This is a genomic window from Acinetobacter sp. AS23 (assembly GCF_023612055.1).
Lineage (GTDB): Bacteria > Pseudomonadota > Gammaproteobacteria > Pseudomonadales > Moraxellaceae > Acinetobacter > Acinetobacter oleivorans.
On sequence record NZ_CP082274.1, the window covers coordinates 1,614,802 to 1,730,144 of the forward strand.

Annotated in this window: 111 protein-coding genes and 1 pseudogene (1 of these 112 running past the window's edge); 71 read left to right on the top strand and 41 right to left on the bottom strand. The window is 37.9% G+C overall.

Annotated features, from left to right (window positions below; all coding sequences use genetic code 11):
• Positions 1-33 precede the first annotated feature (33 nt).
• From kynU to K6I41_RS07585, 6 genes and pseudogenes are all read left to right on the top strand, one after another.
• Positions 34-1,284 carry a kynureninase gene (gene kynU, locus K6I41_RS07560; RefSeq protein ID WP_250375533.1) on the top strand — a complete coding sequence of 417 codons (1,251 nt, stop codon included), beginning with the start codon at positions 34-36 and terminating at the stop codon, positions 1,282-1,284.
• Positions 1,285-1,324: 40 nt separating this feature from the next.
• Positions 1,325-2,731: an amino acid permease gene (locus K6I41_RS07565; protein WP_250375534.1), complete on the top strand. Its 1,407-nt coding sequence runs from the start codon at positions 1,325-1,327 to the stop codon at positions 2,729-2,731.
• 7 nt (positions 2,732-2,738) lie between these two features.
• A complete protein-coding gene (locus tag K6I41_RS07570; protein WP_151989159.1) occupies positions 2,739-3,485 on the top strand; it encodes an alpha/beta hydrolase in 747 nt (248 codons plus the stop codon).
• Positions 3,486-4,047: 562 nt separating this feature from the next.
• Entirely contained in the window at positions 4,048-4,332 is a 285-nt protein-coding gene (locus K6I41_RS07575; protein ID WP_151989158.1) for a ubiquitination-like system serine protease family protein, read from the top strand.
• Between the two features lie 193 nt (positions 4,333-4,525).
• Positions 4,526-4,639: a hypothetical protein gene (locus K6I41_RS07580; protein WP_225623321.1), complete on the top strand. Its 114-nt coding sequence runs from the start codon at positions 4,526-4,528 to the stop codon at positions 4,637-4,639.
• Between the two features lie 237 nt (positions 4,640-4,876).
• Positions 4,877-6,054: pseudogene (locus K6I41_RS07585) on the top strand (S8 family peptidase).
• 45 nt (positions 6,055-6,099) lie between these two features.
• Here the strand turns inward: K6I41_RS07585 and K6I41_RS07590 are convergent.
• Both K6I41_RS07590 and K6I41_RS07595 read right to left on the bottom strand, forming a co-directional pair.
• The gene (locus tag K6I41_RS07590) at positions 6,100-7,554 is read right to left on the bottom strand and encodes a SulP family inorganic anion transporter (RefSeq protein ID WP_250375535.1); all 1,455 of its coding nucleotides are present in this window, start codon (positions 7,552-7,554) and stop codon (positions 6,100-6,102) included.
• A gap of 224 nt (positions 7,555-7,778) precedes the next feature.
• Positions 7,779-8,378: an SOS response-associated peptidase family protein gene (locus K6I41_RS07595; protein ID WP_250375536.1), complete on the bottom strand. Its 600-nt coding sequence runs from the start codon at positions 8,376-8,378 to the stop codon at positions 7,779-7,781.
• Positions 8,379-8,771: 393 nt separating this feature from the next.
• Here K6I41_RS07595 and K6I41_RS07600 point away from each other — a divergent pair, with 393 nt between their 5' ends.
• Entirely contained in the window at positions 8,772-10,211 is a 1,440-nt protein-coding gene (locus tag K6I41_RS07600) for a glucose/sorbosone family PQQ-dependent dehydrogenase (protein WP_250375537.1), read from the top strand.
• 56 nt (positions 10,212-10,267) lie between these two features.
• Here the strand turns inward: K6I41_RS07600 and K6I41_RS07605 are convergent, their stop codons facing one another.
• The 8 genes from K6I41_RS07605 to K6I41_RS07640 all read right to left on the bottom strand — a co-directional run bounded on the left by K6I41_RS07605 (position 10,268) and on the right by K6I41_RS07640 (position 21,962).
• Positions 10,268-10,711 (bottom strand): universal stress protein, encoded by a 444-nt coding sequence (locus K6I41_RS07605; RefSeq protein WP_250375538.1) that lies wholly within the window; start codon positions 10,709-10,711, stop codon positions 10,268-10,270.
• 140 nt (positions 10,712-10,851) lie between these two features.
• The gene (locus K6I41_RS07610; RefSeq protein WP_013197624.1) at positions 10,852-12,948 is read right to left on the bottom strand and encodes a sensor domain-containing protein; all 2,097 of its coding nucleotides are present in this window, start codon (positions 12,946-12,948) and stop codon (positions 10,852-10,854) included.
• A gap of 601 nt (positions 12,949-13,549) precedes the next feature.
• On the bottom strand, positions 13,550-13,765 hold the full coding sequence (locus K6I41_RS07615; RefSeq protein WP_013197625.1) for a hypothetical protein: 216 nt from the start codon (positions 13,763-13,765) through the stop codon (positions 13,550-13,552).
• Positions 13,766-13,945: 180 nt separating this feature from the next.
• Positions 13,946-14,410 carry a MarR family winged helix-turn-helix transcriptional regulator gene (locus K6I41_RS07620; RefSeq protein WP_004791909.1) on the bottom strand — a complete coding sequence of 155 codons (465 nt, stop codon included), beginning with the start codon at positions 14,408-14,410 and terminating at the stop codon, positions 13,946-13,948.
• An 848-nt stretch (positions 14,411-15,258) separates the two neighbouring features.
• Positions 15,259-16,977: a fructose-specific PTS transporter subunit EIIC gene (locus tag K6I41_RS07625; protein WP_250375539.1), complete on the bottom strand. Its 1,719-nt coding sequence runs from the start codon at positions 16,975-16,977 to the stop codon at positions 15,259-15,261.
• Positions 16,964-17,911, bottom strand: coding sequence for a 1-phosphofructokinase (gene pfkB / locus K6I41_RS07630; protein ID WP_250375540.1), 948 nt, complete (start codon positions 17,909-17,911; stop codon positions 16,964-16,966). Before pfkB ends, K6I41_RS07625 begins: the two co-directional genes overlap by 14 nt.
• Before the next feature lie 15 nt (positions 17,912-17,926).
• Positions 17,927-20,782, bottom strand: coding sequence for a phosphoenolpyruvate--protein phosphotransferase (gene ptsP, locus K6I41_RS07635; protein ID WP_250375541.1), 2,856 nt, complete (start codon positions 20,780-20,782; stop codon positions 17,927-17,929).
• Positions 20,783-21,104: 322 nt separating this feature from the next.
• On the bottom strand, positions 21,105-21,962 hold the full coding sequence (locus K6I41_RS07640) for an alpha/beta hydrolase family protein (RefSeq protein ID WP_250375542.1): 858 nt from the start codon (positions 21,960-21,962) through the stop codon (positions 21,105-21,107).
• Positions 21,963-22,103: 141 nt separating this feature from the next.
• Here K6I41_RS07640 and K6I41_RS07645 point away from each other — a divergent pair, with 141 nt between their 5' ends.
• On the top strand, positions 22,104-22,559 hold the full coding sequence (locus tag K6I41_RS07645; protein WP_250375543.1) for a hypothetical protein: 456 nt from the start codon (positions 22,104-22,106) through the stop codon (positions 22,557-22,559).
• 25 nt (positions 22,560-22,584) lie between these two features.
• Here K6I41_RS07645 and K6I41_RS07650 read toward each other — a convergent pair whose 3' ends face one another.
• From K6I41_RS07650 to brnQ, 3 genes are all read right to left on the bottom strand, one after another.
• Entirely contained in the window at positions 22,585-22,839 is a 255-nt protein-coding gene (locus tag K6I41_RS07650; protein WP_004791919.1) for a hypothetical protein, read from the bottom strand.
• Between the two features lie 266 nt (positions 22,840-23,105).
• Complete coding sequence (locus tag K6I41_RS07655; protein WP_250375544.1) at positions 23,106-23,525, bottom strand: GlcG/HbpS family heme-binding protein; 420 nt, start codon at positions 23,523-23,525, stop codon at positions 23,106-23,108.
• 190 nt (positions 23,526-23,715) lie between these two features.
• Complete coding sequence (gene brnQ, locus K6I41_RS07660; RefSeq protein ID WP_013197634.1) at positions 23,716-25,017, bottom strand: branched-chain amino acid transport system II carrier protein; 1,302 nt, start codon at positions 25,015-25,017, stop codon at positions 23,716-23,718.
• A gap of 354 nt (positions 25,018-25,371) precedes the next feature.
• Here brnQ and map point away from each other — a divergent pair, with 354 nt between their 5' ends.
• On the top strand, positions 25,372-26,166 hold the full coding sequence (gene map / locus K6I41_RS07665) for a type I methionyl aminopeptidase (RefSeq protein ID WP_250375545.1): 795 nt from the start codon (positions 25,372-25,374) through the stop codon (positions 26,164-26,166).
• A 42-nt stretch (positions 26,167-26,208) separates the two neighbouring features.
• On the opposite strand, the gene K6I41_RS07670 is transcribed toward map, so the two are convergent.
• Complete coding sequence (locus K6I41_RS07670) at positions 26,209-27,108, bottom strand: LysR family transcriptional regulator (protein ID WP_151822777.1); 900 nt, start codon at positions 27,106-27,108, stop codon at positions 26,209-26,211.
• Positions 27,109-27,352: 244 nt separating this feature from the next.
• Between K6I41_RS07670 and K6I41_RS07675 the strand changes: the two genes are divergently transcribed.
• The gene (locus K6I41_RS07675; protein ID WP_250375546.1) at positions 27,353-27,676 is read left to right on the top strand and encodes a hypothetical protein; all 324 of its coding nucleotides are present in this window, start codon (positions 27,353-27,355) and stop codon (positions 27,674-27,676) included.
• Between the two features lie 48 nt (positions 27,677-27,724).
• Here the strand turns inward: K6I41_RS07675 and grxD are convergent, their stop codons facing one another.
• Positions 27,725-28,066, bottom strand: coding sequence for a Grx4 family monothiol glutaredoxin (grxD, locus tag K6I41_RS07680; protein WP_004643080.1), 342 nt, complete (start codon positions 28,064-28,066; stop codon positions 27,725-27,727).
• Between the two features lie 227 nt (positions 28,067-28,293).
• Here grxD and K6I41_RS07685 point away from each other — a divergent pair, with 227 nt between their 5' ends.
• On the top strand, positions 28,294-29,502 hold the full coding sequence (locus tag K6I41_RS07685) for an aspartate aminotransferase family protein (RefSeq protein WP_049836863.1): 1,209 nt from the start codon (positions 28,294-28,296) through the stop codon (positions 29,500-29,502).
• A gap of 51 nt (positions 29,503-29,553) precedes the next feature.
• On the opposite strand, the gene K6I41_RS07690 is transcribed toward K6I41_RS07685, so the two are convergent.
• From K6I41_RS07690 to K6I41_RS07700, 3 genes are all read right to left on the bottom strand, one after another.
• Positions 29,554-29,985, bottom strand: a complete 432-nt coding sequence (locus tag K6I41_RS07690) for a CBS domain-containing protein (protein WP_004791938.1) — start codon at positions 29,983-29,985, stop codon at positions 29,554-29,556.
• Between the two features lie 144 nt (positions 29,986-30,129).
• Positions 30,130-30,504 (bottom strand): DUF2750 domain-containing protein, encoded by a 375-nt coding sequence (locus K6I41_RS07695; protein WP_005306184.1) that lies wholly within the window; start codon positions 30,502-30,504, stop codon positions 30,130-30,132.
• 233 nt (positions 30,505-30,737) lie between these two features.
• Entirely contained in the window at positions 30,738-30,971 is a 234-nt protein-coding gene (locus K6I41_RS07700; RefSeq protein WP_002121063.1) for an SEL1-like repeat protein, read from the bottom strand.
• Positions 30,972-31,187: 216 nt separating this feature from the next.
• On the opposite strand from K6I41_RS07700, the gene K6I41_RS07705 reads away from it, so the two are divergent.
• From K6I41_RS07705 to K6I41_RS07730, 6 genes are all read left to right on the top strand, one after another.
• The gene (locus K6I41_RS07705; protein WP_004791942.1) at positions 31,188-31,547 is read left to right on the top strand and encodes a hypothetical protein; all 360 of its coding nucleotides are present in this window, start codon (positions 31,188-31,190) and stop codon (positions 31,545-31,547) included.
• 104 nt (positions 31,548-31,651) lie between these two features.
• Positions 31,652-31,978 (top strand): hypothetical protein, encoded by a 327-nt coding sequence (locus K6I41_RS07710; protein WP_005306180.1) that lies wholly within the window; start codon positions 31,652-31,654, stop codon positions 31,976-31,978.
• A gap of 120 nt (positions 31,979-32,098) precedes the next feature.
• On the top strand, positions 32,099-33,211 hold the full coding sequence (ftsY, locus tag K6I41_RS07715) for a signal recognition particle-docking protein FtsY (RefSeq protein WP_005306178.1): 1,113 nt from the start codon (positions 32,099-32,101) through the stop codon (positions 33,209-33,211).
• Between the two features lie 188 nt (positions 33,212-33,399).
• Complete coding sequence (locus K6I41_RS07720; protein WP_009392698.1) at positions 33,400-33,996, top strand: nitroreductase family protein; 597 nt, start codon at positions 33,400-33,402, stop codon at positions 33,994-33,996.
• A gap of 218 nt (positions 33,997-34,214) precedes the next feature.
• Positions 34,215-34,886 carry a YccT family protein gene (locus tag K6I41_RS07725; RefSeq protein ID WP_250375547.1) on the top strand — a complete coding sequence of 224 codons (672 nt, stop codon included), beginning with the start codon at positions 34,215-34,217 and terminating at the stop codon, positions 34,884-34,886.
• 78 nt (positions 34,887-34,964) lie between these two features.
• Positions 34,965-35,489 carry a GNAT family N-acetyltransferase gene (locus tag K6I41_RS07730; protein ID WP_250375548.1) on the top strand — a complete coding sequence of 175 codons (525 nt, stop codon included), beginning with the start codon at positions 34,965-34,967 and terminating at the stop codon, positions 35,487-35,489.
• A 12-nt stretch (positions 35,490-35,501) separates the two neighbouring features.
• Here the strand turns inward: K6I41_RS07730 and K6I41_RS07735 are convergent, their stop codons facing one another.
• The 8 genes from K6I41_RS07735 to K6I41_RS07770 form a co-directional block, all read right to left on the bottom strand.
• The gene (locus K6I41_RS07735; RefSeq protein ID WP_004791954.1) at positions 35,502-35,801 is read right to left on the bottom strand and encodes a cyd operon YbgE family protein; all 300 of its coding nucleotides are present in this window, start codon (positions 35,799-35,801) and stop codon (positions 35,502-35,504) included.
• Entirely contained in the window at positions 35,802-35,903 is a 102-nt protein-coding gene (cydX, locus tag K6I41_RS07740; protein WP_000270276.1) for a cytochrome bd-I oxidase subunit CydX, read from the bottom strand. It lies immediately after the preceding gene.
• 10 nt (positions 35,904-35,913) lie between these two features.
• Entirely contained in the window at positions 35,914-37,059 is a 1,146-nt protein-coding gene (cydB, locus tag K6I41_RS07745) for a cytochrome d ubiquinol oxidase subunit II (RefSeq protein ID WP_250375549.1), read from the bottom strand.
• Positions 37,056-38,642: a cytochrome ubiquinol oxidase subunit I gene (locus K6I41_RS07750; protein ID WP_250375550.1), complete on the bottom strand. Its 1,587-nt coding sequence runs from the start codon at positions 38,640-38,642 to the stop codon at positions 37,056-37,058. Before K6I41_RS07750 ends, cydB begins: the two co-directional genes overlap by 4 nt.
• Positions 38,642-38,836: a cytochrome oxidase putative small subunit CydP gene (gene cydP / locus K6I41_RS07755; protein ID WP_250375551.1), complete on the bottom strand. Its 195-nt coding sequence runs from the start codon at positions 38,834-38,836 to the stop codon at positions 38,642-38,644. Before cydP ends, K6I41_RS07750 begins: the two co-directional genes overlap by 1 nt.
• Before the next feature lie 379 nt (positions 38,837-39,215).
• Positions 39,216-39,824, bottom strand: coding sequence for an OB-fold-containig protein (locus K6I41_RS07760; RefSeq protein ID WP_005306154.1), 609 nt, complete (start codon positions 39,822-39,824; stop codon positions 39,216-39,218).
• Between the two features lie 25 nt (positions 39,825-39,849).
• A complete protein-coding gene (locus K6I41_RS07765) occupies positions 39,850-40,158 on the bottom strand; it encodes a Rieske (2Fe-2S) protein (protein ID WP_003652095.1) in 309 nt (102 codons plus the stop codon).
• 16 nt (positions 40,159-40,174) lie between these two features.
• The gene (locus tag K6I41_RS07770) at positions 40,175-41,179 is read right to left on the bottom strand and encodes an adenosine kinase (RefSeq protein ID WP_199943245.1); all 1,005 of its coding nucleotides are present in this window, start codon (positions 41,177-41,179) and stop codon (positions 40,175-40,177) included.
• Positions 41,180-41,416: 237 nt separating this feature from the next.
• Here K6I41_RS07770 and K6I41_RS07775 point away from each other — a divergent pair, with 237 nt between their 5' ends.
• The 3 genes from K6I41_RS07775 (at position 41,417) to K6I41_RS07785 (ending at position 47,870) form a co-directional block, all read left to right on the top strand.
• Positions 41,417-43,507: a TonB-dependent receptor gene (locus tag K6I41_RS07775; protein ID WP_250375552.1), complete on the top strand. Its 2,091-nt coding sequence runs from the start codon at positions 41,417-41,419 to the stop codon at positions 43,505-43,507.
• Positions 43,508-43,758: 251 nt separating this feature from the next.
• Positions 43,759-46,698 (top strand): insulinase family protein, encoded by a 2,940-nt coding sequence (locus tag K6I41_RS07780; RefSeq protein WP_250375553.1) that lies wholly within the window; start codon positions 43,759-43,761, stop codon positions 46,696-46,698.
• 20 nt (positions 46,699-46,718) lie between these two features.
• Positions 46,719-47,870, top strand: coding sequence for a phospholipase A (locus K6I41_RS07785; RefSeq protein ID WP_151767978.1), 1,152 nt, complete (start codon positions 46,719-46,721; stop codon positions 47,868-47,870).
• A 42-nt stretch (positions 47,871-47,912) separates the two neighbouring features.
• Here K6I41_RS07785 and K6I41_RS07790 read toward each other — a convergent pair whose 3' ends face one another.
• The 3 genes from K6I41_RS07790 to ilvA form a co-directional block, all read right to left on the bottom strand.
• Positions 47,913-49,250: a TrkH family potassium uptake protein gene (locus K6I41_RS07790; RefSeq protein WP_192835695.1), complete on the bottom strand. Its 1,338-nt coding sequence runs from the start codon at positions 49,248-49,250 to the stop codon at positions 47,913-47,915.
• A gap of 17 nt (positions 49,251-49,267) precedes the next feature.
• Entirely contained in the window at positions 49,268-49,918 is a 651-nt protein-coding gene (locus K6I41_RS07795) for a potassium channel family protein (protein ID WP_250375554.1), read from the bottom strand.
• 145 nt (positions 49,919-50,063) lie between these two features.
• Positions 50,064-51,611, bottom strand: a complete 1,548-nt coding sequence (ilvA, locus tag K6I41_RS07800) for a threonine ammonia-lyase, biosynthetic (protein ID WP_171056849.1) — start codon at positions 51,609-51,611, stop codon at positions 50,064-50,066.
• A gap of 101 nt (positions 51,612-51,712) precedes the next feature.
• Between ilvA and rpiA the strand changes: the two genes are divergently transcribed.
• Positions 51,713-52,384 (top strand): ribose-5-phosphate isomerase RpiA, encoded by a 672-nt coding sequence (gene rpiA / locus K6I41_RS07805; RefSeq protein WP_250375555.1) that lies wholly within the window; start codon positions 51,713-51,715, stop codon positions 52,382-52,384.
• Entirely contained in the window at positions 52,384-53,064 is a 681-nt protein-coding gene (locus tag K6I41_RS07810) for a M48 family metallopeptidase (protein ID WP_250375556.1), read from the top strand. Before rpiA ends, K6I41_RS07810 begins: the two co-directional genes overlap by 1 nt.
• On the opposite strand, the gene K6I41_RS07815 is transcribed toward K6I41_RS07810, so the two are convergent.
• On the bottom strand, positions 53,061-54,584 hold the full coding sequence (locus tag K6I41_RS07815) for a hypothetical protein (RefSeq protein ID WP_250375557.1): 1,524 nt from the start codon (positions 54,582-54,584) through the stop codon (positions 53,061-53,063). The genes K6I41_RS07810 and K6I41_RS07815 overlap by 4 nt on opposite strands.
• 184 nt (positions 54,585-54,768) lie before the next feature.
• On the opposite strand from K6I41_RS07815, the gene argC reads away from it, so the two are divergent.
• The 6 genes from argC to K6I41_RS07845 all read left to right on the top strand — a co-directional run bounded on the left by argC (position 54,769) and on the right by K6I41_RS07845 (position 61,213).
• Positions 54,769-55,824, top strand: a complete 1,056-nt coding sequence (gene argC, locus K6I41_RS07820) for an N-acetyl-gamma-glutamyl-phosphate reductase (RefSeq protein ID WP_081402179.1) — start codon at positions 54,769-54,771, stop codon at positions 55,822-55,824.
• A 75-nt stretch (positions 55,825-55,899) separates the two neighbouring features.
• Complete coding sequence (locus K6I41_RS07825; RefSeq protein ID WP_080645537.1) at positions 55,900-56,658, top strand: DUF6776 family protein; 759 nt, start codon at positions 55,900-55,902, stop codon at positions 56,656-56,658.
• Positions 56,659-56,667: 9 nt separating this feature from the next.
• Positions 56,668-57,081, top strand: coding sequence for an ATP-dependent Clp protease adapter ClpS (gene clpS / locus K6I41_RS07830; protein ID WP_002121129.1), 414 nt, complete (start codon positions 56,668-56,670; stop codon positions 57,079-57,081).
• A gap of 9 nt (positions 57,082-57,090) precedes the next feature.
• Complete coding sequence (gene clpA, locus K6I41_RS07835) at positions 57,091-59,367, top strand: ATP-dependent Clp protease ATP-binding subunit ClpA (RefSeq protein ID WP_005306114.1); 2,277 nt, start codon at positions 57,091-57,093, stop codon at positions 59,365-59,367.
• Positions 59,368-59,370: 3 nt separating this feature from the next.
• The gene (locus K6I41_RS07840; protein ID WP_005306112.1) at positions 59,371-59,733 is read left to right on the top strand and encodes a YnfA family protein; all 363 of its coding nucleotides are present in this window, start codon (positions 59,371-59,373) and stop codon (positions 59,731-59,733) included.
• Between the two features lie 424 nt (positions 59,734-60,157).
• The gene (locus tag K6I41_RS07845; protein WP_250375558.1) at positions 60,158-61,213 is read left to right on the top strand and encodes a 3-deoxy-7-phosphoheptulonate synthase; all 1,056 of its coding nucleotides are present in this window, start codon (positions 60,158-60,160) and stop codon (positions 61,211-61,213) included.
• Positions 61,214-61,258: 45 nt separating this feature from the next.
• Here the strand turns inward: K6I41_RS07845 and K6I41_RS07850 are convergent, their stop codons facing one another.
• Both K6I41_RS07850 and K6I41_RS07855 read right to left on the bottom strand, forming a co-directional pair.
• The gene (locus tag K6I41_RS07850; RefSeq protein WP_111854097.1) at positions 61,259-62,176 is read right to left on the bottom strand and encodes an alpha/beta fold hydrolase; all 918 of its coding nucleotides are present in this window, start codon (positions 62,174-62,176) and stop codon (positions 61,259-61,261) included.
• Between the two features lie 2 nt (positions 62,177-62,178).
• Entirely contained in the window at positions 62,179-62,739 is a 561-nt protein-coding gene (locus tag K6I41_RS07855; protein ID WP_192835690.1) for a PadR family transcriptional regulator, read from the bottom strand.
• Between the two features lie 135 nt (positions 62,740-62,874).
• Between K6I41_RS07855 and K6I41_RS07860 the strand changes: the two genes are divergently transcribed.
• From K6I41_RS07860 to K6I41_RS07875, 4 genes are all read left to right on the top strand, one after another.
• The gene (locus K6I41_RS07860) at positions 62,875-64,899 is read left to right on the top strand and encodes an NADPH-dependent 2,4-dienoyl-CoA reductase (protein WP_250375559.1); all 2,025 of its coding nucleotides are present in this window, start codon (positions 62,875-62,877) and stop codon (positions 64,897-64,899) included.
• A gap of 70 nt (positions 64,900-64,969) precedes the next feature.
• Positions 64,970-65,377, top strand: coding sequence for a nuclear transport factor 2 family protein (locus K6I41_RS07865; RefSeq protein WP_250375560.1), 408 nt, complete (start codon positions 64,970-64,972; stop codon positions 65,375-65,377).
• Positions 65,378-65,415: 38 nt separating this feature from the next.
• A complete protein-coding gene (locus K6I41_RS07870; protein WP_250375561.1) occupies positions 65,416-66,132 on the top strand; it encodes an SGNH/GDSL hydrolase family protein in 717 nt (238 codons plus the stop codon).
• A 19-nt stretch (positions 66,133-66,151) separates the two neighbouring features.
• Positions 66,152-67,246: a YheT family hydrolase gene (locus K6I41_RS07875; RefSeq protein WP_250375562.1), complete on the top strand. Its 1,095-nt coding sequence runs from the start codon at positions 66,152-66,154 to the stop codon at positions 67,244-67,246.
• A 63-nt stretch (positions 67,247-67,309) separates the two neighbouring features.
• Here K6I41_RS07875 and K6I41_RS07880 read toward each other — a convergent pair whose 3' ends face one another.
• Positions 67,310-68,155, bottom strand: a complete 846-nt coding sequence (locus K6I41_RS07880; protein ID WP_250375563.1) for a metal-dependent hydrolase — start codon at positions 68,153-68,155, stop codon at positions 67,310-67,312.
• A 243-nt stretch (positions 68,156-68,398) separates the two neighbouring features.
• Entirely contained in the window at positions 68,399-68,872 is a 474-nt protein-coding gene (locus tag K6I41_RS07885; protein WP_013197658.1) for a hypothetical protein, read from the bottom strand.
• A 223-nt stretch (positions 68,873-69,095) separates the two neighbouring features.
• Here K6I41_RS07885 and pyrG point away from each other — a divergent pair, with 223 nt between their 5' ends.
• The 3 genes from pyrG to eno all read left to right on the top strand — a co-directional run bounded on the left by pyrG (position 69,096) and on the right by eno (position 72,972).
• Positions 69,096-70,733, top strand: coding sequence for a CTP synthase (gene pyrG, locus K6I41_RS07890; protein ID WP_250375564.1), 1,638 nt, complete (start codon positions 69,096-69,098; stop codon positions 70,731-70,733).
• Between the two features lie 30 nt (positions 70,734-70,763).
• Positions 70,764-71,621 (top strand): 3-deoxy-8-phosphooctulonate synthase, encoded by an 858-nt coding sequence (gene kdsA / locus K6I41_RS07895; RefSeq protein WP_003652054.1) that lies wholly within the window; start codon positions 70,764-70,766, stop codon positions 71,619-71,621.
• 61 nt (positions 71,622-71,682) lie between these two features.
• On the top strand, positions 71,683-72,972 hold the full coding sequence (gene eno / locus K6I41_RS07900; protein WP_013197659.1) for a phosphopyruvate hydratase: 1,290 nt from the start codon (positions 71,683-71,685) through the stop codon (positions 72,970-72,972).
• Positions 72,973-73,048: 76 nt separating this feature from the next.
• On the opposite strand, the gene K6I41_RS07905 is transcribed toward eno, so the two are convergent.
• Positions 73,049-73,726 (bottom strand): DUF421 domain-containing protein, encoded by a 678-nt coding sequence (locus K6I41_RS07905; RefSeq protein ID WP_130172518.1) that lies wholly within the window; start codon positions 73,724-73,726, stop codon positions 73,049-73,051.
• A gap of 336 nt (positions 73,727-74,062) precedes the next feature.
• Here K6I41_RS07905 and K6I41_RS07910 point away from each other — a divergent pair, with 336 nt between their 5' ends.
• Positions 74,063-74,440, top strand: a complete 378-nt coding sequence (locus K6I41_RS07910) for a hypothetical protein (protein WP_250375764.1) — start codon at positions 74,063-74,065, stop codon at positions 74,438-74,440.
• Between the two features lie 23 nt (positions 74,441-74,463).
• Here the strand turns inward: K6I41_RS07910 and K6I41_RS07915 are convergent, their stop codons facing one another.
• Positions 74,464-75,144 (bottom strand): hypothetical protein, encoded by a 681-nt coding sequence (locus K6I41_RS07915; RefSeq protein ID WP_250375565.1) that lies wholly within the window; start codon positions 75,142-75,144, stop codon positions 74,464-74,466.
• A gap of 425 nt (positions 75,145-75,569) precedes the next feature.
• Between K6I41_RS07915 and K6I41_RS07920 the strand changes: the two genes are divergently transcribed.
• From K6I41_RS07920 to K6I41_RS08020, 21 genes are all read left to right on the top strand, one after another.
• Entirely contained in the window at positions 75,570-77,747 is a 2,178-nt protein-coding gene (locus K6I41_RS07920) for a TonB-dependent siderophore receptor (protein WP_350028596.1), read from the top strand.
• A 147-nt stretch (positions 77,748-77,894) separates the two neighbouring features.
• Positions 77,895-78,848, top strand: a complete 954-nt coding sequence (locus K6I41_RS07925) for a bifunctional helix-turn-helix transcriptional regulator/GNAT family N-acetyltransferase (RefSeq protein ID WP_250375566.1) — start codon at positions 77,895-77,897, stop codon at positions 78,846-78,848.
• 267 nt (positions 78,849-79,115) lie between these two features.
• Positions 79,116-79,505: a cell division protein FtsB gene (gene ftsB, locus K6I41_RS07930; protein WP_004643028.1), complete on the top strand. Its 390-nt coding sequence runs from the start codon at positions 79,116-79,118 to the stop codon at positions 79,503-79,505.
• Positions 79,471-80,187 carry a 2-C-methyl-D-erythritol 4-phosphate cytidylyltransferase gene (gene ispD / locus K6I41_RS07935; RefSeq protein WP_049836840.1) on the top strand — a complete coding sequence of 239 codons (717 nt, stop codon included), beginning with the start codon at positions 79,471-79,473 and terminating at the stop codon, positions 80,185-80,187. Before ftsB ends, ispD begins: the two co-directional genes overlap by 35 nt.
• 341 nt (positions 80,188-80,528) lie before the next feature.
• Positions 80,529-81,200, top strand: coding sequence for a 3-oxoacid CoA-transferase subunit A (locus tag K6I41_RS07940; RefSeq protein ID WP_013197703.1), 672 nt, complete (start codon positions 80,529-80,531; stop codon positions 81,198-81,200).
• Positions 81,201-81,218: 18 nt separating this feature from the next.
• Positions 81,219-81,872, top strand: a complete 654-nt coding sequence (locus K6I41_RS07945; protein ID WP_004792017.1) for a 3-oxoacid CoA-transferase subunit B — start codon at positions 81,219-81,221, stop codon at positions 81,870-81,872.
• A 12-nt stretch (positions 81,873-81,884) separates the two neighbouring features.
• A complete protein-coding gene (gene pcaF, locus K6I41_RS07950) occupies positions 81,885-83,096 on the top strand; it encodes a 3-oxoadipyl-CoA thiolase (protein ID WP_192453930.1) in 1,212 nt (403 codons plus the stop codon).
• A gap of 2 nt (positions 83,097-83,098) precedes the next feature.
• Positions 83,099-84,457 (top strand): 3-carboxy-cis,cis-muconate cycloisomerase, encoded by a 1,359-nt coding sequence (pcaB, locus tag K6I41_RS07955; RefSeq protein ID WP_151767811.1) that lies wholly within the window; start codon positions 83,099-83,101, stop codon positions 84,455-84,457.
• Positions 84,454-85,239, top strand: a complete 786-nt coding sequence (gene pcaD, locus K6I41_RS07960; RefSeq protein WP_151767810.1) for a 3-oxoadipate enol-lactonase — start codon at positions 84,454-84,456, stop codon at positions 85,237-85,239. Before pcaB ends, pcaD begins: the two co-directional genes overlap by 4 nt.
• 42 nt (positions 85,240-85,281) lie before the next feature.
• Positions 85,282-86,637: a 4-hydroxybenzoate transporter PcaK gene (gene pcaK / locus K6I41_RS07965; RefSeq protein ID WP_250375567.1), complete on the top strand. Its 1,356-nt coding sequence runs from the start codon at positions 85,282-85,284 to the stop codon at positions 86,635-86,637.
• Positions 86,638-86,652: 15 nt separating this feature from the next.
• Positions 86,653-87,066, top strand: coding sequence for a 4-carboxymuconolactone decarboxylase (gene pcaC, locus K6I41_RS07970; RefSeq protein ID WP_005306044.1), 414 nt, complete (start codon positions 86,653-86,655; stop codon positions 87,064-87,066).
• 10 nt (positions 87,067-87,076) lie between these two features.
• Positions 87,077-87,802 carry a protocatechuate 3,4-dioxygenase subunit beta gene (pcaH, locus tag K6I41_RS07975; protein WP_016137964.1) on the top strand — a complete coding sequence of 242 codons (726 nt, stop codon included), beginning with the start codon at positions 87,077-87,079 and terminating at the stop codon, positions 87,800-87,802.
• A gap of 14 nt (positions 87,803-87,816) precedes the next feature.
• Positions 87,817-88,446, top strand: a complete 630-nt coding sequence (pcaG, locus tag K6I41_RS07980; protein WP_005306041.1) for a protocatechuate 3,4-dioxygenase subunit alpha — start codon at positions 87,817-87,819, stop codon at positions 88,444-88,446.
• A gap of 75 nt (positions 88,447-88,521) precedes the next feature.
• A complete protein-coding gene (gene aroD / locus K6I41_RS07985) occupies positions 88,522-89,349 on the top strand; it encodes a type I 3-dehydroquinate dehydratase (protein ID WP_081402266.1) in 828 nt (275 codons plus the stop codon).
• 19 nt (positions 89,350-89,368) lie between these two features.
• Positions 89,369-90,823 carry a right-handed parallel beta-helix repeat-containing protein gene (locus K6I41_RS07990; RefSeq protein ID WP_005306035.1) on the top strand — a complete coding sequence of 485 codons (1,455 nt, stop codon included), beginning with the start codon at positions 89,369-89,371 and terminating at the stop codon, positions 90,821-90,823.
• Positions 90,824-90,892: 69 nt separating this feature from the next.
• A complete protein-coding gene (locus tag K6I41_RS07995; RefSeq protein WP_250375568.1) occupies positions 90,893-92,212 on the top strand; it encodes a carbohydrate porin in 1,320 nt (439 codons plus the stop codon).
• Between the two features lie 81 nt (positions 92,213-92,293).
• Entirely contained in the window at positions 92,294-94,723 is a 2,430-nt protein-coding gene (locus K6I41_RS08000; protein ID WP_049836835.1) for a glucose/quinate/shikimate family membrane-bound PQQ-dependent dehydrogenase, read from the top strand.
• A 650-nt stretch (positions 94,724-95,373) separates the two neighbouring features.
• The gene (locus K6I41_RS08005; RefSeq protein WP_081399304.1) at positions 95,374-95,832 is read left to right on the top strand and encodes a DUF6438 domain-containing protein; all 459 of its coding nucleotides are present in this window, start codon (positions 95,374-95,376) and stop codon (positions 95,830-95,832) included.
• A 135-nt stretch (positions 95,833-95,967) separates the two neighbouring features.
• A complete protein-coding gene (locus tag K6I41_RS08010; protein WP_250375569.1) occupies positions 95,968-96,381 on the top strand; it encodes a YeeE/YedE family protein in 414 nt (137 codons plus the stop codon).
• A 4-nt stretch (positions 96,382-96,385) separates the two neighbouring features.
• Entirely contained in the window at positions 96,386-96,799 is a 414-nt protein-coding gene (locus tag K6I41_RS08015) for a DUF6691 family protein (RefSeq protein ID WP_013197677.1), read from the top strand.
• Positions 96,800-96,803: 4 nt separating this feature from the next.
• A complete protein-coding gene (locus K6I41_RS08020; protein ID WP_250375570.1) occupies positions 96,804-97,670 on the top strand; it encodes an MBL fold metallo-hydrolase in 867 nt (288 codons plus the stop codon).
• 93 nt (positions 97,671-97,763) lie between these two features.
• Here K6I41_RS08020 and pcaU read toward each other — a convergent pair whose 3' ends face one another.
• Entirely contained in the window at positions 97,764-98,576 is an 813-nt protein-coding gene (gene pcaU, locus K6I41_RS08025; protein ID WP_000030964.1) for an IclR family transcriptional regulator PcaU, read from the bottom strand.
• Positions 98,577-98,618: 42 nt separating this feature from the next.
• Positions 98,619-99,539: a LysR family transcriptional regulator gene (locus tag K6I41_RS08030; protein ID WP_250375571.1), complete on the bottom strand. Its 921-nt coding sequence runs from the start codon at positions 99,537-99,539 to the stop codon at positions 98,619-98,621.
• A gap of 88 nt (positions 99,540-99,627) precedes the next feature.
• On the opposite strand from K6I41_RS08030, the gene K6I41_RS08035 reads away from it, so the two are divergent.
• From K6I41_RS08035 to K6I41_RS08050, 4 genes are read left to right on the top strand one after another with little or no spacing between them, the layout of a single operon-like run.
• Positions 99,628-100,872 (top strand): acyl-CoA dehydrogenase family protein, encoded by a 1,245-nt coding sequence (locus K6I41_RS08035; RefSeq protein ID WP_192453920.1) that lies wholly within the window; start codon positions 99,628-99,630, stop codon positions 100,870-100,872.
• 17 nt (positions 100,873-100,889) lie between these two features.
• Positions 100,890-102,011 carry a phosphotransferase family protein gene (locus K6I41_RS08040; protein ID WP_250375572.1) on the top strand — a complete coding sequence of 374 codons (1,122 nt, stop codon included), beginning with the start codon at positions 100,890-100,892 and terminating at the stop codon, positions 102,009-102,011.
• Positions 102,008-102,706 carry a histidine phosphatase family protein gene (locus K6I41_RS08045; protein ID WP_005306009.1) on the top strand — a complete coding sequence of 233 codons (699 nt, stop codon included), beginning with the start codon at positions 102,008-102,010 and terminating at the stop codon, positions 102,704-102,706. The genes K6I41_RS08040 and K6I41_RS08045 overlap by 4 nt, the downstream gene beginning before the upstream one ends.
• Positions 102,707-102,721: 15 nt before the next feature.
• A complete protein-coding gene (locus K6I41_RS08050) occupies positions 102,722-103,465 on the top strand; it encodes an SDR family oxidoreductase (RefSeq protein WP_250375573.1) in 744 nt (247 codons plus the stop codon).
• Between the two features lie 35 nt (positions 103,466-103,500).
• On the opposite strand, the gene K6I41_RS08055 is transcribed toward K6I41_RS08050, so the two are convergent.
• The 3 genes from K6I41_RS08055 to K6I41_RS08065 form a co-directional block, all read right to left on the bottom strand.
• Positions 103,501-104,757: an OprD family outer membrane porin gene (locus K6I41_RS08055; RefSeq protein ID WP_250375574.1), complete on the bottom strand. Its 1,257-nt coding sequence runs from the start codon at positions 104,755-104,757 to the stop codon at positions 103,501-103,503.
• Between the two features lie 109 nt (positions 104,758-104,866).
• A complete protein-coding gene (locus K6I41_RS08060) occupies positions 104,867-106,216 on the bottom strand; it encodes a spinster family MFS transporter (protein WP_174740394.1) in 1,350 nt (449 codons plus the stop codon).
• Positions 106,217-106,632: 416 nt separating this feature from the next.
• Positions 106,633-107,100, bottom strand: a complete 468-nt coding sequence (locus K6I41_RS08065) for a MarR family winged helix-turn-helix transcriptional regulator (protein WP_004701395.1) — start codon at positions 107,098-107,100, stop codon at positions 106,633-106,635.
• 149 nt (positions 107,101-107,249) lie between these two features.
• Between K6I41_RS08065 and K6I41_RS08070 the strand changes: the two genes are divergently transcribed.
• The 10 genes from K6I41_RS08070 to feaR form a co-directional block, all read left to right on the top strand.
• On the top strand, positions 107,250-108,359 hold the full coding sequence (locus tag K6I41_RS08070; RefSeq protein WP_250375575.1) for an amidase: 1,110 nt from the start codon (positions 107,250-107,252) through the stop codon (positions 108,357-108,359).
• Between the two features lie 36 nt (positions 108,360-108,395).
• Complete coding sequence (locus K6I41_RS08075) at positions 108,396-109,544, top strand: acyl-CoA dehydrogenase family protein (protein ID WP_250375766.1); 1,149 nt, start codon at positions 108,396-108,398, stop codon at positions 109,542-109,544.
• Between the two features lie 25 nt (positions 109,545-109,569).
• Positions 109,570-109,929: a hypothetical protein gene (locus tag K6I41_RS08080; RefSeq protein WP_000387554.1), complete on the top strand. Its 360-nt coding sequence runs from the start codon at positions 109,570-109,572 to the stop codon at positions 109,927-109,929.
• Between the two features lie 10 nt (positions 109,930-109,939).
• The gene (locus K6I41_RS08085; protein ID WP_250375576.1) at positions 109,940-110,467 is read left to right on the top strand and encodes a nuclear transport factor 2 family protein; all 528 of its coding nucleotides are present in this window, start codon (positions 109,940-109,942) and stop codon (positions 110,465-110,467) included.
• 29 nt (positions 110,468-110,496) lie between these two features.
• Positions 110,497-111,774 (top strand): aromatic ring-hydroxylating oxygenase subunit alpha, encoded by a 1,278-nt coding sequence (locus K6I41_RS08090; protein ID WP_250375577.1) that lies wholly within the window; start codon positions 110,497-110,499, stop codon positions 111,772-111,774.
• A gap of 10 nt (positions 111,775-111,784) precedes the next feature.
• Entirely contained in the window at positions 111,785-112,270 is a 486-nt protein-coding gene (locus K6I41_RS08095) for an aromatic-ring-hydroxylating dioxygenase subunit beta (RefSeq protein ID WP_151827411.1), read from the top strand.
• 10 nt (positions 112,271-112,280) lie between these two features.
• Positions 112,281-113,018, top strand: coding sequence for an SDR family NAD(P)-dependent oxidoreductase (locus K6I41_RS08100; RefSeq protein ID WP_174723789.1), 738 nt, complete (start codon positions 112,281-112,283; stop codon positions 113,016-113,018).
• A gap of 33 nt (positions 113,019-113,051) precedes the next feature.
• Complete coding sequence (locus K6I41_RS08105; protein ID WP_151989471.1) at positions 113,052-114,005, top strand: PDR/VanB family oxidoreductase; 954 nt, start codon at positions 113,052-113,054, stop codon at positions 114,003-114,005.
• 45 nt (positions 114,006-114,050) lie between these two features.
• Positions 114,051-115,007 (top strand): p-hydroxyphenylacetate 3-hydroxylase reductase component, encoded by a 957-nt coding sequence (locus K6I41_RS08110; protein WP_081399139.1) that lies wholly within the window; start codon positions 114,051-114,053, stop codon positions 115,005-115,007.
• A 198-nt stretch (positions 115,008-115,205) separates the two neighbouring features.
• A protein-coding gene (feaR, locus tag K6I41_RS08115; protein WP_004701415.1) for a transcriptional regulator FeaR crosses the window boundary here: on the top strand, positions 115,206-115,343 show its 5' portion. Its footprint extends 777 nt past the window's final position; 138 of the gene's 915 nt are visible here — the first part of the coding sequence; its start codon is at positions 115,206-115,208; its stop codon lies beyond the right edge, outside the window.

A 115,343-nucleotide genomic window follows, 5' to 3' on the forward strand; every position in this document is an offset into this window, starting at 1 on the left:
CAAAGGAAATGTTGAAAATAGGTGAAATAACAAATGATTACTCGCGAACAATGCCTCTATTGGGATCAGGAAGATGAACTCAAAAAGTTTAAAGATGAATTTGCACTGCCAAAAAATGTCATTTATTTAGATGGTAATTCTTTAGGTGCAAGACCAAAGAAATCATTAGATGTTGCTCAGCATATTATTTCAAAAGAGTGGGGCGAGGACCTCATTAATAGTTGGAATAAAGCAGATTGGTGGGGGCTACCGACTAGACTCGGAGATAAAGTCGCGCAGCTTATTGGTGCCGAAAAAGGTGAAGTCGTTATTTCAGACTCAACTACTCTAAATTTATTTAAAGTTTTATCAGCAGCGGTAAAAATTCAAGCCGAAAAATTTCCGGAACGTAAAATTATTGTTGCAGAAAAAGATGCTTTCCCAGCTGATATTTATATTATTGAAGGCTTTATAGACTTGATTAATCAAGGTTATCAAGTTGAGTTAATTGATGGGACCGATGATTTATCTCATGTTTTGGCAAAAGATGTGGCTGTCGTTGTTCTTTCTCATGTGAATTATCGGACTGGATATTTCTATGATATGGAATCTATTAATCAACAAATTCACGATAAAGATGCTTTGATTATTTGGGATTTATGTCACTCGGTTGGTGCGGTGCCTATGGATCTTAATCAGAGCAACAGTGATTTTGCGATTGGTTGTACTTACAAATACTTAAACGGCGGCCCAGGTTCTCCAGCATTGTTATGGGTAAGTCGAAAGCATCGTGATCAGTTCTGGCAACCTTTATCTGGCTGGTGGGGGCACAAAAAACCATTTGATATGGCTCAGCACTATGAACCCGCTAACAGTATTCGTCGTTATTTGTGTGGAACTCAACCAATTATTTCGATGAGTCTAATCGAATGTGGCGTCGATATTTTCTTGCAAGCTGATATGCAACAAATACGCGAGAAATCCCTCAAATTAACTGATTTGTTTATTCAACTTGTTCAACAAGAATGTTCTCAGTTTGGTTTCGAGCTGATTACCCCTTTAAACCATAAATATCGCGGCAGTCATGTCAGTTATAGACATGAGTTTGGTTATGAAATTATTCAGGCGCTTATTGCTCGTGGTGTGATTGGGGATTATCGAGAGCCGGAAGTATTACGTTTTGGAATTACACCTCTATATTTAGGTTTCGAAGATATTTGGAATGCCGTACAGCAACTTAAGCAGATTATGTTGAATAGTGAATGGAAAAATGAGCGTTATCTGGTGCGCAGCGAAGTGACCTGATCGTTAAAGGTTAATATCAGAAGAATGGCTAGGAGGGCCTATGAGCAGTTTTGATGAAATACAAAATCGAGAAGCGGGTTTACATAAGAAATTATCCGCAAAACAGATGGGAATGATTGCAATTGGTGGAGCGATTGGTACAGGACTGTTCATGGGAAGCAAGTTTGCAATTAGCTTTGCTGGGCCAGCTGTCATCGTGAGCTATGCCATTGGCGGCTTAATTGCATTTGCTATTATGGCTTGTTTGGCTGAAATGACAGTTCAGCATCCTACGTCAGGCTCATTTGGAGCATATGCTGAGCATTATGTAAGTCCTCTTGCTGGGTTTTTGGTCCGTTATTGTTATTGGGCATGTATTGTATTAGCGGTCGGTACAGAAATTACAGCAGTAGCTGACTATATGCAATTATGGTTTCCAAGTGTAGGTTCTTGGGTCTGGATCGCTTTTTTCTCGCTGACTTTGCTTGTGGTTAATGCATATAGTGTTAAAGCTTTTGGTTTGGTTGAATATTGGTTTTCGACCATAAAAGTCTTTGCAATTATTGTATTTATTCTTTTAGCAATTGGTATTTTGACTCAAAGTCATGGAGGAACAGAACAAGTTCTCTCTAATTTAACCGAGTATGGTGGCTTTTTTCCTCATGGTTTTAGTGGGGTCTGGATCGGGGTAATTATTTCAATATTTAGTTATTTAAGTATTGAAATGATCGCTGTTGCGGCTGGTGAGGCTAAAGATCCAGAAAGGGCCGTTAAGAAAGCTTTTAAAAGTACTGCAATTCGCTTAATCCTATTTTATTTACTGTCTTTATTTCTCATTGTGGCACTTGTTCCTTGGACAACTTTAATTGGAGCCGATGCGACCAGCCCTTTTGTGATGGTAATGAAAATTGTAGGTATTCCATATGCAGATAGTATTTTAAATTTTATTGTAATTGTCGCGGCCTTATCAGCCATGAATAGTATGTTGTATATCTCCACACGTATGCTATTTAGCTTGTCACGCGCAGGTGATGCACCAAAACTATTTGGTCGTATTAGTCATAATGGCGTACCAATTAACGCGTTGCTATTTTCAGCAGTGGGTATTGGTATAGCAAGTATTGTTTATACGATTAATCCAGCTTCTGCTTTTCCGATCATGATTGCTTTATCTATGTTTGGTGCATTGTTCACTTGGGGCAGTATTTTCATTACCCATATGTTTTTTAGACGGAAAATGGCACAACAAGGTCAGCAGTTAAAGTTTAAGGTTCCAGCGAGCCAGTTAATTTCATTGTTGGGGTTAATCGCAATTTTAAGTATCACAGTCACCACATGGTTTACCAATGAATTCAAGTCAACTTTACAATTTGGGGTGCCATTTGTTGTTGTTCTTACGTTTTTCTATTATTTAAAGCGATCATCAAGCAAGCTTGCTTTAAATGCTCATGAAGAATCGTTGAAGTGAGAGACCTATGAGACTCTATGACAATGCTAGAACTGTGGCTAATGAAAATGAACTATTGGCAGAATTTCAAAGAAGCAGCTTGGCGGCCTATCAACAATGCACTCATATTGCAGATATCCAATATGGTCCGCACCCAAGGTCAACTTTAGATTTATTCCCATTAGAGCAAGCTAAAAAGACTGTTATTTTTATTCATGGCGGTTATTGGCAATGGTGTGATAAATCAGATTTTGGATTCATCGTACCGTATGTTCTAGCAAAAGGAGCCCAGTGTGTTCTTTTAGAATATGATTTGGCACCACAAAGCAAAATTTCAGATATTGTTTCTCAAGTTAATCAAGCTCTCGATTTTATTCGAGAGCAAGACTGGAGAACCGATGAGATGGTTCTGGTGGGGCATTCAGCAGGGGCGCATCTGGCTGCTTTGTCATTAGGCCATCCACTCATATCTGAGATGGTGTTGTTAAGTGGAATTTATGACTTAAGGCCTATACAAAGCACTCATTTAAACTATGCTCTCAATCTTTCAAGCGAAGATATCTTAAAATATAGTCCTATTCATCACAGTGATCGAGTCACTATTCCATGTTCAATTTTCTGTGGTGAACTTGAGCTCGAAGAGTTGAAATGGCAAAGCCAAAATTATTTTGATATTAAAAAAGAGCAAGATCAGGATTTTGTTTCTTTTAAGCTTATTCCTAAAATTAATCATTACTCTATTTTAGAACACTATTTTAAGTCGATATTAGTTTAAGCAGTCGAATTACAATATATGCAATGTGATTGTATGAGTAATTAATTTTATAGAAAGATAAAGTGTGAGGTGAATCACATCTTAACCTGTTTTTTTATAGAAATTATTTATTGTTGTTGACCTAACAGTGGAACTTAATTAGATTAAAAAGATAGTGCTTTCTCACTAGACAATAAATTGTTTAGCTGTTGTTTAGTTGAGTTTTTAAGTCCGTAGCTTCCCAAGATGCGGACTTTTTTATTTGACTTTTAAAAACAATAAGATAAAGGGTGATGTAGCTATAATATCTATCCAAAGATTAATATGAATGAATAAGATAGACCTGTCATAAATAAGAAATAAATTAGGATTTTCTTTTCATAATTTAACTTGAATTATAATTTAATAAATAGATTAATTAAATTATAAACTGATTTATCATTCATGAATTTGTCATATAGGCTTGATAAATTATAAGAAAATAAAAGCTATAAGTAATAATTAAATAATATATATAGCATTTGAAAGTAATTGATTTAGTCGGATCTTATGAGTGGGTTTTTTTATTTATAAAGGAGCCTTTATGAAAGTACAATATTTTGAAGGTGGCATGTATAAACATATGTGTCCAGGTTGTGGATATCTTCACTATATTCCTGTACATTATCCTTTTTCTAATGGTAACCAATGGAATTTTAATAATAATTTGGAAAAACCAACTTTTGATCAGCTCATAATTATGTATGGGCAGTGTAATTACTTTATTAAAGGTGGCTTTATTGAATATAGTACTAACTGTAGACATCATTTAGCAGGATGTACGGTTGAGTTACCAGAACTAAAATTAAAAAATTATAGGTTTTATTAATTTTAGTATTTGTCTATATATTTAAGATCATTTAAAAATTTATAGGATCGGTAAGTAATAGAGACTTGAGCAATATATCTTTACATATTTAATACTGAATATGTATAGTTAAAGAAATTGTAAATTTATTTTGGTTGAAGCTAGGATTTAAATTTGCAAAAATTTATATAACTTACTGTTTTATAGTTTATTTATGGATATCTGGAAATTTTTAAGAAGTTTTAACACCATTGGAACATATCTCATTATTTCTACATTTATATTGTTTTTAATGATTATATATTTTTACATTATACATCCCAGCTAATCTAAATTATCAATAGAATAAAATAATCTTCGATTTTTTAATTTATTTGAATTGGTTCTCACTTTTAATAGAAAAAGATAAGAGTATTGTATAGACCCAAGTTTTATGAAAATATGACTTGGTTATAATACATGGAGAATATAATAAAAATTCCTTTCTAAAAAATTTTAACCTCTAAATATAAAGACTGTACTGATCATAACAACGATGTCTGAAGTAAAAATATGGAGATTTTTTATGAAATTTTGCCAAATATCGGTTGCTTTCTTAACAATGGCCGCCGTTAATCTAGTCCATGCAGCACCAGCTACAACAAATTCTGTATTAAGTTCCTCTGAAGCAAAGGGAATTATTAAAAACCAATAGATTGTTATTCTCAATAAGGATGTTGGTCCTTCTAATGATTTTGCACAAAGTATTGCTAAACAACATGGGGGAAAGATATTACAGACTTATGATACTGTACTTAAAGGATTTGCAATTTATTTACCCGATGCTGCGGGTAGTGCTTTTGTTGAAGCTATGAAAAAAATCCCAAAGTTCTTTCAGTAGAAAATGACACAGTCATGAAAATTGATGCAACTACACAAAGCAATCCAGATTGGGGCTTAGATCGTATTGATCAGAAAACCTTACCTTTAAATTCAGCTTATTCATATTTACAAACAGGCTCAGGCACAACAGCTTATATTGTTGATACGGGAATATTATCTACACATCAACAGTTCTCTGGACGAGTATTAAGTGGCTATACCGCGATCTCTGATGGAAATGGTACAACGGATTGTAATGGACATGGTACTCATGTAGCAGGAACAGTTGGTGGCAGTACGTATGGTGTTGCTAAGAACGTAAGTTTAGTACCAATACGAATTTTAGGATGTGATGGGTCTGGTGCTTCGAGTAACGTGATTGCTGGGTTAGATTGGATATTAAAAAATGGTAAAAAGCCAGCCGTGGTGAATATGTCTTTAGGCGGAGATGCGAACACACCCTTAGATAGCGCAGTAGAAAATTTATTTAATAACGGTTATGTGATGGTTGTCGCTGCAGGAAATTCTAATACAGATGCATGTAGTTCTTCTCCAGCAAGAGTGAGTAAAGCAATTACTGTCGCTGCTACAGATGATACTGATACACGAGCGAGTTATTCTAATTATGGAAGCTGCGTTGATATTTTTGCGCCGGGAAGCCAGATCAATTCTTCATGGATTGGGAGTAATATCGCAACTAAAGTTTTAAATGGAACGTCAATGGCTACTCCACATGTTGTTGGTGTTGTAGCTGAAATGTTGCAAAGTACCCCTACAGCAATACCTCAGACAATCTCAACTAATCTGTTAAATCAAGCAAGTAGTAATGTGGTAAAAAATCCTTCTGGTAGCCCAAATCGATTGTTATATAAATCACCTTAATAAGAAGTATGTCTTGAAATTGGAAAAGGTCCCGAAGGACCTTTTTTAGATTTTTGCATGAGTACCATATTTATCAATCATGATTGAACTGGCTTCATTTAAACCGCGAACCGTGACCTGAATACCGTTCTTTTGAAATTTATTTACTACTGAATCTAGCATAGCAACTGAAGTCACATCCCAAATATGAGAGTGGGTAAGATCAATAATGACTTCTTTAATTTCTTCTTTAAAGTTGAAACGTTGCATAAATTTTTCAGATGAACTGAAAAATATTTGACCTCTTAATTCATATAGACGAGCTTGATTCTCGAATGAAGGTTCTATACGAATATCATTTTCAAGTTTATTTACTAAGAAAAGTGCTGAAAGTAATACACCCGTTAACACACCTAGCGCTAAGTTATGGGTAGCAACCACTACAATAACGGTAGCGATCATAACGACATTACTACTTTTAGGATTATTTTTAAATTGAGTGAGAGAGTTCCACTCAAAAGTACTGATCGATACCATAATCATGACTGCAACCAGAGCAGCCATAGGAATCACTTTTAACCAATCACTTAAAAATACCACTAAAATAAGTAAGAATATGCCTGCGCAGAATGTGGATAAACGTGTGCGACCACCCGATTTTACATTAATCATTGATTGACCAATCATGGCACAACCAGCCATGCCACCCATAAAACCTGAAGCAATATTTGCTATACCTTGACCTTTACATTCTTGAAATTTATCACTAGATGTATCTGTCATTTCATCAACGATTGTTGCAGTCATCATTGATTCAAGTAAGCCAACCGCGGCAAGGGCTAAAGAATATGGAAGAATAATAAGGAGGGTTTCTAAATTTAAAGGAATATTCGGAATTAGAAATATAGGTAACGTATCTGGTAATGATCCCATATCACCCACTGTTCGAACGTCAAAACCTAAAAAAATAGCGAGTAATGTGACCACTACAATACAAATAAGAGGTGAGGGAAAGAACTTTCCAATTTTTGGAATATAGGGGAATAGATAAATAATTCCTAAGCCGATTGCTACTAATAAGTAGACATGCCACGTCACATTTACCAATTCTGGTAATTGAGCCATAAAGATAAGTATGGCGAGAGCATTCACGAATCCAATAACCACCGATTTAGAAACAAAACGCATGAGTTTGGCGAGTTTGAAATATCCTGCCAAAATCTGTATGACGCCAGTTAATACTGTTGCTGCAAATAAGTATTGAAGCCCATGGTCCTTTACGAGCGTTGTCATAACCAAAGCCATTGCGCCTGTAGCCGCCGAAATCATAGCGGGACGACCACCTACGAAAGAAATAATAACGGCAATACAAAAGGATGCATATAAACCGACTTTGGGATCCACACCCGCAATAATTGAAAATGCAATTGCTTCTGGAATTAAAGCAAGACCCACAACAAGACCAGAAAGAATATCTGCGCCGACATTAGAGAACCATTGTTCTCGGACATTCGATAACATGAGAAATAGCCTAAGTTCTAAATTTTGAAAGGCTAGTGATGTGATATACCAACACAAGCGACTACACCACATCACTAAACAGTGATGAGTTATTTACAATGAATAAGGGTAAATAAACTTAAGGTGGCGTAAGTGTCATAGGTATAAAGATTTGAGGCATCTAAAAGTGCCCGAAGAATAGCATAAGTTTTTAAGGCTGACTAACCTAAGTCGACTAAACCAATTTAATCATAATTCTTCATTTCAGCTTTCGGCATTGAGGTAAATTCATTCGCAGGCATATCTAAGAAAAAATCTTTTGCTTCAGAATGAGTGCAGTTGAGCCAATCATTTCTAAGATCATCTGGTTTATGAAATTGTTTCATAAAAGGGTGATGATCAGCATTGATTGTTAATAGCGACATTGATCTAACTTTCTGTTCATCAATAAGTGTTTCTTCAAAGATCGCAGCCAGTGTAAAAGGTTGCTCATCTTGCCGGAAAATACCATACCAATGCGCTTTTCCATTGATATATTTAGGTTCATAAATGGCTTCAACAGGAATAAGCGCAAATTGGTCATTTAACCAAGCATGTTTAAAAGAGCGCTTTTGTTGTACTGTCTCTGTTCTGGCATTATACGTTGCGTATTTGAAAGCAATTTCTTTGGCATAAGGGGGAAGCATTCCAAATTTAGCTTTTCTCCACTCAAGCTCATTTTCATTCGATAAAATGAATGGGCAATCATCACTTGGAAAAATATCCATCTTATATTCAAAAGTGGGTTCAAATAAGTTTAATTGATTGGCATGTGTTTTCTTAATAGGTTTAAAGTTTGCACACATAAGACACCTTCATTGCAAAAATAGCTCTCAATTACAGCTTCTAACTTTTAATCTTTAGTGATGTATATTTTTATAATTAGAATTGTCTCTTTGAGTATTAATTTTTAACTATCAATTACTTCGTTAATAAATATTTATTTAAATAATGGCCATTTCAAAAAAGTTTCAGATATAAAATGAATTGAATAGATAAATCGTATAGTTAAGTTGCTCATCTTAAAGAGAGTTTATTCAGTTTTAATAGCTACTTTTATGCAACAGAGCCTTTCAGAAATTTAGATTTTAATAGATTCGTTATTCATCATAATACAAATCATATAGAGAACTCTTACAAACCCTTTATTAGAGGTTTAAAAATTCTCGGAAAATTTTGACAATTTATAAGGTGGACACATGAATAAACATTTATTGGCTAAAATTGCTTTATTAGGCGCTGCTCAGCTAGTTACACTCTCAGCATTTGCTGATATTCCTCTAACTCCATCTCAATTTGCTAAAGCGAAATCAGAAAACTTTGACAAGAAAGTTATTCTATCTAATTTAAATAAGCCACATGCTTTGTTGTGGGGACCTGATAATCAAATTTGGTTAACAGAGCGCGCAACAGGTAAGATTCTAAGAGTGAATCCGGAGTCGGGCAGTGTAAAAACAGTTTTTCAGGTGCCTGAGATTGTAAATGATGCTGATGGACAAAATGGTTTATTAGGCTTTGCTTTCCATCCTGATTTTAAAAATAATTCTTATATCTACATTTCGGGTACATTTAAAAATCCGAAATCTACAGATAAAGAACTACCGAATCAAACGATTATTCGTCGATATACCTATAATAAGTCAACTGATACTCTTGAGAAGCCAGTCGATTTATTAGCAGGATTACCTTCATCAAAAGACCATCAATCCGGTCGTCTTGTCATTGGTCCAGACCAAAAGATTTACTATACGATTGGTGATCAAGGGCGTAACCAGCTTGCTTATTTATTCTTGCCAAATCAAGCACAACATACGCCGACTCAACAAGAAGTGAGTAGCAAAGACTATCATACCTATATGGGTAAAGTACTACGCTTAAATCTTGATGGAAGTATTCCAAAAGATAATCCAAGTTTTAACGGGGTGGTTAGCCATATTTATACGCTCGGACACCGTAATCCGCAGGGCTTAGCATTTACTCCAAATGGTAAATTGTTGCAATCTGAACAAGGTCCAAACTCTGATGATGAAATTAACCTCATAGTTAAGGGTGGTAACTATGGTTGGCCAAATGTAGCGGGTTATAAAGATGACAGCGGCTATGCCTATGCAAATTATTCGGCAGCAACCAATAAGTCACAAATTAAAGATTTAGGGCAAAACGGAGTAAAAGTAGCGGCAGGTGTACCTGTGACGAAAGAGTCTGAATGGACTGGTAAAAACTTTGTATCACCGTTAAAAACTTTATATACCGTGCAGGATAGCTATAACTATAATGATCCAACTTGTGGGGATATGACCTACATTTGCTGGCCAACCGTTGCGCCGTCATCTGCTTATGTCTATAAGGGCGGCAAAAAAGCAATTGCTGGTTGGGAAAATACATTATTGGTTCCATCTTTAAAACGTGGTGTTATTTTCCGTATTAAGTTAGATCCAACGTATAGTGCGACTTATGATGATGCGGTACCAATGTTTAAAAGCAACAACCGTTATCGTGACGTGATTGCAAGTCCAGATGGAAATGTTTTATACGTGTTGACTGATACAGCCGGAAATGTCCAAAAAGATGATGGCTCTGTAACGAACACATTAGAAAACCCTGGGTCTCTGATTAAATTTACATATAAAGCTCAGTAACACAGGCCATTAAAAAACCGATCTACATAAGATCGGTTTTTTTAGCTTAAGAAAAATTATTCAGTTACGACTAATACCGGTAAATGAATTTCTCCTAAAAGAGCTTGAGTCACACTTCCTAAGAAGAACTTTTTAAACCCTTTTCGACCATGAGAACCAATCACTAATAGGTCAGCTTTGAGTTCAGTAGCGGCTTTAATAATTTCTGTGTGAATTGTTTGACCCTCAACAATTTTTGTTTCAACAGAAATTCCATGTTGGCTAAATTGTTCTTTCGCTTGGTCTAAAATACCCTGAATAGATGCTCTAGCTTTATTAAAGTAATCCTGTGCTAATTCTGTACTATCAATGAATTCTACAGAAATAAAAGGATCTATAGTAAGCGCATATACTAGAGTCACTTTACTACTAAAGGCCTTAGCAAGTGCTGCTGCATGATTGACAGCAATGAGTGAAGTAGGAGAACCATCGACTGGAACCAAGATATGGTGATAACTCATATATTGCTCCTTATTGTCCTGTGACAATGTATGGTGCCAAAACACCGATTTATTATCTTTATGCTTATATTATGAACAATTTTTGAAAGATTATTGTTTATTTTTAGTATGGAGAAAGATGAGAGATTTTATTATAAATTTTATCTTAAAGCATGATAATGACTTTCTAAGTAAGGTTGATTCTGCTTAAGTATTGAAATGACTTGATTGGCATCTATAGCAGATTCAAACAAGAATCCTTGGCCTATACTATATCCAAATTGTCGAAGTAGTTCTTCTTGTTCAGGGGTTTCAATTCCTTCTGCAATAAGCCCCAGTGATAAATTTGGAGCGAGTAATCCAATTGCTTGAACAATCGCATAAATTGATGGGTCATGTTGCATCTTTTGTATAAAACTACAGTCTACTTTTAAACTGTCAATTGGATAGTCACGAATATGGGTAAGCGATGAGAAACCTGTACCAAAGTCATCTAAAGCAATATGTACGCCATGTTGTTTTAATTTATTAAGTGCACGGATCACATACTCTGAACCTCGATCACCCAACATATGTTCAGTGACTTCTACTTCAATATAATGTGTTGGAATTTGAAATTGATTGATCTTTTTCAAAAGCCGTTCAGCATAGTTGTCTCTTAAAAACTCAACTGGAGCAGCATTGAGTGAAACAGGAAGGGGTTTAATACCAAGATCTATCCATTTTGCGATATCACGTAAAACTTGATGTTGCATCGTTTCACCGATTTTACTCGCTAAATTATAATCTTTAAAAGCCTCTGCAATTTGAGAAGGATAGCCTCTTTGAGCGGAAGTTGTATGCCATCGCAATAAAGCTTCAAAACCTACAACACGATGAGTTTTTAAATCTACTTTAGGTTGATAGTAGGGCTGGATGGTATGATGACGAATAAGCTGACGTGCTAAATTAAGCTGAGAAGCGACTGTTTCGGTCATTTGCATCATGCATGGGTCATACATGCGAATACCACCACGACCACGTGCTTTTAAATCATGCAATGCCATATCTGCACAACTGAGTAAACCTGATTGGTCGACGGCATCTTGAGGATAAATCGCACAGCCAATACTCATACCACCATTTAGAACATTGCCTAAATAGGTAATAGGTTGATTTAGCTGCTGAAGTAAGATCGCTGCTAGGTCACGCACATCACTTTCAGATTTAAGGTTATTAATAATAACCGCAAATTCATCTCCACCCAGTCTTGCGACAAAGCATCTTTCATCATCAACACAATGACTAAACCGTTTGGATAAAACTTTTAAAAGATGGTCGCCTGCGCTATGCCCTAATGTGTCATTAATATGCTTAAAATGATCAAGGTCAATTAATAGTAAACCCACACTTGTTTGGCTGTCTTTTGAATATGCGAGGGTCCGTTTAAGCTGAAATTTAAATGAACGCCGATTACATAATCCGGTCAGCTCATCTCTTTCACTCATATTTCTAAGTTGATTTTCTGTCAGATGCTGTTGAGTGACGTTACGGGATACACACAGTATCTGTATGATTTCACCATTTTCCCGATGAATCGGGGTCAACATATTATCCCAATATTCAGGATCCTGATCTGGTAAACAACTCATTCCAGCGAATCTGGCAACTTTGCCTTGAAGGGCTTTTTTTAAAGCGACACGTCCACGCTTACGAATATGAGGTGGCAAAAGCTCAAGCCATTTCATCCCAAATTTTGTTTCATCAACAGGGACACCTAGAGCGAGGCATCCTGATTTATTCATATGAGAAACTGTGCCGTCTACATTTAATACTTTAATGCAATCTACACTGATGTCTAACATTTGATTTTGTATTTCAATATTCTTTTGTAGGTTTTGTTGCTCTTGAATATCGTGATCAATATCTAAAAAGCTGACATACCATTCGCTGGCTAAAGAAGAGCCACGATATTTAGATGCTTGAATGGAAAGTTTGCACCATCTATATTGATTGCCACTTTGTAAAAGTCGGCATTTTAATTCTATTCTTTTTTGCAGGCGAATTGCTTCGAGCCATCTATTTTTGACTTCGTCTAAATCGACAGGAGATATAAAATCTAACCATTGCTGAGGTAATGGAGAAAAAGTATCCTGCCAATATTCTGTACACTCTACATTGCAATATAATATCAAGCCATTTTCATCACTGACCCAAGTCGGTAGTGGAATCTGCTCAACAATAAAATGCTTTTGGGTGTTGTTCGACATTGAAGTCATAACATGCCTAGAAAGATTGTATGGGCGGGTAATCTAATTATTAGTCGTTATTGTAATCTTTCTGTAGTAATCAAAACAGTAATAAATAAATTTCAATTGTCTTTTTTTTGAACTAAAATTGAGATCTTAAATAAATTATATACTTAATATTTAATTTATGTTTTTGTTATTTATTAATTTTTATCTGTCTTAAGTTAAAAAAAGATTTATGCTTATTTTTGTAAAAAACTTATTAAAACAGAAGCTTATATTTGTCTCTGCAGAACTATCTTAATAAAAGCCATGAAAATAAATTATAAAAATGAGAAGGATTAAATTGCGAGGATTAAAATCTTAATAAGCCAAAATTTAACCACGATATATAAAGACGGGGAGGTTTTTAAAAGTCTGAATAAATACAATAACCACTATTAAGTTTACAAAAGTAATATAAAATAAAGGCTTATATTATCGTAAAATTCTTTTCATCAAGAAGGATATATATTTCCTTTTTGTGCATTTTATAGCCTACATTTTCCCCAAGATGTAGGTTTTTTTTATTCTTAATTTTTGACCTTATAATCTTTAAATATTAAAAATAAAAAAAAGCCAAATGGCTTTTTTATACAGTTTCAGGTTTTTTCAACTCTTGTTGAATATAGAGATTCATATAATATTGTTCAATATAATCATCAGCATAGTTGTTTGCTAAGGTTTTTGTTGCTACTCGTTCATGTTTAAAATAGCAGTTTGTTTCAAGGTCTTTTTCAAGTACCCACCATTGACGGTTAATACGACGCACTTGAAATTTGTCACTTTTGTATTTTCTTTTAGCCATTTTCAAAAATTTGCTATGCAGTTGTTGAAAGAGAATTTCTACTGGAGTTAAGGACTCAAGTCAACAGATGAGAAGTTAATTGCTTATTTTATGTGAGGTGTTGTTTCTATCAATACCCAGACGAGGCATTAAAATAGAAAAGCTCTCCTAGGAGAGCTTAATAAGATGTCTATCCTATTTTTAACGAGAAAGATTCTTTAAAAGTAATTTTAAACTTTCCATCATTTTTTCTAATTGCAAAGGGGTGATACCTTCGAAAGATTGTTCGAGTACTACGCTGGTTAGGTCATTAATCTTATTGATCATTTCAGTACCTTTGTCTGTAAGTACTACGCGGGTGATTCGACCATCGGTCTGACAAGAATAAGTCTCAACCAAACCTTCATCTTTTAAACGATAAACAATCTTGGTGGTCGTCGACATTTTTGAAATTATCATATCTGAAAGTTCAGAAACACTCGCATGGGGCTTACTACTTAAAGCCAACATAATGCGTCGACGTGAGTTATCTAAACCATATTTTTTCAAAGCATTATCAATATTTTGTACATACTGAGCATGTACTTGAGTAATCCAATAATATGGAAAATCTTCAAGAGTAAAAGATTCTGTTGTAGGTAAAAAACGCGCATACTTCTTTGTCATTGACTTTTCCCCATACCTTGGTGGATCGCATTTCTGGTGAACTATCTTTAATAGTTGAAAAATATAGTTTCATTAAGCAAGTTATATCAGGACTTTACTTGGTGAGCAAAATTTATATAGCTAAATTTAACAATGACATGGTTTAAAGGACCTTGTCTTGATAAGTTTTCCTATACTTTGCACAAACTAAAAATACTCTTCTACTATGGTCAAAGTTTGTTGAAAGTTAATGTGACTTGATAAGTCATAGCCATTAATTCCTTAAAATCTTTGAACAGATATACAAGATTGCATCTAGGCTTGCTTGATCGTTAATTGAACGATATTGGCTTACAAGCGCATCGTAGAAAAAAAATTATGATTTGAACGTGGCATTGAACGAGATAGTTTTTGTCTCTAAAGTCATAATTATGAAAAATCAAGATATTTAAATAATAAATATTTATAAATATCAATAATTTATTTTGTTTTATCGTTTGTGGAATTTACCATACATTTAACATGAATCATCTATTATTTAGTGAAATAAATTTGATTAATTTATTAACTTATTGATTATTATATATAAAATTAAATAGCTGGTGGAATGGGGAACCTTATATATTTAGCTTTTTTGTCTATAAATTATATTTTTAAGAGTTTTTACTCATGCTGCATGCTACTCATCTTCTAACTCACAGATAGGTTCATTTTAACAATAAAGTTGGAAGAGAAAGTACTAGCACAGCTTATAGCAACAGTTATTTAGATTAAATTATGCGAGGCGTAAAGCGGGTAATTGAAGAGTTTTATTTGTTGAAACATATGAAATCTGAAAAAAGGGAGAATTTATATTCTCCCTTTTTTAATTATGCAGTGGTCACAATTTTTTCTTCTATCTTTTTCTTAACAATCGCATAGCTTATGCCTGTAACAATACTACCTGCTGCAATGGCAGCAAGATATAACCAAGCATGGTTAATTGCATTTGGAATTAAAAGAACAAATACGCCGCCATGAGGAGTAACTAATTCGCAATGGAATAATGCAACAAGTGCTCCAGTCACAGCCCCACCTAAAATGCAAGTTGGAATAACACGCATTGGGTCTTTAGCTGCAAAGGGAATAGCACCCTCGGAAATAAAACATAAACCTAATACGAAAGCAGCTTTTCCAGCATCTTTCTCTCCTGTACTAAATTTATTTTTAGCAATGAAAGTCGCAATAGCCATACCAATAGCAGGGACCATACCACCCGCCATTGTTGCTGCCATTGGCATATAGGTATTTGTTGTCAATAATCCAACAGTAAAAGCGTAGGCTGCCTTATTAATTGGACCGCCTAAATCGATACACATCATGCTGGCTAATATAATTCCCATTAACACAGCATTTGTTGTACCCATGTTATTTAAGAAGTCTTTCATTAGCTCGAAAATATGTGCTACAGGTTGTCCAACCACGTAGAACATAATGAGACCAACAAATAATGTACCTAATAATGGAATAATTAAAATCGGTTTAAGTGCTTCTAAACTTGTAGGGAGTTTAAGTTTTTTAGCAATAAATAGTGCGATATAACCCGCAAGAAAACCTGAAACAATACCGCCTAAAAAACCTGCTTGTAGCTGAGAAGCGAGTAAGCCCCCAATTAAACCAGGTGCAAGACCAGGGCGATCAGCAATTGAGTAGGCAATATAGCCCGATAACATCGGGACCATGAGCATAAATGCCGCAGCACCAATTTGTTTTAATATGGCTGGTAAACTTCCAGCTTGCTCAGCAGCATTTAAGCCAAAGCATAAGGAGAGAGCAATTAACAGACCTCCAGCCACCACCATAGGCAGCATAAAAGAAACACCAGTTAAGAGATGTTTATATACGCCAACTTTTTCGGTTTTATCTTTATTTTCTGTCGATGCTTGTTGCTTACCTTGTTCTAAAACTTGCGCATTGCTGATTGCTTCAGCAAAGGCTTTATTTGTTTGCTTTAGAGCAAAACCTGTACCACACCGATAAACACGCTTACCTACAAAACGGTCTGTGTTAACTTCAATGTCAGTGGCAAGAATCACAATGTCTGCTTCAGCAATAGCTTGAGCTGATAAAATATTTTTTGCACCAACAGAACCTTGTGTTTCTACTTCAATCTCATACCCAAGCTTTTCTGCACCTTGTTGTAAAGCTTCGGCAGCCATAAAAGTATGGGCAACACCCGTAGGACACGCAGTGATTGCTACAAACTTTTTAGTAGTAGTTACTGCCAAGCTATTATCACTTATCCAATCTTGAGCTGGCTTAAAGTGATCTAAGGCAGTTTGGAAAGCTGTGTGAGCATTATTCTTTATCTCTTCAATGCTAATGAAAGATAATGGATGTGTACCAAAACTATTAAGATCTTTCGGCCGTTGTCCAACAACAATGACTTGATCAAAGTTTTCACTTATTTCGAATTCATCAAGCGAAATAATGTTATTTGGATAACCCTGTTGGGATGCGACTTGTGCAAGTTTTCGAGCTAAAATCAAAGCATTGACTTGCTGTTGCGGACTATTAATGACAAATAATAAATGTTTAGCAGTTAGCATCAGATTCACTCAATGAATTGATTGTGGTTTGGGCTTTTAATTGGTTTAGCGTTTCGGCATTGGGAATACGAAAACCAATTTGTGTGACAGCATGGCTTGCGATTGCGGTAGCAGTTTTTAATGTTTCTTCATCAGAGAAGCCATTTATTAGGCCATGAATCATACCTGCTAAAAGAGAGTCACCCGCACCAACGGTACTTTTAACGATCACTTTAGGGGCTTTTGCATGAAGTGGGTGAGTGTTGTGTAGCCAGTTTACACCGTCTTCGCCCATTGAAATAACGACATGTTCAATTTTAGCTAATTTTTCAAAAAGCTTTTTTTGTTCAGCATAAGTCGCGGCAGGAAGCTGATAACTTTCTACTAGCTCATCTGTATTTGGCTTAATCATCCATGGTTGACATTCAATTGCAGCGACCAATGCTTTACCACTTGTATCAAGTGCAACTTTTTTCCCTTGCTGTTGAATTAGTTTAATAAGTTGCTGTAATTCATCAACACTAAAACCTTGTGGAAGGCTCCCGGCAATGGCAACTACATCTACTTGTGGCAAAATCATTTCGATTTTTTGAAAGAGGTTCTTTTTATCTAGTTCAGAAACTAAGAAACCTTTTCCATTTAAATCGGTCATACGCCCGGAATGTTCAGCAATTTTTATATTTTGACGAGTCTCGCCCTCAATATAAATAAACTCAGGTTGGAATTGAGCTTCTTTAAAATGATCATCAAAAATTTGTTTGTTCGTTGTTCCTAGAAAGCCAGAAACGATAACTTCATGCCCCAAATCTTTTAAAACTTGTGCAATATTTAATCCTTTGCCTGCTGCATGTATTTCTACAGATTCTTGGCGATTTACCTCGCCAACCTGTAACTCATTGAGTTGTATCGTTACATCAATTGCAGGATTTAAAGTAATTGTTAAAACTTTAGCCATTACTGTTCCTAATCTTTAGATTTCATGTTCGGATAACTGACGTACAGCAGTAGCGCTCTCACATTCTAGTGCGCGTTTTGCAAGTGCTTGAGCTTGGCTATAGTTAAGTGTACGAATTTGGGCTTTTACTAAAGGAATACTATTTGGAGACATGCTGAGCTCATCTACGCCTAATCCCATAAGAATCGGTACAGCTTTTGGATCAGCTGCGAGTTCTCCACATATACCCACCCATTTGCCATGTTTGTGTGCAGCTTTTACAGTGTGATCAATCAATTGCAAAATACTTGGGTGGAGGCCGTCTGCTTCAGCTGATAGGATAGGGTGACCACGGTCAATAGCTAAAGTATATTGGGTTAAGTCATTTGTTCCTATGCTGAAAAAGTCCACTTCTTGAGCAAGAATAGGCGCAAGTAAAGCAGCAGAAGGAACTTCTATCATGATACCAACTTGTAAGTTGGCGCATGGATGTACAGCTTTAACTTCATCAAGAATAGCTTTGGCAGCACGCCATTCTTCCACACGGCCAATCATTGGAAACATGATTCGTAAAGGACGATCATCTGCGGCTTTAAGCAAAGCGATAAGTTGTTGACGTAACAGCTCTGGCTGTCTTAATGTCAAACGGATACCTCTTAAGCCTAAAAATGGATTTTCTTCTTCAGCAATTGGCAAGTAAGGAAGTGGCTTGTCACCACCTACATCAAGAGTACGTACTACAAGTGGGCGACCAGCAAGGGCATCTAGCACAACACGATAATCTGCTTCTTGGGTAGCTTCACTTGGAGCACTGCTATGAGCCATAAAAACAAGCTCTGTTCTAAGTAAGCCAATTGCTTCTGCGCCACATTCAACTGCGTGTGCTGTAGCTTGAACTTTTCCTAAATTTGCAGCAACTTCAATTTGATGTTGATCTAGGGTAATCGCAGGTTCTTGGCTGTGACGTTCAGCCTCTTCACGAATTTTTTGTTGAAGCTCTCGTTCTTGTTTGGCGTGTTCGATTTGCTGAGTGTTCGGGTTTAATACAAAAGTTCCTGTATCTCCATTAATTAAAAGAGAACTCTTTTGTTCAATCTCTAGTACTTGCTCACCAGCACCAACAATTGCAGGAATACCTAAAGCACGAGCAACAATAGCGCTATGTGCACTTGCACCGCCTACAGCTGTCAAAATGCCTGCTACTCGATCTTTATTAAGGCGAGCCACATCACTAGGGCCCACATCATACATGATCAAAATATAAGGCTCTTTAGGCTCTTCGATAATAACTTCACCACAAAGCTGTGCTAAAACCCGATCGCCAATATCACGTAAGTCTGTAGCACGCTCAGCCAGTAATCGGTCTGGTAAAGCTGCTTGCTCTTTAGCTGCTGCTTCAATATGTTCATGCCAAGCAGCAGGAGCAGAAAGGTTTAAGTTAATCTTTTGATAAACACCATTAATAAGATCTGGGTCGTCTAGCATTTCCAAATGCGCTTGGAAAATTTGCTTAATTTCAGCTACTTCAGATTTTGCAATAACTTGGTGAATATTGTTTTTAACTGCGTGAAGAGCAATATCAAGTTTCTCTTTTTCTGCTTTAACGCTTAAACCCATACGTTCATATTGGTAAACCTTAGGTTTGATGACATGTACGGGGCCAAAAGCTAGACCACTAGAAGCCGGAATACCTGTATTTGTACTCAATGTTTTCGGCAATGATTTGACTGTTTGAGGTGATTGAGCTTCTTGGGTATCTGAAGATTGAATAGGTTCAACTTCTTCTCCTAAGCCTTCTTGCACGGCCTGAATAACTTTATCTAAAGCTTCAACAGCATCTGTTTCTGGCTCGGCAATAAAACGTAAAGTTTGACCACGTTTACATCCTAAAGCCAAGAGGCGCGTCAAACTTTTGGCCGAAACAAAATTACCATCGTCCACCGCGACTTGAATATCACCTTGAAAACTTTTAGTTAAGTTCACCAAATGAGTCGCTGGTCGAGCATGTAATCCATGGGCATTGGCTAATACAACCGAACGATGAGGCCAATCTGGAATAACATCTGCACCAATAATTTTAGCAATCTCATTTGGTGCTTGTGTTTGATCTAGCTGTGCAACTTGTTCTGGGTTAAATAAAATATCAATCAGTCGGTTAAATCTTTGACTATCTAACTGCTCATTAGCGGCAATACAGACGAGAGTATTTAGTTTTTGTCCATTTACATCTAAAGCATGGCGTGGTTTTACAATACTGATTGCTGGCTGTTGAACAAACTTACTGCTAGAAATAGACCAGATCTGGTCTTGTAACTGGATAACTTGATCTGGCTCAAGTGAGCTTAAAAAACCACATTTTACGAAATTATGTTTTTTGAGAATTTGAGAGGCTGACCACAATAAGTCTTCGATATCTTGAGATTCAATTTCAGTTTGAATTAAATTTTCGTGCAGAGTTAAGGATAGAGGTTGAGCTTGTAATAGTTCAATAATTTGCTCAGGTTGCGTCGCATTTTTTACTTGTTCGCTTACATCCTGCATTAACGCTCTAGTTAATATTTGTAGTACTTGTAAATGCTCATCAGATTTTGCTGCAATAACAACAGCTAAATAAATCGTGTTTTCCCCATCCCAAATTATTCCTTCAGGGAAGTGAGCTAATCGAATACCTGTTTCTAAAATAAATTCACGAGATTGTGGCGTACCATGCGGAATAGCAATACCTTGGCCTAAATAGGTAGCGCTTTGTTGTTCACGATTGATGAGTCCTGTTATATATTCAGGCGTAACTAACCCATCTTTTACTAATATATCTACTAGACACTGTAATGCATGCTTTTTATCAACAGCATGTTGATTCATATGAATATGTCGAGGCTCGAGTGCTAGCATACTTATCCTTGAACAATTTCTTAGGTTTTAACTAAAACAGAAAAAAAGAAGCTGTTTGTATTAAAATAGGTTGGTTTACCTGTTTTTAAACAACAGCTTCAGAGAAATTACCATAGCAGAACTTTAAGTTTATATCGACGTATTTACGTAAATAATGCTTATTAAAAATACAAAGGAATCACGACTTAATATATTTTAGTTTCTTATGGTAACTATAAATTTAATAAAGTTATTTTATAAAAAGGGGACTGCTAATAATAAAAAAACCTCTACACCGGATTACGGGCATAGAGGCAAAAACTAAAGGATAGAATTTAAATTACTATTGAATTTCTTGCTCTAAGACTGACCACAGCTTTTGATGTGATTTTTTAAACATTAACATATGCCCAATTGATTTATAGCCGAGTTTTTTCGGGTTCAGTTCTAGCATTTTAGTAGATGCATTCGGGTATAAACTTAATAAATCTGCAACGTTGTGTTGAGTGGCAATTTCATCATCACTTGCCCAAATTGAAGTAATAGGGCAAATAATTTCACTATGAAAGTCATGAAAAATAGTTTTACCAATAGCATTTTTCACATAGCCTGGGTGACTACAAAACTCTCTCCATTGTTGTGCGACTTTCTTAGGTAAGTTTTCACCCATTCCAATAAATTGAGTAGCACCATAGCCTTTTAAAGTACTCGAAATTGGAAAGATAACGTTAAACATGACAGGGGCTAGAAATTTTGTTTTACCTTTAAGTCCTTTTACATGGCCTGTAGAACCTGCTACTGCAACAACTTTTGCTACTTTATGAAAATTTGGCACAATCCCTAGCAGTTGCCCACCCGCACTATGGCCAAGAAGAGTAACTTTTTCTGCTTGGGTTTTTTCTAATAAAGTTTCAATTGCGCAAGGGATATCAAGCGTCCCCCAATCATTAATACTCGCTTTACTTTGCTTTAGAGGCCCATGCAATGAATCTCCAATTCCACGGAAATCAAAACTTAATACATCATAGTCTTGCTGACTTAACCATGTAGCAAAAGAATGATAAAAGTTTTTGGTAATACCTGTTGCTGGACAAATCAAAACAGGATGTACCGATTTCTTTGATTGAGTTGGATAAAATTGTGCAGCAAGTTGATAACCATCTTCGCAGGTCATCCAAAATGATTCAAAAGTGTTATCCATAATGTTACGTAATGATTAGCTTATTAGTGACTCTAATTTACATGAGTTCCAAAACGATACTTGTTTAAAATGTGACTATAAAGTCAAGATTTATGCTATACAGCTCTTTAAATTTTAATAAAACGAATAATTGGAAAAAAGATGGATTTACCGAAAGCTGTACAGTTAGCAATTGTGTTTAGTGGCATATTTTTATGGGTAGGAATGTTCACAGGGGTGTGGAAGTATTGGCAAATACGCCGTTCAGAGTTACATCGTGCCTACTATTATGTTGACATTGCTCATCGCAGTAGCTTGCTATATGCGGCTGCTAGTCTCATTCTTGCTGTATTAAGCTATTTTACTGTTTTAAATGAAAATGTTGCTTTGTGGTGTGTGTTAGCTAATATTTTCTTTTTTAGCTTTTCAATATTGGTTTATATCATACATGGATGTTTACAGGACACGACAAATCAATTCAAAACTCCCCATCGTTTGGGCAGATTTAATTTACCTTCGTGGATGATGTCTTTAATGATGGTGGGATTAATTGTGACTGAATTATTGGCTACAGCTATTTTAGTTATTGGAACAATTTTTTTATTTGTAGGTGTATAAAAATGGATGATTACTCATCCATTTTTTAAGAATTCAAATTTTGTTGACTAAGACGTCTTTTAGCTAGTTTTCGCATCTTATGATCGACAAAGGCCCACACACAAAATATGAAAGAAACGACCATCGCATACATAAAGTATTCGGGTTTCAGATTTCCTTTAATCATACCTTGAAACAGTAAAGTCAGCATAAGAGCAAGCGGTGTTACTCCATAAACAACTGAATCTTTGCTGTTCAGAGTGTTAATGAAGACTTGTTTGTTGAAATGTAATGATAACATCTCCATCCCTCCTTGTGGTTGCGCTAAAACCTAATGTTTTAGTCAAGAATAAGTTTTAAGTTTAATGTTGTACTGCTATTTTTGATTCAGTTCAATAGCAAATAGAAAATTTTTTGAGCAGTTTTATAAAAACCTCTATATTTATAAAGGTTTAAGGTATTAAAAAAGTAAATGTTTAATATTTTTGTATGAAATACTTATTCTTTTAGAAAAGAGAAATTATTTAAATGAAAAGTGTATTAATTTCTCTTTCCTGTGATTTTGCTTTAGCTATTATATTTTTTTAAAAAACTATCGATCGCATGTTGAGCAATTTCTGCATCTTCAAAAGATTGAACACCAGATACACCAATAGCACCTAAAATTTCACCTTCATAAATAATCGGTATTCCACCTTCTAACATCCCTTGAGCACTAGGCATACTTAAGAAACCAAGACGCCCACTTTTTAGAAGTTCTTCGTAAAATTTTGACGGTCTACCTGATATTGAAGCGCATTTTGCTTTTTCTAGGCATAGATGTGTAGTGAGAGGAGAAGCACCATCTAATCGTTTCATGAATAATAGAGAGCTTGTTTCATCAACAATCGCAATGCTGACTTTAAAGTTGTGTTCAATTGCATATTTTTGAGCTTCTTCCATTAAAAACTCTGCATCTGCTAATGCTAGGTAATATTTAGTTTTCATTGTTGCTCTTCTTTCCTGAGTAGCTAAAAATTATTTTAGTGTAATTTTACAGTAAAAATTAATTATATCTATAGTTGATTTGTCATTAAAAACTAGTGTGGAAATAAAATGCTGGTTGGGTAAACACAGCATTCTATTCAATATATAAAATCATGTTTGGATAAAACTCGATTTCAAAAAAGTCACTAGATTAAATGCTTTTGAATTTAACTTTGTCGATAAGTACAGTAACTGCAAGAACAACTAAAGATGGGATCAACCAAGCTAAGTTTTGTTCATTTAATGGTAAATGCTGAAGGAATTCAGGTAAATAATTGCTGAAGCCTGCAACTTTAAGACCATCGATAATACCGAAAATTAAAGCAATACTTGTTACTGAACCGACAATGAAAGAAGGCTTGTGCCAAAATTTCCAGAAGAAGCTCAGCATAATCACCACAATTGCTGGTGGGTAAATTGCACTTAAGACAGGTACTGAAATAGCAATCAATTTAGTTAGGCCAAGATTCGAAATAATGAAAGAGAAACCAACTAAAATAAATACTAAAAGCTTATATGGTAATTTCGTTAACTGAGCAAAGTACTCACCACACGCACAAGTTAAGCCAATTGCTGTAACCATACATGCTAAAAAGATTAGTCCAGTTAAGAATAATGAACCCATATTTCCAAAAGCATGTTGTACATATGCATGTAAAATTACTGCGCCATTTGCTGCATTTGGTGCTACTTCATGGCTACCTAAACCTAATTTGAATAAGCTTAAATAAACTAAAGTAAGGCCAACACCTGAAATGAGACTGGCAATAATTGCATATTTGGTGACTAACTTTTTATCAGTAACGCCGCGAGAGTAAATTGCTTGAATAATAACGATACCAAATACTAGTGCACCTAATGTATCCATAGTGAGATAACCGTTTACGAAGCCCTCTGAAACCGGAGATGTGACGTAATGGTTGATCGGAGCTGGTACGTAACCTGCTGGAATCATCACTGCTGCAATACCTAAAATTGCTAAAGCAATAATTTTTAGTGGAGCAAGTACATGTCCTACAGTATCCAATAACTTGTTTGGATAAAGTGAAACTACAGTTACAAATGAAAAATAAATTGCGCTATAGATTAAAAGACTGCTACTTGAGGTTCCAAAATATGAGGAAAAACCAATTTCATAAGAAACAGTAGCTGTACGCGGGGTAGCAAATAGAGGCCCGACTGATAAATAACAAACAACAGTTAAAATCAGACTTGCTACTCGACCTAAGGGAGAGCTAATAATTTCAATGGAACCCTGCATACGTGAGAGTGCCATGATGGTAATTACAGGTAAGCCGACAGCCGTAATTAAAAAGCCTAGTGCAGCTAACCATACATGCTCACCAGCTTGTTGAGCAACGATGGGAGGAAAGATAATATTGCCAGCCCCAATAAAAAGAGCAAAGGTCATAAAACCTAAGGCAATAATATCTCCAGTACGAAGATGTTGCATAAATTAAAGTTAATAAAAAAAGAAGGAATTTTAGAGCAAAAGTAATCATGATCAAGCGCTAATTTATGGGAAAAAGCTTTTTTTCAGGTGGTTAAAACCATATATAGTGTTATAAGCGTTTGTTTGGTTAAAGTATGTACTTGAAAAGCCATAAAAAGGAGAAAAGAACTTCTTTTTAAGTTCTGACTTTTTATAAAAAATATGTAAGAATAAAAATATAAATTTTTATTGTGAATGCCGAATATTTAAGCATTTTAGGCTTTTGGTCTGACTTATATTCATCCTAAAATATTTTGAATTACCTTAGGTTTTTGTAGGGAAGGGCATGTTTCTTGTCTGCGAGGATAGAATTGAATGAGAGCTTCTACTGTTACCATTAAAACTGAACAAGATCTGGAAAAGTTAAGAGTTTCTGGGCGCTTGGCTGCACAAGTTTTAGAAATGATAGAGGCCTATATTAAACCGGGCGTATCTACTGAGTATTTAGATAACCTCTGTAATGACTATATTGTAAATAATTTAAAAGTTATTCCTGCTAATGTGGGATATCACGGTTTTACAAAAACGATATGCACTTCAGTCAATGAAGTTGTTTGTCATGGCATACCATCGCCGAATAAAATTTTAAAAGATGGCGATATTATTAATATTGATGTCGCAATTATTAAAGATGGTTATTTTGGTGATACGAGCCGCATGTATTTTGTGGGTAATGTAAATCCACAAGCAAAAAAATTAGTTGATACAACTTATGAGGCCATGGTTGCAGGTATTCACACTGTTAAGCCAGGAGCTACATTAGGTGATATTGGTTATGCTATTCAGTCGGTTGCTCATCGAGAAGGCTATAGTATTGTTCGAGAATATTGTGGACATGGGATTGGTAAGGTCTATCATGAACAACCTAATGTTTTGCATTATGGGCAGCGCGGGCAAGGTTTGGTCTTAAAGAAAGGAATGGTTTTTACCATTGAACCAATGGTGAATGAAGGTAGACCGCAAGTGAAAGAGTTAAATGATGGGTGGACCGTCATTACTCAAGATCATTCATTATCTGCTCAATGGGAACATATGGTTGCAGTAACAGATACTGGTTTTGAACTATTAACCCCATGGCCAGAAGGTGTGGGAAATTATCCTGCAATTTGAAAAATATAAAAAAAGTTCGATAATTTATCGAACTTTTTTATTTTAACGCTCAGAAAGATGTTCAACTAAGTAATCAATGAATACTCGAACAGCAGGTAGTAACCCTCGGCGTGATGGATAAACTGCATGGAATACACCATGTGGTGCTTTCCATTCGGGTAAGATTGGTAGGAGTTGCCCAGATTTTACGAAATCTTGTGCTGCGCTCTCAGGTAATAAAGCGATACCACAGCTTTGACTAGCCAATTGCGCTAACATGTGAATATTTGTGCCCATTACAGTAGGACTGACTTTGACTTTCTTTTGCTGATTATCAGGGCCATGTAAAATGAATTGTTGATCAAGATGTTCCTCAGATAAACTTAAAATGCGGTGTTCGCTAAGTTGTTCAGGATTTTTTATATCTCCAAATTCATTTAAATATGCCTGACTTGCGAATAGACTTTGTTGTATAAGGGCAAACTGTCTAAGAACTAAACTTGGATCGTCATCAAGTTTTGAGCGAATACGTAAAGCAATATCAATTCCTTCATTAATCACATCTACTCGACGGTTACTGACCATCAGTTGCAAACGAATTTCTGGATATTTTTTTAAGAAAGCAGGTAGGATTTTTGGAAGTTGATTTTGAGCAATATCAACAGGCACACTAACCTTGACCACACCCCTAGGTTGAATACTTAAATGATCAACCAAATCATGAGCAGCTTGTGCAGCATTCATCATGACTTGAGCATGTCTGTAAATATCCATCCCAATATCTGTAACAGCAAAATGACGAGAACTACGTTGGATTAAGCGGACCCCCAAGTTTTCCTCTAAGCTGTAAACGCGGCGACTTAATTTTGATTTTGGTATATCCGTTACACGCTCAGCAGCACTAAAGCCACCATGCTCAACAACAAGAGCAAAACAATAAAAATCATCAAGATCAGTGAGCATTAAAATATCCTATTTCTGCAACAACCATGATTTTACATTATTATTTTTGCAACGATAATTCTTATACTAAATTTTTTGTAAGTGAGGTATAAATTCATTACTCATTGCTAGAAATGGCTTTTTGAAATTATATTGTAATTACGTTGTGATTTTAATGTATGTATTTCAAGTAGCTTTAGACATTGTCTATAGAAGTGTTCATCATTTTCTTCTACACTGTATTTTTCTCTACTTTTCAAATCTAATGCCTTATCAACTGATAGAACTTAACGATGCCTCTGCAAATATTGAGTGTCCATTTTGCAAACAAGCGATAATTGACTGGGCACAAGAACAGTATGTTCAGCCATGTGAACATACTTTATTTATTGCGATGGACTTAGGCTTTGAATTTGTTGCAGATCGATTTGAAGAGTGCATGCGCCAGAGCGTGGATGAGCTACACGAAGATCCAAACATGAATATTTTTGAAGCTTTGACTACAACAGCTTATGAAAATTTGATTGTTTTAAAATCTGATTTAGGTGTGGAAGGTTTATTCCGCTATGTTGGAGTAAGCGATCTTTAAAATTAAGAGCATAAAAAAAGCCAATCTATTGATTGGCTTTTTTATTATTTACGCTTCTGGTGCAGCGCTATATTGTTCAACTAATGGTTTTAATTCACCATTTTGGAACATTTCTAGCATAATATCGCTACCGCCAATAAGTTCGCCATTTACCCAAAGTTGCGGGAATGTAGGCCAATTCGCAATTGCTGGTAAGATTGCACGAATATCAGGATTTTCCAGAATATTTACATATGCAAATGGACGACCAATTTGACTGAGCGCCTCTACAGCACGTGCAGAGAAACCACATTGTGGAAACTGTGGAGTGCCTTTCATGTAAAGTAAAACGGGATGCTTCGCAATTTGATCGCGGATTAACGCTTCAGTATCACGTGCTTGTTCAGTCATAAATAGATCCTCAACTAATCTAGCAGCATTATAGGGGGTGTTTATGTTGCTTTGCAAACCACCTTAATGCTTAAAGTTGCATTGAATATTCAATATTTTATTGTATAAACCGAAGTGATAGCGAAAAGCGGACGAAATTTTAGATAAATGATTGATGAGACTTTTCATCAGAGCCAGTTTTTGTTTATATAAACCCTTCTAAAAACCTCATACAGACAGAGTTCGTTATGACTGATATTACCCTAGCTCCAATACAACCTGATCAACCATCACACTTAATGGCTACTTATGGTCGCCAAGCGATCAGTTTTGTACGAGGCCGAGGGGCATATCTATATACTGAGGATGGTACAGAATATCTAGATGCTTTAACGGGTATTGCTGTATGTGGTTTAGGTCATGCACACCCAGTTATTGCAGAAGCAATTGCTGAACAAGCTGCAACCCTTGTGCATACAAGTAATCTATTTGAAATTCCTTGGCAAACTGCTGCTGCTCAGAAGCTTGCAGAGGTTTCTGGTATGGAAGAAATCTTCTTTTCAAATAGTGGTGCTGAGTCAAATGAAGGTGCGATTAAGATTGCTCGTAAATTTGGTACTCAACAAGGCGTACGTTTACCAAAGATTATTGTGGCAGAACAATCTTTTCATGGTCGTACTTTAGCAACACTTTCAGCAACTGGTAATAAGAAAGTACAAGATGGTTTTGCTCCTTTAACCAATGATTTTATTCGTGTGCCATTTGGTGATGTAGAAGCAATTCAAGAAGCTGCATTGCAGCATCCAGATATTGTTGCAATTTTGATTGAACCAATTCAAGGTGAGGGTGGTATCAATACTGCTCCTCAAGGCTTTAGCTATCTTGAAGAAGTTCGTAATATTTGTAATCAGCACAACTGGCTAATGATGTTGGATGAAATTCAAACAGGTAATGGTCGTACAGGTAAATATTTTGCATATCAGCATACCAACATTGTGCCTGATGTTTTGACGACTGCGAAAGGACTTGGAAATGGCTTTCCAGTAGGAGCAGTAATGACACAAGGTAAAGCTGTTGGTTTATTAGGACCTGGTAGTCATGGTTCTACCTATGGCGGTACTGTATTAGGTTCTCGTGTGGTTTATACGGTAATCGATACAATTCAAAAAGAAAATGCTGTAGAAAATGCGGCAGTAGTAGGACGCTATATTGTTGATCAACTTCGCACACAGTTAGCTGACAAGAATGTTCAGGTGCGTGGTTTTGGTATGATGATTGGTATTCAATTACCTAAAGAATGTGCTGAACTCGTTGCCATTGCTCGTGATCAACACAAGCTTATTATCAACGTTACAGCAGGTTCTGTAGTTCGTCTTTTACCACCTATTAATATGACTCAAGCACAGGCTGATGACTTATTAGAACGTTTAGTCGCTTTGATTAATAATTATCTTTAAGTTTCAGTATTAAAAATGGGCATCTATATGCCCATTTTTTATTTCGAATGATTAACCAGAAATATACTGCTTTAACTGTTCAATTAAATTTTTCTGGTCTTCCATTGCTGCTTTTACCAAGTCGCCAATAGAGATAAAACCAACTAATTTTTCATTGTCTAATACAGGTAAGTGACGTAAGTGGCGATCTGTCATAAGCTGTAAGCACTCTTCAACTGTGTTGTTTAGACTTACTGTAAGCACCTTAGATGTCATAATTTCAGCAACTGTAGTGCTGTATGAAGAACGTTCCATCAGTGTCACTTTTCGTGTGTAGTCACGTTCAGATAAAATTCCGACAACTTTTTCACCTTCGGCTACCACTAACGCACCAATTCCTTTATCAGCCATGATCTTAATTGCTTCAAGGACAGTGGCTTCAGGAGAAATTGTAAAAATATCTTGCTCTGATTTGTTTTTGATTACTTGTGCAACGATTGTCATTTCTTCTGTCCTGTGTTTTATCATTTTGTTTTAAATTAGCTTGATTTTATAAAAATGCAAAGACTTGATAGTCATTCAAATACAAGTTTTACACTCAAGCGTTCAAAAAGCATTCTAATAGAGATTAAGAACCTAAAGAAAACTTTAGGCTCCTTGCCAGTGCGGCTGTTTAAAAAAGAAATGTTGCATTTGTTGTGTAGATAATTTCAACTTGCGATGAGAAGAATTAAACAAAGCTGGTGTAACGTTGAGTCGAGTTAAAGTTGGTAATAAAGACTCGTGAAAATCTTTAGGAGTAATTCTTCTAGGTTTGTAATGTGGCCAATGTTCTTTAGCGTAGCGGTGAGCTTGCAATCCATTGAGCCAAAAAGGAAAAATAAAGTCTTCTTGATCTGATTTAATTGCCCAGCCCTGATGAAATAATCCCCAGAGAACTCCGCAATACATCATAGTTCTTAAAATATAAATTTTAATCATCAAGTCTTTTGAAACCGGTTGCAGATTGCTTAAACTATTCATTGTCAATTTAATGGTTCTTAACTTATCTTGCTTATTATAGAAAAATCAGATGACATTTCAGTTTAAACAGGTATCAAATCGTAAACAAATATTCCCAGCTATAAAAATGCCACTTGAGAACGTCAATATGATTAAGGCGTTGACATTAGCGTAAGACAAATCAAGTGTATAGCAAATTATATTTATAGAATATTTTTAAAGACATAAAAAAACGCCACCTAGGTGACGTCTCTTTATGCTTGCATTGTGGCTAACTTTTGCCAGTATTGTGCTTTAAGTGAGTCACGTTCAACACGGAAACCTTGATAATATAATTCTGCTAAGAATAGAGCGGCTTTACCATGCCCAGCGCGAGCAACTTCTTCTAACTGTGCAACCGCATCTTGGAAATTCATTTGAGAGTGAATTGTGTTTACTGCAGTTGCATATACATGTTCTAAATCATGATGAGAGATACGTTGAATCATAGAAAACTCCTTATTGTAATTATGATTACTTTTTTCTAAAGGCTAGTGCCTTTAAATTAATTTAACTTAGAATTATTAAACTAATATTACAAATTGATGGATTTGTCAACTATTTGTCATTTCGTTTAGTTCACTATTAGGATACATGATTAAACATTATTCACAAATAATTTTGATTAAAATCAATATGAGAATAAAAGACAAGGAGAATAAAATATGACAAATACAATCGACGGCTTTGTTTTTGACACGCCTCCTAAAGAGGAACAAATCATAGAACTGGCCCATTATCACCGTAAATTATTAGATGAAGCTATCTTTCATGAGGAAATCCATTTAGGGGATTATTGTCTAGCACAGCGTAAAAGGGTGTTTGATTTTGCTGGTCATTTGGAACCTGCCCAAAAAAACTGGTTTTATCAAGTTTATGATGGGGAACTTCGAAAAATTGCTGATGAAGACGAATTGCATCCAGCAGATGCAGAAGAAGGGTTAAGTATTTTTGCTATGTTTCTAGTCTTGGTGATTATTGCGGCAATTTTATACTTTTCCGTCATTCGTTCACTAATAAGTTAAGCATACTCATACTATCCAGTAAGGTATGATTATTAACCTTACTGGATGTTTGATCTTGTACTTATGAGTATTGAACCCTACACTACACTAATTCGAGGTAGGTCATGCTCATATTCAAACAAAATTTTCTTAAATTAAAGTCTGAGTTAAAAGTTGATCAATGTTTTAACCTGTTTGTGGTTATTGTCATTGGCTGTATTTTTGTGCTGTCATATTTAGCATTACTTCGGCCTATTAGTCCGGATCAATATCAACGAATTATACAACTTTCTCATCAGGCTACTTATCCAAGAACTCAAGACATGGCTGAGTTGCTTATAGCTCAGTCAGAAATTCATCGGGCAGATTATTTAAAGTTAATGCATGCTTACCAATTTGAGGGTGCTCATATTAAGCAATATCCAGCACTCGCTCAGGAAGATACTCAGTAAATGGGTTAATCAGGCTAAATCTTGGTTTCCAAAGCTTTTTGAGCACTATTGTGGCAGGCAAAATTTTGAATTTATGCTAAACTTTATCTTTTTAAACGCGCTGCTTTTCAAGGAATCCGCATGGAGCAACAATCGAATATGCAAAATAAATTCTTGATAGATGCTGAGATCGGTGATGACGATGTCACATTACCTAATTTACCTGCTATCGATGTTCCCATCGTTGAATCTCCTGTTAAATCGCAAGAAAATATTGAAGCAGCCAAAGTTGAATTAACTTCTACAGAAACTGCGGTTGAACAACCAAAAACTGGTTTTTTTGGCCGGATGAAAGAGGGTTTAACCAAAACTCGTCGTAATTTCGCTGATGGTATGGTCAATATCTTGATTGGCGGAAAAGAAATTGACGATGAGTTACTCGAAGAAGTCGAAGAGCAATTATTAGTTGCAGATATCGGTGTTGAAGCTACTAAAACGATTATTACCAATTTAACAGAGCGTACAGCTCGTGGTGATTTGATCTATTCCCACTCTCTATATAAAGCGTTGCAAGAAGAGTTGGTTGCTTTGTTGGCCCCACGTGTTAAACCTTTGCATATTGATCCTAACAAATCACCTTATGTGATTTTAATGGTTGGGGTAAATGGTGTTGGTAAAACTACAACGATTGGTAAATTAGCGAAACGTTTGCAAGGCGAAGGTAAAAAAGTGATGTTGGCTGCTGGGGATACGTTCCGTGCTGCAGCGACAGAACAATTACAGATCTGGGGTGAACGTAATGATATCTCTGTGGTAGCTCAAGGTCACGGAGCTGATAGTGCTTCTGTGATTTTTGATGCTTTTGAAAGTGCTCGTGCTAAAGGAATTGACGTATTAATCGCAGATACGGCAGGTCGTTTACATAATAAGAGTAACTTGATGGAAGAACTCAAAAAAGTTAAACGTGTGATGCAAAAAATTGATGCGACTGCACCTCATGAAATTATGTTGGTAGTAGATGCGGGTACAGGGCAAAATGCGATTAACCAAGTGCAAGAGTTTGACCAAGCTGTAGGTTTAACTGGGATTACCATTACCAAACTGGATGGGACTGCGAAAGGCGGTGTGCTCTTTAATATTGCAAGTCGTACTCATGTGCCAATTCGTTTTATTGGTGTTGGTGAAAAAATTGATGATTTAAGACCATTCTCGGCCAAGTCATTTGTTGCTGCACTGTTTGAAACTGATAAGTAAAACGGTTGTTAGCATTCAAAAGCTTCACTAAAACGTGAAGCTTTTTTTATATGTATATCTTTTTTTATTGTTGCGAAAATAAAACGAACTGTCATATTTTTAATGCTGATTATGAAAAATGACTTTAATACACTGTATTCATTCCCAAACAACGGCCCTTGGTCAATCAATAGGTAGGAAATAACAAAATGTCTACTTTCTTAGATAAAATTAAAAATCGTCGTACTATTTATGCAATTGGTAAAAATGTTGCATTAGATCGCACAAAAATCGAAGAAACTATTCGTGAAGCGGTTAAACATAGTCCTTCAGCTTTTAACTCGCAGTCTTCACGTGTGGTGACACTATACGGTGAATCACATGCTAAATTCTGGAATTTGGTTCGTGAAGCATTACGTAAAATTGTTCCTGCTGAAGCTTTTGCTGGTACAAACACAAAAATTGATAGCTTTGTAGCTGGCGTTGGTACGGTTTTATTTTATGAAGACCAAGCTGTTGTTAAAAGCTTACAAGAGCAATTCGAATTATATGCAGATAATTTCCCAGTATGGTCTGAACATTCAAGTGCAATTGCTCAATTTGCAACTTGGACTGCGCTTTCAGAACTTGGTTTAGGGGCATCTTTACAGCACTATAACCCGATTGTTGATGCTGAAGCCGCTGAAGCTTTTGATGTTCCTGCAACTTGGAAACTACGTGCTCAATTAGTATTTGGTTCAGTTGAAGCACCAGCAGGCGAAAAAGCATTTATTAATGATGCTGATCGTTTCAAAACTTTCAACTAATTGAAAGTTAAAAAGAGTACCTATTTAGGTACTCTTTTTTTATGTGTTTTTTGAATTAATAAAAAGGTTAAATCAACACAAATTGATAAAATTCAAATGTATATTTAATATTAATAACTCGAAAAATTAGCGGGTCACTGCACTGTCATAAAATAGTCACAATCATATTGCATATTGCTCATGATTTAATAGCTTATCAAATATAGAGAAAGAGACAGATGACTTTAAGATTAGGTGTTGCTGCAATTGGTTTATTACTCAGTAGTTCGGTATTTTCAGCAGTTACAATTACAGCGCCAGAGGAAATTGTAATCCTTGCTGTGAATGGTCAAGAAGTCAATTCTGGGTTATTTCGTTCATCTAAAAATAATTATAAAGTTGATGCGGGTGAAACTAGCTTAAGCGTGCGCTATCAAGAATATTTTGAGCATTTAAATGGTGAACATGACATTGTTAAATCTGGCGTAGTTACAATTCAAACGCCTGCATTGCAAGATGGGAAAACTTATAAGCTTTCGATGGTAGATGTACCTAAAGATTATGAAAATGCGAAAAAATATGCTGAACAACCAACAGTTGCTTTGTACAGTGCAAATAATGAATTAATTGTGAAACAAACGGGCGCAAACAATGAAGCAAAACCATGGTTTGCAACTGGCTTGTTGGGTAAAGTAACTGACTTTACAACTAGATCATCTAAACCACAGCCTGAAGCAGTATATGCATCGGCTAAACCTACTTCCGCTCAAGTTATTGTGCCAACTGCAACGTCTATGGCAGTAACAGGTAGAGCGCAAACGAATGATCAACGTTTAGTTGAAACTTGGCAGAAGGCTTCTAAAGCTGAGCGTCAAAAATTCATGGCATGGTTAGCTGAACAATCAAATTAATTAATTGCTATTTGAAATAAAGCCGATTTAATATCGGCTTTATTTTTAGAATTTTTATAAATAGCCTAAGTATACTTTATGAATAATTTAAAATTTCGTTTATCTTCATTTGCGGATATTCCACAGCTTGTAGATTTAATTAATAAGTCTTATCGAGAACAGCAGGGTCGAAGTTGGACAACAGAGCTCGGGTGGGTAAAAGGACTACGTATCACAGAGCATCAATTAGAAGAACAACTACAACTTGGGAATTCAACATTATTGGTAGCGGAAACTGAATTTTCTAAAATTGTTGCGTGTGTTGGGCTCACATTTGAAAATAGTCAGGTTGAGATTGGAACATTCTGTACGGATCCTCAAGTTCAAAATATGCGAGTGGGTCAGTCTGTTTTAGAATATGCAGAGCAATACGCATTGAAAGAAGATCCACATCTGACAAACGCCGTAATGCATGTACTCGATGTCCGTTCTGAATTGATAGCTTATTATGAAAGACGTGGATATGTGAAAACGGGTAATGAACAGCCATATCCAGTTGAGGCAAAGGTAGGCGTGCCAAGGGTGCCTATTAAGTTAGTTGAAATGAAAAAAGACCTCATTTGAGGTCTTTTTGATTTAGGTTAGAAACCAGATGTAATAGCCTAAAAGCATGAGAGGCCAAGCCACCCATGGGCTAAATAGCCATTTCCATAGCCAGAAGTTGGGTACGAAACCCACTCCATAAATAAAACCACCAGAAATACCAATCATCACCAGCATGAGCTGACTATGATTGTAGTGTCCGTTAGCATCTAGCATGAGTGAAGGATAAACCAACAAAATTGCAGCAAGAGGCAATGCCAACAGAAAAGAAAGGGCCATTGCAAATGCTTGAGCTTTTCGATGATTTGATGCTGTCATTGCTTTTGCCATCATTTATTCCTCATCTAAATTTTGATGATGTTCGATATAAAGTGCACTGAGTACACCCGCAAAACATGCCATCAAAATGCCTAGGATCCATGCGAAATACCACATTGTGTTCTCCTTAATACAAGCTATGCGAGTTTGACTCGATGTGTTTGTTGGTAATGACTCCCCACATTTTGTAATAAGACCAACTGGTATAGATCAAAATAAGAGGAACAAAAATACAAGCTGCGACAGTCATAACGCCTAACGTAAGGTGACTTGATACAGCATCCCACATCGTCAAGCTCGAGTTCGGATTGATACTAGATGGAAGCAGGAACGGAAATAAGGCAAAGCCAGCAGTTAAAATTGCTCCAACAATCATTAAACTTGTGCCAGTAAAACTTAAGCCCGCTTTTGCTTTTGAAGATGCAAAAATTGCAATGATAGCGCCTAATATTGCAAGAACTGGAGCAACTTTAGTCACTGGATAGGTGCTGTAATTATTCATCCAACCAGGATTGCTATTAGTCACCACTTCTTTAGCTAAAGGGTTGAGTGCAGCATTTGGATCTATGGCAACAGCATAGCTATAACCTGGCACTTGCCCGAAATAGAGCCATGCTCCAATCACAAGGAAACAAATTAAAAATATAATTGCCATAATTTGAGTAGCTTTGGCAGAGCGTTGTTTTAAAGCTTCATCTGTGCGCAACATGAGCCATGCACCACCATGTGCACAAAGCATAGATAAACTCACAACACCACAAACTAGGGCAAATGGGTTAAGAAGAGCAAAAAAACTACCAGTATATTCGGAGCGTAAAGTGTCGTCTAACCCGAATGGTAGTCCTAGAAATAAGTTGCCGAATGCTACACCAAATACAAGGGCTGGAACGGCGCCACCAATGCACAGGCCCCAATCCCAAGAATTACGCCACTTGATATTATCTAGTTTAGAACGATAATCGAAGCCAACCGGTCTTAAGAAGAGGGCGAATAAAACTAATAACAGTGCCCAGTACATTCCAGAGAAGGCAACTGAATAGACCATTGGCCAAGCAGCAAATAGGGCACCGCCCGCCGTAATAAACCAGACCTGATTACCATCCCAGTGTGGCGCAATCGTGTTGATTGCAGCACGGCGTTCGCTATCAGTTTTTCCAACGAAAGGCATTAGAGCCATAGAACCCATATCGAAGCCATCAGTCAGAGCAAAGCCGATCAGTAGTACGCCAACTAACACCCACCAAATGATTTTTAATAATTCATATTCAATCATGATAAGGCCTCCCCATTAACAGCTGTTTTCGGTTCTTGCTTTTCAAAATGATATTTGCCAGTGTGCAGAGAACTTGGCCCTAAACGAGCAAATTTGATCATTAAATACATTTCGATAATTAAAAGCGCTGTATAGAACGCTGCTAAGGCAAGAATCGAACCCCATACATCACCTGTACTTAAACTAGAAGTAGATAGGTGGGTTGGTAAGATTTCACCAATTGACCATGGTTGACGGCCACCTTCAGCTACATACCAACCAGTTTGTGCAGCAATCCAAGGAAGTGGCAGTGCAAACAATGCGTATTTAAGTAACCAAGGTTTGTTTTCAGCATTTCTTTTTGCTACAGCCCAAGTCGCTAAAATGAAAAGAAATAGCATTAAGAAGCCAGAGGCAACCATTGCGCGGAAAGAGAAAAATAGCGCTGTAACATTTGGAACAGTATCTTTTACAGCAGCTTTAATATTTTGCTCGCTTGCATCAACTACATTTGGTGCATATTTCTTAAGAAGTAGGCCATAACCTAGATCTTTTTGATTTTTTTCAAAAGAAGCCAATAACTCTGGTGAGCGATCGCCTGCACGTAATTTTTCAAGTTCAGCATAGGCAAGCATACCGTTACGAATACGGACTTCATGCTGCTGCATGAGGTCTTTAAGACCAGTAACTTCTTTGGTTGTTGAGCGAGTTGCAATTAAACCTAATGCATATGGAATTTTAACTGCATAATCTGTCCGCATTTCTTCATGATTTGGTACGCCAAACAAGGTAAACGGAGCAGGAGCAGGGTGAGTATCCCATTCGGCTTCAATCGCAGCGAGTTTAGTTTTTTGAACATCACCTAGCTCATAGCCAGATTCATCGCCTAACAAAATCACTGAAAGTGTAGATGCAAGACCGAAAATTGCAGCAATTGCAAATGAACGACGTGCAAAAGGTAGATCACGTTTTTTAAGCAAGTAGTAGCTTGAGATAGCAAGTACAAAAATTGCACCAGTTACATAACCCGCAGATACAGTGTGGACGAATTTAACCTGAGCTACCGGGTTAAAGATAAGCGCGCCGAAATCAACTAGTTCCATACGCATCGTTTCAAAGTTAAATGCAGCACCTACTGGGTTTTGCATCCAACCATTTGCTACTAAAATCCAGAGCGCTGACATGTTGGAACCTAGAGCGACTAACCATGTTACGCCTAGATGCTGAACCTTCGTTAACCGGTCCCATCCAAAGAAAAATAGACCTATAAATGTCGATTCAAGGAAGAATGCCATAAGGCCTTCAATTGCTAATGGTGCACCGAAAATATCACCTACATAGTGTGAGTAATAAGCCCAGTTTGTTCCAAACTGGAACTCCATTGTTAAGCCAGTTGTAACCCCTAAAGCAAAGTTAATACCAAATAATTTTCCCCAAAATTTAGTCATATCTTTGTAAATTTCTTTACCAGAAATGACATAAGTGGTTTCCATGATGGCAAGGATAAATGCCAAACCTAAAGTTAAAGGGACGAAAAGAAAGTGATACATTGCGGTCATTGCAAATTGAAACCGCGAAAGATCAACCACGCTTTCAGAAATCATCAACGTGTCTCCTTAATGTTGGAAATGTTATCGCCAGCAATATGCTCAGCGACCTGATTGTCGAAATTTTTGGGGATGGTGGGAGCATCAAACCAAATATATTTAATCGTTAAAAGAAGCACTATTTTTATTATTAGAATAATAGTGATTTCTTTAATTAAACGACTATTAAGATTTTTGAAATAAAGGCTCATATATTAAACCTCATTTGATAATAATTTTATTATTAATCAAAACATAATAAAAATAAACATTAAATATATTTAAGATGGATATTTAAATAATTAGTTTATATAAAACAATGACTTGTTGTTTTAAAATAAATATCATACTAAAATGGTTTGAATTAATTATTAATTCCTACTAAAACACTTGTAAATAAAAATATAAAGTTTATTAAAATAGTTTGTTTTAATTTAATACCAACTAAAATGGTTGTATATAATATTTAATTAAATTTATTTCCAACTAAAGTGCTCGGGATAATAAATATTAATTAAGAAAGAAAATAACAAAATGCAGGCGTAATGACGCCTGCAAAAAGTGATAAGAAACTACACGAATAATTAAGAGTTAATCGGGTGCAAAAAGATCGTTAGATACAGAAATTTTCTTAGCTACATAATGACTTTTATGAACTCTGACAAGAATAACTTGAGAGTATAATTCGAGTTCGCCGTACTCTGGTTCTACTTGAACGTAATGTAGCTGACCAAATTCATCACGCACGCGGGCTTGGGCAGAAAATCCAGGTCTGGCATTACCACTAGAAATGGTTGCTAATCGGCCTAAAAGGTTATAGTTAGTATGAGTGAGCTTTGGTTTAATCACTTGGTCAAGGCAGTGAATCATGAACACAGTAAAAAAGATTGCGATCACAAGTGCAGGGACGATTAAATAAAATGGGGAAATAAAATAATGTTGTATTGCGAAGAAAGAGAGTTGTAAAAAGTAGCCTGCATAACTGAAATTGATGAGTAAAAAAACGAAAATTAGAGCTTTAGAAAATTTAACATTAAGTAGCGGCGAATTAGAAAGCCAATCGGGTGCAATTTTTTTGAGTAATTGACTTGGACGGAGTCCAATATACATACCAATGGTTTCTACCACGCTGAGCAATATCAAAGCCACTACACTTAAGTGAAATGGCATAAGATAATAATTGAAAAAGAAATCAGCCATGGCAGAAACTCTAATGTTTATAGCTTCAGTCTACGATATAGATACCGCCATCTGAATGTACTTTAAGCTCAACTTTATTTAAGAAATCGCCTAAACATGGTCCAGAAATACATTCACCTGTTTCCACGGTAAATAAAGCACCATGAGTAGAGCATTGGATGTACTCTTGATCTTGGTCAAGAAATTGATTTTCTAAATACTCAAGCTCAGTTTGCAAATGAGGGCATAAATTCTGATAGGCATAGAATGCGCCGTCACGTTGCGTAACGAAAATAGTCGTTCCTTGTAAAGTGTCAAAAGCTCTAGCTTCACGCTCAGGAACTTCTTCCGTCATACAGATCCTTTCCATTTCAAGCACATTCCTTCTGAAAATTTTCAAGAAGTTTAGCATAATCATTAATTGCTAAACGTGGACCAAATTGAGAAACAACTTCACTCGAAATTAAGACAGCTAACTGTGCAGCAGCATTTAAATCTTGATGATGGTTGAGGGCATAAAGGAATGCGCCTGCAAATGCATCACCTGCACCATTTGTATCAACGGCTTCTACATGACGGCCTGCCACATGGAAATGTTGGGTAGGGTTAGAAACTAAAGCACCTTTAGCACTTTGTGTAATGACTACTGTATGATTTTTAAAACGTAATTGAGCAAGAGCATCTTCTACAGATGTTGTATTTGTATACATTAAGGCTTCTTGTTCATTACAAAATAGTAAATCTACGCCATCATCCATAAGTTCTTCCAAGCCTTCGCGAGCGTATTGCACCATAGCTGGGTCTGAAAGAGATAGGGCAATTTTAACACCATTTGCTTTTGCAATTTCTCTCGCTTGTTTTACAGCTTTACGCGCTGTTTCACTTGTAGAAAGATAACCTTCAATATAAAGCCATTTTGCTGTTTTTAATGGTTCAAAATCAATTTGATCTTGAGAGAGTTCAGCAGTGATACCTAAATAGGTGTGCATCGTACGTTCAGAGTCAGGGCTAATGAGTACCATACAAGTACCTGTCACACCTTCACTGATAGATTTTGGAGTAGTCTTAATGCCTGCTTCATTTAGACCTTGCAGATAGATTGAACCTAAATCATCGTTACCAACACGGCAACCATAGAAAGCAGTTCCACCTAATGCACTAAAAGCCACGGTCGTATTTGCTGCTGAACCACCACTCGCTTGACCTTTGTAGTCTTGGTGCTGTTTTAACTCTGCATAAAGAGCAGATTGAGTGTCACCATCGGACAACTGCATTGTGCCTTTTTGCAAGCCTTGTTGATTCAGAAAATCATCAGACACTTTAAATTCTTGGTCGATTAATGCATTACCAATTGCAAAAAGATCTACAGTTGCCATATGTGTTGTCACAAATAAAAAAATCAGGTTGCTAAGTTTACACCATTGCTTGGATTTGCTGTAGTTTGTTGAATAAAATTCAGTTAATTCAGAGATTAATGGAAAATTATTGTTTAACTAAGCTATTGAAATGCTACTTTTAATAAATTTTATCAATTAATAATGATTCTTGCTAATATTTACAAATACAGTGTACTTCATTGAAACTTCGCATGAAATTTTTCGTAGTGAACTTACATGAAGCGTTCAATTTTATTTATTTCATCAGTTGGGGTTATGACAAGCCATGTATATGCCGTCGAGGCAGAGCAACAGGCTGTAACCAATCTTCCAACAATTTCAGTAAAAGCTGAAAAGGAACAAAGCTTAAAACAAGAAGTGGGACAAGCATCAACTGCAACTAAAGGACTTATGCAATTAAAAGATGTTCCTCAGATCGTAAATGTGGTGCCTAAACAAGTTTTAAGAGAGCAGACTGTGACCTCTATGCAAGGTGCCTTGCAAAACGTTGCTGGGCTGAGCTTTAGTGTGGGTGATGGGCAACGTGATCAGGTTATGATTCGTGGTTTCTCTGCAATCACAGATAATTATGTAGATGGTATTCGTGACGATGCATTGTATTTTCGCGACATGTCGAATGTTGAGCGTATTGAAGTATTAAAAGGGCCTGCTTCTGTATTATATGGACGTGGTTCTGCGGGTGGATTAGTCAATAAAATTAATAAAAAACCAATGGACGAATCTTTGCATGAAGTCAGTCTTATTGGTGGTACAACAGGGCAACGCCGTGCAGAAGTCGATGTGAATGAAAAAGTAGCAGAGAATGTTAAGGTTCGTTTAACTGGCGCAGTTGAAGATTCAGATGGTTATCGTGATCAGGCTTTTTTAAAACGCCAAGCGGTTGCTCCATCTTTACAATGGGATATTTCAGACAAGACGAAGCTTTTAATTCAGGCTGACTATTTGCATGATGACCGTTTAGCTGATCAAGGTTTTCCGACAGATCCAATTACAGGTAAACCAGTTAAAACAAACCCTAAAACTTTTTATGGTGCGTTAAATGGTAAAGAGGTTGGTGATGTTGATACTGAAATTTCAAGCCAAACCATAAGCTTAGATCATGAGTTTAACAATAATCTAAAATATCATGGCGCAGTTCGCCACTATAACTATTCATTAGACCGCCAATATAGTGTTGATTCACATCCCGCTGATAAGTCACAAATTACTTTGACTCAAAATAAGCGTTTACGTAATGAAGATGGCGTCTATGTTCAGCAAGAATTAAGTAGTTTATTTAATACTGGTTTCTTAAAGCACAATACCTTAATTGGTGCGGAATATAGTAAGCAGCACAAAGATGAAATACTTTGGCAAGGTGCTAAAACCACAACTGATTTGTATAACCCTAAATTAGAATACTGGGCGCCGATTAATACAGGCTCAACAACTGCACGTAATAATAATAGTAATACCTTTGAAAACTACGGTATCTATTTACAAGATTTAATGACAGTTACAGATCAGCTGAAAGTTTTAGTTGGTCTACGCTATGATAATTTGTCACAAGATCGCAATGATAAAGTGAAGTCTCAAATATTAAATAGAACTGATAACACCTATTCTCCAAGAATCGGGGTGGTTTATCAGCCAGTAAGCAATATTTCCCTCTACACTTCTTATAATCGATCTTTCCAGCCTTTGGCTGATTCATTTGTTTTATATAAAAATAGTGATGATTTGAGCCCAACAAAAACCGAAAATATTGAGGTCGGTGCGAAGTGGGATGTGAATGATCAATTGAATGTGACGTTGGCTTTATTTGAAATGAGCCAAACAAATATTCAAAATCAAGACCCTACAGATTCAATACTAGCAGTATTGGCAGGTGAGCAAAAAACCAAGGGTGTTGAGCTTTCATTAACAGGTCAATTAACTGATCAATTATCGGTATTGGCAGGCTATTCGTATATGGATGGTAAGATTGAAAAATCGACCATTGGATTTACAGGTAATCATTCTGCGCTTACGCCAAATAACACCGCTAACTTATGGGTAAAATATCAAATAAATGATCATTGGTATGCGGCTGTAGGTGGTCGTGGTGAATCATCACGTTTTAGTGCGCCAGACAACAAAAACGTATTACCAGGCTATGCTGTTGTAAATGCAGCATTAGGTTATCAAAGTGAACGTTACGATGTGAACTTCAACTTAAATAACCTGTTTGATCGTGATTACTTTGTTTCAGGACATAGTGGAGCTAATGATTCAAACATGATGGGCGATCCACTGAATGCCCAAATTGCACTTCGTTATCGATTTTAAGTAAAAGTTTTTCTAAAAGCTCATCGACTTGATGGGCTTTTTTATTTATTGGTTAATATATAAATAGAATTAAAAGCTTTTGTTCTGGTAGGATAAAACGTTCATGGCTATGTGCTTGATATCAAAGCCTTGCCAATGAAAACTAATACTCAACAAAAACATAGTATTTTACTTGGCTTTTGTTCGCCAATCTCAAGCTGACTCAGGCTATAATGAGACTTATTCACTTATCCGATATGTTAGGAGATCACATGACTGTAGATGTCACTGAAACCATTTCTCAAACTGTTCACCCTGCGTTTCAGTTGCTACGTCAGCACCATGTAGAAGCATTAGATATTTTAGTGTCTGAATATAAGCATAAAGTCACAGGTGCGGTGCATTATCACTTGGCAACTGACTATGATGAAAATGTATTTCTTGTTGCTTTTAGAACCCAGCCTATGGACTCTAAAGGCACGGCACATATTTTAGAACATACCGCTTTATGTGGATCTGAAAAGTTTCCGGTACGTGATCCGTTCTTTTTAATGATTCGCCGTTCTTTAAATACGTTCATGAACGCATTTACAGCAGCAGATTGGACTGCGTATCCATTTGCTACTCAAAACAAAAAAGATTTCCAAAACTTACTCTCTGTTTATCTTGATGCGGCATTTGCTGCTAATTTGAATCCGCTTGATTTTGCTCAAGAAGGTATTCGTATTGAACTAGAAAATGGGCAACCTGTTTATAAGGGCGTTGTTTTTAATGAAATGAAAGGTGCGATGAGTGCACCATCTGACCAACTTTATCATCAGTTGGCTCATCATTTATTTCCTGAAACGACCTATCATTACAACTCAGGCGGTGACCCGAAAGATATTCCTGATTTAACCTATGAGCAGTTAGTCGATTTTTATAAAGTACATTACCATCCAAGTAATGCTGTATTCATGACCTTTGGTAATCAAACAGCATATGAACTACAAGAGCAATTTGAAAAACTAGCTCTACATAAGTTTTCTGCTGGAACAACTCTATATTCTAAGCCCGAAAAACGTTTAGCAGCGCCAATCGAAGTAACAGAAAACTATGGTGTTGATAGTGATGAGTTAAAAGATAAAACTTATCATGTTCTATCTTGGTTATTACCAGAAGCAAATGATGTGAAATTGCGTTTGGGAATGCGTTTGGTTGAAGGGATTTTGTTAGAAAATTCAGCTTCGCCACTGCGTCATTACTTAGAAACTTGCGGTTATGCTCAATCAACAGGTCCATTAATGGGCGTAGACGACAGTAATTTTGAAATGACTTTCTACTGCGGTGTTCAAGGTTCAAACCCAGAACATGCACAAAGCTTTAGAGAGGGTGTTTTAAATATTCTGCGTGATGTTGCTGCAAAACCAATTGATAGTAATTTAGTCGATGCAATCTTGCATCAGATTGAGTTGCATCAGCGTGAAATTAATGGTGACGGTACACCTTATGGCTTAAGTTTAATTTTAAATGGCTTAAGTGGTGCGATTCACCATAATGACCCAATTCAAATTTGGGATGTTGATAGTGCAATTGCACAAGTTAAAGAAGAGTTGAAAGACCCAATGTGGTTATCAAATCTGATTCAAACACATTTGCTTGACAACCCGCATCGTGTGCAAATGACTTTAGTTCCAGACCCAACTAAGTCTGTAAAAGAGCAAGAAGCAGAAAAAGCACGTTTAGCTGCTATTGGTGAAAAGTTAACAGATGCTGATAAGGCTGAAATTATCGCGAATACCAAGGCGCTAGAGGAACGTCAGGATACTCCAGACAACCTTGAACTATTACCAAAAGTAGGTTTGGAAGATGTACCTGCTGACTTGCATATTGTGCAGGGGCAGTTACGCGAAATTCTTTGTAATCGTATGGATACGCCGTTGAATTTGTACCATGCTGGTACGAACGGTATTTACTATCAACAAGTACTCATTCAGATTCCTGATGATATTGTGAAGTCACCTTACTTCAATTTGCTTTCTATCTTAATGGGCGAAGTAGGTGCAGGTGAATATGACTATCTTGAACTACAAAACTTACAAACAGCTGTAAGTGGCGGTTTAGGAATGGGCGCTTCATTACGTAGTAAAGTTGACGACAAAGATAAAATTAGTGCTTGGTTAACCTTAACGACTAAATCGTTAACTCAGAAGTTTGATGCAATTCATTTATTAAAATTAGCATTTGAACAGCTTCGATTTGATGAGAAAGAGAGAATTATTGAGTTATTGCAACAACGTAAAACACGTTGGCAATCTCGCTTGTCTGGAGCGGGCCATAGTTACGCAATGCAAATCGCATCACGTAATATGAGTGCATTAGCTCAACGCGACTATCAAAACACTGGTTTAGGTGCATTAAACTGGTTAGGCGAGCTTGTTACTAAGATTACTCAAGACTCTGCTGCATATGATGATTTGATTGCAGAATTAAAGCGTATTCATCGTAAATTATTGCAAGCACCTAAACAGTTCTTGCTTGTATGTGAAGAACATCAGTCTGAACGTTTGGTTGAAGAAATCCAAAATGTTTGGGATAAACTAAACGTTGATGCAACTGCAACAGAATTAACTCACGTAGAACAGGCAAATGACAATAATCATGAAGCATGGTTAATTCAGGCAAATGTTCAGTTCTGTGCTTCAGCTTATCAGGCGGTGGACGTGTCGCATCCAGATGCAGCTCCGTTAATGGTATTGGCAGCTTATTTACGTAATGGGTTCTTACACAGTGCCATTCGTGAGAAAGGCGGTGCGTACGGTGGTGGAGCAAGTTATGATGGGAATGCATGTTCATTCCGTTTCTATAGTTATCGTGACCCACGCTTAGCAGAAACTTTTAAAGATTTTGAAGCAAGTGTGCAATGGTTATTAAATACGGAACAACAGCCTCATCAGCTTGAAGAAGCGATTCTTGGGTTAGTTGCAAGTATGGATAAGCCAGGTTCACCAGCGGGTGAGGCGATTACTGCATGCTATGCATTGTTGCATGCAAGAACACCAGCTTTCCGCCGTCTCTTGCGTGAGAGATTGTTGCATGTAACTTTAGATGATTTACAACGTGTTGCTCGTCAATATTTGGTTGAGCAAACTCCTGTAAAAGCTGTAGTTGCACCATTTGCCAAACGTGATGAATTGCAACAGTTAGGTTTTACCATTCAACAAGTTAATTAAAATAAAAATTGGAGATGAACATGGCGTTCAGACAATTTGAACGCACATCTTTACAGCTAAGCATGGGAATCGTGCTTAGCTGTTTGTGTGCGTCTGTGACATATGCTGACACCTTGGCACCTGTAACCCCCGCGACAGTAGATGCATGTGTTGCTCTTGCTTCGAATGCCGATCGTCTGGCTTGTTATGACTCTGTATTTAAACCGTCAGCTTTACCAGTTGTTCAAGCTGCGGCTGTACCAGAGCCTGTTAAAAAAATTGATGCACCTGCTGTTCCACCTGAAACCTTTAAAGAGAAGGTGGTAGATACAGTGAGTAATATCAAAATAATTGGTAAAGCACCGAAAATTGAACCTACTACTTCTTTGCTAGATCAACGTTGGGAGTTGTCCGAAAAAAGTAAACTAGGGGTTTGGAATATTCGTGCTTATCAGCCCGTCTATTTACTACCTGTATTCTGGACCAGTGACAAAAATGAGTTGCCACATAGTCCGAACCCAAATAATACGGTAACAGAAGATCAAAATCTGAAATCAACAGAAAGTAAATTTCAGATTTCTTTAAAGACCAAAGCTTGGGAAAATATTTTTGGTAATAATGGTGATTTGTGGGTAGGTTATACTCAATCTTCCCGTTGGCAGACATTTAATGCAGAAGAGTCTCGTCCTTTCCGTGAAACGAATTATGAGCCTGAAGCAAGTTTAATGTTTAGAACAAACTATGAATTGCTTGGTTTAGATGGGCGTTTGCTTGGGGTTACTTTAAACCACCAATCAAATGGTCGTTCAGATCCATTATCTCGTAGCTGGAACCGTGTGATTTTTAACGTTGGATTAGAGCGCGGTAACTTTGCTGTAATGCTTCGTCCATGGATTCGTCTGGAAGAAGACAGCAAAGATGATAATAACCCAGATATTGAAGATTACGTTGGTCGTGGTGATTTAACAGCATTTTATAAGTGGAAGCAGAATGATTTCTCATTAATGCTGCGTCATTCATTGAAAGGCGGTGATGATTCTCATGGCGCAGTTCAATTTGATTGGGCTTTTCCAATCAGTGGCAAACTGCGTGGACACTTCCAGTTGTTTAATGGTTACGGTGAAAGCTTAATTGACTATAACCACCGAGCAACTTACGCGGGCTTGGGTGTTTCACTCATGAACTGGTACTAAGTTTTTACTTGTAAAAAAGCCGCTTTAAAAGCGGCTTTTTTATTATCCAATTTGAATGTTGGCTTGGGGATGTTTGAGCCGACTTTTTTTCGGCGTGGCAATTAAATAAGCCAACGTTAAAGGCCCGAGTCGCCCAGCAAACATGAGCAGGCTTAAAATGAATAAACTACCATTATGCAGCTCTGGCGTGATTCCACGAGAAAGCCCCACTGTACAAGCTGCGGAAACAACCTCAAAAAGCAAGTTCATAAAGTCTGCTTTAGGCTCTAAAAGCAAAATAATAAAGAATCCCATGAAAATGAGTATGCTTGTAATTGCAGTTACAGCTAATGCTTTATACGTCGTTTCGTGTGCGACTGAATGATTAAATATTCGGATTTCATCTGTGCGACGTAAAAAAGAAATTACACTGAGCACTAAAATGACAAAGGTCCCAACTTTAATTCCACCCGCTGTACTAAGCGAACCACCACCAATAAACATAAGCAACATCATGAGTAACGAGCTGCTGTTGGTCATTGCACCTGTATCAATGGTATTAAATCCTGATGAGCGCGGAACAGTGGCTTGAAACCAAGCATTTAACGCTTGATCACCTACACTGAGCATTCCTAGGGTATGAGGATTTTGAGCTTCTAAAGCCCAAATTAAAATAAAGGCAATCAGGTTAATCACTGTAATCGTTGTAAGAATCAGCTTGCTATTCGGAGTGAGTTTTTTCCATTTTTTATTTTGCTTAATATCCATGAGAACTAAAAAGCCAAGGCCACCCAAGGTGTAAAGTATGCTAACAGTTATACAAATCATATAATTGCTTTGAAAACTGATTAAGCTGTTAGAAAATAATGAAAAACCAGCATTGTTAAATGACGAAATGCTGTAAAAAATCGCATAGTACAATCCACGTGCAAAGCCGTAAGTCGGTGTAAAAGCAGTAGTGAGAATAATTGCACCAATAAGCTCAAAAATAAGAGTGTAAGTAACAACTCCTTTAGCAACAAAAGTAACTTTTGAGAGGCTCGTTTGACCTAAACTATCTTGTGCCATCATTTGCTGTTTAAGGCCAACTTTGGGTGACAAACTTAATGCAGCCAATATGGCAAAAGTCATGAAACCCAAACCACCTGATTGAATCAGCAATAGAATAATGGTTTGTCCGAACAGGGTAAAAGACTCATGAATATTTAAAACAGATAAACCAGTAATTGTGACCGCTGAGGTGGCTGTAAAGAGTGCATCCATCCAGCTCACATGACCTGTATTGGCAAATGGCAGTTTTAATAATAAAGTACCAAAAATAATAAAGCCCAAAAAACCCAGTGCCAAGAGTGAAGGAGGGCTTAAATTTAATGTTTTATTGGGCTTGGGATATATAGACATATTCTAGATTTCGCCTCTTATGTGAAGCAATGAGAAAGTTTCTTTAATTGCGGTAAATGACCTTCTAAAATAAGAATGTCATGCGTCTGCAAGGTGAAATTTTCTTCGGTTTCAAACAAAATTTGCTGCTGTCTTTTTACGAGCAATGTTTTAACCTGTGGCGCTTGCTGCATAACGCCATATAAGTTAATGCCATTAAGCTTGTCAGGAATTTCAATTTTTATAATGTAGTGATCGTCTTCTAAAGACATATAGCGACTAACCATTGGATAGTTCAGTGCTTGGGCAACTCGTACCCCCATATCTTCTTCAGGATGAATAATTTTATTGATATTGAGGTGCGACAAAATGGTGTGATGTGCTTTAGTTTTTGCCTTTACCCAAATCTTATCTATACCTAAATTTTTTAAATTGAGTACACATAAGATACTTGCTTCAATATCTTCACCAATTGCGACTACAACTGCATCACAATTTTGAATGTTAAGTTCATCAAGTACGTGTTCGTCAGTCGCATCGGCAATGACGGCATGAGTTAAAACGTCGGCAAGATTTTCAACATTCTTTTTTACCGTATCAATGCCAATAACATCATGATTTAATTTTGTGAGCTCTTGAGCAACAGTTGCTCCAAAACTTCCTAAGCCAATGACTGCAAACTGTGCCATATTGATCCTTGTTTCCTGATTAGACGTTTATTTTTAAGGATATTTTCTTTGAGATAAAGAGAGGCAATGTAAATATGAGGGGAATATTAAAAGAATTATATGAATAAGCCGACAAATTTGTCGGCTTATTCATCAAAATTGAAGATTATTTCAAGAAACGTTTGTAGCCAACATTATTCGTAATTTCTGCATACGGATAACTAATCTGCTCAAGAGTTTCAATTAGACCATCAGGGTTCTGCTTCGCATCGGTTGCTTGTAAACCGACTAAAACACGTCCTTCTGCTGCGCCATGATTACGGTAATGGAACAACGTAATATTATGGGTTGGGCCTAAACGAGTTAAGAAGGTTAAAAGGGCACCTGGACGTTCCGGGAACTCAACACGGAACAATCTTTCATCATCTATATTTGCGTGACCACCAATTAAATAACGAATATGTAGTTTGGCAACCTCATCATCAGAGAGGTCATCTACTACATAATTTTGTTGCTTTAATTGTTCTAAAATTTCATGACGCTCTGCATCACCACCTTTTAAGCTAATACCGACGAATACTTGCGCTTCATCTGTATTGTTTGCTCGGTAGTTAAACTCGGTAATATTGCGACCTTGTAAAGCACGGCAGAAGCCTAGGAATGCGCCTTTTTCTTCAGATAAGGTAACCGCATAGATCGCTTCACGTTGTTCACCTAACTCAGTACGTTCAGCAATATAACGTAGGCGGTCAAAGTTCATATTGGCACCGCATACAATCGATACCATATTTTTATTGCTGATTTTATGTTCAGTAATGTATTTCTTGATACCAGCAAGGGCCATTGCACCAGATGGTTCAACAATACTGCGGTTTTCATCAAACGTATCTTTAATGGCAGCACAGATTTCATCTGTATTTACCGTCACAATATCTGGATCAACAATTGGGCCTGAGTTATCAGATTTGCGCAAACGAATAATATCAAATGGTAAAGCGCCAATTTGTGCAACAGCTGTACCATCTGCAAACAAGCCTACATGCGGCAAGATTACTCGCTCATTGGCTTCTAAAGCTGCTTTTAAACATGCAGACTCTTCATATTCAACACCAATAATTTTCACATGGGGTGCAACTTCACCAAGGTAAGCTGCTACACCTGAAATTAGGCCACCACCACCTACAGCAACAAACACATATTCTACATCACGCCATTGACGTAAGATTTCATTTGCAATTGTGCCTTGACCAGCAATAACAAGTTCATCGTCGTAGGGTGGAATGAATACAAGGCCTTCAACTTCGGCACGTTGCTGTGCATATTTATTTGCTACATCAAAACTATCACCATGTAACACAACTTGACCGCCCAAGCGTTTAACTGCTTGAACTTTAATATCAGGAGTCGTGCTTGGCATAACAATAATTGCTGGAATTCCTAAGCGTTGACCGGATAATGCTACACCTTGAGCATGGTTACCAGCAGAGGCACAAATTACCCCACGTTCGAGTTGTTCTTTAGGTAACTGGCTAATACGGTTATAGGCACCACGTAATTTAAAAGAAAAAACAGGCTGTAAATCTTCCCGCTTAAAACGAATTGTATTATTTAATTTTTGACTAATTCGTGGAGCTGCTTCGAGAGGCGTTTCAATTGCAACATCATAAACCGTTGCTTGTAAAATTTGTCGTACCACACGAGACAGCATGTTCATCTTCCCTATAACAGTTTAAAATAGGAAATTATTGTAGCAAACCCTTGTGCATTTGCGCCGATTATTGGTGCATAAATGTCAAAAAATAGTTGAGTGATGTCATGAGTCTATATGCAACCCAAGATGAAAAGAAACAAGCTGCTGCGAAAGCTGCTTTAAAACACTTGCCCAAAGGCGGCATTTTGGGGGTTGGGACTGGAAGTACCGTAAATTTTCTAATTGATTTATTGCCTGAATTACAATTAGAAGCTGCTGTGGCAAGTTCTCAAGCAACTGCCGATCGCCTTAAAAAATTAGGTATCGAAGTTGTAGATATGAACCATGTGGGTGGTTTAGATGCCTATGTTGATGGTGCAGATGAAATTGACCGTCATATGCATATGATTAAAGGTGGCGGTGCTGCATTAACACGTGAAAAAATTGTAGCTTCAATTGCTAAGAAATTTATTTGTATTGTTGACGATTCAAAATGGGTTGATCAACTTGGACGTGATTTTCCACTTCCAGTAGAAGTTATTCCAATGGCTCGTTCTGCTGTGGCTCGTAAGTTGGTGAGTTTAGGTGGTGACCCAGTTTATCGTGAAGGTGTAGTAACAGATAACGGCAATGTGATTTTAGATGTATTTAATCTTAATATTTTAAATGCACTTGATTTAGAAAAAACCATTAACAATATTCCGGGTGTAGTGACTAATGGTATTTTTGCTCTAAACCCAGCAACGATTGCAATTGTTGCGACAAATAATGGTATTGAAGAGCGTACTGCACAGTAATGTCTGTGGAAATGCCAGAAATTAAAATCGTTCGACACGTAAGGGCAAGAAAATTGCGCTTACGTGTTGAGCCTGCTTCAATCCGTCTCACGGTTCCTTTGTTTTGTAGTAAAAAACAAATTCAGCATTTTTTGGCTCAGTCTGAACAATGGTTGACCGAGACGTGGAATAAGCAACAAAATGTTCAATCGGCATCGATTGAAATTCCTTCCGAGATTTATTTTTTTAATAAAGAGCAACCATTTCAGGTCATTGTTCAAAAGCAGCATCGAGTTTTTCAATTCGATTGGGAAAGTAGTTGTTTATTTATTAAAGACACGCAGCCATATTTGGCATTACAAAGTGCAGTGATTGCATTTGCAAAACAAGAATTACCCGAGCTTTTAAAAGAATTAAGTGAATACACTCATTTGGCTTATAGGGAATGTACAATTCGCCGTCCGAAAACTCGTTGGGGAAGTTGTAGCAGTCAGCATAATATTATGCTACATGCAGGATTAGTGTTGATGCCACACGAGATTGCTCGTTATGTGGCTATTCATGAATTAGCTCATACTAAACATTTTGATCATAGCTCAGCTTTTTGGGCTGAAGTTGAAAAATACGATCCATATTTTCAAAAACACCGCAGACAACTTAAATCAAATCCGTTGCCTGCATGGTGGTATGTCTCAAACTAACTAAAACTACATTCTAGTTGTGGTGTTTGTAAGTTATCTGGTGCTTTTCGGCTGTCTAAACCTGCTTTAGCACTCACGATTTTATTTGCTTTAATTGATAATTGTATAAAGTTGTATTGCTGCGTTGAGTTATTTGGTTCAGCGGAACTTGAGTTGAGTAAATAACTTGAGCTTGCAGCATTTGTTTGCAATAAATTATCTGTACTATCCGCACTTAACGCAGAGCGATAAGTCTGTGATCCTTTAATAAGGTCGATTTGACCATTCGCACGGAAATTAAGCTGGCAACCTGTTGTGGTGTCTTCGTAATGACCCACTAGATAGTCTGTAGCAGGTAGTTTTGGGTCGGAAAGATTAATGCTGGTCAAACCTTGTTTGCAAGGATATGCAGAACCATTACAGGTCGCTGTAATACCGCTAAAACCTACAGCACGACGATAATCACCAGCACCATCTATGCTGAAAAAGTCAGTCGTATTTCCGACAGGTACGACTCCTGAATATAGTTTCTTTTGCAGCAGGTCATAACCTGTTTGATCTAGAGTGGATTGGCTTTGGGCATCTGCTAATTTAAAGGTAGCGACTTTTAAATTTGTTGCATAATTATCGCGTGTAGCTTTTTGATTAGCTGCGATATCTAACAGTGTATTTTTAACTGGATCAATATTATCTGGAGCAGATGCGAAAATAGGGGTAAATGTTGTTTGATCACCTTGAAGTTTTTTCCCATCTAAAAAGCCATCTTTTAAATCGGTTGCCAAACTTTTAATAAGCTCTTGGTATGTGGTTGTTCCACCATGAAAAGTTGACCAATATTGTAAGTAGCCAAAGCTAAGATAGCTATCCACATATGTACTAGGTTTTTTAGTTGAATACTGCAATAAATTTAAAACTGTAAGAGGATTGGCTGGACTTAAACTTGGAATATCGGCATCTTTGAATGCATTAAGAAGTGATCTATAAACATCTTGAGAAGCTAAATCTACATGCAATTGCTCAATGCGGGTTGGGTCAATCGTCTCTTGAGGAAGTTGTCCTGAACGTATCACAGCCCGTTGGTAAATCGCTTCACTGCTTGGGCTGATGAATAGGGTTCTGCCACTTACACTGTTTGGTGTAATAAACGCATGATAAACACCAGAGAAATTTTGGTATGTTGAAGTAATCGGATCAAATACTTGAGATGAATTTTGAGTCGTAATTTCTACGCGATATAAACGACTTAACTTAGCAGTAGGAATTTTGACATTAAAGCTGTTTAAACTCGCAATTGAAGTATCTACTAAAACAGAATTGGTGGTGTTGTCATATACTTTGAGTTGGATATTACGAATTTCTACAGGGGATTTAACAGTAACATCCGTTGTTGCCTCAGGAGTAGGATCAACAGGTGTTGGAGTGCTTGGTGAACTACCGCTACTACTGCCTCCACCTCCGCAACCAATAAGAGCAGCACTTAAAATTAATGTGCTTAAACCAAGGTAAGTGCGTAATTTTGTTTCTTTTGATTGATGAAGCATCCTAGCTCTCCAAAATTAAATCTGATATTTATTTGCTGATATTTGTTTAGTTCTGACAGTTGAATAAGTGCTATCTAATTGTCGCTAAAATTAAAAAAATTAAAATTACCAAGCATGAAATGGTTTTGTAAGCTTGGACATCCTGTCATACTACTGCACAAGTATAGATTCAAAAATTGAGGTAATGCACGTGATTTCTGTCGGAATTGTTGGTGGAACGGGTTATACAGGCGTTGAACTATTACGTATTTTATTACGACATCCTAAAGCGCAGGTTCGAGTTCTTACTTCACGTACAGAAGCGGGCAAACCAGTTGCAGATATGTTCCCTAATTTACGTGGGCATACTGATCTTCAATTTTCTGATTTAAATATTGATGATTTAAAAAAATGTGATGTTGTATTTTTTGCTACACCTCATGGTGTTGCGATGCAGCATGCAAAAGAATTGATTGCGGCTGGCACTAAAGTGATTGATTTGGCAGCTGATTTTCGTTTGCAAAATCTTGAGCAGTTTGAAAAATGGTATGGCATGGAGCATGCTTGCCCAGACGTTTTAGAAAACTCAGTATATGGTTTGGCTGAATTAAACCGCGAAAAAATTAAACAGGCACAAGTTATTGGTAACCCTGGTTGCTACCCGACTACAGTCCAATTAGGTTTGGCGCCACTTTTGAAATCAGCGCAAGCATTGATTGAAACAAAAAATATTATTATTGATGCGAAGTCCGGTGTTTCAGGAGCTGGCCGTAAAGCAAGCTTAGGCATGATCTATAGTGAAAATGCTGATAACTTCAAGGCTTATGGCGTTGCGGGTCACCGTCATCATCCAGAAATTGTTGAAGCATTAGAAAATATTTCTGGGCAAAAGGGTGGCTTTGAAGGGCTCTTATTTGTTCCTCATTTAGTTCCAATGATTCGCGGTATGCTCAGCACAATTTATGTCGATTTGACAGAAACTGGAAAACAAACTGATATTCAGGCATTGTATGAACAATTTTACGCAAATGAAAAATTTGTTGATGTGATGCCTGCTAACAGTTCGCCTGAAACACGTAGTGTGCGCGGTGCGAATGAGCTTCGTATTGCTTTATATAAGCCGCAGCCGAATAAGCTTATTATTCTTGCGGTACAAGATAACCTTGTGAAGGGTGCATCTGGTCAAGCTGTACAAAATATGAACCTAATGTTCGGCTTTGATGAAGATGAAGGCTTACAAGGGATTGGTTTATTACCATAAAAAACTCTTTTTTGCTTCACACACATTTAAATTTCGATTTAAATGTGTGTCTTGACTCTGATCTTAAACACTGAGATGACGATGCAAAACTCTGGACAGACGACTTCAGCAGAAAGTTCGTTGCAAAAGAAAAATTTTTTAAATACTAATAAACCTTTGTTTATTGGTGCGGCTATTTTAATGAGTGGTTGTCTTGCGCTCGGCTATACAATTGGACACCGTCAAGGTTTAACTGTTGTAGGTTACGATGCAGATGCAGAGCAATTGGTTGAAGTGGTGCAAAAGCAGAAAACAGCTTTAGATGCGGTTAATAAAAGCCTGAACGCTGCGGTACAAGAGCGTGATGTAGCTGTAACAAATGCAAATGATCTGTTTGAAGCTCTTAATCAGGCCAACGCTGATAAAACCCAGCAAGAAGGTATGAGTAATATCTACCGAGATATCTTGAGGCAGCGTGGTGGTTTAAGCTTGACCATTCAAAATTTGGCAATCAAACCTCTGCCTGAAAATGCTTATGAATATCAGTTGGATCTCGTACAGGTAAGCCCAAGTAAGCGCCGTGCTTCAGGATCAATTGAGATAAGACTCATTAAAGATACAGAAGTTTTAGTTGTACCACTTGAAGCTAAAAGCTTTAACTTTACTGACTTCGAGCGCTTAACAGGTCGTTGGACGATGCCTAAAGGTTTTACACCTCAATTTATTGAGGTACGTTTAACAGGCGGCTCTGATACACCAGTTATTAAACGTTTTAGTTGGCAGCGCGGTAAACCTGTCGAAACATCTTCTGCTTTCGTGGCAGAAATTCCTCAAGCTGAAGCAAATTCACAATAGTAACATCCTATGCGAACAAATAAGCGTCAAACAAACTTAAAAGATATTAAGGCTTCTTTTCAGCAGTCTGGTTATGTCGATTGGCACTTCCATCCACGCTTAAGTGATTCGCAAAACGAAGATCATGATGGAGAGGTTGTTGTACAAACAGCACCTCCTGAACTCAAGCGTCCACCATTGTATGCAGTCGTATTAATGAATGACGATTACACGCCAATGGACTTTGTAATTGAAATTTTACAACAATACTTTGCAATGAATCTTGACCAAGCAACTCAAGTAATGCTAACAGTACACTATGAAGGTAAAGGTATTGCTGGGGTATATCCAAGAGACATCGCGGAGACCAAAGCAAACCTTGTTAATAATTACGCTCGATCGCAAGGTCATCCATTACTTTGCCAGATTGAGCCTAAAGCATAAGGGGGTTACATGCTCAGTCGTCAATTAGAAGTATCATTACGTTTGGCTGTTAGCATGGCTCGTCAAAAGAGACATGAGTTTCTTACAGTTGAACATTTATTATTAGCACTACTCGACAACGATTCAGCCGTGAATGCTTTAAAAGCATGTGGGGCTGATATAGTTTCTTTACGTAAAGAATTAGAAGAATATGTAGAACAACATACTCCTAAGCTTGGCGAAAATAGCGAGCAAGCGCCTCATCCAACAGAAAGTTTTGACCGCATTTTGCAACGTGCTATTTTCCACGTGCAATCAAGTGGCGGCGATCGTACTGTTGAAGGCGCAGATGTTTTGGTCGCAATGTATTCAGAGCGTGATTCTTTTGCTGTGTATTTGCTTAAACGTCATCAAATCAATCGATTGACATTGACTCAATACTTGTCTCATGGGACACGTAAAGATGAAGTGCAAGTTGAAGAAGAAGTTGAAGATATTGAGGGTGAAACTAGCGCGGGCAATGCAGGACCATTAGAGCTGTATACGCTGAACTTAAATGTTGAAGCGCAAAAAGGCAAAACTGATCCACTTATTGGCCGTGAAAAAGAAATTGAACGTACAGCTCAAATTCTGTGCCGCCGTCGCAAAAACAACCCATTGCTTGTCGGTGATCCGGGCGTTGGTAAAACCTCGATTGCTGAAGGTTTAGCATGGTTAATTGTGAATGGTAAGGCGCCTAAACCTTTAAGTCAGGCTGAAGTCTATAGCTTAGATATTGGTGCATTAGTTGCTGGGACCAAATATCGCGGTGACTTTGAAAAACGTTTAAAACAATTGCTTAATGCTTTGAAGAAAAATCCAAATGCGATTTTATTCATTGATGAAATTCATATGATCATTGGCGCAGGCTCAAGTATGGGCAGCACAATGGATGCTTCGAATTTGATCAAACCGGCTTTGGCTAATGGTACTTTACGTTGTATCGGTTCAACGACGTTCCAAGAATATCGTCAGGTTTTTGAAAAAGACCATGCGTTATCACGTCGTTTCCAGAAAATTGATGTCAATGAGCCAAGTATTGCTGAAACAATTGATATTTTGCGTGGCTTGAAATCTAAATTTGAAGATTTCCACCACGTACAATATGACGATAAGGCATTGGTATCAGCTGTAGAGCTTTCTGCTAAATTCATTAATGATCGTTTCTTGCCAGATAAGGCAATTGATGTGATTGACGAAGCTGGTGCTCAGCGTCGCTTGAAAGCTGAAAGCGATGATAGTTTGATTACGGTAGAGAATATCGAAGATATCGTTTCTAAGATTGCTCGTATTCCGCCTAAAACTGTCTCTAAAGATGATAAGTCAGTGCTTGAAAATCTTGAGCGTGATTTAAAACGCGTTGTGTTTGGTCAAGATGAGGCAATTACTGCTTTAGGCTCAGCGATCAAGTTATCTCGTGCTGGGTTGAAATCACCAGATAAGCCAGTAGGTAGTTTTGTTTTTGCTGGTCCAACAGGTGTGGGTAAAACCGAAGTGACTAAGCAACTTGCGAAGTTGTTAGGTGTTGAGCTTGTGCGTTTCGATATGTCTGAATATATGGAACGTCATGCAGTTTCACGTTTGATTGGTGCACCTCCGGGTTATGTGGGTTATGACCAAGGTGGGCTGTTAACTGATGCGATTCATAAGAACCCGCACTGTGTTTTATTGCTAGATGAAATTGAAAAAGCGCATCCAGATGTGTTTAATCTGTTGCTACAAATCATGGACCATGGTGCTTTAACGGATAACAACGGACGTAAGTCAGACTTTAGAAACGTTATTATTGTCCTGACTACGAATATTGGAGCAGAAAGTATTTCTCGTGCGAGTATTGGTTTTACTGAACAGGATCATAGTTCTGATAACCAAGAAGCAATGAAACGTGCTTTCTCACCAGAGTTCCGTAACCGTCTAGATAGTGTTATCCAATTTAAGTCATTACCAACAACTGTGATTGAGTCTGTGGTTGATAAATTCTTAACAGAATTACAAGCACAACTAGATGATAAACAAGTTGTACTTGATGTGGATCAAAGTGCTCGTGATTGGTTGGCAACAAATGGTTATGACCGCTTGATGGGTGCACGTCCAATGCAACGCCTCATTCAAGAACACTTGAAGAAACCACTAGCTGAAATGATTCTGTTTGGCGAACTTGCAGATCATGGTGGTAATGTGGCTGTATCAGTGAAAAATGAAGATGGCAAAGCTGTCGGCTTAAAACTTGAAGTTTTTGAAGATCATCATACGGCAGAACCAGCGTAACTTATGTTAATTGATAGTCTTGCTATAACCCGAATACTGAGTGTATTCGGGTTATTTATTATCACAGCAATTGCTGAAATTCTTGGTTGTTATTTCCCTTATCTGATTTTAAGAGAAGGCAAGTCTGCTTGGTTGTGGCTACCTACAGCTTTAAGTCTGGCTGTCTTTGTCTGGCTGCTGACTTTACATCCAGCGGCTTCTGGGCGCATTTATGCTGCATATGGCGGTATTTATATTTTTACTGCTCTCATGTGGTTGCGTTTTGTGGACCAGGTTGGATTAACAAGATGGGATATATTGGGTGGGCTAATCGTGCTGTGTGGAGCTGGCTTAATTATTTTACAACCACAAGGGCTGATTCGTTAACACAATGAATGAATCAAATCTTAAGCGTGAAAATAAGAAGTTTTTTCTAAAAAAAGACTTGTCAAAGCTCTCAACAATGCGTATTTTAGATTTAAGGAACATTTTTTAATATTTGAGATAAAGATGTTAAATCTATCTGTGAACACTAACGCTTACTATTACTTTTGGCAATTTAGATAGTTGCCTGAGCGTATTCGGGCATGAGAAAGTTGCCCATCACAGTTAATACCTGATCGGCAACCCCGATCAGGTTTTTTTATGCTTTATCTTTTTTGAATCGAGGAACTTAAAATGAACAACATGACTTATTCGTACTTTAGCAACTTTTATTGGTTTTACTTTTGCTTACCTTTACCAACGAATAGATCCAAAACGCTCAAATAAATGATCGGACTGAATAGATTGCAGTCCCAAGGAAAAACCAATGAATGCCCTAAATACTTTATTGACACAAAGCAATACAAAAGAAACACCAGTTAGTTTACCTGTCCAGTTAAAAGCAAAATATCCGCTTGCACACTCTTTCGTGCGTCAAATTGCCGAACATCGCCAAACTATTCAAAATATTCTTAACGGCAACGATCCTCGGTTAATGGTAATTACAGGGCCTTGTTCAATTCATGATCCGGTTGCAGTACTTGAATACGCTGAAAGATTGCAAAAATTACAAGAAAAAGTAAAAAATCAGATTTTTATCGTGATGCGTGCATATATTGAAAAACCTCGTACAACTGTGGGTTGGAAAGGTTTCATGTACGATCCAAATTTAGATGGCTCATCAAATTTACAACTTGGTTTAGAAAAGTCTCGCGAACTTTACCTGCAAATTATTGAAAAAGGTTTGCCCATTGCGAGTGAAATTTTAAGCCCAATGGCAACTGGTTATTTTGATGATTTATTGGCTTGGGGCGCAATTGGGGCTCGTACGAGTGAATCTCAGATTCACCGTGAAATCTCAAGCCACATGCCATACAGTATTGGTTTCAAGAATGGTACAGATGGTTCAATTCAGATTGCATTAGATGCAATTCAGTCAGCACAAAATGAGCATCAATTTTTAGGAATGAATCAACAAGGTTTGCCTTCAGTGATTCAGAGCGCTGGTAATCCATTACCACACTTGATTTTACGCGGAGCAAATCATGGGCCAAATTATGATTTAGCTTCAATTCAGGCGATACGAGAAAAACATAAACAAAATCTTCCTGCATTAGTCATTGACTGTAGTCATGGCAATAGCAGTAAAGATCCGTTGCGTCAGCCAGAAGTTTTACAGCAAATCGTTGCTGAACGTTTAAAAACCCAAGTAAAGGGTGTCATGATTGAAAGTCATTTGGTTGATGGTAGCCAAAAGATTTCATGTGATATGACTTATGGGCAGTCAGTAACTGATGGTTGTTTAGGTTGGGAAAAAACCGAGCAACTTTTGTTAAGTGTTTCTGAGCAATTAAAAGTGAAAGAGTTAGCTCACTCTGCTTAATCATTTGTCGACAAAAAGGGATCTGTGAACAGATCCCTTTATTATTTAAGAAGCATGTTTTAGTTCTGATAAGAATGTAGTAATTTCATGCCCAAATTTTTTCGGCTCGGTTAATAAGGGGGTATGGCCTGAGCGTTCAAAATATATTGCTTTTGCGTGTTCAACACTATGAGCAATAAGAGTCTGTCCGGTTTCTGGATAAAGTGTCGAGTTGCGACCAATAAAGAAGGTTGTCGGGCACTGTAATTGTTGAATGGCTTCACGATAATCTTCATTGTGATAAAGATAATTTTCGACATACCAAAACAAATAATCTAAACGCTGAATTGGTAATAAGTATTTTTGTAGAAAAGGCTGTTTTAGTGCTGTTTTAAAAACTAAAGGGCTAAAGGGATTGCTGCTTTGTAACTCAATAAAATCTACCCAAAGACGAACCAGTTCTTGTCGATCTGGAAGCGCTAATTCATAAAGATATTTGGCATTTTTGTGCTTTGATAATAATTGATAGATATCATTTAATAATTGTTTGAACTGGGGATGTAGAGGGCCGAATAGACCATATTCCCATGTTGAATCCACAGATATTTTTGGTGTTTGATCGATATGCAAATAGGCTTTTAATTGCTGTGCCAGATGAGCATGCTTCATACCATGCATGGCCGTTGTAGCACCCATTGAATAACCCATCAAGATAAAGTTATCGAGTTTTAATTGTTCTATTAAATGGGCGACATCTTGCCAGTGACTAGAAATTGCATCTTGTTCAGGGATTGCACAGTTCTTTGACCCCCCAAAACCACGCCAATCTGGAATGATAAACTCATAATCTTTACGGTTTGCATAAATAAAAGGAAGCCATTGCCAGCTTTGCATGCCAAGACCAGATAAAACCAAAACTGGTTCACCACGACCAACACGACGAACAAATAAATTTTCCCGATCGGGCATGGTGTAATATGGCATGACTATTCTCCGGCTACGCTATTTTGGGCAAAGCGTTTTAATTGAGGGATGACTTGTTCCAACCATTTAATCCATTCACTTTCCATCGTAATCCCAAGTTCTAAGATCATTTTGTGAATGTATAACACACGGTTATCTAGATCATCGTTGTCTTTAAAATCCTTATCATAAATACTTTGATAAAGTTTCAGTTTCTCTTGATGTAAACCAAGATGTCTTAACAGCTCAGGTAATATCTGATTATTGCTCAATTGTGCTTCAGCACGCAATCTAACCATTAAATCATCACGAAGCTGTGCGGGTTCACTTTGTTGTGTCATCCATGAAGCTAGTTCAATACGCCCCAATTGTTCAACTTGATAGGTTTTTTTCCGACTATTTTCCATTTCATTTTCTAACGTTGAAACCCAACCTTTTTTTAGCATGTGGTTGAGTTCACGATAAATTTGCTGATGGGTGGCATTCCAGAAAAAACCGATTGAACGATCAAACCGGCGGGCAAGTTCGAACCCTGTACTTGGTCGTTCAAGCAAACTGGTTAATAAAACATGAGGAAGTGACATAGCAATCCGGTTTGTAAGCAAAAGTAAAGTGTGACTGATGAGATTATGCAACATGTTGCATAAAAGTCAAAATTTGATTATAAATTAATGCAACAAGTTGCATTAGCAAGCTTATTGCTAGCCAAAGGAGAAAATATGTCAGCTTATCCGCATTTATTGAAGCCACTTGATTTAGGCTTTACTACTTTAAAAAACCGTGTGCTTATGGGGTCTATGCATATTGGTTTAGAAGAAGCACCACAAGGATATGAACGCATGGCTGCGTTTTATGCTGAGCGTGCAAAAGGTGATGTGGGTTTAATTGTAACTGGCGGTGTTTCTCCGAATGATGATGGTGTTGTATTTAGCCATGGTACGAAGTTAGATACAGTTGAAGAAGCTGAAAAACATAAAGTGATTACCCAAGCTGTTCATGAAGCTGGGGGTAAAATTGCTATGCAGATTTTACATACTGGACGTTATTCTTATCAGCCAAATAACGTTGCTCCCTCAGCAATTCAAGCACCGATTAACCCAATTAAGCCAAAAGCTTTAAGTTCTGCCGAAGTGCAGCAGACCATTGATGACTTTGCAAACTGCGCCAAACTTGCTCAGTATGCGGGTTATGATGGCGTGGAAATCATGGGTTCTGAAGGTTATTTAATTAATGAGTTCATTGCCGCGCGTACGAATCATCGGGATGATGAATGGGGCGGTAGTTACGAAAACCGTATTCGTTTTCCTATCGAAATTGTAAAACGTACACGGGCATTAGTAGGTGAAAACTTTATCATTATTTATCGTCTATCGATGCTTGATTTAGTTGAAGGTGGTTCAAGTATTGAAGAAGTGATTCAGCTTGCAAAAGAAATTGAAAAAGCAGGTGCAACTATTATTAATACAGGGATTGGCTGGCATGAAGCTCGTATCCCAACAATTGCGACCAAAGTTCCTCGTGCTGCGTTTACGTGGGTTACTGAAAAACTTAAAGGAGAAGTCTCTATTCCTTTAGTTACTTCTAACCGAATTAATACACCAGAAATGGCTGAACATGTGTTGGCATCAGGTCATGCTGATATGGTGTCTATGGCACGCCCAATGCTCGCTGATGCTGAGTTTGTTTTAAAAGCAAGTGAAGGCCGTAGTGATGAAATTAATACATGTATTGGCTGTAACCAAGCTTGTTTAGATCACATTTTCTCAATGAAAATTGCAACTTGTTTAGTGAACCCGCGTGCATGTTATGAAACTGAACTTATTTTTAAAGATGCACAAGTTCAAAAGAATATTGCTGTTATTGGGGCAGGACCTGCGGGTTTAAGTTTTGCTGTATATGCAGCTGACCGTGGTCATCAAGTTAAAATTTTTGAGGCTAGTCATCAAATTGGTGGCCAATTTAATATTGCAAAGACTGTTCCTGGAAAAGAAGAGTTCTATGAAACCTTACGCTACTTTGCTCGCCAAATTGAGTTACGACCAAACATTGAATTAATTTTGAATCATAAAGCAACTTATGAAGAGTTGAGCCAAGCAAGTTTTGATGAAATTGTGGTCGCAACTGGTGTAACGCCTCGTCAATTACAGTTTGAAGGTATTGATCATTCTAAAGTACTTAGCTACTTACAAGTCTTAAAAGAACGTGTGCCAGTGGGACAACGTGTAGCCATTATTGGGGCAGGTGGTATTGGTTTTGATACGGCTGAATATCTCACTCACGAAGGTGAAAGTGGCAGTTTAAACCCAGAAAAGTTTTATGAAGAATGGGGAATTGACACTCAATATGAGCATGTAGGTGGCTTAAAACAGCCAAAAGTTGAGACTTCTGAACGAGAAATCTATTTACTGCAACGTAAGACTGCTGTTGTCGGTGCAGGTTTAGGTAAAACTACAGGATGGATTCATCGTGCAGGCCTTAAAAATCGCCAAGTTAAAATGCTTGCAGGCGTTCAATACAACAAAGTAGATGATCAGGGCTTACATATCAGTATAGATGGGCAACCAAGGGTGCTTGAAGTCGATCATGTTGTGATTTGTGCGGGTCAAGAATCTTTCACTGCAATGTATGACCAATTAAAAACAGATGGAAAAAATGTTCATTTAATTGGTGGTGCTAAAGAAGCGGGAGAGCTAGATGCAAAACGAGCAATACGTCAAGGTGCTGAACTAGCAGCAGTACTATAAATTCTGTGGGGCATTTCTTTATATAGAAATGCCCCTTACTTCATTAGTTAAATTACGGGATAAAATAACAATGACACTTGAAATTACAAAACAGTCTTTAGAAAAATGGCATCACATGATTCAGGCAGGTAACTTGTCTGATCTAAATGATTTACTGGCAGATGATGTGGTTTTTCGTTCACCAGTTGCCTATAAACCTTATGAAGGAAAGCAGGTCGTTTTCTTCATTCTTACCAATGTCATTCAAGTGTTCGAAAACTTCACTTATCATCGTGAGTTTTATACAGAAGATGGCGAGAATGTAGTGCTTGAGTTCAGTGCTAATGTCAGTGGTAAATCATTAAAAGGTATTGATATGATTCGTTTTAATGAACAAGGCAAAATTGTTGATTTTGAAGTAATGATTCGTCCAATGAGTGGCTTAGCTGCGCTGGCTGAACAAATGGGTATAAGAATTGCCAAGTTTCAACCACAATAATTTTAGTAAATAGCCTAAGTAAGATAGAGACTAATAGAATGTGGTTAAAACTTTCAACTTTAGCATTGTTACCTGTAATTTTTGTGCAGGGAACAAAGGTTCGTAAGAATACACCACGCTTGCTAGAAGCCAGTGGTGAAAGAGAAGGCATTGTTGGTAAGGGCAGACCATTGTCTCTACTTATTTTAGGAGACTCTGCCGCAGCGGGAGTTGGCGTTGAAACACAACAAGATGCTTTATCTGGCGCAATTATTTCTGAGTTACAAGATCAATATTTGATAAATTGGAAACTTTATGCAAAAACAGGTGATACTACTAAGCAGGTTTTTCAAGCTTTACAGTATTTAGAGCCGCAAAATTATGATGTTGTTGTTACATCTATTGGCGTTAATGATGTGACAAAATTAACGTCAGCAAATTCATGGATAAAACAACAAAAGCAATTATTTGAATATATACAAGCACGTTTTCAGCCTAAACTCATTATTGTTTCAGGCGTTCCGCCCATGCAACATTTTCCAGCTTTACCCAATCCATTGGCTTGGTTGTTTGGAAAATACGCGGAGCAAATGGATCAAGTGTTATATAACTGGGTAGAAGCACAAAACCAATTTAGATTCATTCAATATGATATTGAAAGTTTTCAAGCTTTGAATCTGCCTATGGCAAGTGATGGCTTTCATCCAAGCAAAGAAATTTATGCAATTTGGGGACAGCAGGTTGCAGCATTAGTGCGGCAATCATTTAACTCGTAATCAGAGGTCGTGATTGGATATGGGCATATCTACTTTAAATAAAATTAAAGCTTTCGGTTCAGAATTGTTTGACTCAGTACTCGGTGCTGAACAGCCAAAAATCTATTATGACCCACAAGGGAAAATTAAAGATATTTTGGATAAGTTGCCCCAACTTAAGCAGAAATATCGTCCTACACCATGGTTAACTAACAATCATGTCCATCTTTTATATTTCGATATTATTAGAAAAAAAACCATCAAGCTTGAATATGACCGTATTGAGCAACTCAGCATGAAAGATGGTGGCGTAACTGCAATTGCATGGTATGGCTATAATCTTCCGAAAGATACTCCTACCGTTGTTATCATGCACACCATTACAGGGACACCTGAAAGTATGCGTGAATTGGTGAGAGATATTCATCAATATACGGGATGGAGAATAGCACTATGCTTACGCCGTGGGCATGCGGGTTTACCTATGCCTGTACCACAGATTTCTCTTTTCGGATCAACAAGTGATCTTAAAGAGCAGCTTTCGCATATTCAAAGTTTGTTTCCTGAATCGGATTTGTACGCAGTCGGTTCTTCTGCTGGCACAGGATTGTTAGTTCGTTATTTGGGTGAGCAAGGCTCTGACACACCATTTAAAGCTGCTTTTGCAATGTGTCCAGGCTACAACACTGAGATTGGTTTTAAAAATGTTCACCCGTTTTATAGCAAAATGATGACCAAAAAGTTATTCAAATATTTTATTCATCCTTATCAAAGTACTTGGAATCAGGTTGCTTCTTTAGAAAAAGTTCTTGCAACGACTAGTCTCGAAGAGTTTGAAAAAGAATACTTTGAAATGGCAGGTTTTCAGGACTATCAAAGTTATTGTCAGGCAATTAATCCAATTTATGTATTTGAAAATGTCAAAATTCCATTAATGATTCTTAATGCTGAAGATGATCCAGTATGTTCTATTAAAAATTTAGAGCCGTATAAAGAAACTATTCAGCAAATGAGTAATATTGCAGTGGTAACCACTAAAAAGGGAAGTCATTGTGGTTTTTACGAAGGTTGGAAAAGTACTTCATGGGCAGCCAAATTAATATCGAATTATTTTATGGTTGATCATAAGCAGTGATTATGTTGCCGTAATTGGTTCAATAAAGCCCATTCAATAGATGGGCTTTATTGTTTTATCGGATCAGGATAAAAGTAATTTTGAATTTTTTAGTCCAATTTTGATTTTAGTACTGGCAACCAGATCTTTTTCGTCAGTTTGGTTAGGATGAAAGTCAAAGCGATAATAGTCAAAAAATTTCGGAGTTAGAACTTTATATTGTGTTGTCATAAAACCAAGAAACTTACGCCAAGATTGAAAATTAAGAAGTTGACGATCCCGTTTCATAAGAACGAATTGATAGATTGTTGAGAAGCCAGTAATTAAAAATAAACTTAAAGTAAAGACGGTGATACGTGGGAGATATGCGCTTAGCCCACTTCCATATAAGTGTTCATAAAGATCAAAGGCTACAGCTTTATGCTCAGTTTCTTCAATACTATGCCATAACCATAAGTTACGAATCGTTGAGTCTGTCATCAGTTCATTAACAGACTGCATCATGCTTACTACAAGTACAGCGGTGTAGTGTTCAAGGCCTACCGTTACAAGTAGGTTCCATTTCTTACTAAAAACTTTTTCAATACTCTTTAAAACAATACCCGTTACTTTTTCTAAAGATTCTGGATCTAAACCATGTTGTTGTGCACTCACATGAAAAGCATGATGTTCTTTAGAATGCATTGCTTCTTGACCAATAAAAGCACTAATTTCACGATCTAGAAGTTCATTCGACTTTGCTTTTGCGCGTAATGCTCGAACTGAACGAACAAAATATGATTCACCCTCGGGGAACAATGTAGATAAACCCGTAAAATAATGTGTAAAAGTGGGTTCATTATTACACCAATAGCGAGGTACATTTTCAAAATTATAGTCCATACGACGGACTGGAAATGAGGCAGGCAAGCGATTTGATACGGTATTCATTTTAAGCTCCAATCTTCTTTTAATTAAAGTTCCAAAAAGGAACTTGATTAAAAATTACATCTCGGAATAGGGAGCGTCAATGTTTTTTGAAGTAAAAGAAGTAGGTTGTCCTGAATTGATATCTAGGGAAACTTTAAAGACAAATTGGAATAAAAAAGTGAAACTAATGAGTGAATTGATAATTTTAATAATATTTAAAAAGCCCAAATCAAGTGTTTAATTTGGGCATATTCATACGATAACTTAGTTTTTAAGCGCTGGCGTAGCAGCAGCAATTGCAGCGGCAACAGCATCATCTTCAGTTTGAGATGGTTCTGCTGGCTTAGCAGGTTTAGACTGAGCTTTCTCAGGCTTTGGCTCTGCTTTTGGCTCAGGTTTAGGTTCTGGCTTAGGCTTCGGCTCTGCTTTAGGTTGTTCAGAAACAGTTGTTTGTGAATTTTGCTCAGAATGGGCAGGACGAGTTTCACGGCGAATTTCAGTTGTAGTATTCGCTGTTTCTTCGTGATGAACTTCAACTTGCGTTGGTTCCTGAGTTTGAGCTTCTTCAGTTTTAACACTTTCTAAAGATTCAAATTTTGCAGGTTCAGCAGGTTTAGGTTCTGAAACAGCAGTTTCAACCTTTTCTTGCTCTTCTTCTGGTGTTTCTTTTTTAACGCATGCGGTTAACAATAGTCCAGCCGCAATAGCAGCACAGATTAAAAGTTTTTTATTTGCCATTGTCCTAAACAACATTTAATTGAGGAGCTCGCATTATAACAGCAAAAGAGAATGAAAAAATCATGTGAGATTGACCTAATTTTTTATTAAAAATGCTGATAGAATAGCCAGTTGTTTAATGATCTTTGAATTGGTGCGGTTTGACTTTGCTTTATAGGGGCAGAGTACAGTAAAATTGCCCAACATTGTAGGCCGATTTCGGCTTGATTGTACGAGAAACTTAATGACCCATTTTATTTTTGTTACTGGTGGTGTGGTTTCATCGCTAGGTAAAGGTATTTCTGCTGCTTCAGTTGCTGCACTTTTGGAAGCCCGTGGCTTAAAAGTCACAATGGTTAAAATGGATCCTTACATTAATGTCGATCCGGGGACAATGAGTCCTTTCCAACATGGTGAAGTTTTTGTCACAGAGGATGGTGCCGAAACTGATCTAGACTTGGGTTATTACGAACGTTTCTTACGTCGTGCGAAAATGACCAAACTGAATAACTTTACTAGTGGCCGTGTTTATCAAGATGTTTTAAATAAAGAACGTCGTGGTGACTACTTAGGCGGTACGGTTCAAGTTATTCCACATATTACTGACAATATTAAAGAACGCGTACTTCGTGCTGGTGAGGGTTACGACGTTGCAATCGTTGAGATTGGTGGTACGGTTGGTGATATCGAATCACTTCCATTTATGGAGTCAGTTCGTCAGTTAATGGTTGAGCTTGGTCATAAACGTACCATGCTTATGCATTTAACTTTGTTGCCATATATTAAATCGGCAGCAGAGCTTAAGACGAAACCAACTCAGCATTCTGTAAAAGAATTACTTTCAATTGGTATTCAGCCAGATATTTTAATCTGCCGTACTGAATATGATGTAGATGTTGATACTAAACGCAAAATTGCATTGTTCACTAACGTGGAAGCGCGTGCCGTTGTGGTATGTAAAGATGCGAAAACGATTTATCAAATTCCACGTACTTTCTATGAACAAAACGTTGATGACTTGATCTGTGAGCGTTTTGGATTTAATGATCTTCCAGAAGCAAACCTAGAAGATTGGGACAATGTAGTAGAAGCATTACTTAATCCTGAATACACTTTACGTGTAGCTATGGTTGGTAAATATGTTGAATTACCAGATGCTTATAAATCTGTTAATGAAGCATTGTTGCATGCAGGCATCAAAAACCGTGTGAAAGTACAGATTGACTATGTCAATGCTGAAGAGCTTGAAAGCCAAGACGTTTCTATTTTGCAAACAGCTGACGCAATCTTAGTCCCAGGTGGCTTTGGTGAGCGTGGTACTGAAGGCAAAATGAAAGCTATTCAATATGCACGTGAAAACAAAGTTCCATTCTTGGGTATTTGTTTAGGCATGCAATTGGCTGTAATCGAATATGCACGTCATGTTGCTGCAATGCCAGAAGCATCTTCTACAGAGTTTAACCGTTCTACCAAGTATCCATTGATTGGTTTAATTACTGAATGGTTAGATGAGCGTGGTGAGTTACAACAACGTAGCGTAGAGTCTGATTTAGGCGGAACTATGCGTTTGGGTGCACAAAAATCTGAATTGGTTGAAGGCACTAAAACACGTGAAGTCTATGGTAAAGCAGAAATTACTGAGCGTCATCGTCACCGTTATGAAATGAATAACCGTTTCATTGACGCGATTGAACAAGCTGGTATGAAGATTTCTGGTTACTCTTCGGCACAACATTTGGTTGAAACTGTAGAAATTCCTGAACATCCTTGGTTTATTGCTGTACAATTCCACCCGGAATTTACAAGTTCACCACGTGATGGACATCCATTATTTGCTAGTTTTATTGACGCTGCGAAAACACAGCATCAAAAAAGTAAGTAATGCGATTTTAAATAAACTGGGAAAGTTTAAATGTCACAATTAAAACCACAAGAAGTTGTACGTTTAGGCGATATACAAATGGCAAATCATTTGCCATTTGTATTATTTGGCGGAATGAACGTACTTGAATCAAAAGATTTAGCTTTCGAAATTGCAGAAACTTATGTTGATATCTGCAAACGCTTAGACATTCCTTATGTATTTAAAGCGAGTTTCGATAAGGCAAATCGTTCTAGTCTGCATTCGTTCCGTGGTCCTGGACTTGAAAAAGGTATTGAATGGTTAGGCGATATTAAAAAACATTTTAATGTTCCTATCATTACCGATGTCCATGAGCCACACCAAGCTGAAGCAGTTGCAGAAGTAGCTGATATTATTCAGTTACCGGCTTTCTTAAGTCGCCAAACTGATCTTGTTGAAGCGATGGCAAAAACACAGGCTATTATTAACATTAAGAAAGCTCAGTTTTTGGCACCTCATGAAATGCGCCATATCCTGAATAAATGTTTAGAAGCAGGAAACGATAAACTAATTCTTTGTGAGCGCGGTTCAGCATTTGGCTATAACAACCTTGTTGTAGATATGCTTGGCTTTGACATCATGAAAGAAATGAATGTTCCTGTTTTCTTCGATGTAACACATGCGTTGCAAACTCCTGGTGGTCGTGCTGACTCGGCAGGTGGTCGTCGTGCTCAAATTACAACTTTAGCACGCGCTGGAATGGCAACAGGCTTGGCTGGATTGTTCTTGGAAGGTCATCCAGACCCAGAACATGCAAAATGCGATGGACCTTGTGCATTACGCATGTCGCAGCTTGAGCCATTCTTGGCACAAATAAAAGAATTGGATACTTTGGTTAAAGGATTCAAAAAGTTAGACACCCATTGAGTTTTTACTCATTTACGCTGCTTTAATCGCAGCTCATATTCATTCAACAGAGGAATTGTTCATGAGCCAAATCGTTGACATCCGTGCACGTGAAATTTTGGACTCTCGTGGTAACCCAACCATCGAAGCAGACGTAATTTTAGAATCTGGGGTTGTTGGTCGTGCATGTGCACCATCTGGTGCTTCAACTGGTTCTCGTGAAGCTTTAGAACTACGTGACGGTGATAAATCACGTTACTTAGGTAAAGGCGTTAAAACTGCGGTTAACAACGTAAACACGATTATCCGTGACGCTTTAGTGGGCAAATCAGTATTTGAACAAAAAGACATCGATAATGCGATGATCGAACTTGATGGTACTGAAAACAAAGAAAAATTGGGTGCAAATGCAACTTTGGCTGTGTCACTAGCTGTTGCGCGCGCTGCTGCTGATGAAAAGAAAATTCCTCTTTTCCAATACATCGCTGACTTACGTGGTCAAAAGATTTTGACTATGCCTGTACCAATGATGAACATCATCAATGGTGGTTCACATGCAGACAACAACGTTGATATTCAAGAGTTTATGATTGAGCCAGTAGGCTTTACTTCATTTGCTGAAGCATTACGTGCTGGTGCTGAAATCTTCCATTCACTAAAATCAGTCTTAAACAAAAAAGGTTTAAACACTGCTGTAGGTGATGAAGGTGGTTTTGCACCAAACTTGCGTTCAAATGAAGAAGCAATCACTGTTATTCTTGAAGCTATCGGTCAAACTGGTTACAAAGCTGGTTCTGATATTATGTTGGCGCTTGACTGTGCATCTTCAGAATTCTACAAAAATGGTCAATATGTTCTTGCGGGTGAAGGCAATAAAGCATTCACAAGCAACCAGTTCTCTGACTATTTAGCAGGCCTTGTAAACCAATATCCAATTATCTCAATTGAAGATGGTTTAGATGAGTCAGATTGGGAAGGTTGGTCTTACTTGACATCTATCCTTGGTGACAAAATCCAATTGGTTGGTGATGACTTGTTCGTTACAAACCCTAAGATTTTACAACGTGGTATTAATGAGAAAGTAGGTAACTCTATCTTAATCAAATACAACCAAATTGGTACGTTGACTGAAACTCTTGATGCAATTTACCTTGCTAAAGAAAATGGTTATACAACTGTAATTTCTCACCGTTCTGGCGAAACTGAAGATTCAACTATTGCTGACTTAGCAGTAGGGACAGCGGCTGGTCAAATTAAGACTGGTTCACTTTGCCGTTCTGACCGTGTTTCTAAGTACAACCAATTGCTTCGTATTGAAGAATTGACTAAAGCTGCTTACCGCGGTAAAGCTGAGTTTAAAGGTTTAAACTAATCTTTAAATAAAAAGTTAAAATTAGTTTTTTAATATTTTAAGGTGCTATTTTTAATAAAAAATAGCACCTTTTTTATTATCCTAGACGACGGGTTTTTAACGACTTAGCCCAACTATGGTGTTTGCAACGAGAACATTCTTGATCGAGTGTATTTAGAATTTTCGTTTCACCACATTTCATACATGAATAAAAAGTATTGATTTTAAGTACGTCAGCTTTGCAATAAGCATCTGGGAATAGGGGGAGTCCCCATTTTACCTCTTCATCTTCATAGTAAAGTAAACTCAAGATACCGTCAGACTCTAATAAGGCTGTTCTCACTTGGCCTAGATGTTCAACATTTTGTTGGCGCATTTCTGAGAAAAACTCATCATGTGAATATGATTGTTTCTGGAAATCTTTGTAAACCAAAAGTCCATCTTTGACTACACAGAGAGCTCTTCCTTCCAATAAGTCTTCAATTTTTTTATGTTTCACCATTGCCCAAGTTACAAGACGATAGAGAAAAAGAATAACGATAAATACGACAAAAGCATGAGAAATAGGTAAGTCCTTGGTAAACATTGGATCACCAGCAGCCGAGCCTAAACATAAAATAATTGCGAGTTCAAAAAGGGAGAGTTGGCGAACACCACGTTTACCTGATAGTCTTAAAAAACTAATAATAATGATAAACATAAGAAAGCATCGAACCAAGATTTCTAAAATAAAGGTCCAAGTCGTGTCACCTATGAAAATATTAAAAAAATCCATTTTTTCTCCTTTTTAATAGGTATATGAAGTCTTTATAAAATTCTTAGCAAATTAAAAATAGAAAAAATATACTTTTTAAGTAGTTGTTGGTTAAAAATTCGAACTTTATGTGATTTTGTATAAATTCTACTATTTAAAATATTTAATAAAATAAACATATAGTTGGAGCTTCAGTTGTATATGAAACAGCAAGAAAAATGATTGTTAAAATTATCAAATAAAATAAAAATTTTGATATGTATGGCCTAAATTTAGTTTCTCAATTTTTATAATGTTTGGTCTTAATATGTATATGATATATTTTAATATTATTGTTTTTTAAGAGAATTTCATATGATGAGAAAGCAATATCATTTTAGAAAAGTTAAAAATGATACTTATATTTGGGATGTAGATAATTTAGTAGCATTAACTAGAAATTTTAAAGTAAAAGAAATTTTGCTATCAGAAATAAAAGAATTAAATGAACCCTACTGGTATCCAGATTCTCATCCCACTACTCAAGATATCATTGATCATATGATATTAATTCAAGAGGCAGATTTGTCTTATCCAATAATACTATGTTCACAGGGCAGAATAATGGATGGTATGCATAGGGTAGGGAAAGCGAAAATTTTAGGTGAGGTTAAAATACGTGCTGTACAATTTGATAAAGACCCTCAACCAGATTATATCAATGTTGATGAGGATGATCTGAACTATGATGATTAATTATCAATAATTGCGAATATAACTTAGTGGCAATCAGGACTGTAGGGAATAGCGTCTAAACGTTTTTGGAAAACATTTGGATTCAGTATATTTTCATACATTTGTTGATATGTTCGTTTATGATCTTCAATGTGATGATAATCAACGATTTCTTGAAGTTTATCTTTATATTCTATATGTCCCGCATGAAACATCGCTGCATAATGGCCCCACAGTGCATATTGATATCGTATGGCTGCCTTTGGAATTAAATTTATTTCGTTTAAATAGCTATGAGCCGTTTTTTCATAACATGCTTTTATTTCATGAGCATCTTTTTTCATTTTTCTTAAGAAAATACATTGCATCTCTTGTAGTTGTGAACTATCTGTTTTATTTAAAATTTTTTCGGTAATTATATATGCCTCTTTAAGGCAACCTAAGTGAATAAGTACCTTGCGTTTGGTTTTTAAAATATCTAAATTATTATCATTGGAGGGAATTTTTTTTAATAAGTTTTTAAATTTTATATGGGAGGTATCTTGTGGCTGTCCAGCTTTTAGACTGTAAACAATATCATTATATTCAAATATATAAGGGTTAGCAGGTGTATATTGTTTATGATTGCTCTCCATATTAATTATTTTTGAAGGGCTATCATCAGTAGGGTGATCACAAGCGCTTAAACCTAAGCTTACTAAAGAAAACGCTAAAATTTTGTGCACTACAGTTTATACCTTTATTCTCTTTCATGAGATTTATGAAGAATAATAAAATATAAAAGAAAATACTGTGTAGTTTTTTATTTCTCATGTTCATGAGCAGTTTCACCATCAATTTGAATTTGAAAATTGGTTTATATTTTTTGCATCAATAATATAAAGCTCATGGTTTCAGCACCACGATTGAACAAGATCAGTATTTAATCTGTTGGAAATCCAAATTTTGATGTCGTGGATAGCGATTCTTTAATGCAATGATGGATTAACAATTTAAATTAAATAAATAAGAATAATTATTAACTTAAAGTTGATAACAATTATCATTCGTGTTAACTTTTGTGCCGAACTTTTACTACTGTGTAACAAGGAACAAGGTAGTAGAAGGCTAAAAATATGGTTCAGCACATTGGTTATTATGGAATTTTCTTATGTACAATCTGCCCTTTAGAAAAGCATTTAGAGTTCATCCTTTAGCAATTTCTATGGCTTTAACGGTACCTTCATTTGTTTATGCAGAACAAACCGAAACAACCACTTTAGCAACGATAAAAGTACAAGCAGAACAAGAAAATCCGGCCGTTACTGAAGGTTCCGGAAGCTATACAGCAAAAAGCACAAATACTTCTACAAAATTAAATTTATCTCTTCGTGAAACTCCTCAATCTGTCAAAGTTTTAACCCGTGAATATTTAGATGATCGAAAAATCGATTCCTTTCAAGATCTAATGAATAATATTACCGGTGTTTCAACCTCACGTACCGATGAACGTCAAAGAGTTTATGCACGTGGTTTTGAGGTGGATTATTACTTAATTGATGGAATACCTAGTACTACAAATTTAGGCACTGGAGATTTAGATTTAGATATTTATGATCGCGTCGAAGTCGTAAAGGGTGCCAATGGACTAACCACAGGTGCGGGAAACCCAGCGATGGCACTGAACATGATTCGGAAACATGCAAATTCAAAAGAACTCACTGGTAATGTCAGCACATCTTTAGGCTCGTGGAACTCTTGGAGTAGCTCAGCAGATGTTTCCACACCACTTAATGCAGATGGATCATTGCGTGGCCGAATGTTCGTAAAACATTCTGATGAAAAATCATTTATGGATTTCTATGAGAAAGAACGCAATGTATTTTATGGTGCGGTTGATTATGACTTAAGTGATAAAACAAGCATGTCGCTTGGTGCAACTTATCAAGAGTTACATCGTGATGGTATCCGCTGGGGCGGAACACCTGCGTTTTATACTGATGGGACTCGTACCAATTTTTCTAGAAGTTTAACAGTAAGCGCACCTTGGACTTACTGGGATGTAAATACAACGGCAGTATTTGCAAATTTAAAACAGAATTTATTTAATGACGTTAATTTAAATATTGCTTATACCTTCCGTAAAGAAGATACAGCTTCTATGTTGCTATATACAGCTGGAAAAGTAGACAAGGCAACCAATATAAGTCCATTAAAAAATGAAGAGGGCAAGGATAATGTCTCAGTATATGGTGCAAAAGCTGCAAATGAAGAAAACAATATTGATGTTTTTATCAATGCTCCATTTACGATTTTTAATCGTCCACAAGAAATTATTATTGGTGGATCTTGGAATAAGAATGAGAAAACAAAGGATATTTTTGGTGGGTCTAACACAAACCAAGACATTGAGAAATATTTAGGTGGACCACTTAACTATAATCATATGGCTCAAGAGTTGCTTCAGCCTGTTGTTTTAAACGGTAAAAATGCGCTGAATGAAACCACACAAACTGCTGCTTATGTTGCTGGTAAATTTCAGATTCTGGATCCTTTGAAAATTATTGCTGGCGCACGTTTATCTAACTGGGAATATAAGTCTGAAAATGATAAAGGCAACCGTGAATTTAACAATGAATTAGCACCATATGTTGGCGCTATTTATGATTTTGCTCAAGATCATTCTGTGTATGCAAGTTATACAGAAATTTTTAAACCTCAAGAACGTAAAGATATAAATGATCAATATATAGATCCGATTACGGGTAAGAGTTATGAGGCTGGCTTAAAGAGTGAATGGTTTGGAGGGCGTTTAAATACAGCATTGTCAGTATTCCGAATAGAACAATCTAATTTTGCTGAATCGATACCGGGAGTGTTTATTGTCCGTAATGGTACACAAACTACAGAGCAGGCCTATCGCGCTGTAGATGGGGTTGAAAGTAAAGGTTTTGAGTTTGAAGCTGATGGCGAGATTAATGACAATTGGGGTATTAACTTTGGTATTGCTAATTTTGAAGCAAAAGATGCACAAGGCACAAAGGTTAATACGACAAACTCTCGAACAACCTCGAATCTATTTGTTAAGTACAAACTTGATCAATGGAGTGCAGGGCTTGGTTTAAATTATAAGAGTAAATACTATACGGGTAGTAGAAGCTCTCGTATTGAGCAAGATGCATATGTTTTAGCAAGTGCGATGCTTGGCTATCAAGTAGATAAAAATATCAAACTTCAATTGAATATCGATAATATTTTTGATGAAAAATATTATGAAGGTATTGGTGCTAACTCAATGAATTGGGGCACACCACGAAATGCAACGTTGAGTGTTCGTTATAATTTCTGATTTAAACTCACATAAGAAAACGATTTATAAAAGTCCTCGAAAGCGGGCTTTTATTCTTTTTAAGCTCGTTTTAAAAGTGAAGAAAATCTTGACTTCTTTTTTTATAAATATGGTTGTATTATACAACTATATGTTGAGTGTGCAGTGATGATAGATCAAAAAATTATTGATGAAATCCGTAGTTCATCTCGAATCATGGTTCGTGAATTAGGTTTTATGAGTTCAACTCTTGCTGCCACTGATTATTCTCCGTCAGCTGTTCACTCTTTACTTGAGCTTGAAAATAGAGGTTCTCTAACCGCTGTACAATTAGGACAGCTTTTAGGTCTAGAGAAATCGAGTGTGAGTAGAATGTTGCTTAAACTCATTAAGGCTGGTGAGATTAAAGAGGAACAAGATAAGAATGATGCCAGACTAAAAGTGATTAAACTTACACCGAAAGGAGTGGATACTGTAAGAAAAATTAATAATTATGGAGAAATGCGAGTTATTCAAGCCATTGAAAAGTTAAACTCTTCTGAACAACTTATTATTGCTCAAGGTTTGACAGCCTATGCTGAATCTTTAGTAGACTGTCGAGATAATAAAGATCTTATAGATAACAATACTATTCAAATTGTGAGTGGATACCGTGCTGGTATGATTGGCAGAATCGCAGAAATGCATGGTACTTATTATTATGAAAATTATAATTTTGGACCTTTTTTTGAAGGAAAAGTGGCTACCAATGTAGCTGAGTTCTCTAACCGTCTTTATAAAGACTCTAATAATATTTGGTTGGCAATAAAAAATAATAAAATTGTGGGTTCTGTTGCGATTGATGGTGAAGATTTAGGAAATAACGAGGCTCATCTTCGGTGGTTTATTTTAAGTGACGATTGTCGAGGACAGGGCATCGGCAAAAAGCTATTAAAAGAAGCAATAAACTTTTGTGATCAAAAGCAATTCTCTGCTGTTCAATTATGGACGTTTAGTGGCCTTAGTGCCGCAAGAAAACTTTATGAAACTTTTGGTTTTAAACTTACGAATGAATGGGAGGGAGACCAATGGGGCAACACCATGTTAGAGCAACAATTTACACGGGTAAATAATGGAAATTAACCATAAGCTTTTCTCAACATAAATTTCTCATACTTAGAATGATTTTTTGTGTATAGATTGATTTATAAACAGTTGTACTTATAAATATTATTTCCCTTTCAAATTCTATTCATTTTTGACAAAATGAAACATGTCACAATGGTCAATTAAAGTAATATGCCCATTAATAATTTTGCTTAAATTTTTGCAGGAATTGCGCATGCTACTTGTTAATTACTATACAATACAAACTCTTAACGAAAGTTTTTAATTAAAAATCTTAATGATATGTTAGAAGTATTTCGATCCACTTCAAGCAAACTGATATTGCTACTTGTTATTGTATTAGTAGCTATCCTGCAATATCAATTTTGGTTAGGTGAGGGTGGCTATATCCCTCATCAAGCTCTCATGCAACAAATTCAGCAACAAGCTGAGGTAAATGAAGAGCTTAAAGAACGAAACCGTATTTTGGCAGCAGAGGTTTTTGACCTGAAAAATGGTACAGAAGCAATAGAAGAACATGCCCGCCTTGATCTTGGTTTGGTTAAACCTCACGAGACATTTGTGCAAATGAGTACAATCAGTACCCATTACAAACCTATTTATATTGACCCGAACGCTAAAGTTGATTTGGAAACGAATGAGACACCTGCATCCCCAGATATCCCAGACTAAATTGTGGGCAGTGATTCCAGCTGCAGGATCAGGAAGTCGTTTTTCTAAAACTGAATTGAAGCAGTATCAATATATTCAGAATAGAACTGTTTTAGAACATACGATTGGCCGTATAAGCCAACTTCCATTAAATGGTTATGTTTTGGCAATTGGTACACAAGATACCTTTGCCCAGACTCTAGCATTTCAAAATATAGATAAGGCGCATTTTTGCATAGGTGGAGCTGAGCGAGTTCATTCAGTTTTAAATGCGTTAAATCATCTTTTAAATTTTGCCGATGAAAATGATTGGGTCCTTGTGCATGATGCGGCTCGCCCTTGTGTAACCATTGATTGTTTAAATGCACTTGTGGCAAATGCAATTGAATCAAATGAGAGCGCTATTTTAGCAATTCCTGTTCGTGATACTTTAAAGCAGGTTAAGTCAGGCAATCAAATTGATAAAACAGTCAGCCGAGATTTATTATGGCAAGCCCAAACGCCTCAAATTACTAAAATCGGTAAACTAAAAAAAGCAATTGAACATGCTTTAGAAAATGATGTCACTATTACCGATGAGGCAAGTGCACTCGAGTATATGGGTGAAACTGTACAGGTCGTAATGGGTCGTTCGGATAATATAAAAATTACCTATCCCGATGATTTAGAACTTGCACGTTTGATTCTGCAATCTCAGTCTTAATTCTATTATTTTTTAACTTGCTTGGATAATTTGCCCATCTAAGTAAGTTTTCTACATATCTATTTATAACCACTCATATTCTTTTACATTGATAAGTTTTAGGATTTATCAAGATCGTAGAACTATACTAGATAATGTTCGATCATCGAACAAAAAATATTTATACCGAACAAAACCATGGTTTGATAACTAGATCAAATTACAAAAATTATCAAGAATGTTTAAAAGGAAATCTAAGGGAAACACTCGGGATTGAGTGAAATATCTATCTGTTCATTCTGCCTCTGTGTGCCTAACTCTCTTATCTATTCCTTCCTGAATGAGCACAATGGAGTTGTCTAATGATTGACAAAAGTAAGTCCTCTCTTAGCGAGGTACTATCGCAGATTAAAGATGGTGCAACCATTCTGATTGGTGGTTTTGGTACCGCAGGACAACCCGCTGAACTCATTGACGGACTAATTGAACTCGGTGTTAAAGACCTTACTATTGTGAGTAATAATGCCGGTAATGGTGATTATGGTCTGGCTAAACTGCTTAAAGCTGGTTCAGTTAAAAAAGTAATCTGCTCTTTCCCACGCCAATCAGACTCTTATGTGTTTGATGAATTGTACCGTGCCGGAAAGGTCGAGCTTGAAGTGGTTCCACAAGGTAATCTGGCTTGTCGTATTCAAGCTGCTGGTATGGGACTTGGTGCTGTATTTACCCCAACAGGCTTTGGAACACTTTTAGCTGAAGGCAAAGAAACCCGCCAGATCGATGGTAAAGATTACGTACTTGAATATCCGATTAAAGCTGACTTTGCCTTGATTAAAGCTTACAAGGGCGATCGCTGGGGCAATCTCGTTTACCGTAAATCTGCCCGTAACTTTGGCCCGATTATGGCCATGGCGGCGGATGTCACGATTGTTCAGGTTTCTGAAGTGGTTGAGCTAGGTGGTCTAGATCCAGAGCACATCATCACCCCAGGTATTTTTGTACAGCACGTTGTACAAGTACAGCCCGCACAGTAAGCAATAAGGAGAAATAACATGAGCTACCAGAAACTCAGCCGTGACCAGATTGCAAAACGTGTGGCACAAGATATTCCAGATGGCGCCTATGTAAACTTAGGCATTGGTTTACCAACCAAGATTGCAAGCTACTTACCTAACGATAAAGATATTTTTCTTCATTCTGAAAATGGCCTGTTAGCTTTTGGCCCACCGCCAGCAGCCGGTGAAGAAGACCCTGAACTGATTAATGCAGGTAAAGAGTTTGTGACCATGCTTGAAGGTGGCAGCTTTTTCCACCATGGCGATTCATTTGCGATGATGCGTGGTGGTCACCTTGATATTGCTGTGCTTGGAGCCTTTCAGGTTGCTGCGAATGGTGACTTGGCGAACTGGCACACGGGTGCACCGGATGCGATTCCTGCGGTGGGTGGTGCGATGGATTTAGCTGTAGGTGCTAAAAAAGTATTTATCACTACAGACCATGTGACTAAGCAAGGTGAACCGAAGATTGTGGCTGAGCTGAGCTATCCAGTTACGGGTAAACACTGTGTTGATCGTATTTACACTGACCTGTGTGTGATTGACGTGACTAAAGATGGTTTAAAGGTGATTGAGAAAGTGGAAGGTCTTAGCTTTGATGAGTTACAGGCTTTGACTGGTGCAACTTTGATTGATGCGACTCAAGGGTAAGGAAGTAGGGAAATGACATTAAAAAACGCTTATATCATCGATGCCATCCGTACTCCATTCGGCCGTTATGCTGGTGGCCTTGCTCCCGTTCGTGCCGATGACCTTGGCGCTGTACCGATTAAAGCACTCATGCAGCGTAACCCAAATGTAGATTGGGAACAGGTCGATGATGTGATCTATGGCTGTGCCAACCAAGCCGGTGAAGATAACCGTAACGTCGGTCGTATGTCAGCACTGCTTGCTGGTTTACCATATCAAGTACCAGCAACCACCATTAACCGTTTGTGTGGTTCTTCACTCGATGCGATTGCTATTGCTGCCCGTGCCATTAAAGCAGGTGAAGCAAACTTGGTGATTGCAGGTGGTGTAGAAAGTATGAGCCGTGCACCTTATGTGATGGGTAAGTCTGACAGTGCTTTTGGCCGTAGCCAGAAGATTGAAGACACCACCATGGGCTGGCGTTTCATTAACCCTAAACTTAAAGAATTGTATGGTGTAGATACCATGCCCCAGACTGCCGAAAACGTGGCTGAACAGTTTAACGTGAATCGTGCAGATCAGGACCAGTTTGCCTTGGTGAGCCAACAACGCACCGCAAGCGCGCAAGCCAAAGGCTTTTTTTCTAAAGAAATCGTGGCAGTTGAAATCCCTCAGCGTAAGGGTGATGCTGTTGTGGTTGATACCGATGAACATCCACGTGCATCGACCACGCTTGAGGGTTTAAGCAAACTTAAACCTGTGGTTAAAGCAGATGGCACAGTAACAGCAGGCAATGCTTCAGGCATTAACGATGGTGCAGCAGCTCTACTGATTGCTTCTGATGAGGCAGTTCAAGCTTACAACCTCAAACCGCGTGCCAAGATCATTGCTTCAACAGCAGTGGGTGTAGAACCACGCATTATGGGGTTTGCTCCAGCGCCAGCGATTAAAAAACTACTTAAACAAGCCAACCTGACTTTAGATCAGATGGATGTGATTGAGCTTAACGAAGCTTTTGCTGCACAAGCTTTAGCAGTGACCCGTGATTTAGGCTTGCCAGATGATAGCAACAAGGTAAATCCAAACGGTGGTGCAATTGCTTTGGGTCATCCACTTGGTGCATCAGGTGCACGCTTAGTGACAACAGCCCTAAACCAGCTTGAACAGACAGATGGTCGTTACGCTTTGTGTTCAATGTGTATTGGTGTAGGTCAAGGCATCGCATTGATTATTGAGAGAGTTTAATCATGAGCCAGTTATATGCCAGCTTGTTTTATCAAAAAGACGTCACTGACATCTTTAGTGACTCATCTTTAATCAAATACATGATTCAGGTTGAAGTTGCGTTAGCTCAAGCACAGGCAAAAGTTGGCGTGATTCCTCAAAATGCGGCTAATACCATTGCTCAAGTAGCTGAGCAGGCAATAGAAAAGTTTGATTTTCCAGCGTTGGCTGTAGCAACAGGCTTAGCTGGAAATATCGCAATTCCATTTGTAAAACAGCTTACGGCAATTGTTAAAGATGTAGATGAAGATGCTTCACGTTATGTGCATTGGGGTGCAACGAGTCAGGATATTTTAGACACAGCCTGCATTTTGCAATGCCGCGATGCGTTAAATATTGTCGAAGCACAACTTCAACAGTGCTACAGCACTGCATTACAACAAGCTAAGCAATATCGCTATCAAGTCATGATTGGACGTACATGGTTACAGCAAGCTTTGCCAATTACTTTAGGGCATAAACTCGCTCGCTGGGCTTCTGCGTTTAAACGTGATTTAGACCGTATACAAGCTATGAAATCACGTGTATTTACTGCTCAGTTAGGTGGCGCTGTGGGTTCATTAGCATCTTTGCAAGATCAAGGTTCACTTGTGGTCAGTGCATTTGCTCAGCAGCTGAATCTGACTGTACCGACAAGCACATGGCATGGTGAGCGCGACCGTATTGTAGAAATCGCAAGTGTGCTTGGCATGATTGTTGGGAATACGGGCAAGATGGCACGTGATTGGTCACTCATGATGCAAACTGAAATTGCCGAATTGTTTGAACCAACTGCAAAGGGCCGTGGTGGTTCATCAACCATGCCTCATAAGCGGAATCCAGTTGCAGCAGCTTCAGTACTTGCAGCAGCAAATCGTGTACCAGCACTTATGTCTAGCATCTATCAAAGCATGGTGCAGGAACATGAGCGTAGCTTAGGTGCATGGCATGCAGAATGGTTAGCAATCCCTGAAATTTTTCAGCTTTGTGCTGGAGCATTAACTCGTACTGGTGAAGTTTTACAAGGTTTTGAAGTTAATGCTGAGCATATGCAGCAGAACCTTGACTGTACCAACGGGCTGATTATGGCAGAAGCTGTGATGATGGCGCTTGCTCCAAAAATTGGACGTTTAAATGCACATCATGTTGTTGAAGCAGCTTGTAAAACAGCCGTGGCTCAAAAGCAGCATTTATCTGAAGTTGTTAGTCAGTTAGATGAAGTAAAAGAACATTTTAGTGAAACAGAAATTTTGGAAATATTTAAAGCAGAAAACTATTTGGGCAACATTCAAGCTCAAATTGATGCTGTTCTGCAAGAAGCACAAGGAGGAGACATAAAGTGAAACAGCTTATAACCAATCGACAAGGTAAACAGCTCGCTGTATACACTGACGGATTAAAAGATGCTCCAACACTTGTGTTATCTAACTCCTTAGGAACAGATCATGGAATGTGGCAGCCGCAAGTAGATGAGCTTAAAAGTCATTTTAATGTCATTACATACGACACACGTGGTCATGGCGAAAGTGATGTGATCGCTGAAACATCTTTACAAAATTTAGGTGAAGATGTTGCTGATATTTTAGATGCCTTAGATATTGAAAAAGCTCATTTTTGTGGCATTTCAATGGGCGGAATTACAGGGCTTTGGTTAGCTATCCATTACCCAGAGCGCTTTCTAAGTATTACTGTCGCAAATTCGGCGGCAAAAATTGGACAGGCTGAGGCGTGGTTGAGTCGCGCAGAATCAGTAGAACAAAATGGACTGGCTGAATTGGTTAAAACCACGCACACACGTTGGTTTAGCGAAAAATTCGACTATCAACATAATGTGGTTGCACAAACGACGATTCAAAGTCTGGCAAACACACCAGCACAAGGTTATGCCAATGCATGTCGTGCTTTAGCACATGCTGATTTAAGAGATGAAATTACACAAATCCAAGTGCCGGTATTGCTCATTGCAGGAACGGCAGATCCAGTGACAACAGTAGCAGATGCTGAGTTTATGCAGAATGCTATTAAGAACAGTCAAATTGCTAAATTAGAAGCATCTCATCTTTCTAATATTGAGCAACCACAAAGATTTACACAGGAATTGACTAGGTTTATTCAGCAAATCTAATAGCTTAGTAGTTTAAAAGGAATTGGCCTTAAGGAGGCAAATATGGCGTCTCAGGATTACGCTGCACCAAATAAAAGTATCGATGCTCAAGCATTAATTAATGATGCTCCACTCAGTAAGTATCAATGGATGATCGCAATCATCTGTTTCTTAATTATTTTTACTGATGGTATCGATACTGCTGCAATGGGTTTTATCGCTCCAGCTTTGGCTCAAGACTGGGGTGTTGATCGTTCTCAGTTAGGCCCAGTGATGAGTGCTGCACTTGGTGGAATGATTATTGGAGCTTTGGTTTCTGGTCCAACAGCTGACCGTTTTGGTCGAAAAATCGTTTTAGCTTTTTCGATGCTTGTGTTTGGTGGTTTTACTTTGGCATCTGCGTATGCGACCAACTTAGATACCCTTGTCGTTTTACGCTTTTTGACAGGTATTGGTTTGGGTGCAGCGATGCCAAATGCCACCACATTATTCTCTGAATACTGTCCAACACGCATTCGTTCACTACTGGTGACATGCATGTTCTGTGGCTACAACCTAGGAATGGCAACAGGTGGCTTTATTAGTAGCTGGCTCATCCCGACCTATGGTTGGCACAGTCTATTTTTACTTGGTGGCTGGTCACCTTTGATCTTAATGATTTTAGTGATTTTTGTATTACCTGAGTCTTACCGCTTTTTAATTGTTAAAGGTAAGAACCCTGAAAAAGTACGCAAGATCTTAAATCATATCGCGCCAACGCAAGTTCAAAATGCGACCGCATTCCACGTACCTGAAGAGAAAACTGAAACAGCTCAAAAGAAAAATGTCTTTGGGATTATGTTTTCTAAACCTTATGCGAAAGGAACACTTTTACTTTGGTTGACCTATTTCATGGGCTTAGTAGTTGTTTACTTGCTTACAAGCTGGTTACCAACACTCATGCGTGAAACAGGTGCTTCAATGGAACGTGCTGCATTTATCGGTGGATTGTTCCAGTTCGGTGGTGTGGTAAGTGCATTGTTCATCGGTTGGGCGATGGACAAATTTAACCCGAACCGAGTCATTGCCATTTTCTACTTTGCTGCGGGTCTATTTGCGATTGCTGTTGGTCAAAGCTTAGGAAACTCAACATTACTTGCTGTATTGGTTCTTTGCGCAGGTATCGCGATTAATGGTGCGCAGTCTTCAATGCCAGCTTTGAGTGCTCGTTTCTATCCAACACAATGCCGTGCTACGGGTGTGTCTTGGATGACAGGTATTGGTCGTTTCGGTGCGGTATTTGGTGCTTGGATTGGAGCTGTGCTACTCGGTAATGATTGGTCGTTTACTGCCATTCTCAGTTTATTACTAATTCCAGCGACTGCTGCGGCTGTTGCTGTATTTGTTAAATCACTTGTTGCGCATACCGATGCAACTTAATAGAGGTCTATCACAATGAATGATGAACAACGCTATAAACAAGGCATTGAGGTGCGGACTGAAGTTTTGGGTGAAAAGCATGTTGGTCGGTCTTTGCAAAACTTAAATGACTTTAACCAAGATTTTCAAAACTTTATTAGCCGTTACGCATGGGGTGAAGTGTGGTCTCGTCCGGGCCTACCGCGTCATACACGTAGTTTAGTGACGATCGCAATTTTATTGGCGCTTGGCCGCGAAGATGAACTACGCATGCATTTACGTGCTTGTTTCAACAATGGTGTCACTAAAGAAGATTTAAAAGAGTTGATCTTACATAGCTCGCTCTATGCAGGTTTACCTGCTGCAAATGCTGCAATGCATATGGCCGAAGAAGTCTTTAAAGAGTTGGGAATAGAAGTCAACTCAGTTGCAGCAAAAGAACAGGATTAAGGAGATAAAGATGTCACAACATAGCTGGGGTGCTTACGCCCAACGTAATACAGAAGACCATCCACCTGCATATGCAGAAGGTTATAAGACAAGTGTTTTACGTTCGCCAAAAAATGCATTGATTTCTATTAATGAGACTTTAACTGAAGTTACTTCACCGCATTTTTCTTCAAACTTGTTTGGCCCAAAAGATAACGATTTGATTTTGAACTATGCCAAAGATGGTTTACCAATTGGTGAGCGTGTCATCGTTCATGGTTATGTCCGTGACCAGTTTGGCCGTCCTGTAAAAAATGCACTTTTAGAAGTATGGCAAGCCAATGCTTCTGGTCGTTATCGCCATCCAAACGACAAATTTATTGGTGCAATGGACCCTAACTTCGGTGGTTGTGGTCGTACATTAACTGACGAAAATGGTTTTTATATTTTCCGTACCATTAAACCAGGTCCATATCCGTGGCGTAACCGTATCAATGAATGGCGTCCAGCTCATATTCACTTCTCTTTAATTGCTGATGGTTGGGCTCAGCGCCTAATTTCGCAGTTTTATTTTGAAGGCGATACGCTCATTGACACTTGCCCGATTTTAAAAACGATTCCTTCTGAAGATCAACGTCGTGCATTGATTGCACTAGAAGATAAAAACAACTTTATCGAAGCAGATAGCCGTTGTTACCGTTTTGACATCACTTTACGTGGTCGTCGAGCGACTTACTTCGAAAATGATTTGACTTAATCGGGAGCACGAGCATGAATAACTGGAATTTTCAGGAATTAAAAGAAACTCCATCTCAAACAGGTGGTCCTTACGTCCACATTGGTTTATTGCCACAACAAGCAAATATTGAAGTGTTTGAAAACAACTTTAATAACCAGTTAGTACAAGACCAAACCAAAGGCGAGCGTATTCGTCTTGAAGGTCAGGTATTTGACGGATTAGGTTTACCGCTGCGCGATGTGCTGATCGAAATTTGGCAAGCTGATGCGAATGGTATTTACCCAAGTCAGGCAGATACGCGTGAGCAAAAAGCTGATCCTGCATTTCAGGGTTGGGGACGTACTGGCGCTGACTTTGAAACAGGCGTTTGGAGCTTTAATACAATTAAGCCAGGTGCTACAGCAGGTCGCAAAGGTTCAACTCAAGCACCGCATATTGCATTAGTCATTTTCGCTCGCGGTATTAACTTAGGTCTTCATACACGTGTTTATTTTGAAGATGAAGCCGAGGCAAATGGCAATGACCCAATTTTAAATAGCATTGAGTGGGCACCGCGTCGCCAAACGCTTATTGCAAAACGTTTTGAAGAAAATGGTGAAATTGTTTACCGCTTTGATATTCGTATTCAAGGCGATAACGAAACAGTATTTTTTGATATTTAAGAAACACCTAAGGCTACACATGATTGTCCATGGATGCGTGTAGCCTTTTTAAAGGATGGTATGACAGAGATGAAAATGAAAACATTATTAAGCTTAAGTTTGCTTGCACTCCCATTTTTTACAGCACAGGTGAATGCTGAACCTGTTGCTTTAGCTACTCAAACACAACCTGCGACTACAGCAGTTAAAACAATTGTTCCAATTACAGCAAAGACCAAAGAACAAGCTTTAGCGCAAGCTCAAGTGATTGCAAATACAGCAGATGCTGATTTGGCAGAGTTCCGTATCGACTTACTCAGTTTTGCAAGTGATACAAAACAAGTGATTGCATTGGGGCATGAATTAAAAAAGATTTTAGGTAATAAGCCGCTAATCGCCACAATTCGCACTAAAAATGAAGGTGGTCAGCTTGAAATTAGCGATGTTGATTATGGTAAGACTTATCAGGCTTATTTAAAAAATCCGTTCATGGACTGGTTAGATGTTGAAATGTTCCGTGATCAAAAAGTAGTTTCAGATATAGTTCAAAAAGCACATCAAAAGAAAGTGCTGATTGTGATGTCCAATCATGACTTCCAAAAAACGCCAAGCCAAGATGAAATTGAAAAACGCCTGTTAAAACAAGATCAAATGGGCGCAGATATTCTAAAAATTGCCGTAATGCCAAAATCTAAACAAGACGTTTTCACTTTAATGAACGCAACTTTAAAAGTAAGTCAGCAAACCACTAAACCATTGTTAACGATGTCGATGGGACAACTTGGTACGATTTCTCGTGTTGCGACTGCCAATATGGGTGGAAGTTATAGCTTTGGCATGATTGGGCAGGCTTCTGCACCAGGACAAATTGATGTGACTAAGCTCAAACAGATTTTAAAAACCGTTCAACCAACAAACCCATAAATCATAAGGATATGATGAAATGAATACATTACGTTTAACTACTCTTGCATTAGGTTTGATGGTTTCAGGAATAACTGCAGCACAAACTTATGTTGTTGATCGTTATCAAGACGATAGCAATAAAGGCTCTTTACGCTGGGCAATTGAACAAGCCAATGCAAACCCAAGCGAAGCTAGCGAGATCTTGATTCAGGCGGTAGGCAAAGCGCCTTATGCGATTAAATTAAATAGTGCACTTCCTGAAATTAAAGCACCCATCAAAATTATTGGTACACAGTGGGATAAAACTGGCGAATACATCGCAATTGATGGTTCAAACTATATTAAAGGCGAAGGTGCAAAAGCTTGTCCCGGTGCAAACCCTGAGCAGTACGGCACCAATGTACGTACTATGACTTTACCGGGATTGGTACTACGTGACGTCAACAATGTCACTTTAAAAGGTTTAGACATTCATCGTTTCTGTATTGGTGTTTTGGTTAACCGTTCAAGCAATAACCTTATTCAACATAACCGTATTAGTAATAACTATGGTGGTGCCGGTGTCATGCTTACTGGTGATGACGGGCAAGGCAACCCAACGGCAACCACGACCAATAACAACAAAGTTTTAGACAATATTTTCCAAGACAATGGTGATGGTTTAGAACTGACACGTGGTGCTGCGTTTAACTTAATTGCAAATAACCATTTTGTTTCAACGAAAGCGAATCCAGAGCCATCACAAGGTATTGAAATTTTATGGGGTAATGACAATGCCGTAGTCGGTAATAAATTCGAAAACTATTCGGATGGCTTACAGATTAACTGGGGCAAGCGTAACTATATTGCCTACAACGAAATGACCAATAACTCGATTGGCTTCAACATGACAGGCGATGGCAACATTCTTGATAGCAATAGGGTGCATGGTAACCGTATTGGTGTTGCTATTCGTTCGGAAAAAGATGCAAATGCAAAAATTACATTGACTAAAAACCTGATTTGGGACAATGGTAAAGATATTAAACGCTGTGAAGCAGGTGGTTCATGTGTACCAAATCAGCGTTTAGGTGCAATTGTATTTGGTGTACCTGCACTTGAACACGAAGGTTTTGTCGGTTCTCGTGGTGGTGGCGTAGTGGTTGATCCATCTAAGCAACAAAAAACATGTACTCAACCAAATCAACAAAACTGTAATGCTCAGCCGAATCAGGGCATTAAAGCACCTAAGTTAACCGTTAATAAAGGTTCAGTTGCTGTAGAAATTAATGGATTACCAAACCAACGCTATCAAGTTGAGTTCTTTGGAAATCAAAATGCGGCATCAAAAGAAGCTGAGCAATATTTAGGAGCGGTTACCGTTGCCACAGATGCTGAAGGCAATGCAAAAGCGAATTGGAAGCCAACTCTCAAAGTTGCTTCAATTACAGCGAATGTAACTGATCGTTTTGGCGCGACCTCTGAACTTAGTTCGGCCGTACAAACTAAATAATAACAATAAGGGAAGCGCCTCAAACCGAGGCGCAGCATAGAAATATAGAAATGATAAAAGGGACTTGAAATGCCAAATATAATGAAACTGAGTGTGTTAACAATCGCTGTATTAGGCAGTCAACTTGCGCTTGCTAATGAGCCTTGGTCACAAGATCGTCAATGGTTGCTAGGCGACTGGAATGGTGAGCGCCAACAGCTAGAGCAACAAGGGTATAAATTTACGGCTTCTATTATGAGCCAAAGTGCCACAAATTTAGATGGTGGTTACAACGACAGCAATACTTTTGAAAATGCTGCGCAGCTTTCTTTAGGTGCAAACTTTGATTTAGAAAAGATTGCAGGGTGGAAAGATACAACAGCGAACCTAGTCGTGACTAAACGTGACGGAAATGCGCTTACTTTGGAGCGTATTAAAGACCCGCGTTCTAGCCAATTAGGTAATGCTCAAGAGATTTATGGCCGCGGTAAAATCTGGCGTCTGTCTCAAGCATGGGTAAAGAAAGGCTTTGTTGATAATACTATACAGGCCAAAGTTGGCCGGATGGGCATGTCAGAAGACTTTAATAGTTCTCAATGTGAGTTCCAAAACTTATTACTTTGCGGTGGACAGTTAGGAAAATCAATCGGTTCAATTTGGTACAACTCACCAGTTGGTGTCTGGGCTGCAAACGTTAAATATCAGTTTGCACCTGAGTGGACTTTGGGTGTCGGTGTTTATGAGGTAAATCCAGACAACATTAAAACTGAATCAAATAGTGATGGTTTTAATCTGGATATGAACAACGTTAAGGGTGCAACCATACCAGTTGAACTCGCATGGAAACCAAAGCTTGCTGCTTTTAATGGTTTACCGGGTGAATATAAAGTAGGTGCGCTGTATTCAACCGCAGAAGCGAATGACGTTAAAACTGCGGGTAAGGTTCATGACGGAAAACAAAGTTTCTGGATTAATGCACAACAACAACTGACGAATAACGGCCAAGATCCGAAACGCGGTTTATATGTCAGTTTTAATGGCGTTGTAAATGATAAGGCAACGACCTTTGTTCAAAGTACCCAACAACTTGCTCTTTGGTATAAAGGGCCATTTGATAGCCGTCCAAATGATTCGATTGGCTTTGGTATTGCCAATTATTTGGTCAATGATCGTGCTAAAGATAAGCAAATCGCAACAAACGAAAGCCGTGGATATTATAGCTATGATGCGATTGCATCTGACTATATTCCAATTCAAGACGACGAGCTAAATGTCGAATTGAACTATACCTATCAATGGTCTCCGGCCGTTATGTTACGTCCAAACATTCAATATATCCATCAACCTGCTGGTGTAAAAGCGGTCGATGATGCTTGGGTGGCGGGCTTAAGCGTTAAAGTCAATTTTTAACAATGTTGATGGCTGGTTAGACATAGTTTAACTGGCCCAAATGCTTGAACTATTGTGTTCAGTATATGTGGAGTAGGATCTATGTCTGAGTCAGATTCTAAGTTTCATATCTTATTCAAAATATGGTGTTTTCTATTAGGCCTAGTTTTATTGGCTACTGGTGTTTTTTACATCGTAGGCGGTGGAAAGCTAGTTTCATTAGGTGGATCTTGGTATTTCCTAGTTGCAGGACTATTAATTACCATTTCTGCATTTAGTATTTTTCGTAAAAAGGCACTTGGTGTCTGGATTTTTGCAGCTGTTTTTGTTGGCACCGTCATTTGGTCATTTGTTGATGCAGGATGGGAATTCTGGCCGTTATTCTCGCGGTTAATGTTTCCTGCTGGTCTTTTTGCCGCACTGTTATTTACCTTGCCTTCAATTCGACGTTACCAATTTCAAACTAGCTTGGCTTCTTCATCTTATGCAGTGGGTGGGTTGGTTGTTGTTGGTATGTTGATTGCGTTCTATCAAATGTTCCAACCGCATCCAACAGTAGCAAGTTCAGGTGAAAAGCTACCTTTAGTACCAGTTGACCCTGCTAAAAAACAGGTAAATTGGGAAAATTATGGAAATGATGCAGGTGGTAGTCGCTTTGTTGCTCTCGATCAAATTAACCGAGATAACGTTCATAAACTAAAAGAAGCTTGGCGTTTTAGAACAGGTGATTTTACAACAGGTAGTGGTAATGGTGCTGAAGACCAAATGACCCCGCTACAAGTTGGGAATAAAGTTTTTTTATGTACACCACATAACAACATTTTTGCGATAGATGCTGACTCGGGTAAACAACTCTGGAAAGCTGAAGTGAACTCAAAAGCTGATGCTTGGGAACGTTGCCGTGGGGTTGCATACTTTGATTCGACCAAGCCACTTGTACAACCAACGTTGGCTGGTGCAAATGCAGTAACCACAGTTGCAACCAATACAGCATGTCCGCGTCGTTTATATACCAATACACCTGATGGTCGTTTAATTGCAGTGAATGCAGATAACGGTCAGCGCTGTGCTGATTTTGGTGTAAATGGAACAGTTGATCTGTTAGAAGGTCTGGGAGCTGGAACTAAAGCTCCACGTTTTGAAGTGACTTCTGCACCGACTATTGCTGGAACAACCATTGTAGTGGGTAGCCGTATTGCCGATAACGTAGCAGCAGATATGCCGGGTGGTGTTATCCGTGGTTATGACGTCATTACTGGTAAACTTCGTTGGGCATTTGACGCACGTAATCCAGATCCTAACTATGTTCTTAAACCAGGTGAAACTTATAAACGTAGTTCGGCAAACTCTTGGGCTGCAATGTCATATGACCCTCAAATGAATACGGTGTTCTTACCTATGGGTAGCTCATCTGTCGACATTTGGGGTGGTAACCGTAATCCGTTAGATCATAAATACAATACTTCTGTTTTGGCACTTGATGCGACAACAGGTAAAGAAAAGTGGGTATATCAAACTGTTCATAACGATTTATGGGACTTCGATTTACCAATGCAACCAAGTCTAGTTGATTTCCCATTGAAAGATGGTACGACTAAACCTGCTGTTGTGATTGGAACCAAATCAGGTCAATTCTTTGTGCTTGATCGTGTAACGGGTAAACCACTGACTAAAGTGATTGAACAGCCAGTTAAGCCTGCCAATATTCCGGGTGAGCAATATAGTGCAACTCAACCACGTTCAGTTGAAATGCCTCAAATTGGTAATCAGACTTTAACTGAATCAGATATGTGGGGTGCAACGCCGTTTGATCAGCTCATGTGCCGTATTAACTTCAAGTCAATGCGTTACGAAGGTCTATTTACTGCGCCGGGTACTGACGTTTCATTAAGCTTTCCAGGTTCTTTGGGTGGCATGAACTGGGGTAGCATTGCTTTTGATCCGACTCATCGTTATATGTTCGTGAACGATATGCGCCTTGGGTTATGGGTTCAATTAATGGAACAAACACCTGAAGATATTAAGATTCAGGCGAGTGGCGGTGAAAAAGTAAATACAGGTATGGGTGCTGTACCAATGAAAGGTACACCATATAAAGTGAATAAAAACCGCTTTATGTCGGCTCTAAGTATCCCTTGCCAGAAACCACCATTTGGTACTATGACTGCAATTGACATGAAAACTCGTCAAGTTGCATGGCAAGTCCCACTGGGTACGGTTGAAGACACAGGACCTATGGGCATCAAAATGGGCTTAAAAGCACCGATCGGTATGCCAACAATTGGTGGACCTATGGCAACTCAAGGTGGCTTGGTTTTCTTTGCTGCAACACAAGACTACTACTTACGTGCATTTGATTCATCTACAGGTAAAGAACTGTGGAAATCACGCATGCCAGTGGGTAGCCAAGGAACTCCAATAAGCTATGTTTCACCGAAAACTGGTAAACAATTTGTGGTTGTTACGGCAGGCGGAGCTCGCCAGTCTCCTGATCATGGTGATTATGTAATTGCTTATAGCTTAGAACAATAATTAAATAAGGCAAAAGAGAGTAATTCTCTTTTGCCTTTAATTTTAATATGTTTTTTATATTAAAGTGCTGTGGTAAATTCTATTGTTTTAACTAGATAGATTTACCAAATAGTAAAAAAGTGCTTTAACTCATTGCAAAACCTAAAATATTCTTAAGATTGAGAATACTTGAACCATAGATGTGGCCGAATGATTAGATATTTTTCACAATGTTTTACCTATAAATAAAACTGATTTGTTTATTAAGTTTTGTTTAACTTAAGGTTGTGAATTTTAATTAGAAATAAACATTATTGTCTTTTTAGTCCTTAAAAGTGGGATTTTTTTGCTGCAAAAACAAGCGTAAATATATATTTATATTATATTTATATAATTTATAGCATTACGTTAGAATGGTCGTCGCAGGTTATTACTACCCAGTAATAATTTGTATTTCAGGAATTTAAGCTTTTATTGGCTTAAGGCTCATCGCAAGATGGGCCTTTTTTTATGCTCTTTAGGTAATAATATTTAATTTTTATAAAAATAGCCTAAGCAGCAAGCTGTATGAATTGATGAAAACAATCACAAAAAATAGTCTTTAATGACAAGAAGTGTATGATTTGATAAATTAAAGCCACTTGATAATAATAGGTGATACGATGAGATTTTTGGTTCTTGCAACTTTATCTGGTTTAGCTTTGATGGGTTGTGCTTCTGTTCAGCAAGCACCGAATACACAAGAGACAATTCGTTATGCTTCTAGTCCATGCTTTGGCGCATGCCCGATCTATTCTGTAGAAGTAACACCTACGGGTCTAATTCGTTTTGAAGGCAAGCAATACACTAAAGCTATCGGTGTTAAAGAAATTCAAGGTAGCGTAAAAGACTATAAAAAACTTGCAGATGATCTAAAAGCTTATCGTCCTGAAACAGGTACACAATCTAAAACTGCGGGTTGTCAGCAAACGGCAACTGACATGTCTAGCTATTACATTTCATGGATTCAACCAAATGGCACGGAAACAAAATTAAGCCATTACACAGGTTGTATCTCTCCGGCAAATACTAGATTGAATAAGGTCATGGAAAAATTGCCTGAACAATTAGGCATTAAAGATCTAATTTAATGACAAAAGCCCCAAAACTTTGGGGCTTTTTCTTGTTAAGAAGAATTATAAACTCAAAAGTTTTATATTAAGTATTTCTAAAAGAATCAGCGTATAATACAGATTATAAAAACATATATTGTTAAGAGTGGTTATATGTCAAATATTGTCTATGCCTTTTTGGGTGGTTTATTACTCGGCATCGCAACAGTTGGATATTTATATATAAATGGTCGTATAGCAGGAATTAGTGGATTGCTTGCTCAACTCATTAATCCTACTAAAGATACTTTTAAAAGTTCTGCATTCTGGTTCATTGCAGGACTCGTGATTACACCTTTCATATATGGTTATTTTTATCAGCCTGAAATTGAAATTAAAGCCAATACATTTGCACTTATTTTAGCAGGTTTACTCGTTGGTTTTGGAACACGGCTAGGCTCTGGATGTACAAGCGGCCATGGCATTTGTGGTATGAGCAGGCTATCAAAACGTTCGATGATAGCGACAGCAGTTTTTATGTTTGCTGGGATGTTAACCGTTTATATCATTCGTCATGTGCTGGGGTAATCCTATGAAAAACATTTTTGCTTTTATATTTGGTGGTTTGTTTTCATTAGGCTTAATGATTTCGGGCATGTCTAATCCTGAAAAAGTATTAGGTTTTTTAGATATCTTTGGGCAGTGGGATATCAGCTTAATGTTTGTGATGTTAGGCGCGATTGCTGTGGCATTTATTCCATTTCAAAAGGCTATAAAAAGTCCTAAAACGCTTTTTAATGAGAAAATTCAATTACCAATGAATACACAGATTGACCAAAGGTTAATTGTTGGTGCTTTTATTTTTGGTATAGGCTGGGGAATAGCAGGGATATGTCCAGCGCCCGCTTTAACACTTATTGGATTAGGACATTTTGAAGCGCTTTATTTTATTGTGGCAATGTTATTAGGAATGTTTATTTACCGAGTCTTAAATAAAGGAAATTAAACCTATGCAACGACCTCTAGTAAAAGATTTTTTTGATGAAAACACCAATACTTTTAGCTATGTTGTTGCGGATTCAGCGACTCGTCAATGCGCGATTATTGATAGTGTGCTTGACTACGATGCAGCTTCGGCGACTACAAAAACAACTAATGCTGATCTGATTGTCGATTATGTCTTGGCTCAAAACTTTAAAGTGCAATGGATTTTAGAAACCCACGTCCACGCCGACCATATGACTGCTGCCCAATATTTAAAATCTAAATTGGGCGGTGACATTGCAATTAGTCAGAAGATTTCAATCGTACAAGAAACATTTTCTGCTATCTATAATTTTGATTTTAAGAAATTCAATGAAAATCAACCTTTTGATTATTTATTTGAAGATCATGAACATTTCAAAATAGGGGATATTGAAGCCTATAACATTCCTACACCAGGGCATACACCCGCTTGCTTAAGTTATGTGATTGGTGATGCTGTTTTTGTGGGAGATACTTTATTTATGCCCGATTATGGCTCAGCGAGATGCGACTTTCCTAAGGGAAGTGCTGCTGCACTTTATGATTCGGTACAAAAGCTTTATACACTTCCTGACAACATGCGCATGTTTTTATGCCATGACTATAAGCCCGAAGGCCGTGATGAATATGTCTGTCAAACAGATATTAGAACTCAAAAGCAAAGCAATATTCATTTAAATCGACATGTTTCTAAAGAATCATTCATAAAAATGCGTCAAGAAAGAGATGCTACTTTGGCAATGCCAAAATTAATTCTGCCTTCAATTCAAATTAATATGAACGGTGGAAACTTTCCGGAGCCAGAATCAAACGGCATTCGTTATTTGAAAATTCCTTTCAACTACTTCTAGAAATAGCCTAAGCGTTTATTTTGGATCTTTTCATACTGCAAATAGCCTAAGCGCATAACAAAATTCACCTTATCAAAATAGCCTAAGCAAGATTTAAAGAACTTGTCTCAAATCCCGCGAAGTCTCTTGCAATAAAGGCAGAATATGTTGAACTAAATATTCTTCAGTTGTTTTCATAGTCGGAGAGACAATATTCAAAGCTGCAACAACTTTAAAGTCTTGTCCATAAATAGGTACGGCGAGCGCATGAACGCCTAATTCGTGTTCTTCACGTGAGTAACACCAATCTTGTTCTCGAATCTCTTGTAGTAACTCTAAAAATTTATCATTTTCAACATGCGTATACTTGGTCAAACGCTGAAGAGGATATTTTTGGAGCCAGTCTAATTGTTCTTCTTGGCTTAAATGTGCCAGTAAAATTTTACCCGCCGATGTCGCATGTGCAGGTAAGCGGTTACCCAAATGTAAGCCGTATGGATTTACACGGTCAGTTTGTTGGTGGGCAGCACTACGTGCAATGGTAATGGCTTCATAACCATCAAGTACCATCACTGAATAAATAAGTGAAGTTTGGTTAGTTAACAGATTTAATAAAGGCTGAGACACTTTTGGAAGTTGAGCTGCACCTAAATAAGCTCCTGAAAATTTAAGAACTTTCGGAGTTAAATAGTAATAGTGGCCATCTGACTCAAGATAACCTAAATATTCTAAAGTTAATAAATGACGTCTTGCTGCGGCTCGGGTGAGTCCGGTTTTTTCAGCCGCCATAGAAATATTTAAACGATGTTGATTACTGCTAAAGCTATCTAAAATCGCCATGCCTTTACCGATGCCAGCAATGTAATCTTCATGACGAATCGTTTTTTTGTTGTCCTGATTCTGGATTATCCGTTCATCTTTACTCATTACTGGTCCTTGTACGATAGAAGCTTAATAGATCAATTTGCTTTACTGAAAAAGTTTAATAATTTCATGTCGCAAAAATTGATGTCTTAAATTATCCCTTAAATCTTCATGCCAAAACATACCCATTTTAATATTGGTTATCTCAAAAGGCAGAGAATGTAAGCAAATTTCAGGACTATAAGATAAATGCTGCAAAATCATACGAGGCATGGTCAATATTGCGTTGGCTTGAGCCGCCAGAACTTGTAACGCCGTTGAGTAGTTTTGACAGCGCATAAATACATTTCTTGAAATTTTTTGATGTTGGTTTAAATAAATATCTTCAAGTAAGGCACCCGTACGGCGTGATGAAACACCAATGTGTCGTCCATTAATATAACGAGATAAATCGACTTCTTTAAGTTGGCTGCAAATGACGAACTCATCTTTTACCAAATGATCAAAGGTAATTTTTGGAGATAAGTATTGTTCTAGGTCAATGACGAAATCGAGCTGCTGCGTTGCCAAGTCCGCCATAATATGTTTTCGATCTAGCTTCATACTGACAAACTGCAAATCTAAATTAAGATTTTGAAAATGTTGAGCAAGCCTTGGAAGAATAATCGGTTCAATCTCATCATGAACGGCGATTTTTAAGCTTTTTAAACTGGTTGGATCAAAGACATGTTTCTGTTGGCTAATATTTTGAATCGTTAAAAGTGCTTGCTTAACAGTTGGATAAATCTGTTCTGCAAAAGGCGTTGCAGACATTTTATTGCCTACTCGTATGAATACATCATCTTCAAGTTGCTGACGTAAACGCTGCAAAGCATGACTTGCTGCTGACTGTGTAATATTGAGACTGCTTGCTGCATTTGAAATACTTTTTTGCTCATAAATTGCGATAAATAGCGGATATAAATTGATATCAATTCGGTGAAAAAAACTTAAGTTTAGGCCATGCAGGTTATGAATATTATTCATGAGGTATTATTTAATAAAATCATTTCATTCATATTAAGTTTCAAGTTATGTTGATGTAAAGACCAGATAATGATGTAAAGGAAAAAGAATGTTTGAACTCTCCAAGAAAGCTCAGGATTTTACTGAGCGAACAAGAAAATTTATTTTAGAAGAAATAGAACCTGTCGAAGCAAAATTTTGGGAAGAAGTTCATGAATTAAATCCAGATGGAAACTGGAAAAAGTGGCAGTGGCCCGAGCTTTTAGAAACTCTGAAATCTAAAGCTAAACAAGCTGGTCTTTGGAATATGTTTTTACCAGATGAAAAGTTGGGTGCAGGGTTAACTGTTCAAGAATATGCGCACATAGCTGAATTAACTGGCCGTAGTTTATTGGCACCAACCGTTTTTAACTGTAATGCACCAGATACAGGAAATATGGAATTGTTATGGCGCTATGGCAGTGAACAGCAAAAACAACAATGGTTACAGCCTTTATTGGACGGAAAAATTCGTTCGGTTTTTTGTATGACTGAACCCGATGTTGCGTCAAGCGATGCAACTAATATGCAAGCGACTGCACTCATCGACGGTAATGAAATTGTTTTAAATGGCAAAAAGTGGTGGTCGTCTGGCTTAGGTGACCCAAATGCCAAAGTCATTATTTTTATGGCACATACTCCAGATGAAACTAAAGACCGCCATCATCAACACTCTATGGTTTTAGTACCGATTGACACGGCTGGTGTCGAAATTCAACGGATGTTACCTGTGTTTGGTGACTACGATGCACCGCATGGACATGGTGAGGTTCACTTTAATAATGTTCGAGTGCCTCTTGAAAACTTTATTGGTGGAGCGGGCCAAGGTTTTGAAATTGCACAAGGTCGTTTAGGGCCGGGGCGTATTCACCATTGTATGCGCTGTATCGGGGCTGCTGAAAAAGCTTTAGAGCTTATGATTGATAGAGGCATGTCTAGAACGGCGTTTGGTAAAGAAATTTTAAAACTCGGTGGAAACCTCGAACGCGTAGCTGATGCTCGAGTAGCCATAGATCAAGCCAGACTTTTAACCTTGTATGCTGCTTATAAAATGGATACTTTAGGAAATATGGCTGCTTTAACAGAAATATCTGCAATTAAAGTAGTGGCTCCGAGTGTTTTAGAAAAAGTAGTCGATATGGCGATTCAGCTACATGGCGGTGCGGGCCTTTCAAGAGATACACCATTAACAGGTTTCTTTGCTCAAGCACGCAGTTTACGTTTAGCTGATGGTCCAGATGAAGTACATAAAGGCATGATTGCCAAATTAGAGTTGGCCAAACGTGGTTATTTCGGTCGTCATAAGAAAGTATAAGTTTAAAGGAAGTGAATATGTCGGTAATTGATGTAGGCGGTCAAGTACGTGAAGGTGAAGAGCTTGATATTGGGGCAGTTGAAAACTGGTTAAAAAGCCAAAGTGTTGAGTTGGTTGGCCCAGCAGTCGTTACTCAATATACGGGCGGGGCGTCGAATTGGACTTATCGTTTAAAATATGAAAATACCGATTTAATTTTGCGCCGTCCTCCAAAAGGAACAAAAGCGAAGTCGGCCCACGATATGGCCCGTGAATATATGGTGCAAAAAAACCTTGCGCCTTATTATCCGGTGCTTCCTAAAATGGTGGCACTTTGTCAGGATGAATCGGTCATTGGCTGTGATTTTTATGTCATGGAACGTATTGAAGGCATTATTCCTCGTGCAAAATTACCGCCTGAACTTGGCTTTAATGAAGAAGATGTTCATGAGCTTTGTGTAAATGTTGTTGATAAGCTGATTGAGTTACATCAAGTTCCTTATGAGAACACGCCTTTAGCTGAACTAGGAAAAGGTACGGGGTATTGCCGTAGACAAGTTGAAGGTTGGGATAAGCGCTATGAAAAAGTCCGCACAATCAACGTACCATCATTTAAATATGTTCGAAAATGGCTAAACGATAATATTCCTCAAGACTCTACGACTTGCATTATTCACAATGATTGGCGTTTTGATAATGTGATTTTAGATCCAGAACATCCAACTGAAGTGATTGGTGTATTGGATTGGGAAATGGCGACTTTGGGTGATCCATTAATGGATTTAGGTAGCGCTTTGGCCTATTGGGTTGAGCCTACGGATAATATGATTTTTAGATCAACACGCCGTCAGCCTACTCACTTAAAGGGAATGTTCTCTCGTAAGGAAGTCGTTGAGTATTATTTGCAAAAAACAGGATTGGAGCCTCAAAACTGGGCTTTTTATGAAGTGTTTGGTGTATTCCGTTTAGCAGTGATTGCCCAGCAAATCTATTACCGCTATTACCATAAACAAACCCGAAATTCTGCATTTAAAGATTTCTGGATCGTGATTCATGCGCTACATATCCGAGCTTTAAAACTTATCGCACAGCAAAAATTGCAAGAATCTGAATTTGCTCAGCAATCTCTACAGAAAATACAGGGTATTTTAAGAAAATGACCACAATTTATCTGGTAAGACACGGACAGGCATCGTTTGGTAAAAGTAACTATGATGAGCTGTCTGAAAATGGTGAGGCTCAGGCGACTTTGTTAGGTCGTTATTTTAAGCAAATATTGAAAGAACAACCGTATGTGGTTGCTGGAACTATGCAGCGCCATGAGCAGACTGCAAAGCTTGCACTTAATGAATGCTTTCCAGATGCGCTAATTCATCATAATAATTTATGGAATGAGTTTAACCATCAACAGGTTTTTGCACGCTATGAGCCGCGTTTTGAACAGCCTGAACTGCTAAAAGCTGACGTAGCAAAAGAACAAAACCCACGCGCGTATCTTGCCAAAATATTTGAAGGTGCCATTGGGCGATGGACCGATGGCGATTTTCATCATGAGTATGATGAGTCTTGGCCGCATTTTAAAAATAGAGTCGAAATGGCATTACAGCAACTTTGTGATGAGTTAGCAAAAACTAAACCTCGCTATGCAGTCGTTTTTACCTCTGGTGGAGTGATTTCTGTAGCCATTGGAAAACTGCTTGAACTCAGTCCTAATCGAACTTTTGCGTTGAATTGGGCAATTGCTAATACAAGCCTCACGACTTTACGGTTGGTTGGAAATGAAGCTCAGGTTTTAAGTTTAAATGAACATCATTTTATAAAAGCTGAGCGTCCAGATTTACTGACATGGATTTAAAATAAGGATAAAAGCATGGCAAAGACGATTTTAATTACAGGTGCAAGTTCTGGATTGGGCGCGGGTATGGCGCATGAATTTGCAGCCAAAGGCTATAACTTAGCGATTTGTGCACGCCGTTTAGACAGATTGGAAATTTTAAAAACTGAACTTGAAAATCAGTACGGTATTAAAGTCATTGCAAAAAGTCTGGATGTCACCAATTACGATCAGGTTTTTGAAGTATTTCGAGCCTTTAAACAAGAGTTTGGCTATTTAGACCGAATTATTGTAAATGCGGGAGTCGGAAATGGCCGTCGTATTGGTAAAGGTAATTTTGAAATTAACAGAGCCACCGCTGAAACAAACTTTATTTCTGCTTTAGCACAGTGTGAAGCAGCAGTTGAAATTTTTAGAGAGCAAAACGCAGGTCATTTGGTGGTGATGTCATCCATGAGTGCTATGCGCGGATTGCCAAAACATTTATCGACCTATGCAGCGAGTAAAGCTGCGGTCGCTCACTTGGCTGAAGGTATTCGTGCTGAATTACTGGATACACCAATTAAAGTCTCAACCATTTTCCCAGGTTACATCCGTACCGAAATGAATGAAGGTGCTAAACATCTACCTTTTGAGGTAGATGCCAAAACAGGATGTAAAGCTTTGGTCAAAGCTATTGAAAAACAACCAGTGAAAGCTTATGTACCACAGTGGCCGTGGTTACCAATGAGTATTGCTATGAAGGTTTTACCATTAAAGTTGGTCAATAAATTAGGATAAAAAAATACCCCCTAAATTTTAGGGGGATTTTTTAGTTAAAACTTTTTGGTGTAATTGACGAATAAACGGTCTTCACCAAAGTCATTACCATGTCTTACGTTGTAGTCAATCCGAATATATTGCAGGGCAACGCCTTTTAAGAAAGGCTGCTGAAAGGCATAGTTCAGAATGACATTGGACTCAGTTTCATGGTTTTTTTCACCATTGGCTGCTTTAAAGTCATGGCCATAAACATATTTCACCATCGCATTTAGGCCTGGCACATAATCTTTAAAGTCGTAGCCATACATGACATGGTAAGACTTTTCATCTTCTTTAAAGAAGCCCGTAGCATTCCAGTTAATGAAATAAGTCTCTGGTAAAAAACCATCTGGTAATGGGTAAGCCGATTCACCAATAATCTGCTGATAACCCAAACCAAAGGTATGGTTTTTTACTTTAACGGTTTCAAGTAATCCAATGTTCTGCGCATCAATATCAAAGGTATTGCCGTCATCTTTTGCATTAAAGTACTTAAACCTAGAGGTGAGGGCAAAAGTTGGCTGCTTCCACGTATGTTCAAGCCCAACATAATGCTTGTTATACAGATCTTCCAAATTGCCAAAATAATATTCGCCCTTTAAAGACGGCGTGAATTGATAGCGCAGGTCAATGTAGTTCAAACCATCAGATTCTTTGGTAATTCCATTTGATGTGAAAGAAAACTTTTTAAAGTCTTCTTCATTTCTTGGCGACACTTTTTCCACTCGGCCAATTTCGGCATAGAGCTGATCTGAAAGTTGTGACTTTAAGTTGGTTCCCCAATATGAAGTGAGTAACTGACGACTAGCATCGACTGCCGTTACAGGTAAATCTAGCCAGAGTTCACCGACACTTAAAAGTGTTTTGTCATAGCCCAGCTTTAAAGTCGCGCCGTATTTTAAATAGTCTGAAGCCTGAGATTGCGTTTCTTTATTAAAAGGCAAAACTGTGTCAGCGACATGTTTGTCTGAACTCAAGCGCACGGCGTATTGAACCGATGCATCGGCCCCAATCGTGATTGGCTTGTCTGCTATGACTAACGGAGTGTCATGCATTTTCGATTTATAAAATAAAGACGCTGCCTGAGACCAACTGCCCGTATCTTTGAGTGCATCATTATCAAAATCACGGTTAATGTAGGCATTTTTTAAAGTGAATTTCCATTCATCTTCAATTTGCTGATTTGGATTTGCGCCCCATGAGTTGCTGCACATCAGTAATAAAGTGGCAACGGCTAAAGTGTTTGGTTTAAAACGGTGAAATAATTCCATAATCCATTTCCCAGATGTATGCCAGTCCTCGGCACTACGTAATTTTGAATATTTCGGTACTCTCTAAGCGTTTAGTTAGAGAGTACATTTTTGCAATTGGTGAGACCTATTAATTTAATTTTTCAAGTTTCATGCTTTCACTAAAGAATTTGCAGCCTTTAAAAAGCAGAATTAGAGCCAGTACACACGACAGACCACCTACAATAGATAAAGAAGAACCTACCATTAACGGGCTACCAAAAACTTTATCTGTAATAATTGCCACCAATGTTGTACCAATACCGAGTCCAATTAAGTTGCTCACTAAAAGGAATAGGGCAGAAAGACGTGCTCTAAATTGGTTTGGGGCTAACATTTGCAAAGCAGTTGCCGAAATTACTAGAGGGAAAGATGCAAAGAACATTGCAGGAATCAGTAAGCTGACTGAAAGCCATAGCTGATCTGTTTGGGTAAAAAATGCAATTGGAATAATAAGGCCAACAATCCCAATCACACCCGTGAACATCGGTGCATCTTGGCGTCCTTTTTTAATAAACCAATCATTTAGCCAACCTGCACAAAATACGCCTAATGTATTTGCGACTAACAGAATTGTGCCGAGCATATAGCCTGTCTCAGTCGGTGCGAGTTGAAACTTACGAATATAAAATGCAGGTGTCCAGCTAGTTAGGCTATAGAGTGCCATTGCATAAAAGGTAAAACCTAAATAGTGACATGCAAATGTTTTCGAATGTTTTTTAATAAACTGAAGACATTGAGAGAATTTAACTTGGTCAACTTGTCCATTTTGGTTGAGCTGTTGGCCTTTACGTGCAGGGTCTTTAACGGTCAGAATAAATAGCAGACCAATAATGATGCCCGGTAAACCTACTACAAAAAAGGCAATTTGCCATGCTTTCAGTGCGCCTAATAGTGGAACTTCAATGAGCGTTACACCTTTAAGCAAGTTAATGACATACCCGCCAACTAAAAAGGCAATACCACCACCTAAAAAAGCGCCAATTGAATAAATTCCGACAGCACGACCTAGTTTGTCCTTACTAAACATGTCGCTGAACATTGAATAAGCGGCTGGAGATAACGCAGCTTCACCTACGCCGACCGCCATACGGCTCAGGAACAGTTGAATAAAGTTTTTACTTAAACCACAAGTGGCCGTTGCTAAACTCCAAACAATAATCCCGATTGAAATCAATTTTGGTCGTGAAAAACGATCGGCAATATAGGCTAAGGGTAAACCCATAACCGCATAAAACAGTGAGAAGGCAAGGCCATGTAACAGGCTAAATTGTGTATCTGAAAGTTGGAGATCTGCTTTGATGGGTTCAATCATCAGCGCCAGAATTTGGCGGTCAATAAATGAAAATATATATGCCAACATACAAAGTGTGACGACATACCATGCATAAGCATTGCTTTTCTTTTGTGTCCTTTCAACAGCGATATTACTTTGGTTCATACACTTAATCCTTATGTATAAAACGCTTAAAGAAATTGATATCTAACTTTTATTATTCCTCTGAAGTCTTCGATATTTCCCCCTTTTAGATAAGAATAATAAATAGGCTAGAAATGAGTAATTTGGTCTCGTACAGACCGGAAGAGTGCGTCTAAACCCAATTAGGAGTTAATGGGATTTTAAAGATCATGGAATTATTATTTTCTTTTTATATGTAAAATTCCATTACTTATTGAGTATGTTAGAATACCTAAAAAGTATGTTAAGTAAACAGATAGTAATAATTTATTGAATTAAGAAACTGATTTTTATTTATTTTTTTAATGTTGAAACTTATTTTAATAAAGAGCAGCGAGAAAAGAAGAACTATTTCATGCTGCTCTTGAGCGCATTGAACCCGATATCAAGTCAAATAATCAACTTGATGGCATGAGGTCAAATAATTTTTTTAACTGGTGATTTAAATTGTGCAGCTCATCTTCTGAAAAGGCATTTAGGATGCCCGCTAAGGTGACCACACTAATTTGATTAATCTGTTCAACCAGCTCGACACCTTTGGGTGTTAATTTCACCATCGAGATGCGTTCATCGGTGGTAGAAGAGTAGACCTCGACAATTCCATCTTCTACTAAGCGATATACAGCTTTTGTGGCCGTAGTTAACTTTAAGGTAGAAAGATTAGCGATATCGGTAATACTGGCTTCACCCAAAGCATTAGTACTTAAAATGATTTTACGGCGTGTATTATCAATACCTAGTTTTTTTATTGATTTTTCAATGAGTTGTGAATATTTTCCGTTAACTTGGGAAACCCAAAAAAAAGGGAAGTTTTGAATACTCGACGGTTCTTTATTAGGAAGAAATTGTTCTAAATGATCAAGCATAGCTAAGCAATAACTTAGTGAAAAAAGGGTAATCCTATTATAAACAAAATTTTGGATATTTCCTTGAGAACAAATTATAAAAAATACTTGACAATTCCATTAAATTTTCCGATATTTTAATTAATGGATAAAAATACATGGAAAAGTGAATGAATATTGTTAGCCAAAGCGTGCACAAAGGAAGTGGCAAGCTCAAGGTGATGGTCAAGGACACAATTGATATTCAAGGTCTGAAAACCATAGCTGGTAGTCGAGCTTTATTAAATGTTGAACCTGCTCAAGATGATGCTGAGGTGGTTAAAAACATTTTAAAAGCTGACTGTGAAATTATTGCCAAAACAAATTTGCACGAATTGGCTTTTGGTATTACAGGCATTAACCATGCTTTTGGTACACCTGTTAATCCTAAATATCCTGAACTTATTCCTGGTGGGTCTTCGAGTGGTTCGGCTGCGGCTATTGCAGCAAAACAAGCTGACTTTACTTTAGGTACCGACACGGGTGGCTCTATACGTATGCCCGCTGCATGCTGTGGAATTTTTGGATTAAAGCCAACTTTCGGTCGCGTGAGCAGAAAAGGCGTATATCCACCGTCAAGTTCTTTAGATTGCGTGGGTCCTTTTGCAAATTCAGTCGAAGTGATTGAAAAAGCCATGCAAATTATTGACCCAACTTTCAAGCCTACTGAATGTACTAGCGCACCAAAACTTGCTGTTTTAGATGTAAAAGCAGATGACGTTATTTGGAATTGCATTCAACAAGCACTTCAAAAAGCGAATTTACAGACCACTTTAGAAAAAGTTGAACATTTTGACGCGGCTTATGACGCAGGCATGCAGATTATTAATTATGAAAACTGGCAAGCTTTTGGTGAGTTAACTCAAACTGGCTTAATTGGTTCTGATGTAAATGGTCGTTTATTAAAAGCGGCGCACACCACTTTAGAGCAAGTAAAGCAAGCCGAAGTCGTGAAGCAGCAGCTGACTCAAGAACTTGATGCTTTATTAGAAAAATATGATGCATTGATCTTACCAACGCTTCCGCAAATTCCACCAAAAGTTGCTGAAGCTGAAAATACAGTCGCTTTTCTGAATCTTACGGCTTTAGTTCGTCCATTTAATTTATCAGGTCATCCAGCTATTTCAGTGCCACTTGAAACCATTGAAGGTTTACCTGTGGGCTTACAGATCGTATCGAAGCATCAAAAAGATGAGCAATTATGTGCAATAGCTAAATTTTGTGTTGATGCAATGCAATAAATTACAAGGAGTTAGATGATGAATAAGTTATCTAAAATGGAGTTTGCTTCTCAAGACAAAGCAGTTGACTTAGATGCTTTGTGTCAAGAAATTCGTGAGCGTGCCTGTACAGGCGAGTTCGATAATCAGGCGTATGTGAGCCAAGACATTATCGAAAAGCTTAAGCAAATCGGTGTTTACCGTGCATTGGTTCCGAAACGTTTTGGTGGTGATGAATGTTCACCACGACAGTTTTGCGAATTGATTGAAACTTTATCTAAAGCTGATGGTTCTGTTGGTTGGGTGGCAAGTTTCGGTATGAGCCCTGCTTATTTAGGAAGTTTGCCCGAAGAAACACTTAAAGAGTTGTACCAAAACGGACCAGATGTGGTGTTTGCTGGAGGTATTTTTCCGCCACAACCTGCCGAAATTACCGATGAAGGTGTAGTGGTTCGTGGACGTTGGAAATTTTCCAGCGGCTGTATGGGAGCTGACATTGTTGGCGTGGGGATTTCACCGCTTAAAAATAATGAAATGCAGGGCTTACCACGCATGGCAGTGATGCCTGCCAAAAAAGCCAAAATTGAAATGACTTGGGACACTGTTGGCCTAAAAGGTACAGGAAGCCATGATTTAGTCGTTGAAGATGTATTGGTCGAAAAGAAATGGACCTTTGTACGTGGTGAACCTTCAAAACTCAGCGAGCCATTTTTTAAATATCCGTCATTGTCTTTAGCGACTCAAGTATTAACCGTGGTGGGTATTGGTGTTGCAGCTGCCGCATTAGAAGAATTTGAAAAATTGGCACCCGGTAAAGCATCCATTACAGGCGGATCAGAAATTGCCAACCGCCCAGTGACTCAATATGAGTTTGCTCAGGCAGATGCAGAATTTCAGGCTGCAAAATCTTGGTTTTATCAAACCATGGACATTGTATGGAATGAAATTATTGCTGGACGTGAAGCTAGTGCTGAACAAATTAGCGATATGCGTCTGGCATGTACCCATGCAGCGCGAGTTTGCGCCAAAGTCACCCGAAAAATGCAAATGCTCGCGGGTATGACAGCGATCTATACCAACAATCCATTTAGCCGTTTTGTGAATGACACCAATGTGGTGACTCAGCATGCCTTTATGGGCGATGCGACTTTACAAAATGCAGGATCAATCAGTTTTGGGTTAAAGCCAACCCCAGGTTATTTATAAGTTTAATTTTTAAAAGGATATTGAGATGGAAGCTAAAAAATCATTACGTGTTTTGTTCTGCATGGGTATTAACCAAAACTTTTTTGATGCAGAACCTGCTGAAGCAAAAGCAGTTTGGGCAGCGTTTGGTGAAATGTGGAATGGCATTCATGACTTACCGGGCGTACATGTTTTTGGAAATCTTGATGATGACCAAAGCATGGTTGGCCCAAGTGCTGGCTGGCCTTGGACAACTTACTTGCTTGCAGATGTTCCGGATATTGAAACAGTACATGCGGCTTGTAACTTGTTTAGAACGACCGTAGTGGGTGAAGGGCCATACAAACTTTGGAAATATTGCAAAGTTGAAGCTCGTGTTGGGCGCGAATTGATTATTCAACGTTAAGGCGACCGCAATGACTGACAAAGTGAATATTGCAGAAATCATAGAGCGACTAGAACAGTTAGAAGCGCATAACGCCATTCGTAATTGTTTGAACCGTTATATGGAAATCTGCGACGAGCTCAATGCAAATACAGATCTTGATGAGCTGATGAATCTTTTTGATCAAGACTGTATTTGGGAGGGTATTGGTGAGAAATATGCCAAATCCTTTGGCCGTTATGATTCTTGGCAGTCGATTTACGACATGTTTAAAAGCTATACCCAAAAAGAATCTCACTTTGTTATGAATGCACACTTTGTAAATTCAGAACAAATTCATGTAAATCAAAATGATGCAAATGCTTCATGGCTGATGTTGCAGACTTCAACGTTTAAAGATGGCCGTAGTCATCTGAATACAGCAAAGCTCAACGTGAAGTTCCAAAAGCAAGCAGATGGAACATGGAAAATTAAACATTTCCAAACACAGAATATTTTCAGTCGTCCCGTATCGCATTGGCACAGTGAAGCCGAACTGCCGGTACCTTCCCAGGAATGACCCAGGACATATTTAAAAGGACTATTGATATGAACAGTATTATCCCAACGCATAACATTGGCACTGATTACGATACTTTGGTTCAAAGTGACCGTGCCCATACTTCTCTTTATAAAGATGAACGCATTTTTGATGAAGAAATGGAAAAAATCTTTTATAGCACTTGGGTGTGGGTTGCACATGCGAGTGAAATTCCAGAAGGTGGAAGCTATAAAACTATTAACATCGGTAAACAGCCTGTGGTTGTGGTGCGTGACCGTAAAAAGAAAGTCCATGTACTTTTAAACCGTTGCCGTCACCGTGCAGCAACCGTATGCGAACATAAAAAAGGAAAAACCAATAGTTTTGTATGCCCGTACCACGGTTGGAGTTATGCACTTGACGGTAGTTTACGTGGTGTGCCATCTCCGGAAAGCTACGGCGATTGTTTAGATAAATCAGAATTACCACTGGTGAGTCTACGGGTAGAAGAATATAACGGCATGATCTTCGCTTCATTTAAAGAAGACATTCAACCGCTTGAAGAGTTCCTTGGGCCTGCGAAAAAATGGATTGACCTGTTTATGAAACAGGGCGCGGGTTATCCAATTAAAGTGTTGGGTGAACACCGTTTCCGTTTCCCGGGTAACTGGAAAATCCAGCTTGAAAATACCACCGATGCATATCACTTTCCGTTGGTACACAAGTCATTCTTAAGTTCTGTCGATGAAAAAACCGAAGAACTCTTTAACTTCGAAAACCAACCAGGCTTTGTTGAAGACTTAGATAATGGTCACAGTGTCATGGTGATGATTCCCGATCTGGTTGATTTAGACGAAGAACTCATGGAGCGTCCAATACAAGAACGTTTTGAAGATTTGGCTCAAGCTTTGCGCGACGAAGGCCATGAAGAATTAGAAGTACGCCGTATTGTTCGAGCAGTTGGTGGTTCTGGCTTTAACTTAAATTTATTCCCGAATATTGCATGTTCGATGGCGTTCTTCCGAGTGTTACAGCCAATTTCAGTTGCTGAAACAGAAATTCATCACTCGGTGATTACGATGGACGGTGGTCCGCAAATTGCCAACCAATATCGCCTACGTTTGCATGAACATTTCCAAGGTCCATTTGGTTTTGGTACTCCAGATGACTCTGAAGCTTGGGAACGCGTACAACACGGCGCCAATGCTGGTAATGATTTATGGATTATGCTCAACCGCGGTTTGCCGGGAGAAGTCAAAACTGAAGATGGCTTAAAAAGTGATGTCAGTGCTGAAACTGGTATGCGTGCAGCATATCAGCAGTGGAAAAAGATGATGAAGGCTTAAGGAGAGAGCAATGAATATGAATCTGCAATTATTAAATGAAGTCACTGCTTTCATCTGGGCTGAAGCAGATATGTTAGACCACAGTGAATACCGTGAATGGCTCAATTTATGGAATGAAAAAGGTGTTTATATCATTCCGATTGACCCAAACCTCACTGACTACGAAAACAACTTAAATTATGCCTATGACGATAATCATATGCGTACTTTACGTGTAGAGCGTCTTGAAAATGGAGAAGCGATTTCTACAGCACCTAAAGCCAATACTGTACGTAGTGTTTCTCGTGTACGAGTTATTCAAGACCAAGATAATGAAATCGTTTTGCGTTGTGCTCAAAACTTACGTGAATTTCGTAAAGAAAACCTCAAGCATTACACCGCAGATATTACGTACCATTTGACGCGTGATGCGGCTACAGGCTTTAAGATTAAACGTAAAATCATTAACTTGGTTAACTCAACTGATACCTTAGCTGGTATTAGCTACATTCTTTAGGAGCGGTAACATGAAACAAGTTGTTTTAGTGACAGGTGCTGCTTCTGGACTCGGTAATGTCATTGCTGAATATTTTGCGAGCCAAGGCCATCAAGTGATTTTGTCAGCAAGTACGCTTGAAAAAGCCGAGAATGCCAAGGCACAAAGTCAGTATGCCCAAAATATGTTTCCCTTGAAATTAGATATTTCGGTTGAAGCAGATTTTCATGCTGCGGTGCAATGGATTGAAGAGAAATTTTCTAAACTTGATGTGTTAATTAACAATGCCACCGTTACCAAAGCAACGCCCGTATTAGAAATTACTGCAGCCGATTTTGATTGGGTGACCCAAGTTAACCAACGCGGCACCTTTCAAGCTTGTCAAATTATTGGTCAATATATGGCTAAAAAAGGCTATGGACGCATCATTAATATGGCCTCGTTAGCAGGACAAAATGGCGGTACTGCAACGGGTGCACACTATGCGGCAACCAAAGGTGCGATTGTGACGTTAACCAAAATTTTTGCCAAAGAATTTGCGGCAAAAGGGGTGACGGTTAATGCGGTTGCACCAGGACCGATGGAATCTCCAATCGTTCATAGTGTGGTGTCTGACGAGAAAATGGAACAGTTCATCCAGAATATTCCGGTTAAATCCTTAGGAAGTATGCATTTTATTGCTGAAACTTGTGGGTTGCTCGCGAGTCCAAATGCGGGGTTTGTGACTGGTGCAACATGGGATATTAACGGTGGTTTATTCATGCGTTAAGCCAATAGGCTACGCGTGAAAAGGGAGTAAATCATGACTACACTTTATGATGTTGTCGTTAAAAATCGCCATGTGGAAGGTGGAAATATTGCAGTCATGGAATTTGAATCTGCAACCTCTACAACATTACCAAAAGTTGAAGCGGGTGCGCATATTGATGTGCACTTACCAAATGGTATGGTACGCCAGTATTCACTTTGCCAAAATCCAAATGACGAAGGTAAGTTTCGCCTTGGAATTTTACGTGACCCAGAATCTCGTGGTGGCTCAGTCTCGGCTTTTGATGAAATTAAAGATGGCATGCAAATTCAGGTCAGTGAACCAAAAAATTTATTTCCACTTTTAAAAGCCAAACACAGTGTATTGATTGGCGGTGGAATTGGAATTACGCCGTTAATCACGATGGCCTATCAACTTGCACATGAAGGTGAATCATTTGAGCTTCACTACTGTGGTGCTAGCCCTGAACACTGTGCTTTTGTTGATGAAATTAAAAATGGTGAGTTAGCAAAATATACAACCTTCCATTTTAAATCCGAAGGTGCAAGCCACCGAGCATTTTTTGAATCTGCCATTAAAGATATTGACTCGGAAAGCCATATTTACACCTGTGGTCCAGTCGGTTTCATGGACTGGGTGATTAATCTTGCTACAACTCATGATTTTCCTGAACAGCAAATCCACAAAGAATATTTCCAAGTTGAAACTGACACCTCGGGAGATTCATTTGAGGTGGTGGCTGAGCGTAGCGGAAAAATCATTATGGTTGAAGCTGGCGAAACCATTTTGCAGGCTTTGGCTAAAGAAGGCATCGACATTGAAATGTCTTGCGAGCAAGGCGTATGCGGAACCTGCATGTGCGATGTAATTGAAGGTGAACCTGACCATCGAGATGTTTATTTTACTGATGAAGAAAAAGCCAGCAATGAACAAATATTGGTGTGCTGTTCGCGCTCTAAAACACCGAGATTAGTTTTAGATATCTAATGTTCTCGCGATTTATATGGATGTAAGAGAAGGTTTAGGAGAAAGATGATGAATGTATTACAACAAATAGATGAGTTTACGGTCGATCCACTACAGTTCCGACGAGCATTAGGAAATTTTGCAACAGGTGTTACCATTGTTACTGCACAAAATGCACAAGGTGAGAAAGTCGGTGTAACTGCAAATAGTTTTAACTCGGTGTCACTCGACCCACCGCTTATTTTGTGGAGTATTGATAAAAAATCGTCAAGTTTTTCAGTATTTGAACAAGCCACACATTTTGCAGTCAATATTTTATCGGGCACGCAAATTGAACTGTCTAATAAGTTTTCGAGACGCAATATTGATAAATTTGCAGACACCAATTTTCAACTTGGTGCAGGACGTGCACCAATCTTAGAAAATTGTTCTGCGGTATTTGAGTGCGAACGCTATCAAGTGATAGAAGGTGGTGACCACTGGATTATTGTTGGTAAAGTGGTTCGTTTCCATGACCAAGGCCGAAGCCCGTTGGTCTACCATCAAGGCGCATATTCTTGTGTCATGCCGCATCCGAGCCTTCAAGTTAAGCAAACTGAACAGAACGGCGTAGACCAAACACATTATGGACACTTATATAACAATGTCTGCTATTTAATGAGTCGTGCTTTTAAAGCCTATCAAACCGACTATATTCCTAAGCAAATGGCTTCTGGGTTCCGTACTAGTGAATCACGTCTCTTACTTGTTTTGGCTAGTGGTACTGCTTCAAGTAAGGAAGATTTACCGCGCGATATTGCTATGCCAATGCAAGAAGTTGAACGGTCGGCTGAAATTCTAAAATTTGAAGGGTTGCTGGTCGATCACGATAATTTGTACGCACTGACTGAGAAAGGTAAACAAACGGCGCAGTATTTGTTTGATATTGCCGATAGCCACCAAAATGAGGTGTTTAAAAAGTATTCTGAGGAACAAAAGGATATTTTTATTACCATGCTGCGAGATTTTGCAGGAGTAGCATAAGTCCCATTAAGCTGATAAATTGAATTGATTTATCAGCTTCTTTACATCTAGCTGACTATCATCAAAACAATTCCAAGGATAAGGAATTTTTGGCACACAATTTGTTTATCAATAAAACAAGATTGCAAATAAGCCAAGACAGTGCACCACCACAAACGCAAAATTTTGAGCGGTTGCACATGTATAGAGAGGTAAGGGATGAACCAATATGTAAGCGATGCATTACTCACATGGACGCACCATATTAAAAGTGTGTGCGGCAATTTTGAAACCGATTTTGACGGAACCCGTAATTTATTCATTGGTGAAGTTCAGTGCTTTTTATTGGGTGATACC

What these genes read in the sequence shown, in the direction of transcription:
- kynU (WP_250375533.1), top strand. Translation starts at nt 34, where the DNA reads ATGATTACTCGCGAACAATGCCTCTATTGGGATCAGGAAGATGAACTC.
- K6I41_RS07565 (WP_250375534.1), top strand. Translation starts at nt 1,325, where the DNA reads ATGAGCAGTTTTGATGAAATACAAAATCGAGAAGCGGGTTTACATAAG.
- K6I41_RS07570 (WP_151989159.1), top strand. Translation starts at nt 2,739, where the DNA reads ATGAGACTCTATGACAATGCTAGAACTGTGGCTAATGAAAATGAACTA.
- K6I41_RS07575 (WP_151989158.1), top strand. Translation starts at nt 4,048, where the DNA reads ATGAAAGTACAATATTTTGAAGGTGGCATGTATAAACATATGTGTCCA.
- K6I41_RS07580 (WP_225623321.1), top strand. Translation starts at nt 4,526, where the DNA reads ATGGATATCTGGAAATTTTTAAGAAGTTTTAACACCATTGGAACATAT.
- K6I41_RS07590 (WP_250375535.1), bottom strand. Translation starts at nt 7,554, where the DNA reads ATGTTATCGAATGTCCGAGAACAATGGTTCTCTAATGTCGGCGCAGAT.
- K6I41_RS07595 (WP_250375536.1), bottom strand. Translation starts at nt 8,378, where the DNA reads ATGTGTGCAAACTTTAAACCTATTAAGAAAACACATGCCAATCAATTA.
- K6I41_RS07600 (WP_250375537.1), top strand. Translation starts at nt 8,772, where the DNA reads ATGAATAAACATTTATTGGCTAAAATTGCTTTATTAGGCGCTGCTCAG.
- K6I41_RS07605 (WP_250375538.1), bottom strand. Translation starts at nt 10,711, where the DNA reads ATGAGTTATCACCATATCTTGGTTCCAGTCGATGGTTCTCCTACTTCA.
- K6I41_RS07610 (WP_013197624.1), bottom strand. Translation starts at nt 12,948, where the DNA reads ATGACTTCAATGTCGAACAACACCCAAAAGCATTTTATTGTTGAGCAG.
- K6I41_RS07615 (WP_013197625.1), bottom strand. Translation starts at nt 13,765, where the DNA reads ATGGCTAAAAGAAAATACAAAAGTGACAAATTTCAAGTGCGTCGTATT.
- K6I41_RS07620 (WP_004791909.1), bottom strand. Translation starts at nt 14,410, where the DNA reads ATGACAAAGAAGTATGCGCGTTTTTTACCTACAACAGAATCTTTTACT.
- K6I41_RS07625 (WP_250375539.1), bottom strand. Translation starts at nt 16,977, where the DNA reads ATGCTAACTGCTAAACATTTATTATTTGTCATTAATAGTCCGCAACAG.
- pfkB (WP_250375540.1), bottom strand. Translation starts at nt 17,911, where the DNA reads ATGGCTAAAGTTTTAACAATTACTTTAAATCCTGCAATTGATGTAACG.
- ptsP (WP_250375541.1), bottom strand. Translation starts at nt 20,782, where the DNA reads ATGCTAGCACTCGAGCCTCGACATATTCATATGAATCAACATGCTGTT.
- K6I41_RS07640 (WP_250375542.1), bottom strand. Translation starts at nt 21,962, where the DNA reads ATGGATAACACTTTTGAATCATTTTGGATGACCTGCGAAGATGGTTAT.
- K6I41_RS07645 (WP_250375543.1), top strand. Translation starts at nt 22,104, where the DNA reads ATGGATTTACCGAAAGCTGTACAGTTAGCAATTGTGTTTAGTGGCATA.
- K6I41_RS07650 (WP_004791919.1), bottom strand. Translation starts at nt 22,839, where the DNA reads ATGTTATCATTACATTTCAACAAACAAGTCTTCATTAACACTCTGAAC.
- K6I41_RS07655 (WP_250375544.1), bottom strand. Translation starts at nt 23,525, where the DNA reads ATGAAAACTAAATATTACCTAGCATTAGCAGATGCAGAGTTTTTAATG.
- brnQ (WP_013197634.1), bottom strand. Translation starts at nt 25,017, where the DNA reads ATGCAACATCTTCGTACTGGAGATATTATTGCCTTAGGTTTTATGACC.
- map (WP_250375545.1), top strand. Translation starts at nt 25,372, where the DNA reads ATGAGAGCTTCTACTGTTACCATTAAAACTGAACAAGATCTGGAAAAG.
- K6I41_RS07670 (WP_151822777.1), bottom strand. Translation starts at nt 27,108, where the DNA reads ATGCTCACTGATCTTGATGATTTTTATTGTTTTGCTCTTGTTGTTGAG.
- K6I41_RS07675 (WP_250375546.1), top strand. Translation starts at nt 27,353, where the DNA reads ATGCCTTATCAACTGATAGAACTTAACGATGCCTCTGCAAATATTGAG.
- grxD (WP_004643080.1), bottom strand. Translation starts at nt 28,066, where the DNA reads ATGACTGAACAAGCACGTGATACTGAAGCGTTAATCCGCGATCAAATT.
- K6I41_RS07685 (WP_049836863.1), top strand. Translation starts at nt 28,294, where the DNA reads ATGACTGATATTACCCTAGCTCCAATACAACCTGATCAACCATCACAC.
- K6I41_RS07690 (WP_004791938.1), bottom strand. Translation starts at nt 29,985, where the DNA reads ATGACAATCGTTGCACAAGTAATCAAAAACAAATCAGAGCAAGATATT.
- K6I41_RS07695 (WP_005306184.1), bottom strand. Translation starts at nt 30,504, where the DNA reads ATGAATAGTTTAAGCAATCTGCAACCGGTTTCAAAAGACTTGATGATT.
- K6I41_RS07700 (WP_002121063.1), bottom strand. Translation starts at nt 30,971, where the DNA reads ATGATTCAACGTATCTCTCATCATGATTTAGAACATGTATATGCAACT.
- K6I41_RS07705 (WP_004791942.1), top strand. Translation starts at nt 31,188, where the DNA reads ATGACAAATACAATCGACGGCTTTGTTTTTGACACGCCTCCTAAAGAG.
- K6I41_RS07710 (WP_005306180.1), top strand. Translation starts at nt 31,652, where the DNA reads ATGCTCATATTCAAACAAAATTTTCTTAAATTAAAGTCTGAGTTAAAA.
- ftsY (WP_005306178.1), top strand. Translation starts at nt 32,099, where the DNA reads ATGGAGCAACAATCGAATATGCAAAATAAATTCTTGATAGATGCTGAG.
- K6I41_RS07720 (WP_009392698.1), top strand. Translation starts at nt 33,400, where the DNA reads ATGTCTACTTTCTTAGATAAAATTAAAAATCGTCGTACTATTTATGCA.
- K6I41_RS07725 (WP_250375547.1), top strand. Translation starts at nt 34,215, where the DNA reads ATGACTTTAAGATTAGGTGTTGCTGCAATTGGTTTATTACTCAGTAGT.
- K6I41_RS07730 (WP_250375548.1), top strand. Translation starts at nt 34,965, where the DNA reads ATGAATAATTTAAAATTTCGTTTATCTTCATTTGCGGATATTCCACAG.
- K6I41_RS07735 (WP_004791954.1), bottom strand. Translation starts at nt 35,801, where the DNA reads ATGATGGCAAAAGCAATGACAGCATCAAATCATCGAAAAGCTCAAGCA.
- cydX (WP_000270276.1), bottom strand. Translation starts at nt 35,903, where the DNA reads ATGTGGTATTTCGCATGGATCCTAGGCATTTTGATGGCATGTTTTGCG.
- cydB (WP_250375549.1), bottom strand. Translation starts at nt 37,059, where the DNA reads ATGATTGAATATGAATTATTAAAAATCATTTGGTGGGTGTTAGTTGGC.
- K6I41_RS07750 (WP_250375550.1), bottom strand. Translation starts at nt 38,642, where the DNA reads ATGATTTCTGAAAGCGTGGTTGATCTTTCGCGGTTTCAATTTGCAATG.
- cydP (WP_250375551.1), bottom strand. Translation starts at nt 38,836, where the DNA reads ATGAGCCTTTATTTCAAAAATCTTAATAGTCGTTTAATTAAAGAAATC.
- K6I41_RS07760 (WP_005306154.1), bottom strand. Translation starts at nt 39,824, where the DNA reads ATGGCTGATTTCTTTTTCAATTATTATCTTATGCCATTTCACTTAAGT.
- K6I41_RS07765 (WP_003652095.1), bottom strand. Translation starts at nt 40,158, where the DNA reads ATGACGGAAGAAGTTCCTGAGCGTGAAGCTAGAGCTTTTGACACTTTA.
- K6I41_RS07770 (WP_199943245.1), bottom strand. Translation starts at nt 41,179, where the DNA reads ATGGCAACTGTAGATCTTTTTGCAATTGGTAATGCATTAATCGACCAA.
- K6I41_RS07775 (WP_250375552.1), top strand. Translation starts at nt 41,417, where the DNA reads ATGAAGCGTTCAATTTTATTTATTTCATCAGTTGGGGTTATGACAAGC.
- K6I41_RS07780 (WP_250375553.1), top strand. Translation starts at nt 43,759, where the DNA reads ATGACTGTAGATGTCACTGAAACCATTTCTCAAACTGTTCACCCTGCG.
- K6I41_RS07785 (WP_151767978.1), top strand. Translation starts at nt 46,719, where the DNA reads ATGGCGTTCAGACAATTTGAACGCACATCTTTACAGCTAAGCATGGGA.
- K6I41_RS07790 (WP_192835695.1), bottom strand. Translation starts at nt 49,250, where the DNA reads ATGTCTATATATCCCAAGCCCAATAAAACATTAAATTTAAGCCCTCCT.
- K6I41_RS07795 (WP_250375554.1), bottom strand. Translation starts at nt 49,918, where the DNA reads ATGGCACAGTTTGCAGTCATTGGCTTAGGAAGTTTTGGAGCAACTGTT.
- ilvA (WP_171056849.1), bottom strand. Translation starts at nt 51,611, where the DNA reads ATGAACATGCTGTCTCGTGTGGTACGACAAATTTTACAAGCAACGGTT.
- rpiA (WP_250375555.1), top strand. Translation starts at nt 51,713, where the DNA reads ATGAGTCTATATGCAACCCAAGATGAAAAGAAACAAGCTGCTGCGAAA.
- K6I41_RS07810 (WP_250375556.1), top strand. Translation starts at nt 52,384, where the DNA reads ATGTCTGTGGAAATGCCAGAAATTAAAATCGTTCGACACGTAAGGGCA.
- K6I41_RS07815 (WP_250375557.1), bottom strand. Translation starts at nt 54,584, where the DNA reads ATGCTTCATCAATCAAAAGAAACAAAATTACGCACTTACCTTGGTTTA.
- argC (WP_081402179.1), top strand. Translation starts at nt 54,769, where the DNA reads ATGCACGTGATTTCTGTCGGAATTGTTGGTGGAACGGGTTATACAGGC.
- K6I41_RS07825 (WP_080645537.1), top strand. Translation starts at nt 55,900, where the DNA reads ATGACGATGCAAAACTCTGGACAGACGACTTCAGCAGAAAGTTCGTTG.
- clpS (WP_002121129.1), top strand. Translation starts at nt 56,668, where the DNA reads ATGCGAACAAATAAGCGTCAAACAAACTTAAAAGATATTAAGGCTTCT.
- clpA (WP_005306114.1), top strand. Translation starts at nt 57,091, where the DNA reads ATGCTCAGTCGTCAATTAGAAGTATCATTACGTTTGGCTGTTAGCATG.
- K6I41_RS07840 (WP_005306112.1), top strand. Translation starts at nt 59,371, where the DNA reads ATGTTAATTGATAGTCTTGCTATAACCCGAATACTGAGTGTATTCGGG.
- K6I41_RS07845 (WP_250375558.1), top strand. Translation starts at nt 60,158, where the DNA reads ATGAATGCCCTAAATACTTTATTGACACAAAGCAATACAAAAGAAACA.
- K6I41_RS07850 (WP_111854097.1), bottom strand. Translation starts at nt 62,176, where the DNA reads ATGCCATATTACACCATGCCCGATCGGGAAAATTTATTTGTTCGTCGT.
- K6I41_RS07855 (WP_192835690.1), bottom strand. Translation starts at nt 62,739, where the DNA reads ATGTCACTTCCTCATGTTTTATTAACCAGTTTGCTTGAACGACCAAGT.
- K6I41_RS07860 (WP_250375559.1), top strand. Translation starts at nt 62,875, where the DNA reads ATGTCAGCTTATCCGCATTTATTGAAGCCACTTGATTTAGGCTTTACT.
- K6I41_RS07865 (WP_250375560.1), top strand. Translation starts at nt 64,970, where the DNA reads ATGACACTTGAAATTACAAAACAGTCTTTAGAAAAATGGCATCACATG.
- K6I41_RS07870 (WP_250375561.1), top strand. Translation starts at nt 65,416, where the DNA reads ATGTGGTTAAAACTTTCAACTTTAGCATTGTTACCTGTAATTTTTGTG.
- K6I41_RS07875 (WP_250375562.1), top strand. Translation starts at nt 66,152, where the DNA reads ATGGGCATATCTACTTTAAATAAAATTAAAGCTTTCGGTTCAGAATTG.
- K6I41_RS07880 (WP_250375563.1), bottom strand. Translation starts at nt 68,155, where the DNA reads ATGAATACCGTATCAAATCGCTTGCCTGCCTCATTTCCAGTCCGTCGT.
- K6I41_RS07885 (WP_013197658.1), bottom strand. Translation starts at nt 68,872, where the DNA reads ATGGCAAATAAAAAACTTTTAATCTGTGCTGCTATTGCGGCTGGACTA.
- pyrG (WP_250375564.1), top strand. Translation starts at nt 69,096, where the DNA reads ATGACCCATTTTATTTTTGTTACTGGTGGTGTGGTTTCATCGCTAGGT.
- kdsA (WP_003652054.1), top strand. Translation starts at nt 70,764, where the DNA reads ATGTCACAATTAAAACCACAAGAAGTTGTACGTTTAGGCGATATACAA.
- eno (WP_013197659.1), top strand. Translation starts at nt 71,683, where the DNA reads ATGAGCCAAATCGTTGACATCCGTGCACGTGAAATTTTGGACTCTCGT.
- K6I41_RS07905 (WP_130172518.1), bottom strand. Translation starts at nt 73,726, where the DNA reads ATGGATTTTTTTAATATTTTCATAGGTGACACGACTTGGACCTTTATT.
- K6I41_RS07910 (WP_250375764.1), top strand. Translation starts at nt 74,063, where the DNA reads ATGAGAAAGCAATATCATTTTAGAAAAGTTAAAAATGATACTTATATT.
- K6I41_RS07920 (WP_350028596.1), top strand. Translation starts at nt 75,570, where the DNA reads ATGTACAATCTGCCCTTTAGAAAAGCATTTAGAGTTCATCCTTTAGCA.
- K6I41_RS07925 (WP_250375566.1), top strand. Translation starts at nt 77,895, where the DNA reads ATGATAGATCAAAAAATTATTGATGAAATCCGTAGTTCATCTCGAATC.
- ftsB (WP_004643028.1), top strand. Translation starts at nt 79,116, where the DNA reads ATGTTAGAAGTATTTCGATCCACTTCAAGCAAACTGATATTGCTACTT.
- ispD (WP_049836840.1), top strand. Translation starts at nt 79,471, where the DNA reads ATGAGACACCTGCATCCCCAGATATCCCAGACTAAATTGTGGGCAGTG.
- K6I41_RS07940 (WP_013197703.1), top strand. Translation starts at nt 80,529, where the DNA reads ATGATTGACAAAAGTAAGTCCTCTCTTAGCGAGGTACTATCGCAGATT.
- K6I41_RS07945 (WP_004792017.1), top strand. Translation starts at nt 81,219, where the DNA reads ATGAGCTACCAGAAACTCAGCCGTGACCAGATTGCAAAACGTGTGGCA.
- pcaF (WP_192453930.1), top strand. Translation starts at nt 81,885, where the DNA reads ATGACATTAAAAAACGCTTATATCATCGATGCCATCCGTACTCCATTC.
- pcaB (WP_151767811.1), top strand. Translation starts at nt 83,099, where the DNA reads ATGAGCCAGTTATATGCCAGCTTGTTTTATCAAAAAGACGTCACTGAC.
- pcaK (WP_250375567.1), top strand. Translation starts at nt 85,282, where the DNA reads ATGGCGTCTCAGGATTACGCTGCACCAAATAAAAGTATCGATGCTCAA.
- pcaC (WP_005306044.1), top strand. Translation starts at nt 86,653, where the DNA reads ATGAATGATGAACAACGCTATAAACAAGGCATTGAGGTGCGGACTGAA.
- pcaH (WP_016137964.1), top strand. Translation starts at nt 87,077, where the DNA reads ATGTCACAACATAGCTGGGGTGCTTACGCCCAACGTAATACAGAAGAC.
- pcaG (WP_005306041.1), top strand. Translation starts at nt 87,817, where the DNA reads ATGAATAACTGGAATTTTCAGGAATTAAAAGAAACTCCATCTCAAACA.
- aroD (WP_081402266.1), top strand. Translation starts at nt 88,522, where the DNA reads ATGAAAACATTATTAAGCTTAAGTTTGCTTGCACTCCCATTTTTTACA.
- K6I41_RS07990 (WP_005306035.1), top strand. Translation starts at nt 89,369, where the DNA reads ATGAATACATTACGTTTAACTACTCTTGCATTAGGTTTGATGGTTTCA.
- K6I41_RS07995 (WP_250375568.1), top strand. Translation starts at nt 90,893, where the DNA reads ATGCCAAATATAATGAAACTGAGTGTGTTAACAATCGCTGTATTAGGC.
- K6I41_RS08000 (WP_049836835.1), top strand. Translation starts at nt 92,294, where the DNA reads ATGTCTGAGTCAGATTCTAAGTTTCATATCTTATTCAAAATATGGTGT.
- K6I41_RS08010 (WP_250375569.1), top strand. Translation starts at nt 95,968, where the DNA reads ATGTCAAATATTGTCTATGCCTTTTTGGGTGGTTTATTACTCGGCATC.
- K6I41_RS08015 (WP_013197677.1), top strand. Translation starts at nt 96,386, where the DNA reads ATGAAAAACATTTTTGCTTTTATATTTGGTGGTTTGTTTTCATTAGGC.
- K6I41_RS08020 (WP_250375570.1), top strand. Translation starts at nt 96,804, where the DNA reads ATGCAACGACCTCTAGTAAAAGATTTTTTTGATGAAAACACCAATACT.
- pcaU (WP_000030964.1), bottom strand. Translation starts at nt 98,576, where the DNA reads ATGAGTAAAGATGAACGGATAATCCAGAATCAGGACAACAAAAAAACG.
- K6I41_RS08030 (WP_250375571.1), bottom strand. Translation starts at nt 99,539, where the DNA reads ATGAATAATATTCATAACCTGCATGGCCTAAACTTAAGTTTTTTTCAC.
- K6I41_RS08035 (WP_192453920.1), top strand. Translation starts at nt 99,628, where the DNA reads ATGTTTGAACTCTCCAAGAAAGCTCAGGATTTTACTGAGCGAACAAGA.
- K6I41_RS08040 (WP_250375572.1), top strand. Translation starts at nt 100,890, where the DNA reads ATGTCGGTAATTGATGTAGGCGGTCAAGTACGTGAAGGTGAAGAGCTT.
- K6I41_RS08045 (WP_005306009.1), top strand. Translation starts at nt 102,008, where the DNA reads ATGACCACAATTTATCTGGTAAGACACGGACAGGCATCGTTTGGTAAA.
- K6I41_RS08050 (WP_250375573.1), top strand. Translation starts at nt 102,722, where the DNA reads ATGGCAAAGACGATTTTAATTACAGGTGCAAGTTCTGGATTGGGCGCG.
- K6I41_RS08055 (WP_250375574.1), bottom strand. Translation starts at nt 104,757, where the DNA reads ATGGAATTATTTCACCGTTTTAAACCAAACACTTTAGCCGTTGCCACT.
- K6I41_RS08060 (WP_174740394.1), bottom strand. Translation starts at nt 106,216, where the DNA reads ATGAACCAAAGTAATATCGCTGTTGAAAGGACACAAAAGAAAAGCAAT.
- K6I41_RS08065 (WP_004701395.1), bottom strand. Translation starts at nt 107,100, where the DNA reads ATGCTTGATCATTTAGAACAATTTCTTCCTAATAAAGAACCGTCGAGT.
- K6I41_RS08070 (WP_250375575.1), top strand. Translation starts at nt 107,250, where the DNA reads ATGAATATTGTTAGCCAAAGCGTGCACAAAGGAAGTGGCAAGCTCAAG.
- K6I41_RS08075 (WP_250375766.1), top strand. Translation starts at nt 108,396, where the DNA reads ATGGAGTTTGCTTCTCAAGACAAAGCAGTTGACTTAGATGCTTTGTGT.
- K6I41_RS08080 (WP_000387554.1), top strand. Translation starts at nt 109,570, where the DNA reads ATGGAAGCTAAAAAATCATTACGTGTTTTGTTCTGCATGGGTATTAAC.
- K6I41_RS08085 (WP_250375576.1), top strand. Translation starts at nt 109,940, where the DNA reads ATGACTGACAAAGTGAATATTGCAGAAATCATAGAGCGACTAGAACAG.
- K6I41_RS08090 (WP_250375577.1), top strand. Translation starts at nt 110,497, where the DNA reads ATGAACAGTATTATCCCAACGCATAACATTGGCACTGATTACGATACT.
- K6I41_RS08095 (WP_151827411.1), top strand. Translation starts at nt 111,785, where the DNA reads ATGAATATGAATCTGCAATTATTAAATGAAGTCACTGCTTTCATCTGG.
- K6I41_RS08100 (WP_174723789.1), top strand. Translation starts at nt 112,281, where the DNA reads ATGAAACAAGTTGTTTTAGTGACAGGTGCTGCTTCTGGACTCGGTAAT.
- K6I41_RS08105 (WP_151989471.1), top strand. Translation starts at nt 113,052, where the DNA reads ATGACTACACTTTATGATGTTGTCGTTAAAAATCGCCATGTGGAAGGT.
- K6I41_RS08110 (WP_081399139.1), top strand. Translation starts at nt 114,051, where the DNA reads ATGATGAATGTATTACAACAAATAGATGAGTTTACGGTCGATCCACTA.